Raw genomic sequence first — 111,638 nt, forward strand, 5'->3', positions numbered from 1 at the left:
GTCAACGGCGACACCGCCGCCGGCGCAATCGCGGGCGCGCTGAAGGCCGACCGCCTGCTGCTGCTGACCGATGTTGCGGGCATCAAGAACAAGGATGGTCAGGTGCTGACCCAGCTTGACCCCGAACAGATCAACGAGTTGATCGAGGACGGCACGATCTCGGGCGGGATGATCCCGAAGACCGAGACCGTTCTGGCCGCGATTGAGGCGGGCGTGCGCGCCGTCGTCATTCTGGATGGCCGTCTGCCCAACGCGACGTTGCTGGAGCTGTTCACTGAACACGGTGCTGGCTCGATCATTCGCAACCCGAACCCGCCGCCGCGTGCGGCGCGCCGTTAAGCGGGCGTGAGCCTGTCCGTTTTTTTCACCGGCCTTTCCATGGGGCTAGGGCTGATTGCCGCGATTGGGGCGCAAAATGCATTCGTCTTGCGGCAGGGACTGCGGGGCGAGCATGTCTTTGCCGTCTGCCTGACGGCGGCGCTGTCGGATATGGCGCTTATCGCACTCGGGGTTGGCGGTTTCGGCACGCTGGTCACCCGCCTGCCTTGGCTAGAGCCTGTGATGCGCTGGGGCGGCGCGGCATTTCTAATCTGGTATGGCGCGCGCAGCTTGTGGGCCGCCCTGCGCAGCGACGGGGCCTTGACGGTCGACACCGGCACTGCTGCACCGCTGGGGCGCGTGCTGCTGGCCTGTCTGGCGATCACGTGGCTGAACCCGCATGTCTATCTGGATACGGTCGTGCTGCTGGGCTCGGTCTCGACACGCTTTGAAGGGCACGCGGTGGCTTTTGCTGCGGGCGCCATGACCGCATCGGCGCTGTTTTTCTTTGGCTTAGGGTACGGGGCGCGTTTGCTGCGCCCCGTTTTTGCCGCCCCCATCGCATGGCGTATGCTAGAGGGGGTCGTAGCCCTGATCATGTGGGCTATCGCCCTGCGGCTGATGCTTCACTAGACCTTAGTGGTTCAGGATCTGGCTGAGGAACAGCTTGGTCCGTTCCGACTGCGGGTTGTTGAAGAACTCGACCGGTTCGTTCTGTTCCACAATCTGGCCCTGATCCATGAAGATCACGCGGTTCGCCACGGCTTGGGCGAAGCCCATTTCGTGCGTGACGCACAGCATGGTCATCCCCTCGTCCGCCAGCTCGATCATGGTGTCCAGCACCTCTTTGATCATCTCGGGGTCGAGGGCGCTGGTGGGTTCATCGAACAGCATGATGCGCGGCTTCATGCACAGGCTGCGCGCGATGGCCACGCGCTGCTGCTGGCCGCCCGACAGCTGGCCGGGGTATTTGTGCGCCTGATCGGGGATGCGCACCTTGGTCAGGTAGTGCATTGCCAGTTCCTCGGCCTGCTTCTTTGGCATTTTACGCACCCAGATCGGCGCAAGGGTGCAGTTTTCCAAAATGGTCAGGTGCGGGAAAAGGTTGAAGTGCTGGAACACCATGCCGACCTCGGACCGGACACGGTCGATGTTTTTTAGGTCGGACGTCAGTTCTGTGCCATCAACGATGATCTGGCCGGACTGGTGTTCTTCAAGCCGGTTGATGCAGCGGATCAGCGACGACTTACCCGAGCCGGACGGGCCGCAGATCACGATCCGCTCGCCCGCGTAGACGGTCAGGTTGATGTCGCGCAGCACGTGGAAGCTGCCGTACCATTTGTTCATGCCGTTGATTTGAACGGCGACTTCGCCGGTGGCGGCTGGTGTGGTCGTTGGGTTGGAAACGGACATATGTGCCCCCTATCGGTGTTCGCGCCGCAGGCGCTTTTCCAGGTAGATCGAATATCGCGACATCAGGAAGCAGACGATGAAGAACATCAGCCCCACGAACAAGAACAGCTCCCAGTAGATGCCGTTCCAGGCGGTATTGGCGCGAATGGACCCCAGCAGGTTCACCGGGTCCATCATGCCGATGAAGACCACCAGCGTCGTATCCTTGAACAGGCCGATGAAGGTGTTGACGATGCCGGGGATCGAGATTTTCAGCGCCTGCGGCAAGATGATCAGCCGCATGGCTTTCCAGTAGTCCAGCCCCAGCGCGTCGGCGGCTTCGTATTGGCCCTTGGGAATGGCGGCGAGGCCACCGCGCACCACCTCGGCGATGTAGGCAGCCGAGAAGAGCGTGACCATGATAATGACGCGTAGCATCAGGTCAAAGTTGGTGCCGGGCGGCATGAAGTAGTTCAGCAGCAGCGAGGCGGTGAACAGCCAAACAATCAGGGGCACCCCGCGGATCACCTCGATAAAGGCGACCGAGAGGGTGTTGATGATCAGCATGTTCGACTTGCGCCCCAGCGCCAGCAGAATCCCCAGCGGCAGCGACAGCGCGATCCCCGCGATGCCGATGATGAACGACAAGGTGAAGCCGCCGATGTCTTTCGAGAGGACACGCGGCAGCGCCAAGCCAGGCGCAACGGCGTCGCCAATGCGCGTAATCAGGCTATCAATCGGGAACAGGAAGCCCAGCGGGTTACCCGCGCCGCCCACCCCGTTCCACACGATGGCAAAAGGGTTAAGGAACCACAAAATGCCAACGCCTATTGCGACAAGAACGCCCAATAACATCCCCCGCTTGCGCGTGACCAGCACCCCCGCTCCAACCATGGCCGCCAGCCCAAGGCCGACCGCGATCGGCCCCCAGATCGTGCCGCCCCAGATGAGGAAGAACATCAAGAGCGGCGAGACGAGCGAGAACCACAGCATTTTGCGCGGCAGGGCCGCAAACAGCACCGGTGCAATGGCGACCACCAGCAGTACGAAGGCAAGGATCACCCGCCAGTAACCGCTGCGCGGGTAGAACCCGAACACCAGTTGGTTCCACCGCTCGGTAATGACGGCGAAACACGCGACATTCGCGCCTGCGCCATACATTTCGTCACGGATCTGACGACATTGGGCCAGCGAATCGGCCTGCCAGATGCCGCGCAGCAGCCAGGGCGCGACGTGCGAGACGACATAATACACCAGCCACAGCGACAGGACCGTCAGGATGACATTCAGCCAGCTGGACAGCAGATTTTCGCGGATCCAGCTGACGGCGCCGGTATCGTTTCCGGGCGGCGCCTGTGGCGGCAGCATGGTTTCGCGCACATAGGCGATTTTGGGATCAGCCATCTTAACGCTCCTTCAACTTGACGCGGGCGTTGAACCAATTGCCGGCGGCGGCGATGATCAGGCTAAGGGCGAGGTAGAAGACCCCCATCAGCAGCATCCCCTCCAGCTCTCGGCCGGTTTGGTTGATGGTGATGCCGCCCAGCGTGGCACGTACATCCATGTAGCCCACCGCAATCGCCAACGAGGAGTTCTTGGTCAGGTTCAAATATTGCGAGATCATCGGCGGTACGATCACGCGCATGGCCTGCGGCAAGATCACCAGCGACATTGACCGCGAGGCGGGCATCCCCAGCGCGGCGGCAGCCTCGGACTGGCCCTTGGGCACGGCTACGATACCGCTACGGACAACCTCGGCAATGAATGCGCCGGTATAGAGCGAGAGCGCCAGCCACAGCGCCACCAGCGAGTTGCGCACGTTGAAGCCGCCGGTAAAGTTGAAGCCGCCCAGTGCGGGCACGTCCAAGGTGATCGACGGGGTAAAGGCGGGTGTGCCAAAAACGCCCGTCAGCATGTGCCACAGCGCGGGGCTGATATAGATAGCCCAGAGCAACGCCGTCAGCGCCCCCAGCGCGGTGGCGGTGGCCGATGCGCGTTGCGAGGGGACATATTGCAACGCTGGCCGCACAAAGCGGCGCACATAGATGAAAATGGCGGCAATAATCGCCAACTGCACGACGAACAGCAGGGTAAAGACGATACCACCCTGCAGCAGGTAGACAAGGCCGGTCAGGCCAAGAACGACGCCCGCGGCCTGCCACAGCGGCAGGGGCGGCTTGCCTGTAGCCGCCTGTTCGCGCAGCGACTTGCGCCGCAGCCACGCCGCAACGCCCACAGCCACCACAAATGCGGCAGCAATCAGCCATGCGCCATGGGTGAAAACGGGGCTGGGCACATAGATGCCACGGTTGGTGATGGCCATCGTGCCCCACAGTATCATGTTGGCATCGCCATTGGCGAAGGCACGCGGTGCGGGGGCGGATTCGGACACAAGGGCGAAGATCAGCAAGATCCACAGCAGCAGCGGGACATTGCGGAAGCCCTCGATGTACACAGTCATCAGGCGCGCGATGAGCCAGTTTTTCGACAAGCGCAGAACGCCTGCGATAACGCCGATCACCGTCGCCAGCACGCAGCCCATGGCCGCCACCAGCAAGGTGTTCAGAATGCCGACAAGCGCGGCACGCCCATGCGTCGAGGTACTGTCATAGGGGATCAGCCGTTGGTTGATATCATAGTTCGACCGCTGTCCCAGAAAGTCGAAGCTAAAGGTCTTTCCCAGATTTTTAAGGTTTTCGGCGGTATTCCCGATCAGCCACCACAGCCCCAGCGCAAAAAGCACCAGCGCGACGACCTGAATCGTGATCGAGCGGTAGCGGGTATCCGAAAGTAACTGCCCCAGCCGGAATGGCTCTTTCGGCGGTTGCGTCGAAAGCGACATGCAAAACTCCCTGTCGTGCGCGGCGTGTTCTGCTGTCTCGCATGCCTGCGCAGGCCCTGATCCGGTTCGGCCGGATCAGTCAAAGAACGAAAAGGCGCGCCCCGTGCAAGGGGCGCGCCTGATCACTTTAGCGGAAGGGCGGTGCGTATTGCAGGCCGCCTTCGGTCCACTGCGCATTCAGACCGCGTTCCAGCCCGATGGGGGTGTCGACGCCCAGATATTTTGCGAAGATCTCGCCATAGTTGCCTTCGGCGGCGATAGCACGCTTGGCCCATTCGGCATCCAGACCCAGCTGTGCGCCCAGATTGCCTTCAACGCCCAGAATGCGGTTCACTTCGGGGTTGTCGGTGCCAGCCGAGAGTTCTTCAATATTGGCCGAAGTGATGCCGAATTCTTCGGCGGCGACCAAGGCGAAGAACGACCAACGCACGATGTCTGCCCAGTCGCTATCGCCATGGCGCACCAAGGGGCCCAGCGGCTCTTTCGAGATGATCTCGGGCAGGATGATGTGGTCCTGCGGGTTTTCAAACGTCGCACGCGTCGCGGCCAGGCCCGACGAGTCGGTGGTGTAGGCGTCGCATGTGCCTGCCAGATATTGCTGCTGGCCTTCGGCGTTGGTTTCGATCGGCACAGGTTCGTAGCTGATGCCGTTCGAGCGGAAGAAGTCGGCGAGGTTCAGTTCGGTCGTGGTGCCGGTCTGGATGCAGACCGTCGCACCGTCGAGTTCCTTGGCCGAGGTCACGCCGAGCGCGGTCGGCACGATAAAGCCCTGGCCGTCATAATAGTTCACGCCGACAAAATCGAACTTCAGCTCGACATCGCGCTGGAAGGTCCATGTGGTGACGCGCGACAGCATGTCGATTTCGCCCGAGGCCAGTGCGGTAAAGCGCGTGGCACCGGTGGTCGGCACGAAGTTGACCTTCATCGGGTCGCCCAGAACGGCAGCGGCAACAGCGCGGCAGACGGCGACGTCGAACCCTTCCCAAACGCCATCGGCATTGGGTGCTGCAAAGCCAGCAAGGCCGGTATTGGTGCCGCAGTTGAGGACGTCACGTGCCTTCACATCGTCCAGTGTCGCGGCTTGCGCCATGCCGGCTCCCAGTGCCAGCGCACCCATCGCACAAAATACGAGTGGTTTCTTCATCGTCAATCTCTCCCTGTTCCGCCGGCCTTATTTTGGCCGATGTTTGGCCTGCTGCCATGCGCAGCAGACGGTGGCGATGCCGCCGCAGGGGCCCAAGTCGGGGGGATCCCACGGCTTGCCAGTCAGCTTGGCCGCAAAGCCGTTCGACCGTCAAGCATCACGAGACAGGAAAAAGTGGAATGGATCAGGCCTTATTTGACCGATATGTCGAAAATTTTTGCACTTGCAGGCCACTGCCTACAGGCTAACCGCATAAAGTTGGGCGGCGCTTAAAAATGAGGCATGTTTTGTCCGCGTCATTTCGGCGGCCTCTTCATCCTCGCCCCACTGGGCGATTTGCCAGGCCTCGTCCAAACGCGACAGGTCCCATGCGGACTGTGCGGGTAGGTGCCCCTCGGCCACGGCAAGGCCAAGAACCAACGAACCCGAGAGGCCAACAAGGTCGTGCAACGCCGCCAGTTGGATATCGCTGCGCGTGGCGACAGCGGCGTGCAGCTTGGCCAATGCTGCGGGGTTTTGCGCAATCGGCATGATGCCGTTCTGCACAAACAAACGCGCATCGAACGTGCGCGCCGCCCAATCGAGCAGCGGGTCCCACGCGGCGGCTTGGTGGGCGATCAGATCCTCGGGGGCGTCGGCACGGTAGCTGAGCAGATCGGTGCCGGCGTATTGCGCGATTTCGGCGATCACCTCGGGGCGCTTGTGGGCGATGTGGTCGATCGCGACGTTCACCGCGCGGGTATGGGGCATGGTGTGCGGGCGCAGATGCTCGCCCTGCGCGCGCCATTCGGCGGCGACGGATTCGGCCATAGCCTCGGTCGGGGTCAGCAGATGCACCTTGGCCGGGGTGCGCACGCTGCGCCCATCCAGCAGAACGGCCCATTGGCCGCTATCGTGGCGCTGGGTGGTGACATCTGTCCAAAAGCGTTTGGGGGCCCAATCTGCCATGGGTTACTCCATCATCCTGTCGATTGTAGGGGCGAGGGCATCAAACCCGGCGATGTGGTGGTCAGCAACCAGCGTTTCGGGCGCGTGATAGCCCCAGCCGACGGCAATACGGCGGACGTTGGCGGCGGCGGCCATATCCATGTCGTAGCTGGTATCGCCCACCATGACAGCGCGGGGCGCGGCGATACCTGTCTCGGCCAGCGCCGCCAGCACCATCGAGGGGTGCGGCTTGGAGGGGTGATCGTCGGCAACCTGTGTGCTTCGGAACAGGCCGCGCAGATCGTGCTGATCCAGCATCCCCTCAAGCCCGCGGCGTGATTTGCCTGTGGCGATGGCCAGCACCGTATCGGGGGTATTGGCCAAGGCCAACACCGCGTCGCGCGCCCCGGGGAAAAGCGGGGAATCCTGCCCCCTGAGGCGCAGGTCGCGAAAGCCATCCTTATACGCCTCGACCAAGGCCGCGCGTATTTCAGGCGTGGCATCGGGCGCGAGGCGCAGCATGGTTTCAGGCAACGACAGGCCGACCATGCGCAGCACATCGGCGCGCGCGGGGGCGGGTAGCCCCATCCCCGTGAACGCACCGATAGCGCTGGCGACGATATTATTCTGGCTGTCGACCAGCGTGCCGTCGACGTCGAAAATTACCAGACGCATGCGTTACTCGGGCATGTTGAACGGATCGAGCGGGGCGTGGTTCACATTCCAGCCCACATAATCCCACGTCGTTTGCATATGCGCCGGCAAGGGGGCCTGCAGCGTCAGCACGGCCTTGGTGATCGGGTGTTCGATGATCAGGGTGCGTGCGTGCAGGTGCAGTTTATTCTGCACGCCGCCACCGATACCTGCGCCCCAGCCGTCGCCTGCGTTTTCAGCGGCCGAGCCACCGTATTTGCCATCGCCGATGATCGGGTGGCCGATTTCGGCCATATGCGCGCGCAGCTGGTGCGTCCGGCCGGTGATCGGCACCAGCGCCATCCACGCCATGCGCTGACCGGCCTGATCTTGCACAGCATAGTCGGTATGGGCGCGCTTGGCCCCTTCGGTCGTGGCGACGGCGGCGGGGTGGACGCAGTGCATCTTTTCGTCCCCGCGGCGGCCCATCTTGACCAGACCGTATTTCACCGAACCCGCCCAAGGGCTGGGCACACCTGCGACGGCGGCCCAATAGATCTTGCGCACGTTGCGGTGGCGCAGCGCCTCGGACAGGGCGCGGGCGACGCGGTCGGTGCGGGCCAGCAGCAGCAGGCCGGACGTGTCTTTGTCCAGACGGTGGACCAGCTTGGGGCGGTCTTTATAGCCGAACATCAGCGCCTCGGTCAGGCCGTCGACGTGACGATCGCCAAGGCCCGAGCCGCCTTGCGAGGGCAGCCCCGGCGGCTTGTTCAGGACGATAATGTGTTCGTCTTTCCACAGCACCGCCGCTTGGATCATCTCGGCGTCCGAGCGGGACACTTTCGTGCGCACGGCCATGGGCGCGGGCTGCTCGACCTCGGCCCCCAAAGGAGGGATACGGATTTTCTGGCCGTCTTCCAGACGAGCATTCGATTTCACGCGGCCACCGTCCACGCGCAGTTCACCCTTGCGGCACATCTTTTCGATCTGGCCTTGGGTCAGGTTGGGAAAGCGCTTGCGCAGCCAGCGGTCCAGACGCTGTTCGCCCTCGCCCGCCTCGACCGTAATAGTTTGCACGCCACTCATATCATCGTCCTCGCAATCATCGCGCCGGCACATACGGCCAGCAGGGACAGACCCACCGATCCGCCCATATATACCAAGGCCCCCAGAGGACGGCCCGCCTCGATCAGGCGCAAGCTATCCAGCGAGAAGGCCGAAAAAGTGGTGAACCCGCCCAGCACGCCCGTCATCAGGAAGGGGCCGATCACCCCGCTGCGGGGCAACACAACCCACAGCACCCCCATCAGTGCCGAGCCCAGCACGTTCACGATTAGTGTTCCGATTGGGGCTGCGACAAATGTAATGGCCAAAGCCCGCAGAACCGAGCCTATCGCCCCGCCTGCCGCAATCAGAAACATAGAATTCAGCATCCGCACGCCCTGCCTGTCAGCCGCCGCAATGTCAATCGTCACCGGTGCGTGCCTGTCGTTTGGCGCGTAATCCGGCAAAGAAATCGACCCGTTTTTTCAAATCCCGCTCAAACCCGCGATCGACGGGCAGGTAATAGACGCCCCGCTTCATCCCGTCGGGGAAGTAGTTCTGGCCGGAAAAGGCATCCTCGGCGTCGTGGTCATAGGCGTAGCCCTCGCCATAGCCCTGTTCGCGCATCAGGCGCGTTGGGGCGTTCAGGATATGCTTGGGCGGCGCAGCCGAGCCACTTTGACGGGCGGCATCCTTGGCCGCTTTGTAGGCCACATAACCCGCGTTCGATTTGGGCGCGAGGGCGAGATAAACCAGCGCCTGCGACAGCGCGAGCTCGCCCTCGGGGCTGCCGAGGCGTTCGTAGGTTTCCCAGGCATGCAGGCAGATGGTTTGGGCCTGTGGGTCGGCCAGCCCGATATCCTCGACCGCCATGCGCAGGATGCGGCGCGCCAGATAGCGTGGGTCTTCGCCCCCCAGCAGCATGCGGTTATACCAATACAGCGCCGCATCGGGGTCGCTGCCACGCACCGATTTATGCAGGGCCGAGATTAGGTTGTAGTGTTCATCCCCCGATTTATCGTAACGTACGGCACGCTTCATCAGGCGGCGGGTCAGATCGTCAGTCGTCAGAGCCTGCGTGACACGCCACGCCATGACCTGTTCGATCAGGTTCAGCAGCGCGCGGCCATCGCCGTCGGCCATATCCAGCAGCGCATCGCGGGCCGGGCCATCGAGCGGCATTCTGCGGCCCAGCTCTTGCTCGGCCCGTTGGGCAAGGCGTTCCAGATCGGCCAGCGTCAGGCGGTTCAACACCAGCACCTGCGCGCGCGACAGTAGCGCGGCATTTAATTCGAACGAGGGGTTTTCGGTGGTCGCCCCGACAAGGATGATGGTGCCGTCTTCCATATGCGGCAGGAAGCTATCCTGCTGCGCTTTGTTGAAGCGGTGGATTTCGTCGACGAACAGCAGCGTGCCCTGCCCGTTGGCGCGGCGCAGGCGTGCCCCCTCGAACACCTTTTTCAAGTCGGGAACGCCGGTGAAAATGGCGCTGATCTGCACGAAGGCCAGCGATGTCTGGTCGGCCAGCAGCCGCGCGATCGTAGTTTTGCCCACACCGGGCGGGCCCCACAGCACCAGCGACGACAGCGATCCCGACGCCAGCATAATCCCCAGCGGGGCATCCGGCCCCAACACCTGTTCCTGCCCGATCACATCGCCCAACGCGCGCGGGCGCAACCGGTCGGCCAGCGGACGCGGGCCAGCGGGCTTGTCGGGGGTCGCATGCGGGGTGTCGAACAGATCTGCCATAGCGCATATGTAAGCATTCAGCCGCCCGTTTGCCAGCGTGGCAGAACGGGCGGCTACGGCCGCTATAATCACGGCCGTGATGTGCGATTAGTGCAGGTTCGGGGCGAAATTGATCCACACCGCTTGATAGTCAATACCGCCCATATCCATGTTGCGGCCCGCAGCCTCCATCTCCAATCCGCAGCGCGCGGCCCAGCGGCCCCAGTTTGACGGCAGCAACGCAAGCATCTGGTGGATGTTTTCCTCGCGCGCGGTTTGCATCATCTGGCGCACCAAATGCACCCGCGTGCTACGCCGCAGATTTGCGGGAATATCGTTGGAGACGAACCCCCGGCTTACCTCCCACACGCCCGACGTGACGGGCGCGGGGGTATGCAGCAGGTCGGCGGGGATCGTCTCGAGAAGGCCGCGCTGTGCATCGCGGATCATATAGCTGTAGATCCCGCATTGCGCCGTTGTCGGCGTAAGACGCACGCCCGCCAAAACGCGGCCAGCGTCGTCGTGAACGGCCACCCAGCGCGAGGCGGGGGTGTCGTATTGGTCGAACTCCATACCCATCGCCTCGGGCAGGTCCCATTGGCGGCGAATAATGAACGATTCGCGCCTTGCGCGCAAAACGTTCACGAAAAGCTCGCCATGGTTGTGCAGGTTGGCGAAAGAAAGGGTCGTACTTTGCATAGTTTTTCTCGCTGTGAGGATGTGTGGGAAGCCCCACCCACACCGTCACAGGAGAAGGTTCAAAGCAGTCTGTAGTCCCTTGCTCGTTGAATGGCCTCGGCCGTAGTGCGGGCCAGTAATGCGGTCCGCGCGGCAGTCAGCCTCGCTTTTAATGCGCTTTCAGAAATATTCAGACGGGCCGCGGCGGCTGCGTGACGATCCCCCTCGGCGATGCAGCGTAGGGCCTCGATCTGCGCTTCGGTCAAAGACCGCGGGGGTTCAGTAAATTCGTGTAACCGGCTGATAAGGTCGGAAAACTGAGAGATCTCGTCATCGGTAAACTCACGATCACCGCGCGTTGCCGAGGCAATCGTGCGCGATTTCATCGGCCCGCAGGAAACGCAAAGCCCGTAAAGCATACCAAAGTCCCGTGCCTGCCCCAGAATATTGAACGGGTCGGGAAGGTCGATTTCACTCCAACGCGCGAGACCGATGGTACTGAAACCCCATGCGATGATCGGGTCGCGCAATGCGTAGGCCTCCTCTGTGTAACGTTCTGTCCAGCCCCTTGGAAAGGATTGATAATGCAGCATCGGCATCCCGAACCGGATGTGGAGCGCATAGAATATCCCACCCGGAGAAAGCGCCTCGAGTTTGGCGATGTACTGATCAATACCTATTCTGAGGGACATATCTTTTTAGACAGGTTACAGGGCCTGCCGTCAACACGGGCTGCGAGACGACCAATGAAACAACTGTCCAGCGCGGATCAACCAAGGTCAATCGGAATCCGGTTGCTGCTTAAATTAAAGGGCCAAACAGGGTCATTTCTAGCCGCGAACGGGAAAAGAAAAGCCCCGCCGCGCTAAAAGCGGGCGGGGCCAAAAATACGGCGATGCGTGGAAATTACGCTTCGACGATATCTTCTGCTTCCAGACGGGCACGGTCTGCAGCGCCCTTGGCCGAAACGTCGCGGTCGACGAATTCGATGATCGCCATCGGGGCCATGTCACCGTAACGGAAACCAGCCTTCAGCACGCGGACGTAACCGCCGCTGCGATCCTTGTAGCGCGGGCCCAAGATTTCGAACAGCTTGGCAACGTGCATGTCTTGCTTCAGGCGCGACTGTGCTTGACGGCGGGCGTGCAGGTCGCCGCGCTTGCCCAGCGTCACCAGCTTGTCGATGATGCGCTTCAATTCCTTGGCTTTGGGCAGAGTGGTCTTGATCTGCTCATGCTCGATCAACGAGCCAGCCATGTTTGCAAACAGAGCCTTGCGGTGCTCGTGCGTGCGGTTCAGCTTACGATAGCCACTACCGTGGTTCATGATGTTAACTCCTAAATTTTACTTTGTCCGGTGCCGGTCATGGCCGACACACTCCTTGGGGCTTCGGGCCCTAGTAAACGCGGGGCAGTTGCCCGCCCCGCGAATGGCTTAGAACTGGTCTTCGTACTTCTTGGCCAGGTCTTCGATGTTTTCCGGCGGCCATTCCTCGACATCCATGCCGAGGTGCAGGCCCATGCCCGAAAGCACTTCCTTGATCTCGTTCAGCGACTTGCGGCCGAAGTTCGGGGTGCGGAGCATCTCGGCTTCGGTTTTCTGGATCAGGTCGCCGATGTAGACGATGTTATCGTTCTTCAGGCAGTTTGCCGAACGGACCGACAGTTCCAGCTCGTCCACTTTCTTCAGCAGAAGCGGGTTGAACTCGAGCCCGTCGTCAGCCGCGCCGCCCGAAGCCGATTCCGGCTCGTCGAAGTTCACGAAGATCGACAGTTGGTCTTGCAGGATACGCGCGGCGTAAGCCACAGCGTCTTCCGGCGTCAGACCACCGTTGGTTTCGATTTTCATGGTCAGTTTGTCGTAGTCTAGCACCTGACCTTCGCGGGTCGGCTGCACTTCGTACGACACCTTCTTGACCGGCGAATAAAGGGCGTCGATGGCGATCAGGCCGATCGGCGCGTCTTCAGGCTTGTTACGGTCAGCTGCAACATAGCCTTTGCCGGTGTTGACGGTCAGTTCCATGTAAAGCGATGCGCCATCATCCAAGTGGCAGATCACATGATCCTTGTTCAGGACTTCGATACCGTTCGATTCGCTGATGTCGCCAGCGGTGACGATGGTCGGGCCTTTGGCCTGAATCGACACACGACGCGGGCCTTCGACATCCATGCGGATGGCGACGCCTTTCAGGTTCAGAATGATGTCGGTCACATCCTCGCGCACGCCGGCGATCGAGGAGAATTCATGCAGGACGTTGTCGATCTGCACGGCCGTAATCGCGGCCCCTTGCAGCGACGACAGCAGGATGCGGCGCAGCGCATTGCCCAGTGTCAGACCGAAGCCACGCTCCAGCGGCTCGGCAACGATGGTCGCCTGACGGGCCGCATCGGCACCGGGGCGTACATCGAGTTGGGTCGGCTTGATAAGCTCGGACCAATTCCTGTGGATCATGTGTCCCTCCATTCCTGTCCGTCCCCATGTCCAGTTGGACGGACGCCCGAGGTTGCAATGACGAAGGCAGGGCCGCCCCGAAAACGGAGTGACCCTGCCAGCAGGCGAGTAGAATTAGACGCGACGGCGCTTCGGCGGGCGGCAGCCGTTGTGCGCGATCGGCGTCACATCACGGATCGACGTAATGTTGAAGCCAACAGCAGCCAAAGCACGCAGAGCCGATTCGCGGCCCGAACCGGGGCCTTGGACTTCGACTTCCAGCGTCTTCACACCATGTTCCTGAGCCTTACGGCCAGCATCTTCAGCAGCCATTTGCGCGGCATAAGGCGTCGACTTACGCGAGCCTTTGAAGCCCATAGTGCCAGCCGACGACCACGAGATCGCATTGCCTTGCACGTCCGAGATCAGGATCTTGGTGTTGTTGAACGACGAGTTCACATGCGCCACGCCAGCGGCGATGTTCTTGGAGACCTTCTTCTTGCCCCCACGGCGGGTATCACGAGCCATGTCGGAGTCTCCTTACTTCTTCTTGCCGGCGATGGCCTTTGCGGGGCCTTTGCGGGTACGTGCGTTGGTGTGCGTGCGCTGGCCGCGAACCGGCAGGTTACGGCGGTGACGCAGGCCACGGTAGGCGCCCAGGTCCATCAAACGCTTGATGTTCATGGTCACTTCACGGCGCAGGTCGCCTTCGACGGTCAGGTTGGCGTCGATGTATTCGCGGATCGCCAGAACTTCGGCGTCCGACAGTTCGTTCACGCGGCGGGTCAGGTCGATGCCGACAGCGGCACAGATCTGCTCGGCCGTCGCAGGGCCGATACCGGTGATGTAAGTCAGAGCGATGGGAACCCGCTTTGCAGTCGGGATGTTAACGCCGGCAATACGTGCCACGTTGCTTCCTTTCGTTGCGATTCCGTCGTACCGGAACCTTTTTTCACAACAGCACCCCCACAAGGGTGCCACTTCTTAGGTAGTCAGCCGCATGCACCGGAGTGCATGGGCGATTCTTGTCCGCAGTGCGGGATGGGGTTCCTTACGGGGGAACGCCGCTGGCGTCAACCCCACCCCGTCACTTAGCGTCAGGCCCTGGGCTTTCCATCAAGAAAGCCGGCGATCTGCGCGGCAACTTCGTCGATTTCGGCCAAACCGTTCACCATGCGCAGCTTGTGTGCATAGTAATAGTAGCCCACCAAAGGCGACGTCTGCTTGTAATACGCCATCAGGCGCGTCTTCAGCGATTCGGCGTTGTCATCGGCGCGACGGGTGAACGTCGTGCCGCCACAAACGGTGCACTTGCCATCAGCCGGGATCGGCTTCGTGACATCGTGGTAAACCTCGCCGCACGTGGCGCAGGTCGAACGGCCCGAAACGCGGGCGACGAGGATTTCGTCGTCGACCTGCATTTCGACCACGTGGTCGATATCCTGCCCCAGATCCGCCATCAGCTTACCCAAGGCATCGGCCTGCCGCAGCGTGCGCGGGAAGCCGTCGAAAATATAGCCGCCGGTGGCGCCGCCTGTTTCCAGACGCTCGCGGATCAGGCCGATCACGATCTCGTCCGTGACCAAGTGGCCCTTATCCATCACCTCGGCGACACGCTTGCCCATCTCGGTGCCCGAGCTGCGAGCTTCGCGCAGCATGTCACCGGTCGACAATTGAACCATACCGCGCGTTTCAACCAGAATCCGTGCCTGAGTGCCCTTACCAGCACCCGGTGGCCCAAGAAGGATAATGTTCATCGACGCGAAGGTCCTTTTGCCTTTGACTTAGTCGTTGCGGACTTGCGGCCGCGCAGTTGCGACTTTTGAATCAGCCCTTCGTATTGATGGGCCAACAGATGCGATTGGACTTGCTGGATCGTGTCCATCCCGACTGAAACGATAATCAGGATCGACGTGCCGCCGATATAGGCGTTGATTCCCAGCTCGAACCGGAGCAGATCGGGCAGCAGCACGACCAGCGCCAGATAGCCAGCACCCAATACCAGCACGCGGTTCACGACATAGTCGAGGTAATCGACCGTGCGCTTGCCCGGGCGGATACCCGGGATGAAGCCGTTCTGGTTCTTCAGGTTTTCAGCGACATCTTCGGTCTTGAACGCCACTTCCTTGGTGTAGAAGTAGGTAAAGAAGACGATCAGCAGGACCGACAGCAGAAGATACAGCGGCTGGCCTTGGCCAAAGTAGGCCAGAATCCAGCTCATGACCGGGCCGGTTGCCGCACTGGTCGAGAAGGTCGCCAGCGTGGTCGGCAGCAGCAGCAGCGTCGAGGCGAAGATCGCAGGAATAACGCCCGCGGGGTTCACCTTGATCGGAAGGTGCGACGAGCCGCCGTCGTAGATCTTCATCCCCACCTGACGGCGCGGATACTGGATATGGATCTTGCGCAGGCTACGTTCCATGAACACGACGAAGGTCAGTGTCGCCAGAACCACCAGAATGATCAGTAAAATCGCACCCGTGCTGATGGCACCCGTGCGGCCCTGCAACAGGAACTGCGCCATAGCGGCGGGAATTTCGGCGATGATCCCGATAAAGATGATCAGCGAGATACCGTTGCCGATGCCGCGTGCGGTGATCTGCTCGCCCAGCCACATCAGGAACATGGTGCCACCGACCAGCGTCACGATCGCATTGAAGCGGAACGCAAGGCCCGGATCGCTGACCATGTTGCCGGCCTCGAGGCTGGCAGCGATGCCGAAGCCCTGCACAAGCGCCAACGCCAGCGTGCCGTAACGGGTATATTGGTTGATTTTGCGGCGGCCTTGCTCGCCTTCTTTCTTCAGCTGCTTCAGCGGCTCCCACAGGGATGCCAGAAGCTGCACGATAATCGAAGCCGAGATATAGGGCATGATGCCCAAGGCGAAGATACCCATGCGCGCAAGGGCACCGCCGGTGAACATGGACAGCATCCCGCCGATACCGGCAGCCGCCCCTTCCATGAAGTTTTGCAGTGCCAGATCGTCGATACCGGGCACGGGGATATAGGTCCCCAAGCGGTAGACGATCAGCAGCATGATGGTAAAGAAAATGCGCTGGCGCAGCTCGGTTGCCCGGCCAAGGGCCGACCAGCTGAGGTTTGCCGCCATTTGCTCTGCTGCAGATGCCATGCGAGGCGCTCTCTCTGTCATGAAAGCGCCGCCACCCGGGCTGTCCAGGCAGCGGCGCAAAAAAGGATGATCAGACGTTAGGCGCGACTTGCACGCCTGACAACCGATTATTCGGCGGCAGCTTGCGCAACCTTCAGCGAACCGCCAACCTTTTCAACCGCTTCTACAGCACCTTGCGAGGCGCCGGTCACGGTGAAGTTAGCTTTGGCAGTCAGTTCGCCCTTGGCCAGAATACGGATGCCGTCCAGCTTGCGACGGACCAGACCCGAAGCAACCAGAGCGTCTTCGGTGATCTCGGCCGAGATATCCAGCTTGCCGAGGTCGATGAACTTCTGGATCAGGCCCAAGTTGATAACCGCGTAGTGCTTGGCGTTCGGCTTGGTGAAGCCACGCTTGGGCAGACGGCGGTAGATCGGCATTTGGCCGCCTTCGAAGCCGTTGATTGCAACGCCCGAACGCGAGCTTTGGCCCTTGATACCACGGCCACCGGTTTTACCCTTGCCCGAACCCGGACCACGGCCAACGCGCTTACGGCGCTTGGTTGCACCTTCGTTATCGTGCAGTTCATGCAGTTTCATGTCGCTACTCCTTAAAACCGGAATCGCCCCCCCAGCGACGGAGCGGGCGAACACGGCAAAAAATGATGGGCAGGAATTACCCTGCCCTACGGAAAAGGCCAACCCCGAAAAAACGGGATTGGCCTATTTGATTAGCCGCGCTCTTCGATGATTTCGACGAGGTGCGGGATCGAGTTCACCATGCCGCGCACCGAGGGGGTATCCTCGAGCTCGCGGGTGCGGTGCATCTTGTTCAGGCCGAGGCCCTTCAGCGTCGCTTCTTGCTTAGCCGGACGGCGAGCAGGCGAGCGAACTTGCTTTACAACGATGGTCTTCGCCATTGTGTCAGGTCCTTACGCTTCGACCGTTTCGGCGGCTTCGCCGGTACGGTGCAGGATGTCTGCCACTTTCTTGCCACGACGCTGGGCAACCGCACGGGGCGACTGCTCGGCCTTCAGGGCGTTCATGGTGGCGCGGATCATGTTGTAAGGGTTCTGCGAGCCCAGGGACTTCGAAACGACGTCCTGAACACCCAGCATCTCGAACACAGCGCGCATCGGACCACCCGCGATGATCCCGGTACCGGGAACAGCGGTGCGCATCACGATACGACCGGCGCCGTGGCGCCCTTCGATGTCGTGGTGCAGCGTGCGGCCTTCGCGCAGCTGAACGCGGATCATGCTGCGTTTAGCTTGCTCGGTTGCCTTACGGATCGCTTCGGGCACTTCTTTCGCTTTACCCTTGCCAAACCCTACGCGGCCCTTTTGGTCGCCAACGACCACCAGGGCTGCAAAGCCCATGCGGCGGCCGCCCTTGACGGTCTTGGACACGCGGTTGATCGCCACGAGACGATCGGCGAATTCCGGGGCAGCTTCCTCGCGGTCGCGACGGTCCCGGCGGTTTTCACGTTCTGCCATATCTCGTCTCCTCAGATCTTCAGGCCGGCTTCACGCGCGGCATCTGCCAAGGCCTTGATCTTCCCGTGGTAGACGAAACCACCGCGGTCGAAATAGGCTTCGGTCACACCTGCAGCTTTGGCACGCTCGGCGATAGTAGCGCCGATCTTGCTTGCAGCTTCGATGTTGTTCTTGCCGACGTAGCCCAGGTCCTTCTCGAGCGTCGAAGCCGAGGCGATTGTCACGCCGGCTACGTCGTCGATCAGCTGGACGCTGATGTTCTTGAGCGAACGGTGTACCGACAGGCGAAGACGCCCGGCGTTGACCGCCCGCAGTTTGTTCCGAACGCGCATACGGCGCTTCAGGAACAGTTCCCGCTTGCTGTTTGCCATTATCGCGTTCCTTACTTCTTCTTCCCTTCCTTACGGAAGATGAATTCGCCCTTGTACTTGATACCCTTGCCTTTGTACGGCTCGGGCGCTTTCCATTCGCGAATGTTTGCCGCCACTTGACCGACGCGTTGTGCGTCAATGCCCTCGATGACGATTTCAGTCTGCTTGGGCGAGGTCACGGTGACGTCATTCGGAATTTCGAAGTTGACGTCGTGCGAGTAACCCAGCGACAGCTTGAGGACGTTGCCTTGGAGGTTGGCGCGGTAACCCACACCGGTGATCTCCAGTTCCTTGCGGAAACCCTTGGTCACGCCAGTGATCAGGTTTTCCACCATGGAACGCGACATGCCCCATTGCTGACGCGCGCGCTTGGACAGGCCGCGGGGTGTGACGGTGACAGCACCGTCTTCCACAGCCAGCGTTACGTCGTCAGTCGCCTTGAAGTTCAAAGTGCCCTTCGGGCCTTTGATTTCAATCGACTGGCCCGAAACGGTCGCGGTGACGCCGGCGGGAATTGCCACAGGCTTCTTACCAATACGAGACATTCCAGGACCCCCTTAGAATACGGTGCACAGCACTTCGCCGCCAACGTTGGCAGCACGTGCATGTGCATCGGACATGACGCCCTTGGGAGTGGAGACGATCGACACGCCCAGGCCCTGACGGACGGACGGCAGATCTTTCACACCCATGTACACGCGACGACCCGGCTTGGACACGCGCTTGATTTCGCGGATCACGGGGGTGCCTTCGTAGTACTTCAGGCCGATTTCAAAGGTGGGTTGATTGTTCGCGTCAACACCCGATTCGTAGCCACGGATGTAGCCTTCGTCGAGCAGGACATCGAGAACCCAAGCGCGCAGCTTCGAAGCGGGCGTGACAACCGTCGAGCGGCCACGGGCTTGCGAGTTGCGGATGCGGGTCAGCATATCGCCGATAGGATCGTTCATTGATCGCCCTCCTTACCAGCTGGACTTGACCATGCCGGGGATCTCGCCGTTCGAGCCAAGCTCGCGCAGCATGATCCGGCTGATCTTCAGCTTACGGTAGTAGGCGTGGGGACGCCCGGTGAGTTGGCAACGGTTGTGCAGACGGGTTGCCGACGAGTTACGCGGCAGCTCGGCCAGCTTCAACGAAGCCTTGAAACGCTCTTCAACGGAAGCGTTCTTGTCGTTCGCAGCGGCCTTCAGCGCAGCGCGCTTTTCGGCATACTGAGCGACGAGCTTTTCGCGCTTCAGTTCGCGTTCGACCATGGATTTCTTAGCCATAAATCTCTCTCCTGCCGCGATCAGCTGTTGAAGGGCATGTTGAAGTGCTTCAACAGCGCCTTTGCTTCCGCGTCATTCGCCGCGGTCGTGCAGATCACGATGTCCATACCCCAGTTCTCATCGATTTTGTCGAAGTTGATCTCGGGGAACACGATGTGCTCTTTCAGACCGGTGGCGTAGTTGCCACGACCATCGAAGCTTTTACCCGAAACGCCGCGGAAGTCGCGGATACGGGGCATTGCAACGGTGATCAGACGATCAAGGAACTCATACATGCGGTCACCACGCAGGGTAACCTTGGCGCCCAGGGGCATCTCTTCACGGACGCGGAAGCCGGCGATCGACTTCTTGGCCTTGGTGATGACGGCCTTTTGACCAGCGATGGTCGAAAGGTCTTCCTGAGCCGATTTGGCTTTTTTGCTATCACGAACAGCTTCTGCACCGCAGCCGATGTTCAGAACGATTTTATCCAGACGCGGGATCTGCATGTCGTTCTTGTAGCCGAATTCTTCCTTCAGCGCAGCGCGGATGCGTGCGATGTAGTCAGCCTTCAGACGCGGGGTATAGGTAGCGTTATCCAACATTAGATAGCCTCCCCGGTGGTTTTGGCGAAGCGAACCTTCTTGCCGTCTTCGATACGGAAGCCGACGCGGGTTGCTTTGCCGTTGGCATCAACGATCGCCAGGTTCGACAGGTCCAGCGGCATAGCCTTGGGCTGACGACCACCTTGGTTGGTCTGGCTTTGTTTGACGTGGCGGATGGCGACGTTCACGCCTTCGACGACGGCGCGGCCGGCTTGGGGATCGACGCTGGCGATTTCGCCGGTCTTGCCCTTATCCTTGCCCGTCAGAACGACGACCTTGTCACCTTTACGCAGTTTGGCAGCCATTACAGCACCTCCGGCGCAAGCGAGATGATTTTCATGAAGTTCTTTGCGCGCAGCTCGCGCACGACCGGCCCGAAAATACGGGTGCCGACGGGCTCCATGTTGTTGTTGAGGATGACAGCCGCGTTGCGGTCAAAGCGGATGGCAGTGCCATCCTCGCGGCGGACTTCCTTGGCGGTGCGAACGACGACGGCCTTGCGGACATCACCTTTCTTAACGCGGCCACGCGGAATAGCTTCCTTGACGGAAACGACAATAATGTCGCCCACGGAAGCATACCGGCGGTGCGAACCGCCCAGAACCTTGATGCACTGAACTCGGCGAGCGCCGGAGTTATCAGCAACATCCAGGTTGGTCTGCATCTGGATCATGTGGTTTCTCCCGACCTTACGGGGGCCTTGCAGTCAGGCCTTATCCCGGGGTTTCGATTAATAGGTCGCAAACGCCAGCATTAGCCGACGACAACTTCCCAGCGCTTAGTCTTCGACTTCGGCGCACATTCCTGAATACGAACGCTGTCACCAACCTTGAAGGTGTTGGCTTCATCGTGCGCACGGTACTTTTTCGACTTACGAACGGTCTTCTGAAGCAGCGGGTGCTTGAAGCGACGTTCGACCAGAACGGTCACAGTTTGCTCGTTCTTGTCCGAGGTGACGACACCCTGAAGAATACGCTTAGGCATTTATCAAGCCTCCGACGCGGCAGCAGCCGCTTTTTGGTTCAGAACAGTGTTCACACGCGCAACGTCACGACGGACTGCACGCATGCGGGCGCTATTCTCGAGTTGGCCGGTCGCCTGTTGGAAGCGCAGGTTAAACGCTTCCTTCTTCAGAGCGGTAAGATCTTCCCGAAGTTGCTCGGGCGTCTTGTCGCGCAGTTCTTGGGGTTTCATTCCCATGTCCTCTACTTGCACCAGAGGGCCCTTTTGAAGGTGACCCTGAGTCTGGTGGGTTATGTATGTCTAGAATTCGACCCGCTGCGCTTAGCACCCCCACCCCTGCGGCGCAAGGGCGAAAGACTCGCGCTGCGTCATATAGCGGACGGCGGGCGATAAATGCGAAATCGCCGCCCATTTCTGGACGGCGATCCCCTGTTCACACGCTTAAACCGGATTACCAGTCTTCGCGGATCACGGTGCGGGTCTTGACCGGAAGCTTCATCGCGCCAAGGCGCAGTGCTTCGCGGGCGACCGATTCGGCAACGCCGTCGATCTCGAACAGGATGCGGCCAGGCTTAACCTTGGCTGCCCAGTATTCGATCGAACCCTTACCTTTACCCATCCGGACTTCGGTGGGCTTACCGGTGACGGGCGTATCGGGGAAGATACGGATCCATACACGGCCTTGACGCTTCATGTGACGGGTGATCGCGCGGCGGGCCGCTTCGATCTGACGGGCTGTCACACGCTCCGGCTCGGTCGACTTCAGGGCGAAGGTACCGAAAGCCAGCGTCGAGCCGCCTTTCGCTTCGCCGTGGATCCGGCCTTTGTGGAGCTTACGGAATTTAGTACGCTTCGGTTGCAGCATCTGCTCTACTCCTTAGCGATCGCCGCGGCGATTGCCGGCGCCACGCGGAGCAGCAGATTCCTGCGCTTCGGTGATGCGACGGTCGTGCGCTTGCGGATCATGTTCCAGGATCTCGCCCTTGAAGATCCAAACCTTGATGCCGATGATACCATAGGCGGTCTGAGCTTCCGAGAGCGCGTAATCGATGTCGGCCCGCAGCGTGTGCAGCGGAACGCGGCCTTCGCGGTACCATTCGGTACGTGCGATTTCAGCGCCGCCCAAACGACCAGCAACGTTCACACGAATGCCGAGGGCACCCATGCGCATTGCGTTTTGCACGGCGCGCTTCATGGCACGACGGAACGAAACGCGACGCTCGAGTTGCTGGGCGATGGATTCGCCAACCAGGGCAGCGTCCAGCTCGGGCTTGCGCACTTCAACGATGTTGAGGTGCAGTTCCGAGTCGGTCAGAGCCGAGAGCTTCTTGCGAAGGGTCTCGATGTCTGCGCCCTTTTTACCGATGATGACACCCGGACGAGCGGCATGGATCGTGACGCGGCACTTTTTGTGCGGACGCTCGATCACAACATGGCTGATACCAGCCTGTTTGCACTCGGTGCGGACGAAATCTTTGATCTTCAGGTCTTCCAGCAGGAGGTTGCCGAAGTCCTTGGTATCGGCGTACCAACGGCTGTCCCAGGTGCGGTTGACCTGGAGACGCATGCCGACGGGATTAACCTTGTTACCCATTAGGCTTTCTCCTCGACCTGACGGACCGTGATAGTGATTTCCGAGAACGGCTTCATGATCTTACCGAAGCGGCCACGGGCACGCGGACGACCGCGCTTCATCACCAGGTTCTTACCAACAAAGGCTTCGGCAACGATCAGGTTGTCGACGTCCAGGTTGTGGTTGTTCTCGGCGTTGGCAATCGCGGATTGCAGGCACTTCTTGACGTCCTGCGCGATACGCTTCTTCGAGAAGGTCAAGTCGGTCAGAGCCTTCTCAACCTTCTTGCCGCGGATCAGACCGGCGACGAGATTCAGTTTTTGCGGGCTGGTGCGAAGCATGCGGGCTTTCGCCATCGCTTCGTTGTCAGCCACGCGGCGGGGATTAGCTGCCTTACCCATGACTTATTTCCGCTTCGCTTTTTTGTCCGCAGCGTGCCCGTAATAGGTACGGGTCGGCGAATATTCACCAAATTTTTGGCCGATCATTTCTTCGGTCACGGCAACGGGGATATGCTTATGCCCGTTGTAGACGCCAAACGTCAGACCGACAAATTGCGGCAGGATCGTCGAACGGCGCGACCAGATCTTGATCACTTCGTTACGGCCGGATTGACGCACGGCTTCGGCTTTCTTCAGCACGTAAGCGTCAACAAAAGGGCCTTTCCAAACAGAACGAGCCATGGATTAGCGTCCCTTCTTGGCGTGACGCGAACGAAGGATAAGCTTCGACGACGCCTTGTTCTTGTTACGGGTGCGGGTACCCTTAGTGCCCTTACCCCACGGGGTAACCGGGTGACGGCCACCCGAGGTGCGACCTTCACCACCACCGTGCGGGTGGTCGATCGGGTTCATCGAGACACCGCGAACGGTCGGACGGACGCCCATGTGGCGCTTACGACCGGCTTTACCCAGGTTCTGGTTCGAGTTGTCGGGGTTCGACACGGCACCAACGGTAGCCATGCATTCCTGACGGACCAGACGCAGCTCGCCCGAGGACAGGCGGATCTGAGCGTAGCCGCCATCGCGACCAACGAACTGAGCGTAGGTGCCTGCAGCGCGGGCCAATTGGCCGCCCTTGCCGGCTTTCAGTTCGACGTTGTGGACGATCGTACCGATAGGCATGCCCGAGAAAGGCATTGCGTTACCGGGTTTGACGTCGGTTTTAGCGCCAGCAACAACTTGGTCGCCCACAGCCAAACGCTGGGGTGCCAGGATGTAGGCTTGTTCGCCATCTTCGTATTTGATCAGCGCGATGAACGCAGTCCGGTTCGGGTCGTATTCGATCCGCTCAACGGTTGCTGCAACATCAAACTTACGACGCTTGAAATCCACAATGCGGTACAGGCGCTTTGCGCCACCGCCTTTGTGCCACATCGTGACGCGTCCGGTATTGTTCCGGCCACCCGACTTGGTCAGACCCTCGGTAAGGGTTTTGACAGGGCGACCTTTCCAAAGCTCCGAACGGTCGATCAGAACCAGCCCACGCTGGCCAGGCGTCGTCGGTTTGTACGACTTAAGTGCCATGCTTCTGTCTTCCGTTTGCTTTGCGGGCGGTCAAGCCCGACACGTGAAGGGCCCCGAAGGTCCCGTTAGGCGTAAAAGCTGCGGCCGGGACGAATCCCGGCCGCAGAATGGGCAGTCCCTATTAGAGACCGGTCGAAACGTCAATGGTGTTACCCTCAACCAGGGTAACATAAGCCTTTTTGACGTCCTTGCGGGTGCCGACGACACCGCGGAAACGCTTGACCTTGCCTTTGGTGATGGTCGTGTTCACGGCCTTCACCTTGACACCGAAGAGGGCTTCGACAGCGCCCTTGATCTGCGGCTTGGTCGCGTCGATCGCAACTTCGAAGACAACAGCGTTCGATTCCGACGCCAGAGTTGCCTTTTCGGTGACGATCGGCTTGCGGATCACATCGTACTGTTCGGGTTTGGCGGTCATTTCAGACGAGCCTCCAGAGCTTCGACAGCTGCTTTGGTGAGCACCAGGGTGTCACTGCGCAGGATGTCGTAGACGTTCGCGCCCATGGTGGGCAGAACATCCAGGTTAGCGATGTTGCGCGCGGCGCGGGCAAAGCCCTCATCAACGGCAGCACCGTCGATCACCAGCGCACGCTTCCAGCCCAGATTCGCAACTTGCTTTGCCAGCAGTGCGGTCTTGGCTTCGGCCATCGTCGCAGCTTCGATGATGACCAGCTCGCCTGCTTTGACTTTAGCCGACAGGGCGTGCTTCAGACCCAAAGCGCGGAACTTCTTGGTCAGGTCATGCTCGTGCGAACGCGGGGTCGGGCCTTTGTAGACGCCACCGTGACGGAAGATCGGGGCCTTCTTGGAACCGTGACGAGCGCCACCGGTACCTTTTTGGCGGTAGATCTTCTTGGTCGAGTAGCTGACTTCCGACTTGCCCAGAACCTTGTGGGTCCCTTGTTGGGCGCGTGCACGCTGCCAACGAACCAGACGGTGCAGAATGTCTGCACGCGGCTCTAGTGCGAAGATCGCGTCGTTGAGTTCGACGGAACCGGCGGCGCCGCCGTCGAGATTGATTGCATCAATCTTCATTGTTCGCCTCCTTCAACGGCAACAGCCGTTTCGCGCAGAGCGGCCGGGAACTGAACGTTCTCAGCCATCTTCTTCTTGACGGCATCCTTGATGGTGACCCAGCCACCCTTGCTACCCGGGACGGCGCCCTTCACCATGATCAGGCCACGGGCCGAATCGGTGCGGACGACTTGCAGGTTTTGGGTAGTGACGCGGGCCGAACCCATGTGACCAGCCATCTTCTTACCTTTGAAGATGCGGCCCGGATCCTGACATTGGCCAACCGAACCGTGCGAACGGTGCGAAACCGACACACCGTGCGAAGCGCGCAAACCACCGAAGTTGTGACGCTTCATAACACCGGCAAAGCCTTTACCGATCGACGTGCCCGAGATGTCAACGAATTGACCCGAGACGTAGTGATCAGCAATGATTTCGGCGCCAACGGGAATCAGATTCTCGGCGGCGACGCGGAATTCGGCAACCTTGCGCTTGGGCTCGACCTTGGCCGCAGCGAAGTGGCCGCGCATCGGAGCCGAAACGTTCTTGGCTTTCGCAGTACCCGCGCCCAGCTGAACGGCGGTGTAGCCATCCTTTTCGACGGTGCGTTGTGCGACGACCTGAAGGTTATCGAGTTGCAGAACAGTAACCGGAACCTGACGGCCGTCCTCGAGGAACAGGCGGGTCATGCCGATTTTTTTAGCGATAGTGCCTGAACGCAGAGCAGTCATTTTCTACCCTCCTCAGACCTTGATCTCGACGTCAACGCCAGCAGCGAGGTCGAGCTTCATCAGCGCGTCCACGGTTTGCGGGGTCGGATCGACGATGTCCAGAAGACGCTTGTGCGTACGGATCTCGAACTGGTCGCGCGACTTCTTGTCGATGTGCGGGCCACGAAGAACCGTGAACTTCTCGATTTTGTTGGGAAGGGGGATCGGTCCACGGACCGAGGCACCCGTACGCTTCGCGGTCGAAACGATCTCGGCGGTGCTGGCATCCAGCACGCGGAAATCGAACGCCTTGAGGCGGATGCGAATGGTTTGGCTTTGTGCGGCCATTTTATTGCCTTTCGCGGCTTAAGGTTGAGAGGTGAGTGGGCGGGATTGCACAGCCACATCGAACCTAAATTCGTAAGCGCACAGGGCGGGTTTTTCCCGCCCTGTCAAGGCCCCTTTTACGGAGCGAACCCAGAAACCGTCAGAAACTGACGATTACTTGATGATTTTAGCGACGACGCCAGCGCCGACGGTGCGGCCGCCTTCGCGGATAGCGAAGCGGAGCTTCTCTTCCATGGCGATCGGGGCGATCAGCGTGACGTTGAACTTCAGGTTGTCGCCCGGCATCACCATTTCGGTGCCAGCAGGCAGTTCAACCGTGCCGGTCACGTCGGTGGTGCGGAAGTAGAATTGCGGACGGTAGTTCGCAAAGAACGGCGTGTGACGGCCGCCTTCTTCCTTGGTCAGGATATAGGCTTCAGCTTCAAATTCGGTGTGCGGGGTAACCGAACCGGGCTTGACCAGAACTTGGCCACGCTCAACGCCGTCACGGTCAACGCCGCGCAGCAGCGCGCCGATGTTGTCGCCAGCCTCTCCGCGGTCCAGCAGCTTGCGGAACATTTCAACGCCCGTGCAAACCGACTTCTTCGTGTCGCGGATGCCGACGATTTCGACTTCGTCGCCAACGTTGATCACGCCACGCTCAACACGGCCGGTCACAACAGTACCACGACCCGAGATCGAGAAAACGTCTTCGATCGGCATCAGGAACGGCTGGTCAACAGCACGTGCAGGCGTCGGGATGTACGAATCGACAGCGGCCATCAGCGCGCGGATCGAATCTTCACCGATGTCTTTACGCTCGCCGATCAGCGCTTGGTAAGCCGAACCTTGGATGACAGGAATGTCATCGCCAGGGTATTCGTACGACGAGAACAGTTCGCGGATTTCCATCTCGACCAGCTCGATCAGCTCGGCGTCGTCGACAAGGTCAACCTTGTTCATGTAGCACACCATGTAGGGAATACCCACTTGGCGGCCCAGCAGGATGTGCTCGCGCGTTTGCGGCATCGGGCCGTCCGACGCAGCACAAACCAGAATAGCGCCGTCCATCTGCGCTGCACCCGTGATCATGTTCTTCACGTAGTCGGCGTGGCCGGGGCAGTCGACGTGCGCATAGTGACGCGCTTCGGTCTCGTACTCAACGTGAGCCGTCGAGATCGTGATCCCGCGTGCACGCTCTTCCGGCGCACCGTCAATTTGGTCGTAAGCGCGGAACTCACCAAAGTACTTGGTGATCGCTGCCGTCAGAGTCGTCTTGCCGTGGTCAACGTGGCCAATCGTGCCAATGTTAACGTGCGGCTTGTTACGTTCAAACTTTGCCTTTGCCATGATGGCTCCTTCAGAGATTTGGTCAGGCGGCTAAGCGCCGATTTCCAATGGGGTCAGCAGGCGGGCCGTCACCGGCCCGCCCCGCCTGATCAGGCGTATTTCTTCTGGATCTCTTGCGAGATGTTTTCCGGCACTGCGTCGTAGTGATCGAACAGCATCGTGAACTGCGCGCGACCCGAGGACATCGAACGCAGGTTGTTGATGTAGCCGAACATGTTCGCCAGCGGGACCATTGCGTTGATCACGTTCGCATTGCCGCGGGTATCTTGGCCTTGGACCATACCACGACGCGAGGTCAGATCGCCGATGATCGAACCGGTGTATTCGTCCGGCGTGACCACTTCGACCTTCATGATCGGCTCGAGCAGCTTGGCGCCAGCCTTTTTCAGGCCGTCACGCATAGCTGCGCGGGTTGCGATTTCGAACGCCAGAACCGACGAGTCGACGTCGTGGAAAGCACCGTCAACCAGAGCAACCTTGAAGTCGATAACCGGGAAGCCTGCCAGCGGACCCGAGTCCATGACCGACTTGATACCCTTTTCGACGCCGGGGATGTATTCTTTGGGAACAGCACCACCAACGATTTTCGATTCGAACGAGTAACCCTCGCCCGGCTCGGTCGGACGGATCTCGAGCTTGACGCGCGCGAACTGGCCGGTACCACCGGTCTGTTTCTTGTGCGTGTAGTCGATATCGGCCGGGCCCGAGATGGTCTCGCGATAAGCCACTTGCGGCGCACCGATGTTTGCCTCGACCTTGAACTCGCGACGCATACGGTCGACGAGGATGTCGAGGTGCAGCTCGCCCATGCCCTTCATGATGGTCTGGCCCGACTCGAGGTCGGTTTCGACGCGGAAGGACGGGTCTTCGGCAGCCAAGCGTTGCAGGGCCAGGCCCATCTTTTCTTGGTCGGCCTTCGACTTGGGCTCGACAGCGATCTCGATCACCGGCTCGGGGAAGGTCATGGTTTCCAGAACCACCGGGTTTGCCGGGTCACACAGGGTGTCACCGGTGGTGGTTTCTTTCAGACCAGCCAGCGCGATGATGTCGCCAGCATACGCTTCGTCGATTTCTTCGCGGTTGATCGCGTGCATCATCATCATACGGCCGACACGCTCGCGCTTGCCTTTGGTCGAGTTGATGAGCTGATCGCCCTTCTTCAGAACGCCCGAGTAGATGCGGGTGAACGTCAGCGAGCCCACAAAGGGGTCGTTCATGATCTTGAACGCCAGCGACGAGAACGGTTGGCTATCGTCGGCCGAACGGGCGATGTTACGCTCTTCGGTTTCGTCGCCGGGTGCGAAGCCCATGTAGGCGGGCACGTCGAGCGGCGAAGGCAGGTAGTCGATCACGGCGTTGAGCAGGGGCTGAACGCCCTTGTTCTTGAATGCCGAACCGGCCAGAACCGGAACGAAAGCCATCTTCAGCGTACCCTTGCGGATCAGCTTGCGCAGCTCTTCGTTCGAAGGCTCGGTACCTTCCAGGTAAGCTTCCATCGCAGCGTCGTCCATCTCAACAGCCAGTTCGACCAGCGTGGCGCGACGGGTTTCAGCTTCTTCTTTCAGCTCAGTGCGGATGGGCTGGTGAATCCAGCTCGCACCAAGGTCTTCGCCTTGGTACACCCACTCTTCCATGGTGATCAGGTCGACGATGCCTTCCAGCTTGTCTTCTGCACCGATCGGGAAAGCAACGGGGGCCGGGGTGGCGCCAGTGCGGTCCTTGATCATGTCCAGACACTTCTGGAAGTCGGCGCCGATCTTGTCCATCTTGTTGACGAACACGATGCGCGGCACCTTGTAGCGGTCAGCCTGACGCCAGACCGTTTCGGTCTGGGGTTCGACACCGGCGTTGGCGTCGAGCAGGGCAACAGCACCATCAAGAACAGCCAACGAACGTTCGACTTCAATGGTGAAGTCAACGTGTCCGGGGGTGTCGATGATGTTGAAGCGGTGCTTCGGCGAAATCGGGTCGGTACCGTTGTAGGTCTGTTCCCAGAACGTCGTCGTCGCAGCCGAGGTAATGGTGATACCCCGCTCTTGCTCCTGCTCCATCCAGTCCATGGTCGCGGCGCCGTCGTGGACTTCGCCGATCTTATGGGACTTGCCGGTGTAGTACAGGATGCGCTCGGTCGTCGTGGTTTTACCCGCGTCGATGTGCGCCATAATCCCGAAGTTGCGGTAGAGGTTCAGCGGATAATCGCGTGCCATGGATAGACTTCCTTACCAGCGGTAGTGGCTGAATGCCTTGTTGGCATCGGCCATCTTATGGGTGTCTTCACGCTTCTTAACAGCAGCGCCGCGGTTGTTCATGGCATCCATCAGCTCGCCGGCCAGACGCTCTTCCATGGTGTTTTCGTTGCGCTTTTTCGACGCATCGATCAACCAACGGATCGCCAGGGCTTCGCGACGCTCGGGGCGCACTTCAACCGGAACTTGGTACGTAGCACCACCGACGCGGCGCGAACGCACTTCGACGGAGGGTTTGATGTTGTCGAGGGCTTCGTGGAACACTTCCACGGGGGCCTTCTTGGCACGGCCTTCAACGCGTTCGAATGCGTTGTAGACGATGCGTTCGGCGACCGACTTCTTGCCGTCGACCATCAGGTTGTTCATGAACTTCGAAACAACCCGATCGCCGTATTTGGCATCAGGCAGAACTTCGCGCTTTTCAGCTGCGTGACGACGCGACATGGCTCAACCTCACTTCGGACGCTTGGCGCCGTACTTCGAACGGCGTTGCTTACGGTTCTTGACGCCTTGGGTATCCAAAACGCCGCGCAGGATGTGGTAACGCACACCGGGCAAGTCCTTGACGCGGCCGCCACGGATCAGCACGACCGAGTGCTCTTGCAGGTTGTGGCTTTCACCAGGAATGTAGCTGATGACCTCGAAGCTGTTGGTCAGGCGCACTTTGGCGACCTTACGCATAGCCGAGTTCGGCTTCTTCGGAGTCGTCGTGTAAACGCGGGTGCAAACACCACGCTTTTGCGGGCACCCTTCCAGGTGCTGCGACTTCGACTTTGTCACTTTCGGCTGCCGCGGTTTGCGGATCAGCTGTTGGATCGTTGGCATTGGGCTGTGTTCCCCGCTTCCTAACAATTGTATGCGGCCCCGAAGGTCCGCGGTTTCGATGGATGCCTTGCGACATCCGCAAAGCACAAAAAACCCGCAATGTTCACGCAACCTGCAGAACAATGCGGTGGGTCTCGCAGAGGATGGGGGCTTTGCCAGCCCGCATCATGACCTTAGACTATCCCTATGTGTCCCCACAGGGCACACTGCGCCCTTAGGTTCAGGCGGTTCTATAGGCAGAGTCGCCGCAGGTGTCAACCGCTGGCGCGGCCCCCTGCCCGCCTTTGCCCGCCTGCCGCTAAAGTGCTGAAGCTGCGCGCAAAGCGGCCACAAGGGCCGGAACGTCGATGGCGAAACGATCGCGCAGCAATTCCGCCAAATCGAGGTCTTCGACATCCCAAGGCTGGCCGCGCTGCTGGCTGGCGTTCGAATCGTTTTGCCCGTGCACGCCGCGCACGAACATCGCCTCGTCCTGCAGGCTGACGACGGTCATCCGCCCATGCAGCTTGTAATGGGCGAACTGGAACAGATCGGCGCGCCGCGCCGGGCCGACGACCACGGCAAGCGCAGCCGTCGCCAGCGGCAGAATGCGCGGATCGAGCTGAATGGTATCATCGGCGCCCTGATCCAGCAAAACGCCGCGTGGGTAATCAAGCGCCAGCAGCCGCTCACGCGCCCAAAGCTGACGTAGCCCGCTGCCAAAATCCCACCGCAGCCGCGCGACCATATCGAGGGCGACGGCATCGTCGTCATCGAGCCGCATCAGCGCGTAGTGGGTAGCATCGGCCACCGGCGGCAGCATCGCCATTGCCTGCTGGCAGGCGTCGCGGTGGCGCATCGGCGGCATAGCGATGATCCGCGCCTGCGGAATGTCGTCCAGCAGTGCCTGCAGCCGGGCCATGGCCCAGTCGGGCAGGCTGTCACCGGTCACCACCAAAAATGTGAAATCGGGGTCGGTCTGGTTGCGGATCGCGGGCAGGGTCACGTGTTCGAACCATGCAAAGCGATGCATCAGTCGTTTGCGATCGTACAAAAACGCAGCACGATCGGCTTGGGTTTCATGCGCAACCTGAAAGCCCCCCTCGCCCAGATACGAGAAGCGGCACACGCAGGTGACGGCAAGCATAAGCGGGGATTGTTGGCGCATGACGGAAAAAGCCCCCCGGTTTCCCGGGGGGCCTTTGACTTAGTCTTCGCTGTTCAGCGTCGGGGCGACCAGCGCAACGGCGGCCTCGGCCTCGTCGCGGCGTTCCGAGATCACGGCATTGTCGCGGTCTGCGGCGATACGGCGGATACGCGATGTCGCACCACCCGTACCAGCCGGGATCAGACGGCCGACGATGACGTTTTCCTTCAGCCCGACCAGCTTGTCGCGCTTGCCTTGAACGGCGGCCTCGGTCAGCACGCGCGTCGTTTCTTGGAACGATGCAGCCGAGATGAACGAACGCGTTTGCAGGCTGGCCTTGGTGATGCCGAGGAGGATCGGCTCGCCTTGCGCCGGACGGCCGCCTCGGGCCATCGCCTTGTCATTAGCTTCGTCGAACTCGATCTTGTCGACCGTTTCACCCTTCAGCAGCGTGGTGTCACCCGAATCCGAGATCTCCCACTTCTGCAGCATCTGACGGACGATGACCTCGATGTGCTTGTCGTTGATCTTCACGCCTTGCAGACGATAGACCTCTTGCACCTCGTTGATCATGTAGTCAGCCAACGCCTCGACACCCAGGATGGCCAGGATGTCATGCGGCGCGGGGTTGCCGTCCATGATGTAGTCGCCACGACGGATGAAGTCGCCTTCTTGCACGGGGATGTGCTTGCCCTTCGGCAGCATGTATTCCACGCGCTCGGCAGCTTCGTCCACCGGCTCGATCGCGACGCGACGCTTGTTCTTGTAGTCCTTGCCAAAGCGCACGTAACCATCGATTTCCGCGATGATGGCGTGATCTTTCGGGCGACGGGCTTCGAACAGTTCGGCCACGCGCGGCAGACCACCGGTAATGTCCTTGGTCTTGGCGCCTTCGCGCGGGATACGCGCGACAACGTCACCAGCCGAGATGACCTGACCGTCTTCCACCGACAAAATCGCGTCGACCGACATCTGGTACGAGACCGGGTGACCCGCATCGTTGCGCATCGGGTTGCCTTCGCCGTCCATCACAAAGATTTCGGGCTTCAGGTCGCTGCCGCGCGGCACCGAACGCCAGTCCGAAACGATACGCTGGGTCATACCAGTTGCTTCGTCGGTCTCTTCGCGCAGCGAGAGGCCGGCAACCAGGTCTGTCAGACGGATCGTACCCGACTTTTCGGCGATGATCGGCAGAGTATAGGGGTCCCATTCGAACAGCTTGTCGCCACGGGCGATCTCTTGCCCGTCCTTCACGAACACCTTTGAGCCGTAACCGACCTTATGCTGCGCGCGCTCTTCGCCGGTTTCGTCCATGATCGCGAGGATCATGTTACGGCCCATAACGATTTGCTCGCCCTGCGTGTTCTCGATCAGTTGGGCATCGCGGAATTCGATGCGACCAGCCTGACCGGCTTCCAGGAACGACTTTTGGCCACCCATAGCCACGCCGCCGATGTGGAACGTCCGCATCGTCAGCTGGGTACCGGGTTCACCAATCGACTGCGCGGCGATAATGCCAACAGCTTCACCGATGTTCACCAGCGTACCACGGGCCAGATCGCGGCCGTAGCACTTGGCACAGATGCCATCGTCGGCGTCACAGGTCAGCGGGCTGCGAATACGCATCTTGTTGACATGTGCCGTCTCGATCATGTCGGCCTTACGCTCGTCGATCAGCTCGCCAGCGCGGACGATCACCTCATCGGTGCCCGGACGCAGCACGTCATCGGCCGAAACACGGCCAAGAACGCGCTCGCCCAGCGATGCGATGACTTCACCGTCGTTGACGGCTGCAGTGGCGGTGATTGCACGGTCGGTGCCGCAATCATCGATACGGATGATGCAGTCCTGTGCGACGTCCACCAGACGACGGGTCAGGTAACCCGAGTTTGCCGTCTTCAGTGCGGTATCCGACAGACCCTTACGGGCACCGTGGGTCGAGTTGAAGTACTCAAGCACGGTCAGGCCTTCTTTAAAGTTCGAGATAATCGGCGTTTCGATAATCTCGCCCGAAGGCTTGGCCATCAGGCCGCGCATGCCGCCCAGCTGCTTCATCTGCGTGACCGAACCACGCGCACCCGAGTGAGCCATCATGTAGACCGAGTTCGGCTCTTCCTCGGCACCGGTGGCGTCGAAGTGGGGGGCCGAAATGGTATCCATCATGGCGTTCGTGACGCGGTCGTTACACTTCGACCAGGCATCGACAACCTTGTTGTACTTCTCGCCCTGCGTAATCAGGCCGTCCATGTACTGTTGTTCGAAGTCCTTCACCTGATCGCGGGTCTCCTCGACCAGCGTCCATTTGGTGTCGGGAATGACCATGTCATCCTTGCCGAACGAGATCCCTGCGCGGAAGGCTTCTTTGAAGCCTGCACCCATGATCTGGTCACAGAAGATCACCGATTCTTTCTGGCCGCAATAGCGGTAGACGGTATCGATGACGTTCTGCACGTCTTTCTTCCGCAGCAGGCGGTTGACCAGCTCGAACGGTGCCTTGTTGTTCTTCGGCAGCAGCGAGCCCAGACGCAGACGGCCGGGGGTAGTCTCGAAACGGGTGATAACCTCGTTCCCTTCGGCGTCGATCTGCGGGATGCGGGCCGTGATCTTGGCGTGCAGGTGCACTTGACCGGCAGCCAGCGCCAGCTCGACTTCGTCGACCGAAGTGAACGACATCCCCTCGCCCAACATGCCTTCGCGCATGATGGTCGTGTAGTAGAGGCCCAGCACCATATCTTGCGACGGGACGATGATCGGCGCGCCGTTGGCGGGCGACAGGACGTTGTTCGTCGACATCATCAGCACGCGGGCTTCCAGCTGGGCTTCCAGCGAAAGCGGCACGTGAACAGCCATCTGGTCACCGTCGAAGTCGGCGTTGAATGCCGAACAAACCAGCGGGTGCAGCTGGATGGCTTTACCCTCGATCAGCATCGGTTCGAACGCCTGAATTCCCAAACGGTGCAGCGTCGGCGCACGGTTCAGGAACACGGGGTGTTCGCGGATGACTTCGTCCAGAATATCCCAAACTTCGGGACGCTCTTTCTCGACCAGCTTCTTGGCTTGCTTGACCGTGCTCGACAGGCCCTTGGCTTCAAGGCGCGAGTAGATGAACGGCTTGAACAGCTCAAGCGCCATCTTTTTCGGCAGACCGCACTGGTGCAGCTTCAGCTCGGGGCCGGTCACGATAACCGAACGGCCCGAGAAGTCGACGCGTTTACCCAGCAGGTTCTGACGGAAGCGACCTTGCTTACCCTTCAGCATGTCCGACAGCGACTTCAGCGGGCGACGGTTCGCACCGGTGATGACGCGGCCACGACGACCGTTGTCGAACAGGGCATCGACCGACTCTTGCAGCATCCGCTTTTCGTTGCGGACGATGATGTCGGGCGCGCGCAGTTCGATCAGACGCTTCAGACGGTTGTTACGGTTGATCACGCGGCGGTACAGATCGTTCAGATCCGAGGTCGCAAAGCGGCCGCCATCCAGCGGAACCAGCGGACGCAGTTCCGGCGGAATGACCGGAATCACGGTCATGATCATCCATTCGGGACGGTTACCCGACTCGACGAACGATTCGACGATCTTCAAACGCTTGATGATCTTCTTGGGCTTCAGCTCGCCGGTAGCTTCCTTCAGCTCGGCGCGCAGTTCTTCAGCCAGCGCCTCAAGGTCGATAGCGGCCAGCAGTTCGCGGATCGCTTCGGCACCGATGTTGGCCGTGAACGAGTCGAGACCGTATTGGTCTTGCGCGTCCATGAACTGTTCTTCGGTCAGCAGCTGGCCGTAGGACAGGTCGGTCAGACCGGGTTCGATCACGACGTAGTTTTCAAAGTACAGCACGCGTTCCAGATCGCGCAGCGTCATATCCAGCACCAGGCCGATGCGGCTGGGCAGCGACTTCAGGAACCAGATGTGCGCGACGGGTGCGGCCAGCTCGATGTGCCCCATACGCTCGCGGCGAACTTTTTGCAGGGTAACTTCAACGCCGCACTTTTCACAGACGACGCCTTTGTACTTCATGCGCTTGTACTTGCCGCACAGGCATTCGTAGTCCTTGATCGGGCCAAAAATGCGCGCGCAGAACAAGCCGTCACGTTCGGGTTTGAACGTGCGGTAGTTGATGGTCTCGGGCTTTTTGATCTCGCCATACGACCACGACAAGATCCGCTCGGGCGAGGCAAGCGAGACCTTAATCTCGTCGAACGCCTTCGCCGGGGTCAGCGGGTTGAACGGGTTGTTGGTCAGTTCCTGGTTCATTTCACATTCCTTGAATGAGGGCGCGGGGGAAGGGTGAAAGGGGGCAAGCCCCCTTAGCCCTCATCCTCCGCATCCAGGAGTTCCATATTCAGGCCGAGGCCGCGTACTTCCTTGACAAGGACGTTGAACGATTCGGGCACGCCCGCTTCGAAATTGTCCTCGCCCTTGACGATCGATTCATAGACCTTGGTCCGGCCTGCCACGTCATCCGACTTCACCGTCAGCATTTCCTGCAAGGTGTAGGCGGCGCCGTAAGCTTCCAGTGCCCAAACTTCCATTTCCCCGAAGCGCTGGCCACCGAACTGCGCCTTACCACCCAGCGGCTGCTGGGTCACAAGCGAGTACGGACCGGTCGAACGGGCGTGAATCTTGTCGTCAACAAGGTGGTGCAGCTTCAGCATGTACTTGACGCCGACGGTAACCTTACGGGCGAATTGTTCACCCGTGCGGCCATCGAACAGAACCGATTGGCCCGACGTGTCGAAACCTGCACGTGCCAGCGCGTCGTTGATGTCCGCTTCCTTCGCACCGTCGAAGACGGGCGTTGCAATCGGCACACCGCGGGTCGCGTTTTGGGCGCGTTCCAGGAAGATCGCCTCGTCAGCGGTCTCGAACCCTTCGGCGTAGACTTCGTCGCCGTAAGCAAAGCGGACAGCTTCCTTCACAGGCGTCAGATCGCCCGAACGACGGTAGCCCTTCAGGGCTTCGTCGATCTGGATCCCCAGCGCGCGCGAGGCCCAACCCATGTGGGTTTCAAGGATCTGACCGACGTTCATGCGCGAAGGCACGCCCAGCGGGTTCAGACAGAAGTCGACCGGTGTCCCGTCAGCCAGGAACGGCATGTCTTCGGCAGGCACAACGCGCGAAATCACGCCCTTGTTGCCGTGACGACCGGCCATCTTGTCGCCCGGCTGCAGCTTGCGCTTCACCGCGACGAACACTTTGACCATCTTCATCACACCCGGAGGCAGATCGTCACCGCGACGGACTTTCTCGACCTTGTCTTCGAACCGTGCGTCCAGCTGCTTCTTCTGGCTTTCGTACTGCTCGTTCAGGGCTTCGACGATCTTTGCATCGTCTTCGTCCTCAACGGCCAGTTGCCACCATTGGCCACGGCTGAATTCGCCCAGAACCTCTTCGGTCACCTGGGTGTTTGCCTTGAAGCCCTTCGGGCCCTTGACCGCAATCTTGCCCAGCAAGACTTGCTTCAGACGCGCGTAGATGTTGCGGTCCAGAATCGCCAGCTCGTCATCGCGGTCGCGCGACAGGCTTTCGATCTCTTCCCGCTCGATCTGCAGGGCACGTTCGTCCTTATCGACGCCGTGACGGTTGAACACGCGCACTTCGACGATGGTGCCGTAGTTGCCCGGGGGCAGACGCAGGCTGGTGTCACGCACGTCCGAGGCCTTTTCACCGAAGATGGCGCGCAGAAGTTTTTCTTCCGGCGTCATCGGGCTTTCGCCCTTCGGGGTGATCTTGCCGACCAGAATGTCGCCCGGGCCAACGTGTGCGCCGATGTAAACGATGCCAGCCTCGTCGAGGTTACGCAGCGCTTCTTCACCGACGTTCGGGATGTCGCGGGTGATTTCTTCCGGCCCCAGCTTCGTATCACGTGCGGCGACTTCAAATTCCTCGATGTGGATCGAGGTATAGACGTCTTCCGAAACGATACGTTCCGAGATCAGGATCGAGTCTTCGTAGTTGTAGCCGTTCCACGGCATGAACGCGACGACGATGTTTTTGCCCAGTGCCAGCTCGCCCATTTCGGTCGAGGGGCCATCGGCAATCACTTCGCCCTTGCCAACCAGATCACCCACCTTCACCAGCGGACGCTGGTTGATGCAGGTGTCTTGGTTCGAGCGTTGGAACTTGCGCAGACGGTAGATGTCCACGCCGGCATCGCCCAGCGACAGGTCTTCCGTCGCACGGATCACCACACGCTGCGCGTCGACTTGGTCAACCACACCCGTGCGGCGCGCCATGATCGCAGCGCCCGAATCGCGGGCAACAACGCCCTCGATACCGGTGCCGATCAGCGGTGCTTCTGCACGCAGCAGCGGCACGGCCTGACGTTGCATGTTCGACCCCATCAGTGCGCGGTTCGCGTCGTCGTTCTCGAGGAACGGGATCAGCGAGGCGGCGACCGAGACCAATTGCTTGGGCGAGACGTCGATCAGATCAACGGTTTCGCGGGTGGCCAGCGTGTAGTCACCGGCTTGGCGGGTATCGACCAGCTCTTCGACGAAGCGGCCTTCGGCGTCCAGATGGGCGTTAGCCTGCGCGATCGTGTGGCGCATTTCTTCGGTCGCCGACATGTATTGCACGTCGTCGGTGACTTTGCCGTCCACAACCTTGCGGTAGGGGGTTTCGATAAAGCCGTACTTGTTCACGCGGGCGTAGGTGGCCAGCGAGTTGATCAGACCGATGTTCGGCCCTTCGGGCGTTTCAATCGGGCACATCCGGCCATAGTGAGTCGGGTGCACGTCGCGGACTTCGAAGCCCGCGCGTTCGCGCGTCAGACCGCCCGGCCCCAGTGCCGACAGACGACGCTTGTGCGTCACTTCCGAAAGCGGGTTGGTTTGGTCCATGAACTGCGACAGCTGCGACGAGCCGAAGAATTCACGCACCGCAGCCGCTGCGGGCTTGGCGTTGATCAGGTCTTGCGGCATGGCCGTGTCGATCGCGGGGCTGCCCGAAGACATGCGTTCTTTGATCGCGCGCTCCATACGCAGCAGACCGACGCGGTATTGGTTTTCCATCAGCTCGCCGACCGAACGGACGCGGCGGTTGCCAAGGTGGTCAATATCGTCGATCTCGCCCTTGCCGTCACGCAGTTCGACCAAGGCCTTGATGCACGAGATGATGTCTTCCTTGCGGAGGGTGCGGACGGTATCGGCCACATCCAGATCAAGGCGCATGTTCATCTTCACGCGGCCAACGGCCGACAGGTCGTAACGCTCGCTATCAAAGAACAGCGTGTCGAACAGATCCGACGCCGATTCGACGGTCGGCGGCTCGCCGGGGCGCATGACGCGATAGATATCCATCAGCGCGCCTTCGCGGCCCATGTTCTTGTCGGCAGCCATGGTATTGCGGATGTAGGCACCCACGTTCACGTTGTCGATGTCCAGCACCGGCAGCGTGGTGAAGCCTGCGTCCAGCAGATCTTGCAGCGAACCACCGGTGATGTCGCCATCACGGTTCCGCTCCAGCAACAACTCGTCACCGGCTTCGACATAGATCGCGCCGTTGTCTTCGTTGATGATATCCTTGGCGACGAACTTGCCCAGAATGTGGTCGAACGGTACCAGCAGCTCGGTAACCTTACCCTCGTCGATCCACTTCTTGACCATGCGCGGGGTGGCTTTTTCACCAGCTTCCAGAATCACTTCGCCCGAAGCGGCGTCGACCAGATCGTAGGTCGGGCGGGTACCGCGCACGCGATCGGGGAAGAACTTGGTGATCCAGCCCTTAGCCTTGCTGTCCAAACGGTATTCGACGGTGTCGTAATAGGCATCCATGATGCCTTCCTGATCCATGCCGAGGGCATAGAGCAGCGTCGTCACCGGCAGCTTGCGGCGGCGGTCGATACGCGCGAACACTAGGTCTTTGGCGTCGAATTCAAAGTCCAGCCACGAGCCGCGGTACGGGATGATGCGGCAGGCGAACAGCAACTTGCCCGAGCTGTGCGTCTTACCCTTGTCGTGGTCAAAGAACACGCCCGGGCTACGGTGCATCTGGCTGACGATAACGCGTTCGGTACCGTTCACCACGAAGGTGCCGTTTTGCGTCATCAGGGGCATGTCGCCCATGTAGACATCTTGTTCTTTGATGTCTTTGACCGAGCGCATGCCCGTGTCTTCGCTGATATCGAACACGATCAACCTCAGCGTGACCTTCAGCTGGGCCGAATAGGTCATGTCACGGGCTTGGCATTCTTCAACGTCGTATTTGGGCTTTTCCAGCTCGTATTTGACGAACTCGAGGATAGCCGTATCATTGAAATCCTTGATCGGGAAAACCGACTGGAAAACGCCTTGAATCCCCTCGCCGTCCAGCGGCTTGTCGGCATCACCCGACTTCAGGAACAGGTCGTACGAAGATTTCTGAACCTCGATGAGGTTCGGCATTTCCAGAACTTCACGGATTTTACCGTAGGATTTGCGCAGGCGTTTCTGGCCAAGGAAGGACTGAGCCATGTGCGTCGTCACCTTTCGATCTCTGGGGAGGCGTGCCGTCGGGCATCGGCGCGCGCCCATGGAGAAATGGGGGTTCAGGTCTATTCACGGCAACCGTCCCAAGGGTTGCCTCCCGACCTATGGAACCTGCCCAGGGTGGTGGTTCATGCCGCAATGGTAGAACCACCCTCCAAGACAGGTCAAGCTGGGCCCGCAACAGTGGCGGGCCCAGCCTGATTTTCAAGAAGCCAGTAGGGCTTCTGACACCGAATTAGGCCAGTTCGACCTTGGCGCCAGCTTCTTCCAGCTTCTTCTTGATTTCTTCAGCTTCAGCCTTAGCAACGCCTTCTTTGACTTTACCGCCAGCTTCGACCAGGTCTTTAGCTTCTTTCAGGCCCAGACCGGTGATGCCGCGAACTTCTTTGATCACGTTGATCTTGTTCGCGCCGGCGTCCTTCAGGACGACGTCGAATTCGGTCTTTTCTTCAGCGGCTTCGGCCGAAGCAGCCGGGCCAGCCATGACAACAGCGCCACCAGCGGCGGGCTCGATGCCGTATTCGTCCTTCAGGATTTGCTTCAGCTCTTGAGCTTGCAGAAGCGTCAGGGCGACGATTTCTTCGGCGAGTTTTTTCAGATCAGCCATTTTATGCTTTCCGTTCGTATAAGATGTGTTCCAACGTCGGGCCGTTCAAGACCCGCAGGACATCGGGTTTGCTTATGCAGCTTTCTCTTCGATGGTCGAGAGAATGCTTGCGATGTTCGAAGCAGGCGCGCCGATCGCACCAGCGATGTTCGAGGCGGGCGCACCAATGCACGACACGACCTGAGCGATAAGCTCTTCGCGCGAGGGCAGTTGGGCGACGGCCTTGACGCCGGCAGGATCCAGAGCGCTATCACCCATCGCACCGCCAAGGATGACCAGCTTTTCGTTGGTCTTGGCATATGCGTCGACGACCTTGGCAGCTGCCACGGGGTCTTCGGAATAGGAGATAACGGTCATGCCCGTCAGGTAGTCAGCAATGCTTTCGCAGGGCTTACCTTGCAGGGCGATCTTGGCGAGCTTGTTCTTGGCAACGCGAACGGACCCGCCTACTTCACGCATTTTCGCGCGCAGGTCCTGCATTTGTGCAACCGTCATGCCTTCGTAGCGGGCAACCACTACGACGCCAGAGCGTTCAAAGATTTGGCCGAGTTCTTCGACCAGAGACTCTTTTTGTGCTCTATCCACAGTTTCACTCCAAGTTTGGGGTTTCCCCCGGCTCAATTTGACCCCACCGAAGCAGGGCCGTTCGGGTCCAATTTCAGGGTCCCGAGGCCATGACCGCCCGCTGGTGCCGCGTGGCACGAACGGAAATCGATGTTCTCGTTTCCCATCTCGGGAAGGTCTTATCGGGGTTTCCCCCGGCCCTCCGTCTCGGACAGGACAAGGCGGCTTTCGCCGCCCCGCCATCCCGCCCCACCGAAGTGAGTCGGGAGATTCGCTAAGTCGCCTTAGTTACCCGTTGCGGTCGAAACGTCAACCGAAACACCGGGGCCCATCGTCGAAGAAAGCGAGACTTTCTTCAGATAGGTGCCTTTGGCGCCCGTCGGCTTGGCTTTCACAACAGCGTCAACGAAAGCGGCAATGTTTTCGGCCAGCTGCTCGGCGCCGAACGAAGCCTTGCCAACGCCTGCGTGAATCACACCAGCTTTTTCGACTTTGAAGGTCACTTGACCGCCCTTGGCTGCAGCAACAGCTTCAGCGACATCAACCGTCACGGTGCCGATCTTGGGGTTCGGCATCAGGTTACGCGGGCCCAGGATTTTACCCAGACGGCCGACGATCGGCATCATGTCCGGGGTAGCAATGCAGCGATCGAAGTCGATCTTGCCCGATTGCACGATTTCCATCAGGTCTTCTGCGCCGACGATGTCAGCACCAGCAGCCTTGGCTTGGTCAGCCTTGTCGCCACGGGCGAACACGGCGACGCGGACGGTTTTACCCGTGCCGTTCGGCAGGTTGACCGAACCGCGAACCATTTGGTCGGCGTAACGCGGGTCAACGCCCAGGTTCAGCGCAACTTCGATGGTCTCGTCGAACTTGGCGGTGGCGTTGGTTTTCACCAGCGACACGGCGTCGTTCAGGGCCAGGTTTTCTTTGCCAGCAAAAGCTTCGCGAGCGGCGGCAGTACGTTTACCGAGTTTAGCCATGATTTAGCCTTTCACCTCGATACCGATCGACTTCGCCGAGCCGATGATGGTTTGCATCGCGCCTTCGATGTCGACGGCGTTCAGGTCTTTGAATTTCGCTTCTGCGATTTCGCGGACTTGAGCCAGCGTCACCGAACCAGCAACTTCCTTACCCGGCTTCATCGAGCCTTTGGGACGGTTGCGCTTGCCGACGGGCTTCAGACCAGCAGCCTTCTTCAAGAAGAACGACGCGGGCGAGGACTTGGTCTCGATCGTGAACGACTTGTCTTGGTAGTAGGTAATCACGGTCGGAACGGGCGAGCCGGGCTCCATGTCTGCAGTCTTGGCGTTGAACGCCTTGCAGAATTCCATGATATTGATGCCGCGCTGACCCAGTGCGGGGCCGACGGGCGGGGACGGGTTCGCTTGGCCTGCTTTAACTTGCAGCTTCAGCGAACCGATGACTTTCTTGGCCATAGGGGCCTCCTTCGGTTTCACGGACAGGTTGCCCTGCCCTACTCCAACTCCGGCGATGGGACGCGTCCCGGCCGGCTCTCAGTTGCGTGGTCGGATTGGATGCCGCGGCACCGCCCTCTCCCACGAACCGCCCACGTGGGGCGGCCGCACCCTTAGCCCTGTTTTTGGACTTGGGTGAATTCCAATTCGACCGGCGTTGCACGGCCAAAGATCGAAACGGTGACCTTCAGGCGCTGTGCGTCGTTGTCGACTTCCTCGACCGAGCCGTCGAAACCTTCGAACGGGCCGTCGTTGACCTTGACCTTCTCGCCCACCTCGAAATGGATGATCGTGCGCGGGGCCTCGGCCACGTCTTGCACACGGTTCAAGATCGCATTCACTTCCGCATCGCGCATCGGCATCGGGCGGCCTTGCGGGCCCAAGAACCCCGTCACGCGGTTGATCGAGGAAATCAGGTGGTAGCCCTTGTCGGACATTTCCATGTGAACCAGCACGTAACCGGGCATGAAGCGACGCTCGCTCGTCACTTTTTTACCACGGCGCACTTCGATCACTTCCTCGGTCGGAACCAGAACCTCGTCGATCTGGTCTTCCAGACCCTGTTCGATAACCTTGGTGCGGATCGTTTCGGCGATTTTCTTTTCGAAGTTCGAAAGAACCGAAACCGAATACCAACGCTTCGCCATCTGTCCAGAACCTCGTCAGTCTTTGGGGCTATACCCCGTTACATTAGGCCCCGCCTGAAAAGAATAATCGGCGCGCAACTGATTCGCAGCACGCCAGACAGGGTTTTGGCGCTCTTACCTTGGGGGACGGGCAGGATCAAGCCCTGCCGCGCCATAGGCTTACCAGGGGCTTAGCCGCGGAAGTAGTTCAGAATGATATCCAGCACAAAGCGGATCGCCACATCGACCACCGAGAAGAACAAGGCGGCGATCGCTGCGATGGCAACGACCATCAGCGTCGTCACGGTCACTTCGCGGCGGGTCGGCCACGTGATCTTGCCGACTTCGGCGCGAACCTGCTGGACGAACTGGATCGGGTTGGTGCGGGCCATGGCATTACCTTCAATTGCTGAACCGAGGTTCGCAGGATTGGCGGGTTCAATAGCCGCGATAGTCCGATTGTTCAAGCACCCTGTCGCGCTATAGTAGGAATGTAAATCTGACCCACCCGCGCGAGACGACATGAAGATAGCCTGCTACCTGATCAATCTGGACGACAACACAGCACGGCTGGATACCGTCGGCGCACGATTCCACGCACAGGGCATTGCGTTCGAGCGCGTCTCGGCGACCGATGGGCGCAAGCGCGGGGCCGACACCTTCCCCCAGTACGACGCCCACGGCGCGCTGTCGTTCTATGCCCGCCCCTTGCTGGGGGCCGAGGTCGCCTGCAGCCTGTCGCACATCGAGGCGCTGACGCGCTTTAGCCAAAGCGACGCGGATATTGCGGTGATCTTTGAAGACGACGTATTGCTGAAGCCCGACTTCATCCAAAGCATGCAGGACATTTTGCACCTGCTCTCGCAGGGGTTTCCCGAATGGCAGTTGCTGCACCTGAACCCCAAATCGCTAAAGCACTGCACCAAGATCGGGCGGGCGGGGCAGCACGATGTCTACGCCGCGCACGACTTCTCGGTCGGCACGGCGGCGATCGCCTACACCAAATCCGGCGCTGCCGCGACACTTGCAGGTGCCACGCCCATCTTTGCGCCGTGGGATGTCTACCTGAAAGACCTGATTTCGCGCACCGGCACAGGTGCCGCCGTGATGCCACGCCTGGTCGAGGCGACGGGTGCCGACAGCGAGATTGCGCACAAAGGGCAGCGCAAATCCTTGCAGGTCAAAGGGTTTACTGGATGGTGGCGCAAGCAAATGCGGATAGTGACGCACAAATTGCGCGCACGGCGGCAAGAGGCACGCTTCAGACGCCGCTAACCCGCACCAGCGAACACTGGCTGTGCACTGGTGCGTCTTTCCCTGCTGCGCCGCTGGCCCTAGGTAACGTCCAACGCTCGCCGCAGGTTCGTTGCGGCCCAGACAACAGGATACGGGAATGACAAAGAACATTGAATTCGGCCTCGATACGTTCGGCGATGTCACACGGCTGCAAAACGGCAAACTGGCCTCGCACGGACAAGTGCTGCGCGAGTTGGTGGAAGAGGGCGTTTTAGCCGAACAGGTCGGCGTCGACGTCTTTGGCGTGGGCGAACACCACCGCGCCGACTTCGCTGTCTCGGCAATCGAGCCTGTGCTTGCGGCCATCGCCGTCAAAACCGACAAGATCAAGCTGGCGTCCGCGGTGACTGTCCTGTCGTCCGATGACCCCATCCGCGTTTACGAGCGTTTCGCGACCGTGCAGGCGCTGTCGAACGGGCGCGCCGAAATGATCGTCGGGCGCGGGTCGTTCACCGAATCCTTCCCGCTTTTTGGGTTCGACATGGCCGATTACGACAAGCTGTTCAGTGAAAAGCTGGACCTGCTGGCCCAACTGCTGAAAGAGGAAAAGGTCAGCTGGAAGGGCACCATCCGCCCCGAGCTAAAGAAGGTCACCGTCTACCCGCGCCCCGAAGCGCCCATCAAGACGTGGATCGGCGTTGGCGGCAGCCCCGAATCAGTCGTTCGGACTGCATCGTACAATATGCCGATGCTGCTGGCCGTCATCGGCGGCGCAGCCAGCCGGTTCAAACCTTATGTCGACCTGTACAAGCGCGCGCATGAACAGTTCGGCACCAAGCCCCAGCCCGTAGGCATGCATTCGCCAGGCCACGTCGGCCCGACCGATGCCGAGGCGCAGGAGGAATACTTCGAGGGCTACCAAAAGATGCACGTGCTGATCGGGCGCGAGCGTGGCTGGCCGCCCCTGAAGAAAGAAGACTTCCTGCGTGAAATCAGCCACGGCTCGCTGTATGTCGGCGGCCCCGAAACGGTCGCACGCAAGATCGCCGGCAACCTGAAGACGCTGGATCTGGATCGCTTCACGCTGAAATACAGCGCCGGCCCGCAGCTGTTCAGCACCCAGACCCGTGGGATCGAGCTGTTCGGCACCAAGGTTATCCCGATGGTCCGCGACATGCTGGCCTAAGGTAAACGCCGCCCTACTCAACCGGGGCGGCACATAAAACACTTCAGCCGCCCTTCGGGGCGGCTTTTTTGCGGCAATGTTTTTGAAAATGGCAGGGGCAGCAGGGCTTGAACCCGCGACCTACGGTTTTGGAGACCGTCGCTCTACCAACTGAGCTATACCCCTAGACCCGCCCCGATTAATCGGAAATTCGCGATTGCGCAAGGGGCGTTGCTGCGTTTCGGCAGGGTTGCCGTAAAGGAAAAGGGCCGCCCAAGCGGACGGCCCTTCCAAGCATTTCGGTTGCCCGAACTTACTTGATGATTTTAGCGACGACGCCAGCGCCGACGGTGCGGCCGCCTTCGCGGATAGCGAAGCGGAGCTTCTCTTCCATGGCGATCGGGGCGATCAGCGTGACGTTGAACTTCAGGTTGTCGCCCGGCATCACCATTTCGGTGCCAGCAGGCAGTTCAACCGTGCCGGTCACGTCGGTGGTGCGGAAGTAGAATTGCGGACGGTAGTTCGCAAAGAACGGCGTGTGACGGCCGCCTTCTTCCTTGGTCAGGATATAGGCTTCAGCTTCAAATTCGGTGTGCGGGGTAACCGAACCGGGCTTGACCAGAACTTGGCCACGCTCAACGCCGTCACGGTCAACGCCGCGCAGCAGCGCGCCGATGTTGTCGCCAGCCTCTCCGCGGTCCAGCAGCTTGCGGAACATTTCAACGCCCGTGCAAACCGACTTCTTCGTGTCGCGGATGCCGACGATTTCGACTTCGTCGCCAACGTTGATCACGCCACGCTCAACACGGCCGGTCACAACAGTACCACGACCCGAGATCGAGAAAACGTCTTCGATCGGCATCAGGAACGGCTGGTCAACAGCACGTGCAGGCGTCGGGATGTACGAATCGACAGCGGCCATCAGCGCGCGGATCGAATCTTCACCGATGTCTTTACGCTCGCCGATCAGCGCTTGGTAAGCCGAACCTTGGATGACAGGAATGTCATCGCCAGGGTATTCGTACGACGAGAACAGTTCGCGGATTTCCATCTCGACCAGCTCGATCAGCTCGGCGTCGTCGACAAGGTCAACCTTGTTCATGTAGCACACCATGTAGGGAATACCCACTTGGCGGCCCAGCAGGATGTGCTCGCGCGTTTGCGGCATCGGGCCGTCCGACGCAGCACAAACCAGAATAGCGCCGTCCATCTGCGCTGCACCCGTGATCATGTTCTTCACGTAGTCGGCGTGGCCGGGGCAGTCGACGTGCGCATAGTGACGCGCTTCGGTCTCGTACTCAACGTGAGCCGTCGAGATCGTGATCCCGCGTGCACGCTCTTCCGGCGCACCGTCAATTTGGTCGTAAGCGCGGAACTCACCAAAGTACTTGGTGATCGCTGCCGTCAGAGTCGTCTTGCCGTGGTCAACGTGGCCAATCGTGCCAATGTTAACGTGCGGCTTGTTACGTTCAAACTTTGCCTTTGCCATGATGGCCTCTCCTGGTGCTAGCATCGGGGCGGAAGCCCCCCAGACGGGTGCGCCAAGGCCAGCCGGCCCTGATTCACTTCGGGCGCGACATATGTTTTTCGGGCAGCTAAATCAAGACGCCCAAAGGGCAAGCAGGCCCGAAGGTGCCCGCTTGCCGCATTTGCGCAACGTCATGCCAGTGACATCAATTGAAACGGTTATCACGCGGGAAACCGCGCGGGGCCATGCGCCCCGTCGTCGCCCGTTTGGCCAGCCATTCCGTCAGGTCGGGTTCCGACCGTGTGCGCCCGCCGGTTTCCTTCCACGACAGGCCGTCGGCCAGCACCAGCGTGATCAAATCGGACAGTCCGCCGTCTTTGAACTTCTGCAGCTTCACGCCCTTGCCACGCGCCATTTCGGGCAGCTCGTCCAGCGGGAAAACCAGCATCTTGCGGTTATCGCCGACGACCGCCACATGATCGCCGGTGACAGGTTTGCAGATCAGCGCGGTCGCCCCTTCGGGCAGGTTCAGAACCTGCTTGCCCGCACGTGTCTGGGCCATCACGTCATCTTCGTTCACGATGAACCCGTCGCCCGCGCTGGATGCGACGATCAGTTTCTGACCGGGACGATGGATAAGGATATCAACGATTTGCGCATCGTTTGGCAAATCGACCATCAGGCGCAGCGGCTCGCCCATACCCCGCCCGCCGGGCAGGTTCGCGGCGACGACGGTATAGAAACGACCGGTCGACGCGAATACCAACAGGCGGTCTGTCGTCTCGGCGTGGAAGACGAAACGCCCTTTGTCGCCGTCCTTGAACTTCAGCTCCTGATCGGCAGGAATGTGGCCCTTCATGGCGCGAATCCAGCCCATCTCCGAACAGATCACGGTAATCGGTTCGCGCTCGATCATAGCCTCCAGCGGCACATCGGCGACCTCGGTGCCCTCGCCAAAGGCAGTGCGGCGCGCGCCCCCTTTGCTGGTCTTGCCGAACTGCCTGCGCACGTCCTTCAACTCGTCGGCGATGCGCGTCCACTGCAGTTTTTCGTCGCCCATCAGCGCATGCAAACCGGCGCGCTCGGCTTGCAAGGCGTCGCGCTCGTTCACCAGCTCGATCTCTTCAAGGCGACGCAAGCTGCGCAGGCGCATGTTCAAGATCGCCTCGACCTGCACTTCGCTGAGGCCATCTGTCGCAGCGGGCAGCGTCAGCGGCGAGACATAGGTTTTCTCGTCCAACGCGCGCGCGGTTTTGCGGCTCCAGTCCTCGACACGCAGGGCTGCTTTGGGGTCGTCATCATAGCGGATAATGTCGATGACGCGGTCGAGGTTCAGATAGGCCGTGATGAAGCCCTGCAGCACCTCCAGCCGGTGGTCGATCTTTTCCAAACGGTGCGTGGTGCGGCGCTGCAGCACCTCACGGCGGTGGTCCAAAAACGCGCGCAACACGTCTTTCAGCGAACAAACCTTGGGCGTGACCCCATCGATCAGCACGTTCATGTTCATATTGAACCGGACTTCCAGTTCCGAGTTCTTGAACAGCATGCCCATCAGCATCTCGGGCTCGATCGTGCGGGCGCGCGGCTCCAGCACGATGCGGACATCCTCGGCGCTCTCATCACGCACATCGGCCAGCGCAGGCACTTTCTTCACGGCGATCAGCTCGGCCAGACGCTCGATCAGCTTGGATTTCTGCACCTGATAGGGAATTTCCGTGACGATGATCTGCCAGCCACCACGGCCCAGATCCTCAACCTCCCACTTGGCGCGCAGGCGGAAAGCGCCGCGGCCGGTGCGGTAGGCTTGGCGGATGTTTTCGGGGTCTTCGACAATCACGCCGCCGGTCGGAAAGTCGGGGCCGGGAATGAACGCCAGCAGCGAATCGTCATCGGCGCTAGGGGCGCGGATAAGGTGCAGGCAGGCGGCGATCACCTCGTCCAGATTATGGGGCGGAATGTTGGTCGCCATCCCCACCGCGATACCGGATGCGCCGTTGGCCAGCAGGTTCGGGAACGCGGCGGGCAACACGACAGGTTCTTCCTGCGTGCCGTCATAGTTCGCGCGGTAATCGACCGCATCCTCGTCCAGCCCCAACAGCAGCGCCTCGGCGGCGGCGGTCATGCGCGCTTCGGTGTAGCGGCTGGCGGCGGGGCTGTCGCCGTCGATGTTGCCGAAGTTGCCCTGCCCGTCGACCAGCGGGTAGCGGACGTTGAAGTCCTGCGCCAAACGCGCCATCGCATCATAGATCGCCGCATCGCCGTGGGGGTGGAAGTTCCCCATCACGTCGCCCGCAATCTTGGCCGATTTGCGGAACCCCCCGCCCGAGGCGAGGCGCAATTCCCGCATCGCATACAGGATGCGCCGATGCACCGGCTTCAGCCCGTCGCGCGCGTCGGGCAGCGCGCGGTGCATAATGGTCGAGAGAGCATACGTCAGATACCGATCGCCAATGGCACGGCGCAGGGTCTCGGTCAGCTCTTGCGGGTTCGGGGGCAAATCATCGGGGGTATCGGTCATGGCACAGGTCTAGCCGCCTCGCCGCGCCTTGTGAAGCCGCCAGATCACGCCGAATTCACCGGCACGCGCGCAGGTTCATGCCAGCCGCGGGCAAAGCACGCTATGGCACAGGGCCGCACAAAGCGCTAAACAGACCAAGACCTGCTGGCGGAAGGAACACCAATGCTTTCGAATTTCCTGTTTGTCCTGTGTGCCTTGCGATGCTGGCCACGTTAGGTGTGCTTATTCTGGGGATGGGGTCGTTCGCAAAAAGCGGCGAGTTTTATCGCCGCAACGCAAACCGCCTGATGCGCTGGCGCGTCGGGCTGCAGGCGCTGTCGGTCGTGCTGTTCTTCGCCTATTTGTTCAGCATCGGCATCAAGTGGTAGTTCTGAACCGCATCTACACGCGCACGGGCGATGACGGCACAACAGCGCTGTCCGATGGCACGCGCTGCGCAAAGCACGACCTGCGCGTTCAGGCCTATGGCACCGTAGACGAAGCGAACGCCACCTTGGGCCTTGCCGCCTTGCATGCGGCGGGCGATATGGCGCGGGCTATCGCCATGATCCAGAACGAAATGTTCGATCTGGGGGCAGATTTGTCGCGCCCGCAGATGACCCGCGATGCCGACGCCCCCTACCCCGTCTTGCGCATGATCGCGCCCCAAGTCGCGCGACTGGAAGCGGAAATCGACGCGATGACCGCCCGCCTTGCCCCCTTGCGCAGCTTCATTCTGCCCGGGGGCAGCCCCTTGGCCGCCCATCTGCATCTGGCCCGCACGGTGGTGCGCCGCGCCGAACGTTTGGCAAGCCAGCTGTGGCTGGACACTCAAGACGTGAACCCCGAAGCCGTCAAATACCTGAACCGCCTGTCCGACTGGGTGTTCAACGCCGCGCGCATCGCGAACGATGATGGCGCAGCCGACATCCTGTGGGTGCCGGGCGCGACGCGAACCGCCCCCTAAGCCGCAAAGGAAAGCCCGATGACCAGCCCCAAACCTGTTGTTTTGTGCATCCTCGATGGCTGGGGAATCGGCAATGGCCCCACCGGAAACGCCCCCACGCAGGCAAACGTGCCGCATTTCAACCGCGTCATGGCGACCTGCCCTACCGCCACGCTGGTTACATTCGGCCCCGACGTGGGCCTGCCCACCGGCCAAATGGGCAATTCCGAAGTCGGCCATACCAATATCGGTGCAGGCCGCGTAGTGGCGATGGATCTGGGGCAGATCGACTTGGCGATTGAAACGGGCGCGCTGGCCGACAACGCCGCCCTGCGCGATTTTATCACCGCCCTGCAGACCAGCGGCGGAACGGCGCACCTGCTGGGCGTTATATCGGACGGGGGTGTGCACGGGCATATTAACCACGTTCTGGCGGCCGCCAAGATCATCGCCGCTGCCGGTGTTCCGGTCGTGCTGCACGCGATCAGCGACGGGCGCGACGTCGCGCCCGATTCGGCCCCCGCCTATTTCGCCACCCTGACCGCCGCGCTGCCCGCGAGCGCGCGGGTAGGCACCGTGATCGGCCGCTATTACGCGCTAGACCGCGACAATCGGTGGGAACGGGTCGAGACCGCCTATCAGGCCATCGCCCACGCCAAAGCCGCCCACACCGCGCCAGATGCAGTCACCGCCATCACCCAAAGCCACGCGGCTGGCGTGATGGATGAATTTGTCCCCGCCACCATCATCGGCGATTACGCCGGCATGCAGGCAGGCGACGGGCTGTTCTGCCTGAACTTCCGTGCCGACCGCGCGCGCGAGATTTTGGCCTGCTTCGGCGACCCCGCCTTTGCGGCATTCGACCGTGGCCCCCTGCCGCCGCTGGCCGCGCTGCTGGGGATGGTCGAGTATTCCGAGCGCCACAGCACGTGGTTCAACACCGTTTTTCCCAAGCGCAATTTGGTCAATACGCTGGGCGAATGGGTGGCCGCCCAAGGTCTGACCCAGTTCCGGCTGGCCGAGACCGAGAAATACCCTCATGTCACCTTCTTCCTGAACGGCGGGGTGGAAACGCCCTACGCGGGCGAAGACCGCCACATGCCGCCCTCGCCCAAGGTGGCCACGTATGATTTGCAGCCCGAGATGTCCGCCGATGCCGTGACCGACGCTTTCGTGGCCGCGATTGAAAAGGGATACGACCTAATCGTCACCAACTACGCCAACCCCGACATGGTCGGCCACACCGGCAGCCTACCCGCCACGATCAAAGCGCTCGAGGCGGTGGATCGTGGTCTGGGGCGCGTGCTGGCCGCGCTGGAAAAGGCAGGCGGTGCGATGCTGCTGACCGCCGATCATGGCAATGCGGAACAGATGATCGACCCCGTCACAGGCGGGCCGCACACGGCCCATACAGTCAATCTGGTGCCGGTCGCCCTGATCGGCGGGCCTGCGGGTGCCACCCTGCGCACAGGCCGCTTGGCCGACGTCGCCCCAACCCTGCTGGATCTGATGGGCCTGCCGCAACCGCCCGAAATGACGGGGCACAGCCTGATCCAACGATGAAGCACTTTGCGAAAATCGTCGCCCTTGCGGTGACACTCGCCCTGCCAGTCGCGGCGCAGGACGCCCCGCAAAGCACGGCTGACGGGGCGCGTGCCGCGGCAAGCGCCCTCGAGGCTGCATCCGCGCGCCTTGCCAATGCCAGCAGCGCCGAAGACCGCATCGCCGCCCTGACCGAGACGCTGCACGCCTATGAAAACGGCCTGAACGCCCTGCGCGACGGGCTGCGGCGGGTCGCGATCCGCAAATCCACGTTGATGACCACGTTCAACGCCCGCGCGGGTGAAATCGGCAGTCTGCTGGCCACGATGCAGATGATGGAACGCACCCCGCCCCAGCTGCACATGCTGCACCCCAGCGGCCCCGTCGGCACCCTGCGCGCCGGCATACTGATGGCCGACATCGCCCCCGCGCTGGATGCCGAGGCCGCAACCCTGCGCGCCCAACTGCAAGAGCTGCAGGATCTGGAGGTGTTGCAAAACAGCGCCGCCACTACGCTGGAACAAGGCCTACAAGGCGCCCAAAGCGCCCGCGAGGAGCTGTCGCAGGCGTTGTCCAACCGCACCGACCTGCCGCTGCGCTTTACCGAAGACCCCGTTGCGATGTCGCTGCTGCTGTCGTCGTCGGAAACTTTGGGGGCCTTTGCCTCGGGGCTGGCGCAGACCATCGACAGCGAGATCGCCGAGATGGACACCGACGCCTGGAACCGCATGGGCCGCCTTGCCCTGCCGGTAACCGGCGAAATCCTGCGCCGCTTCAACGAAGAAGACGCCGCAGGCACCCGCCGCCCCGGCCTTGTGATCGCCACCCGCCCGCAAGCCATGGTCACCAGCCCCATCGCCGCCACGATCCGCTTTGTCGGCCCCTTGCTGGACATGGGGGTCGTCGTGATTTTGGAACCCGCGCCGAACGTGCTGTTCATCATGGCGGGTCTGGATCAGGGCTTCGGCACAGTCGGGCAGATCATCCCCGAGGACACACCCGTCGGGCTAATGGGCGGATCTACGCCCGATGGTGACGCGCTTTTGATGCAGGCAAACCAAGGCAATGCACAAAACCTGTCGGAAACCCTTTATCTTGAGGTCCGCGAAGGGCAATCTGCCGTAGATCCGGCGGCTTGGTTCGCGTTGGGCCAACAATGAATGACGATCTGGGCGCAGGCATCCCCGCAGCAAGGATATAGACGATGAAGAAGTACCTGGTTTCTGCACTGGGCGGCACGGCCCTCGGGCTTTTGGTCACGACCCAGTTCGCCGCGCCCCTGATGGCGCAGCAGGAAGACAGCCAGACGCTGTACGAACAGCTGGACCTGTTCGGCACGATCCTTGAGCGGATCCGCGCGAATTACGTCGAAGAGGTTGATGAAAAACAGCTGATCGAAGCGGCGATCAATGGGATGCTGACCTCGCTCGACCCGCATTCCAGCTATCTGTCGGCCGATGCGGCCGCCGATATGCGCGTTCAAACGCGCGGCGCGTTCGGTGGCCTCGGGTTGGAGGTCACGCAAGAAGACGGCTGGGTCAAGGTCGTCTCGCCCATGGATGGCACCCCCGCCGAGGCGGCGGGCCTGCAAGCAGGCGATTTCATCACCGCCGTCGATGGCCAAAGCACCATGGGTCTTGTGCTGGATGATGCGGTCGAACTGATGCGCGGCCCCGTCGGGTCGGAAGTGACGCTGACCATCGCCCGCGAAGGCAGCAGCGACACGTTTGATGTCGCGCTGGTGCGCGATACCATCCGCCTGACCGCCGCCCGCGCCCGCACCGAGGGGAATTCCGTGGTACTGCGCCTGACCACCTTCAGCGATCAGACCTATGACAATATGGCCAGCGGCCTTGCCGAACAGATCGAGGCCGCAGGCGGCATCGACAATGTCGACGGCGTGGTGATCGACCTGCGCAACAACCCCGGCGGCCTACTGAACCAAGCGATCTACGTCGCCGACGCATTCCTTGATTCGGGCGAGATAGTCTCGACCCGTGGGCGCGATCCGGCCCAGTCCGAGCGCTACAACGCCACCCCCGGCGATCTGATCGAGGGCAAGCCCCTTGTGGTGCTGATCAACGGCGGCTCGGCCTCGGCGTCGGAAATCGTGGCGGGCGCGCTGCAAGACCACGGCCGCGCCATCGTGGTCGGCACCCAAAGCTTCGGCAAAGGCTCGGTCCAAACCTTGATGCCGCTGGAGGGTGAGGCCGCCATGCGCCTGACCACCGCCCGCTATTACACGCCCTCGGGGCGGTCGATTCAGGCCGTGGGCGTGTCGCCCGACATTATCGTGGAACAGCCGCAGCCCCGCACCGACGAGGCTGAAACGCCAAACGGCGCCCTGCGCACCGAGGCCAGCCTGCGCGGATCGCTGAACAACGACAGCCTGACAGACGACGAACGCCAGCATCTGGAAGAACAGCGCGCCCGCGCCGAGGCAACCGCCGCGCTGCGCCAGCAAGACTACCAGATGGCCTATGCGATCGACATTCTCACCGGCCTGTCGGCCATGAACGTGAAGGCTGCAGAATGAGCGATCTGCCCTATCGCCCCTGTGTGGGTGTCATGCTGGTGAATGACGCGGGGCGCGCCTTTGTCGGGCGCCGCATCGACACCCCTGGCCCCGCCTGGCAGATGCCCCAAGGTGGCATCGACCCCGGCGAGGATGCCAAAACCGCTGGCCTGCGCGAGCTGTGGGAAGAAACCGGCGTCACCGCCGATAAAGTCACGCTAGAACGCATCAGCACCGGGACCTATACCTACGAGCTGCCGCCCGAGCTGTTGGGCGTCGCGTGGGGTGGCAAGTATCGCGGGCAAATCCAGACTTGGGTTCTGCTGCGCTTTCACGGCACCGATGCCGACATCAATATCGCCACCGACCACCCCGAGTTTTCGGAATGGAAATGGGCCGCGATCACGGACCTTGTGCCCGAAATCGTGCCTTTCAAGCGACATGTCTATGAAGGTGTCATCCGCGAATTCGCAGATAGCCTGTGACGTCGCGCGCCAGCCGTGCTAACGGCTGGCTATGAACCAGATCCCATCGCGCGAAGCGATCCTACAATGGATCGCAGACAACCCCACACTTACGGCCAAACGCGACATTGCCAAGGCCTTCGGCATCAAGGGCGCCGCCCGTATCGACCTCAAGCGCATTCTGCGCGAACTTGAGGACGAAGGGCATTTGCAAAAGCGTGCCCGCAGTTACCGCGAATCCGACAAGCTACCGCCGATTTCCGTCGTGCAGGTGCTAGAGGCCGATGGCGACGGCGACATCTTCCTGCGCCCGCTGGAGTGGAACGGGGCCGAGGCGCCGCCGCGTATTTTGCTGATCGTGCAGCCGGGCGACCCCGCCGTCGCCACGGGCGAGCGTCTGCTGGCCAAGCTGACCGCCGTGCAGGATGAAGATTACGCCTACACCGCCCGCAGCATTCGCCGCATCGGCACCAATCCGCTGCGCATCTTGGGCATCTACCGCCAAGACAGCGAAGGTGGCCGCATTCTGCCTGTCGACAAGGCCGTTCACAACCAATGGGTCGTGAACCCCGGCCTGTCCGGCGGCGCGCTGGATGGTGAATTGGTCGAGGCCGAACAAGCCGGCCCTAAAGGTCGCCTTGGTCTGCCCAAGGCCCGCATCGTGGCGCGTCTGGGCGACCCTTCTGCGCCCCGTGCCGTTAGCCTGATCGCGATTCGCCAGCATGGCATCCCCGACCACTTCCCCGATGCCGCGATGGCCGAGGCTGACGCCGCCCAGCCCGTCACTGCACTGGATGGCCGCACCGACCTGACCGACCTGCCGCTGGTCACCATCGACCCGCCCGATGCGCGCGACCGCGATGACGCGGTGCTGGCCCAAGCCGACCCCGATGTCGAGGGCGGCTTCATCCTGTGGGTCGCCATCGCTGATGTGGCCCACTACGTCACCCCCGGATCGGCGCTGGACCGCGAGGCGCGCAAGCGCGGCAACTCGACCTATTTCCCCGACCGCGTCGTGCCCATGCTGCCCGACCGCCTATCGGGCGATCTGTGCAGCCTGCACGCGCATGTGCCGCGCGCCTGTCTGGCCGTGCGCATGACCATTGACGCAAATGGCCACAAAACCGGCCATCAATTCTTCCGCGGGATCATGCAATCGGCCGCATCGCTGTCGTATGCCGAGGTGCAGGACGCCATCGACGGCCAACCGAACGATGCCACCGCCCCGCTGCTGGAACCGGTTCTAAAACCGCTTTACGCCGCCTATGATGCCCTGCTGCGCGCCCGCGAGGCCCGCCAGCCATTGGAGCTGGACCTGCCCGAACGCCAGATCATCCTGTCGGACGAGGGCAAGGTGACTTCGGTTTCGTTCAAGGAACGCCTTGATGCGCACAAGCTGATCGAAGAATTCATGGTGTTGGCCAACGTCGCCGCCGCCGAGGAACTGACCAAGAAAAAAACCCCGCTGCTGTTTCGCGTGCACGAAGAGCCCGCCCCAGAAAAGCTGGAGGCCTTGCGCGAGATGGCTCAGGCTTCGGGGCTGCAACTGGCCAAAGGCCAAGTGCTGCACACCCGTCACCTGAACCGTTTGCTGTCGCAAGCAGCAGGGTCCGATCAGGCCGAGGTGATAAATATGGCCACGCTGCGCAGCATGACGCAGGCCTATTACAGCGCGCAGAACTTTGGCCACTTCGGGCTGGCGCTGCGCAATTACGCACATTTCACCTCGCCCATCCGCCGCTATAGCGACCTGATCGTGCACCGCGCGCTGATTTCGGCCAACCATTTCGCGGGTGTCAAACGCGACGGCCTGTCGCAAACCGATGTCGAGGATCTGGACCAGACCGGCGAGATGATCTCGGCCAGCGAGCGCCGTTCAATGATGGCGGAACGCGACACGACCGACCGCTATCTGGCGGCCTTCTTGTCATCGCACGTGGGTGCCGAGATGACGGGCCGCATTGCAGGCATCGTCAAGTTCGGGCTGTTCGTCCGATTGGACGAAACCGGCGCCGACGGGCTGGTGCCCGTGCGCAGTTTGGGCAACGAATACTTCCACTACGACCGCGACAGCCAGACCCTGATGGGCGGCAACAGCGGGATCGTGTTCGAACTAGGCCAGCGCGTCACCGTGCGTTTGGCCGAGGCCGCAGCTGTCACCGGCGGCATCACGCTGGAACTGATCGAGCGCGAGGGCCAGACCATGCCACGCGGCCCGCGCGGCGGTGGCAAAGGCGTGCGCCGCATGCCCGGCAAGATCAAAGGCAAGCTGGCCAAGGCCGCCAAGAAAGAGAAACGCAAAGTCATCCGCAAACGCAGTTAGGGGGAAAAGATGGATCTGGGTATTCGCGGCAAACGTGCGCTGATCGGCGCAAGCTCGAAGGGGTTGGGCCGTGGCTGCGCCGAGGCGCTGGCCGCTGCAGGCGTTGATCTGGTGCTGAACGCGCGCGGGATCGAGGCGCTGGAGGACACCGCCGAGGTCATCCGCGCCGCCTATGGTGTGAACGTCACCACCGTGGCCGCCGACATCACCACCGAAGAAGGCCGCGCCAAGGTACTGGAGGCGGCAGGTCATGTCGACATTCTGGTCACCAACGCGGGCGGCCCGCCCCCCGGCACGTGGTCGAACTGGACGCGCGACGATTTCATCAAGGCGCTGGACGGTAATATGCTGACGCCCATCGCCCTGATGCAGGCCATGCTGCCACATATGATCGCCAAGGGCTGGGGCCGCGTGGTAAATATCACATCCTCGGCCGTGCGCGCCCCTATTGCGGAACTGGGCCTATCGAACACTGCGCGCACCGGCTTGACGGGGTTTGTGGCGGGCACATCGCGGCAGGTTGCGCGTTTTGGCGTGACGATCAACAATATGCTGCCCGGCATCCACGCCACCGACCGTGCAGCAAGCCTTGATAAAGGCGTCGCCTCGACCCAAGGCATCACCATCGAGGAGGCCGCCACCCGCCGCCAAGCCAGCATCCCGGCTGGTCGCTACGGCACATCAGCGGAATTCGGCGCGACCTGTGCCTTCCTGTGTTCGCAGCACGCCGGCTTCATCGTCGGGCAGAACATCATGCTGGACGGCGGGGCGGCGAATATCTCGATCTAGGCGGCCCGGCCTTCGCCGAGGGCTATGAAAAAAGCCATAACTGCGTTAGGGTGCCTGTAATAAGGGCAAAAAAAGCCCGTGTTTCAGGCAACAACGTCACTACCGACGTAAAGCGAGCAGTTATGGCTATTTTCTTTCGCGGCGCCGTGTTTTGCGCCTGTGCATTTGCACTGACGGGATGCGGCTGGGGCACCACGAATGCCTCGCGCTATGCTGGCGCGGCCTATGCCCAAAGCACACCGAACCAACAATCGGGAACCTCGTCGATGAACGGGCAATCAAACGCGGGCTATCTGCAGTGGCAAAATGGGTTCCGCGCGCGCGCACTGGCCGCCGGAATTTCGGGCCGCACCTTTGACGCGGCCTTCCGCACCGCAGAATACCTGCCGCGCGTGGTTGAAAACGACCGCAGCCAAGCTGAATTCACCCGATCCCTGGGCGACTACCTGTCCACCGCCGCATCGGACGCGCGCGTCGAGACGGGCCGCGCGATGCTGGCGCAGCACGCCAACCTGCTGTCGCAGATCGAGGCGCGCTACGGCGTCGACCGTCACGTCGTGGTCGCGGTCTGGGGCATGGAATCGAACTACGGCGCACGGCGCGGCGACATCCGCATCATCTCGGCCCTGTCGACGCTGGCCTATGATGGGCGGCGAGCCAGCTTCTTCGAAAACCAGTTGATCGCGGCGCTGAAGATCCTCGACGCACATGACACCGATGCCGAACACATGTTGGGCAGCTGGGCAGGCGCGATGGGCCACACGCAGTTCATGCCGACGTCCTTCTTGGAATATGCCGTCGACTTCCGCGGCGATGGTCGCCGCGATATCTGGTCGGACGACCCGACCGACGCGCTGGCATCGACCGCGGCCTATCTGTCGCGGCACGGCTGGGTCACCGGCCAACCGTGGGGCGTGGAAGTGCGCCTGCCCAGCGGGTTCAACTACAGCCTGACCGGCAAGAACCAGAACCGACCCGTGTCGGAATGGCAGTCGCTGGGCGTGCGCGCGGTGAACGGCAACCTGCCGGGGGGCGAGGCCTCGATTCTGGTTCCCGCGGGCGCGAACGGCCCTGCTTTCATGATCTTCCGCAACTTCACGGTGATCTCGCGCTATAACGCGTCGGATTCCTACGTGATCGGCGTCGGTCACTTGGCCGACCGCCTGCGCGGCGGGCCGCGCATCGCAGCCAGCTTCCCCAGCGAAGCCCCCCTGAACCGCGCCGAGCGTGTGCAGCTGCAAGAACGCCTGACCCGCGCGGGCTATAATACCGGCGGCACCGACGGCATTTTGGGCAGCAACAGCCAAAATGCCATCCGCGCCTATCAGAGCGCGAACGGCATCACAGCCGACGGCTACCCCTCGCGCAGCCTGCTAGAGCGGCTGCGCTAGGGTTTCACGCGAAATAATCGGCCAGAATGCGGGCGTAAATTGCCTGCAACTGGCCGATTTGGGCAACCTCGACCCGTTCATCGACCCCGTGCATACGCTTGCCCACAAGGCCGAATTCCACGACAGGGCAATGCGATTTCACGAAACGCGCATCCGAGGTGCCCCCACTGGTGGACAGCACGGGCGTCAGGCCGGTTTCGGCCTGAACCGCGCGGGACACCATATCCGACAGCGCGCCGGGGGGCGTTAGAAAGGCCTCGCCCGAAATACGGCTGCGCAGGCTGACCTGCACGCCGAATTCCGCCGCCACCTTATCAGCTTCGGCCTGCATCCAATCCACCAGCCCCGCGCCGGTGTGCGTGTCGTTGAAGCGCACATTCACCGTTGCCGTCGTTTGGCCGGGGATCACATTCGTCGCGCTGTTGCCAGTGTCGATCGTCACCACCTGCAAGGACGAGGCATCGAAATGCGCCGTCCCCGTGTCCAGCACATGGGACGACAGCCGATCCATCAGGCGGGCAATGGCGGGCATCGGGTTCAGCGCCCGCAGCGGATAGGCCGCGTGCCCCTGCTGCCCCACGACCGTAAACCAGACCGTGACCGAGCCGCGCCGCCCGATCTTCATCATATCGCCCAGCACTTCTGGGCTGGTCGGCTCGCCCACCAAACAGACATCCATCGTCTCGCCCGTGTCGGCCATCCAGTCCAGCAGCGCGCGGGTGCCATCTTCGGCCACGTCTTCCTCGTCGCCGGTCAGCGCCAGAACTACCGCCCCATCGGGCGGGGTGGTCTGCACGAAATCAATCGCGGCCGCGACAAAGGCCGCGACACCGGACTTCATGTCAACCGCGCCGCGCCCATACATATAACCGTCTACAACCTCGGCGCCGAAGGGATCATGCGTCCACGCCGTGCGATCCCCCACAGGCACGACGTCAATATGCCCATTGAAACCGAATGACCGGTTCGCGCCCTTGCGGCCCCAGCGGGCAAATAGATTGCTGATCCCGCCGCGGTCAACCCGGGCGCAGGTGAAGCCTGCCGCAGTCAGGTGCCCCTCCAGCAGAACCAGCGCCCCGCCCTCGTTCGGGGTGACAGAGGGGCAGCGGATCAGATCGGCGGTCAGTTGGACGGCATCGACCTTCATTTATCGTCGCCAGCGAAGGGGGTGACCTGCGCCACGACGACGCTATTTTCCGCCAAGGCCCGCTCCATCAGCGCGCGTTCGTCGTCGGACACTTCGGGGCCGTCGGCAAGGCGGTCTTCCAGCGTGCCGTAGCCAGTGACATCCAGCGGCGCCATGTCAGCCTGCTTCAGGATCGCCACCGTTTCACGTACGGCTTCAGCCTCGTCTACGCCGCTGGCGTAGCACAGCAAGGCCGCGCCCGTGGCGTCATCCGGCAACCCGTCGCCTTCGTGGCGGCCAACCTCGACCAGCAGGGTGTAGACTTGCTGGGGACGTTTGGTCTTTTCGATCTTTTCGTCAGACATCGGGTTGCCTTTCGTTTGGGGGCCGGTTGCGAGCCGTAGCTGTCGCCTGCCCCGCGCAATGTCAAGCGGACACGGCAAGCGGGGCACACATAGAAACGGGGCGGCACCTTGCGGTACCGCCCCGATGTTTCCCGTGCAACGCCTGCTAGCGTTTAACCGCGCGCCCGATGGCGATCAGGATGCAGGCACCCACCAGACCAACGATCAATTGCGGGATCCACGCGTCAGCGGCGTAAATGCCCATAGCGGCCAGAACGACGTTCAGCAGCACCGCACCAACGATGCCAAGAATGACGTTCAGAATGATACCTGTATCGGCCTTCATGATCATGCTGGCGAACCAGCCTGCCAGACCACCGATAATGATATTCCCAAGAATACCCAGTCCCATACGCAAGCTCCTTATTTAGCGGGCATAGCCCGGTTTTGGCGTGCGGTGCGGGCCCAAGAACCCTTAGTCGCGCAGAAGCTCGTTGATGCCGGTTGACGAACGCGTCTTGGCATCGACCTGCTTGACGATCACCGCACAATACAGGTTCACACCATTCTTCGAGGGCAGCGAGCCAGATACCACCACCGAATAAGGCGGAACTTCCCCAAAGGTAACCTCTCCTGTCTCGCGATTAAAGATCTTTGTTGATTTACCGATGAAAACGCCCATCGAGATCACCGATCCCTCGCGCACGACCACACCTTCGACGATTTCCGAACGCGCACCGATGAAGCAGTTGTCCTCGATGATGGTCGGGCCGGCCTGCATCGGCTCCAGCACGCCGCCGATGCCTACGCCGCCCGACAGGTGGACGTTCTTGCCGATCTGCGCGCACGAGCCGACGGTCACCCATGTGTCGACCATGGTGCCTTCATCGACATACGCGCCAAGGTTGACGAAGCTGGGCATCAGCACCGCGCCGGGCGCGATATAAGCCGAACGGCGCACGACGCAGTTCGGCACGGCGCGGAAGCCTGCCTGCTGCCAGTCCTCGGTGCCCCAGCCCTTGAACTTGCTGTCGACCTTGTCCCACCACGTGCTGCCTTGCGGCCCGCCCGCGTGGATTTCCATGTCCTTGATGCGGAAGCCCAGTAAAACCGCCTTTTTCGCCCATTGGTTCACGTGCCATTCGCCGCTGGCCTGACGTTCGGCCACGCGCAGCTTGCCCTTGTCCAGCGCCTCCAGTGTGGCCTCGATGGCATCGACGGCTTCGCCACGGCTGGCGGGGGTCAGGGCGGCGCGGTCTTCCCAAGCGGCCTCGATGGCGGCTTCAAGGGCGGCATTCGACATGGTTCTCTCCTTTGGGGTGTCTTGGGCCGAAGTGTTAGTCCGGCCCAACAGGCAAGGCAATCAGGCGCGACGTACGGACGCGGCAGGCTGTTGGGGCCGCTGTGCGCCGGTGCGCGGGAACAACATGGCCCATTCAACCGAAAGACGCTGCGATTCGCTTTGGCGGGGGTCATCGGCGGGAAGTTCGGCAGGCGTCCGGCCATCCAGCGCGGCGGCCAGCTCGCGCACGCGCTGTTCCAGCGCGATGCGGCGGGCACTTTCGCCCGGCTGCGTGCTGGGCGGAATGATGAAACCGGGTTGATTCTGCAAAAGGCCAGGCTTGGTGGCCATCACCTCGGGCAGGCCCTCGCCTTCCTCGGTCACGGTCGCCACAAAGCCGACCTGCGCGGGAACGATCACGAAGGCCGACAGGTTGCGGGCCGCATTCACCAGTTGCAGCACGGCAAAGTCGGTGCCCATCAGCAAGCGCCAGTCGGCAACAGGGTTCAGCGCCGCGAAATCGTTGATGGGCAGGGCGCGTTGGCTGGCCCCGAACAGGCGGTGGACGGCGTCCTGCAACTCGCGCATATCGCGCGCGCCAACGGCCTCTATGAAACGCTCGGACATCTTTTTCGACGGGCCCTCGGCGATTTCGGGGGCGTCGGCGCTGCCGGCCTTGGGCACAAAGAAGCTGAGGCCGTTCGGCAGCATCACTCCGCCTTGCGGGCTGGTCGGGCCGATGGTTTTGCCCCCCTCGGCGCGGGTGTGCACATACACCTCGCGCAGGATACCGGGCCGAATCGAGGGCTGCTGCAGCAGTGCGGCACGCAGCTGGCGCGGCACGGGCAGAACGTCAAACTCGACGGCGTTCAGCTTGATCTTCATCGCAATGTCCTTTTGGGAAAGGGTCTGACACCCTGATGTCAGGCGTTATTTGCAACCTCGGCGGCGATGGCAGCGCGGGATTTGCGCGCGCGTTCGGTCGCCGATTTCAGCTGACCACAGGCGGCCATAATATCCTCGCCGCGCGGGCGACGGACGGGGCTGGCATAGCCTGCAGCATTGACGATGTCGGCGAAAGCCTCGATCCGCGCCTTGGTCGAACGCTGATAGGGCGAGCCGGGCCATTCGTTGAAAGGGATCAGGTTGATCTTGGCAGGGATGCCGCGGATCAACTCGACCAGACGGCGCGCGTCTTCATCGCTGTCGTTCACGCCGCGCAGCATCACGTATTCAAACGTGATGCGTTCGGAATTCGACAGCGCGGGGTATTCACGCAGCGCACTCAGCAGAGTTTCGATGTTCCACTTGCGGTTCACCGGCACCAGCACATTGCGCACCTCATCGGTGGTGGCGTGGAAGCTGACGGCCAGCTGGCAGCCGATTTCCTCGGCCGTGCGGGCGATTTCGGGCACGATCCCCGAGGTCGACAGCGTAATGCGGCGGCGCGACAGCTGGATCCCCTCGGGGTCCATCACGATTTTCATCGCATCGCGCACGTTTTCAAAGTTATAGAGCGGCTCGCCCATGCCCATCAGCACGATATTCGACAGGCGACGCGGGCCGAGTTCGCTGACATCCTGCCCCGGCGCGGGCCATTCGCCCAAATCGTCGCGGGCCACCAGCACCTGCCCGACGATTTCGGCGGCGGTCAGGTTACGCACCAGCTTTTGCGTGCCGGTGTGGCAGAACGAACAGGTCAGTGTGCAGCCAACTTGGCTGGACACACACAACGTGCCACGGTCGGTTTCGGGAATGTAGACGACCTCGACCTCGTGACCGCCGGCGATGCGCACCAAATACTTGCGGGTGCCGTCCTCGGACACCTGACGCGTGACGACCTCGGGAACCTCCAGCACATAGGCCTCGGCCAGCGTGGCGCGCAGATCCTTGGCAAGGTTCGTCATGGCGGCGAAATCGCGCACGCCCCAGACGTAGATCCACTGCCACAGCTGCCCCATGCGCATCTTGGCCTGCTTTTCGGGCACGCCCACATCGATCAGCGCCTGCCGCAGCTGCACGCGCGTCAACCCGATCAGGTTGCGCGGGCCATCGGGCAATTTGCGCGCGATGGTCAGAACGTCTTGCGTGACGGGGGCCTGTTTCAGGTGGCTTTGGTCAATCGCAGGAACAGCAAAAGGCAGAGAGCTGGTCGCCGGGGAGGTCATGGCATCACTCGCAATATACAACAGACGCGCCTTCTAGCGCAAAACCCCGCAGGGTTCCACGCCGAAAATCTTCTGTTTTGCCATGCGGCGCACCCCAGCGTGGGGCGCCCGCTTAGCCGCAGCGGCGCTGCGCGTCGTCGATCGCCGCAGTCACACCCGAAAGCGAGAACGTGTCATGCGTGCGGTTGCCCCGCCCCGACACACCCTCGACCACCGCGCGCGAGCCACGCTTCAGCGCGGCGACAACGCGGGCGTCATCCTCGGCCGAGGCCAGCCAGGCCCATTCGCCTTGCGTGAACATCTGGTAAGCCGTACCGTCGATGGTCAGCGTCACGTTCGACCCGTCGCGGAACGCATAGCCGCCCGTATAGGCGATTTGACCGCGCACGCCCGCCTCGGGGCGGAAGAACACGAACAAGAAGAACGATCCGCGCGACACTGTCGTGCGGGCGCCGCTGGCGTTCGTCGCATACCAGTCAGTGGTTTGCGATACGGCCATGCACTCATGGGGCGACTGTTCTTCGTAGACGTCCCAGTTCGTAAAAGTCCCAACGCGGTTCTGCGTGGTCTGTTGCGCGATTGCGGGCGTGATCCCCGCAACAACGGCCAGACCGGCAACCAAAGCCCGCACAGCACCCATCCGTCGTGAAATCATTGCAGCCTCCAAGCCGTCTTTTTCTAAGCCCTGCCATGGCCAGACGGGCGATCACCCGAAAACCTGTTTGCGAGGCGGGCTATTTCAACCCGATACCCAAAGCCATAACAACAAAGCTGCCTAGGCGAAAAGCCCCGCTTCGCAGCTGATTGCGCGAAAACTTGCTGAACACACCGTGATCGGCCGCGTGTTTGCCCCGGATGCGATCACATTCAGCCGATCAGACCGCGGATTTCGCGCTTCGGGCGGGCACAATTTCGCACATTCGCGCCATGACAGGCCGCGAATCACCCCGGAAACCGCCCCTGCCGGCGTGTTGCCACCAGTTTGGCGCGGCGATCACAATTATTCTACCCCGTCGCGGGCGCGTGACGTGCTGTTACCTGCCAATCACACAAATGCGATGAAAAATTTCTTCCTGCGACAAATCGCGATCTTTGATCATCAGCATGGGCAACACTGCGCGGCGCACTGCGCACGGATCGCAGGGTTAGAACCATTTAGCTACTAAGTTAACTGCGCATACAGCAAATTGTCGCACGTTTAGGGCCGAATCCGCACCCCGCCGCGCACTTGACTTCACACCCACAAAAATGTGCTGTGCCGCCAATCCCGGCGCCATCGACGACGACTGGGGGGCTGAAACACCCGAGGCTGAGTTGCCCGGCAAAGACTGACATTCCTGTTTCATACGTCTATATAGGGCGTGCATGCAGGTGTCGGGACCTTGCCCGGATCTGCACCGCAGCAAGGTAAAGGAAGCTAAAATGAACAACAAAACGATTCTGGGCGGTGTTCTTGCTCTGTCGGCCGTTCTGGCTGGCACGACGGGCGCATTTGCTTTCAGCAACATCGAGCGGACTCCCGCCGCTGACACCGCAGCTACCGAAGAAGCCGCCGCAACCGAAGGTGGTACGCGTACCATCTACGACGGCGTCTTCACCGCCGAGCAAGCCGAGCGTGGCCAAACTGACTGGACAGCTAGCTGCGCCAGCTGCCATGGCCCGACCGGTCGTGGTTCGTCGGGTGGCCCGCGCGTGATTGGCCCCGTTATCAACAACAAGTACGCAGACAAGCCGCTGCAAGAGTACTTCGACTACGTTGTTGCTAACATGCCGATGGGTGCGCCCCACTCGCTGAGCAACGAAGCCTATGTCGACATCACCGCCTTCATCCTCAGCTCGCACGGCGCAGAGCCGGGCGATGCCGAGCTGACTGAAGCCGATCTCGGCAACATCATGATGGGTCGCAAGCCTAACTAAGGCCAGCCACCCCGGGAATGGCCGGCCGCTATGCCGGCCATTCCAACCCCTTTACCCCAAAAACCCAAATCAAGGTCAAACCGATGAAGACGAAGTCTTTTCTGTTTGCAGGCGTTGCTGCGCTTGCAAGCTACGGCACAATTGCGCTTGCTGATGTGACCCCCGTCACCGACGAGCTGCTGGCAAACCCGCCCGCCGGCGAATGGATCAGCTACGGCCGCAACCAAGAAAACTATCGCCACTCGCCCCTGAACCAGATCACGCCCGAGAACGTCGGTCAGCTGCAACTGGTCTGGGCGCGCGGCATGAACGCCGGCAAAGTCCAAGTCACTCCGCTGATCCATGATGGCGTGATGTACCTGGCGAACCCCGGCGACATCATCCAAGCGATCGACGCTAAAACCGGCGACCTGATCTGGGAACACCGCCGCCAGCTGCCCAACGTGGCAACGCTGAACAGCTTCGGTGAGCCGATCCGCGGTATCGCGCTGTACGGCACCAACGTTTACTTCGTCTCGTGGGACAACCACCTGGTTGCGCTGGACGCAGCCACCGGCCAAGTCACGTTCGACGTCGACCGCGGCCAAGGCGAAGACATGGTTTCTAACTCGTCGGGCCCGATCGTGGCTAACGGCGTGATCGTGGCCGGTTCGACCTGCCAATACTCGCCCTTCGGCTGCTTCGTTTCGGGCCATGACGCGACTACCGGTGAAGAACTGTGGCGCAACTACTTCATCCCCAAAGCGGGTGAAGAAGGCGATGAAACCTGGGGCAACGACTACGAAGCCCGCTGGATGACCGGCGTCTGGGGCCAAATCACGTACGACCCCGTCACCAACCTGGTATTCTACGGATCGTCGGCCGTCGGCCCGGCTTCGGAAACCCAACGCGGCACCACCGGCGGCACCATGTACGGCACGAACACCCGTTTCGCCGTGCGCCCCGACACCGGCGAAATCGTCTGGCGTCACCAAACTCTGCCCCGCGACAACTGGGACCAAGAGTGCACGTTCGAAATGATGGTCGCCAATGTCGACGTCCAGCCTTCGGCTGACATGGACGGCCTGAAGTCGATCAACCCCAACGCCGCCACTGGCGAGCGTCGCGTGCTGACCGGCGTTCCGTGCAAAACCGGTACCATGTGGCAGTTCGACGCTGAAACGGGCGAATTCCTGTGGGCGCGCGACACCAACTACCAAAACATGATCAGTTCGATCGACGAAACCGGTCTGGTCACGGTGAATGAAGATATCATCCTAAAAGATCTGGACACCGACTACCGCATTTGCCCGACATTCTTGGGTGGACGCGACTGGCCGTCGGCATCCTTGAACCCCGATAGCGGCATCTACTTCATTCCCCTGAACAACGCCTGTGCGGATTTGGCGGCAGTCGATCAAGAGTTCACGGCAATGGACGTCTACAACACCAGCGCGACTTACCTGCTTGCGCCGGAAAAAGAAAACATGGGCCGCATCGACGCGATCGACATCAGCACGGGCAAAACCCTGTGGTCGGTCGAACGTCTGGCGTCGAACTACTCGCCGGTCCTCTCGACGGCTGGCGGCGTGCTGTTCAACGGCGGCAGCGATCGCTACTTCCGTGCCCTCAGCGAGGAAACTGGCGAGACCCTGTGGCAGACCCGTCTGGCGACTGTCGCTTCGGGCCAAGCCGTGTCGTACGAACTGGACGGCGTGCAGTACATCGCCATCGCTGGTGGCGGCACCACCTACGGCGCGGTCCAGAACCGTCCGCTGGCCGAGCCTGTTGACTCGACCTCGATCGGTAACGCCGTCTACGTTTTCGCTCTGCCCCAGCAATAAGTCTGGCAGCGCACATCATAGCAAAGGGCCCTGCGGGGCCCTTTGTCATATAGGCCAGCCCCCTTTTAGGGCGGAAGACAGCCTTTAGGCGATTCAAATTGCGTCAAATTGACGCTGGTGTTTACCCAGCAATCTGAATAAATCTTTACATAACAACAGAAGTCCCGAGGATATGCAGATGAGACGCCCGAATATGTGCGGATATGTCGCATCACTTGCCCTGATGCTGATCGGCACCGGCGCGCTGGCCCAAAGCGAGGTCGTGGCGCGCAACATGTACACCGAACGGACCAGCCAAGATAACAAGCTGACCTTCTGCTACAACGGCTTCAACGCGCTATCGGAATTCGAACAGGATCTGGCGCAGGCCCTCGGCGATGCCCTGCTGACCGAAGTGACCCTGTTCACTTATAAAGAGGGTGACCTGCAGTCGACCCCGACCTCGTATGACTACCGCCTACCAGTGAGTGACGAACAAATTTTCGTCCTGCTCGCCCAGAACTGCGACGCCTTCATGGGGTATGTGGCCAATACCAACGCCCCCGAATGGATGAAGGTGACCCAGCCCTACATCAACGTCGAATCGATCCTGTTTTCGGCGAACCCCGACATTCACCGCGTCGCGGATTTGACCCCGCCGGTGCGCGTTGGCATCCGCATGACGACGCCGGGCGACAGCCAGCTGATCTCCTACGTTAACTCGACCCCAGGCTGGTCGCGCACCCCCTATCACGACAACGGCCGCGTTGTGGAACGTGTGCTGGATGGGTCGACCACGCTGGGCATGATCTGGCGCCAAGGGTTCTATCTGGCCCGCCACGACATGGGCGACGACCCCAAGATCTTCGCGCTGGACGACTTGCCGTTCGTGGCGCGCACATCGGCCATCGGCATCGCGACCCGCGGGCAGGACGGCTACCTCAACACCATGCTGAACGATGCGATCGCCGCCCTCATGGCCGACGGCACGATCGAGGCGTTGCAAATCAAACACCACATGTTGCCCGAGGGCTGATATGATCCCCGCACTAGACCTGACGGTGTGGCAGATTTTTCTGCGGGCGACGGGCGGTCTTGTCGCCATAGGGGTGTTTGGCGCCGCGCTGGCGTGGATGTTCAAACTTCTGGGCGACGAAGGCCCCGTGCTGGACGGCCGCGGCCATCCCAGCCCCGTTTTGCACACCGGATGGTTGGCATGGGTGGGCACGGTTATCGTGCGCTTTGGCTGGGCGAAGCCGCTGGACGTTGATCCGCGCCTGCTGCGCGGCGGGCCATTGGGCACTGCCGCCGCTGTCGTGGCGGCGATGGCGGTTCTGGTGGCTTTGGGGAACCTGGCGCTGTTTCTTAGCCCCTATCCGGTACGTTTCTTCCCGCCGCCCTTCGGGATCGGGGTGCAGAATTGGCTGACAACCCTTGCGCCGATCTGTGCCTTGACGGTGCTGATGAACCTGATCCCGCTGCCCCCGTTTGCCGCGGGCTACGTGCTAAAGGCCTACGCGCCGCGGGTTTACAATCGCCTTCCGCCCGACTGGCTGATCGGCTTTGCGGTCATCGCTGCGATTTACATGATGCGGCCTATTGGGGCGCAGGGGCTGCTGCTGCAACTGGCTAGCCTTCTGCTGTCCGGACGTCTTTGATATGACACACACCACCGCGTCCGATCCGCATAACCGCTTGATGCGGCCTGCAAAACTGGTTTTGCGGCGCTGGAAGCAGCGAAACGCGCTGACCGTTTTTGCCCTCGCCGCGCTGGTTGTCACGTTGGTCGTGCTGGGGCTGCGGTTGGCAGGCAGCACATTTCCCGCGCTGCCGTTTGTCTTTGCCGGCGGCACGTTCGGGCTGCTGATTACGATGATGGTAAACCGCGGCGCAGGTGCGCGCCTGCTGTGGCAAATCGACCGCAGCGCGCAGCGCGACCAAGCCTATGCAACGGCCACCCGCCTGTCGCTGGATGCGGACGACCCCGGCCCTGTCGGCCGTGTGCTGCTGCGTGACGAGGCCGCGAAAGCCGCCACAATCGACCCGCGCGCCGTCGTCAGCGTCCCCGGCCCCATCGCGATCACTGCTGCGGTTGCAACGGTGGTGTTGGTGGGTGTCAACTTCTGGCTGGCCGACCAGCGCGCCGCCCAAAGCCTGACGCACGACGCGCCCGCAGCCCCGGCAGCGGATGACGACACCGCACCCCTTGCCGATACGCTAGACGCCATCGCCACCCGCATGGCCGAGGACGCCGCCGCTACCGAAAATGACTATCTGGCCGCCGTCGCCCGCGCCTTGTCCGAAAAAAGCGACGCCTTGGCCGATGCGCCCGACGACGCCGCCCTGCAACAAGACGTGGCCGACCTGTTGGAACATGCCCGCCGCGCCTATGGCGAAACACCGCCAAACTGGCTGGGAGAATCCGGTGCTTTCTCCACCCAGCAAGTCGCCGAGAATTTCGAGGATATGCTAGCTCAGCAAGCCCGCGCCAGCGAACGCGCCGCCGAGCGCAGCCAAGAGGGCTATGTCGATATTTACGAACGCGACGACGAGCGCCTGCAACAGCTGTATAGCGGGCGCGACGCGGACGAGCTGATCTCGAACGTCGAGGGCGATGTGCGCATGGCCGATAACGACCTCGCCCCCGGAACCGCCCCGGATGAAGGCACCCCGCGCCGGATGGACGATGCCGAGCTGCAAATGCTGGGCGGTGCGCCCGTGGGCGCCGCGATGGAATCGGGGCGCGGCGACAGCCGTCTGGCCGGTGGCGGCAGCCAAGAGCTGCAAGACGACACAACCTCCCTCGGCCCCGACAGCACGACATCGACCGACATGACCCTTGCCGGGAACCCCGACGCGACCGGCAACCGCATCCGCATCGACGCCGCCCCGCCCATGGCCGCCGGTGACCCCGCCGCAACCAGTGATGGTGCCGTCGCGGGCCGGTTCGATTCCACCCAGATCGCGCGCGCGGCCATGGGCGCTGCACGCACCGAAATTCCCGCCTCCGCTCGCGGTCTTGTCGCCCGCTACCTGGATCGCGCGACAGCCAACAGCGCCGCAGGCGGCCAAACACAATCGTCGAACGGATCGGCAGAATGAACATCAGCTTGCTGTTTCCGGGTTTCGTGCTGCTGGCCGCATTGGCAGGTCTGGTCCTATGGCTGCACGCCCAGCGCAAGCGCGAGGTGATCGTGCCCAGCCTGCGCCTGTGGCAAGCGCTTGCCATCACTGCAGGCGCGACCAAACGCAATCGGCAGTGGCCGCCCCTTAGCTTGCCGCTGGTGCTGCAGGTGCTGGCAGTCATTTTGGCTGCGATTGCGCTGACCCAGCCGTTTATCGGGCCGCGCCCTGCCGAGCATCGCATCATCATTCTGGACCACATTGCCACGGATGATCCCGCAGCGGGCATCAACCACCTGCGCGATACGCTGCAATCGGCCCGCTATGTGGCTGTAGTTGTCGGCGGCGGCACCCCGCGCATCTTACACGCGAACCAACGCGGCAGCGACCTTACCGCAAGCGAGATCTGGGCCACCGCCGCCGCTACGCTGGCAACGGGCGGCGCCCAGAGCGACTGGGCTGCAATCGACCGGCGCCTCGAGATGATCGACCCCGCGCAGCAGGCCGAGGTCACCGTTTTGGGCAACAGCGCCCCACCCGATGGTTTTGGCCAGGACCGGCCGCTGGCGCAGGTCACGCTGGCGAACAGCGCCCCCGCGCAGATGGCTTTCACCGTCACACCCACGGCAACACCGTTCAGCTTCAACATCACCGGCACCATCGCAATGGCCGAGGGGCTGGAATCGGTCCATTTGGTCATCGGTTATGCCGATGGCCCCGGCGTCGCGCCGCTGCCTTGGGTCGAAAAGACGCTGGGGCGGTCGATTTCGGGCCAGATTCGCATGAACGAAACCGTCACCCTGCCCGGCGCGGGGGAACTGACGGTCACGCTGGATGGGCGGCTGCAAGGCAACCTCCGCACCGACGCCCCGCAGCAAGACCAGAACTACCTGTATTTCGGCGCGGGGCAGCAGCCTTTGCTGAACGCCGTGCGCGCCCTGCCCGATGCCGCCTTGTTCCAATCCGGCGCGGTGCCTGCCGACCTGTCAGGCTATCGCATGGCGATTGTCGACAACACGACCGTCGACCGCGCACCCGCTTTGCCCACGCTGTGGATCGGCTCGGCCCACGTCGCGGGGCAACCCGCACCTACGCTGCTACCGCAATCCGACCCTGATGCATGGCAAACCGACAGCCCCTTGCTGGCCGCTGTCGACCTGTTGCCCCTGCTACCCGGCCCCGCTTATACGCTGCCCGCTATCGCTGGGGCCGACATTCTGGCCTCGGCCGCGGGGCAACCCCTGATCCAACTGGCCGAGGTAGATGGCCAACGGCAGGCATGGCTGGCGTTCGACCCCCGCACATCGAACTGGGCCGAGGACCCCGCCCTGGCCTTGCTGACACAAAGCTTGGTCAACTGGCTGGTGCCCGCCGCCCCAACCGCCGCCTGTACCGCAGATGACCCGTGCTACCCCGACGGGCGGGTGATCGGCGCGATTACGGCCCCGTCAGATAGCACCCCCGCAACCGTCGGCCTGCCCTTGATGCCGTGGCTGCTGCTGGCCGCTGCGCTTTGCATTCTTGCCGATGCAGTACTGACGGCGCGCCGCCGTGGCGGGCGCATCGGGCTGCCCGCACCGCTTGCCGTCATCGCGGGCGCGCTGATGCTGGCCGCCGCATTCGATCTGCCCGCCCCGCAGCCCACTGCGCGCAGCGCGGTTGTCGGCATCGACGTGGCGGGTGCCGCGCCTCACCAAGGGCTGCGCTTGAACACGCAAACCATATCGACCCAAGGCCCCCTGCCCGTTGTCAGCCAGACGGCGACGGGCGCACCCGCTGGCAACATCGCAAATGCCGCGCTGGCGCTGGAGCTGGCCGATGCCATGATCCCGCCAGCCCAAAGCGGCGCGATCCTGCTGGGTGCCCCCGTGGTGCCACACCCCCTTGATGCGACTGGCATGGCCGCAACCCACGCAGTCAACAGCGTGCCGCTATTGAATGCCGGCGGGCAGCCGGTGCTGCGCAGCATGGCGATGAATGGTCGCCCGCTGCAGGGCGAGCCGCTGCCGCTGACTTTCCTTATCCATGCGCCTAACGCCACCCAGACTACCCTGCGCCTGCAACTGGATGGGGCAGATCTGTCGCAGACCGATATCGCGCTGGCTGCGGGCGATAACCGTGTTGAAACGCTGCTGCCCGCGCTGGCAGATGACGAAGGGCTACTGCAGGCCCAAATCGGCGACGGGCAAAGCACGCAAACCGCCGGCCTGATTATCCGCCCCGCTGCCACGCGCCCCGTGGCGATCATCGCCGCCAACCCCGATGAAGGCGCGGCCTTTGCCCGCCTGTTGGCCGACCAAGGGATGACCGACACCCGCGTCCTGCGGCCTGACGAGACACCGGATTACTTGCGCGACTGGGCCGACTACGGCGGCATCGTGCTGCTGAACACACCCGCGCTGGACCTGATGCCCCACCGCCAACGGATGATCCGGCAGATGGTGACGGAATACGGCCTCGGACTGCTGATCCTCGGGGGCGAACGCGCCTTCGGGCCGGGGGGGTATTTCGAAACCCCGCTTGAGGAAATCTCGCCGCTTTCCTCGCGCGTGCCGCGCGAAGCGCCCGAGGTGACGATGGTCTTCGTCCTCGACCGCTCCGGCTCGATGCAGCAGGCGGTGGATGACAGCAACCGGCTGGGGGTTTCAAAGCGCGCGACGCTATCGGCGTTGGACCTGCTGAACCCGCAAAGCCAGATCGGCATCGTGGTATTCGACACCGAAGCGACAACCATCGTGCCCCTCTCGACCGTGGACATCGACGCAGCGCGTACGGCACTGGAGCGCGTGGATACCGGCGGCGGCACGGCGATCTATCCGGGGCTAGTTGCAGCCTATCAGGCCCTGCGCGCTAGCCAGTCGCCCGCCAAGCATATCGTTGTGATGACGGACGGGCTCAGCCAACCCGGCGACTGGGCGGGCATTCTGGGGCAAATCACGGCTGACGGCACAACCGTATCCGCCGTCGCCGTCGGCCAAGGCGCCGATACCGAGGCTGCCAATACCATCGCCCGCCTTGGCAATGGCGTTGCGCACGTCAGCCGCGACTTCGCCGCGCTTCCCTCGATCCTTGCGCAGGAGGCGATGATGTTCGCCGACCCGCTGAACACCGGCGAAAGCCAACCCCAGTGGACAGGCGCCACCGCGCCCTTCCTGCGCGCGATGCCTGCGACCCTGCCCCCTGTAGGTGGATTTGTGCTGACGACGGCGAAGCCCGACGCAACGGTGGCGATGACGGCCCCCGACACGCAGGGCGAGGATATGCCCCTGCTGGCGTGGTGGCGCGCTGGCAACGGGCAGGTCATGGCTTTCGCATCGGACGCGGTGGGCAGTTGGACACAGCAATGGCACGACATGCCGGGGTATGGTGCCCTCTGGGCCGACAGCCTGCGCGCCTTCCAGCCTGCGCTGCCGATCAGCGGGCTGATCTTACGACTGCGCCCCCAGAACGAAGATCTGGTCGTCGCGCTGACTGCCCTGTCCCCCGCAGGCGAGGGCATCACCGGCATCGCCCCTATTGCACACCTGAAAACGCCCGATGGGACTGTGGATGTGCCGCTACAAATGGTTGGCCCCGGGAATTATCGCGGGACGCTGCCGCGCGGGGCCACGGGGCGGTACGACGCCACGCTGGACGCCACCAGCGTCGGCGCACCGGAGCAAGCCATGCCCAGCGCCAGCTGGTTCAACGCGTGGAACCCCGCGCTAGATACCACCCGCAGCCCCGCCCCCACGCTGGCATTGGTGCAGGGCACCGGCGGGCAATTCACCGATCTGAAAACCCTAAGCGACAGCCTTGCCGGCACCGCCTGGCGGCTGGCCAGCGCAGCACCGCCATGGGCACTGCTGGCCATTGCACTTTTCATGCTGGACCTTGTCCGGCGCTATGCTGAAATCAGAATATTCATGCGCCGCGCAGGCAACCGCCGCCCGACGCAAGCAGGAGCACGCTGATGACGACCGTTTCCACCACACAGACCGATCTTGATGCCGCGACGCTGGACCGCCTGCGCGGCGCGCTGTCGGCAACGCTGAAGGGGATGCAAGCCTCGGTCATCGGGCAAGAGGGGCCGGTGCGGCTGCTGTTGCTGGGGCTGATCGCGGGCGGTCACGTCTTGCTGGAAGGCCCCCCCGGCGTCGGCAAGACACTGATGGTGCGCAGCCTTGCGGTGGCGACCGGCCTGTCGTTTGCCCGCGTGCAATTCACCCCCGACCTGATGCCCGCCGACATCACCGGTGCCAACGTGCTGGTTCCCGATAGCGAGGGGCGCAATCGGCTGGAATTCCACCCCGGCCCGATCTTCACGCAGCTGCTGCTGGCCGACGAAATCAACCGCGCCACCCCGCGCACCCAGTCGGCCTTGCTCGAGGCGATGCAGGAAGGCACCGTCACCGCTGGGGGGGCAACGCACAAACTGCCCAGCCCCTTCTTTGTGCTGGCCACGCAAAACCCGATCGAGATGGAAGGCACCTATACCCTGCCCGAGGCGCAGACCGACCGCTTTTTGTTCCGCGTCGATGTGGCCTACCCCGACCAAGCCACGCTGGCGGGTATCCTGACCAGCACCACCGGCACCCAGCAGGCCGCGCAGACGCAGACCATTACGCCCGACGACATTCTGGCCCTGCAGCAACTGGTGCGCGCGGTGCCGATCGCCCCAGAAATGGTTGACGCCATTGCCAAGCTGGTGCTGACCACGCAGCCCAGCAGCCCGCTGGCCACCGATGAGGTGCGCCGCAATATCCGCTTCGGCCTTAGCCCCCGCGGGGCGCAGGCGCTGGTCATGGCCGCCAAAGCCCACGCCATGCTAGAAGGGCGCAACCACGTCGCCAGCGCCGATGTGCGCGCCGTTCTGCCCGCCATCACCGGCCACCGCGTGCAACTGAACTTCGAAGGTCGCGCCAACGGCATCGACATTGCCCAGCTTGTGCAGGGCCTGTTCGACAAGACGGTAGGCAAGCTCTGATGCGGCCAAGCCCCGCCCTTCTGGAACAGCTGATGACAGCCAAGCTGGTGCCATCCTTGGCCCAGCCCAGCGTCGGCACGGGCGAGCGTCGCTCGCGCATGAAGGGTGCCGGGATCGAATTCATCGACCACCGCCCCTATCAACCGGGCGATGACACGCGCCATTTGGATGCGCATGTCATGGCGCGCACGGGCGATGCGGTCATTCGCGAATACGCCCTGATGCGGCAGGTGCCGATTACCATCGTCCTCGACAGCTCAGCCTCGATGGCGACCAAGCGGGATACGGCGGGGCTGGTCGCGCAGATTTTCGGGTTCGTGGGGCTGGCGGCTGGTGATCGCGTGCAGGTCGCAGTGAACCGCGGCGGCGCGCTGCGAATCGGCCCCCGCCTGCAAGGCACCGCCCGCGCCGAGATCCTGTTCGACGAAATCGCCACCGCCGAAGACGGCCCCGCCCCCGACCTGATGCCCCTGCTGCGTGCGGCGCAAGGCCAGCGCGGGCTGATCATCATCATTTCCGACTGGTGGGACGAAGCTTTGGCCGAACAGCTGCCGCTGGCCGCCGCCGCAGGGCACGAGGTGCTGGGCATCCAGATTCTCAGCCCAGCCGAACGTGACCCCACTGGTCTCGGCCAAGGCGTCGTCAGCCTGCGAGACGCCGAAACCGGCGACGAGGTTGACGTGCGCCTAGATCTGGCGACACTGTCGGCCTATGCCACCGCTTTACAAAGCTGGCAGCAGGATTTGGGCCAGACTTTCCGCAGCCGTAGCTGGCATTTCCTCGCCCTCGGGGCCGAGGATTCGCTGGATGATTTCTTTTTGCGCCGCTGCCGCAGCCTTGGGATTCTGACATGAACGCAACACCTGCAACCGACCCCCAAAATGCCATTGAGGTGCGCGGCGTGACCAAACGCTTTGGTCGGGTCGAGGCGCTGAAAGGTGTCGATCTGGATGTCCCGAAAAACAGCATCTTTGCACTGCTGGGGCCGAACGGCGCGGGAAAATCGACGCTGATCGACATTTTGTGCACCATCCGCCCGCAGGATAAGGGCACGGCCATGGTCGCGGGATTTAGCACCCGCAAAAATCCCTTGTCGGTGCGCCGCAATATCGGCGTCGTCTTTCAAAACCCCACTGTCGACAGCCGCCTGTCCGTGCGCGAGAACCTAGATTTTCATGGCATGGTCTACCAGATGCCCTACAAGGCCCGCAAAAAGCGCCTGATCGAGGTGCTGGAACTGGTCGACCTGTCGGATTGGATCGACGCGACCGTCGGCGCGTTGTCGGGCGGGATGAAACGCCGGCTGGAAATCGCCCGCGCGCTGATGCACGAGCCGCGTATTTTGTTCATGGACGAGCCGACCGTCGGCCTTGATGCGCAATCGCGCGCCGCAATTTGGGATCACCTTGATCGCTTGCGCACGGGTTCGGATCTGACTGTCGTCGTTACAACCCACTATATCGACGAAGTCGACAATGCGGACCGCGTTTGCATCATTGACAAGGGTCTGATCCTCGCCAATGACACCCCCCAAGCCCTGAAAGAGGCCCACGGCACGACGACCCTGCGTCTGCGCCCCGCCTCGGCCGAGGCTGCCGCCCAGCTGAACGCGCGCTTTACCACTGCGACCAAGGGCGCGGGCGATACGCTGGTCTTGCCACTGACCGGCACCGAAGATCTGGCCGCCCTAATGGGCGAAATCGGGCCGCTGGCCAGCGGGTTGGAGCTGCATCAACCCTCGCTGGAAAGCGTTTTCTTGGGCCTGACCGGCCGCGATCTGCGCGAAGCGGGCGGTACAAAGCCAGCCCGCAGGGGGGGACGCAATGGCTAAGCCCCACCGCAAACCCGCCGACAATCCGGTGCTGATCGCCCTATTGCGACTGGTCTTTCTGGGCCTGCTGCTGCTGCTGTGGTGGCTCGCTTCGGAAAACGTCTCGCGCAACCTGATCCCGTCGCCGCTGCAAACCTATGACGCGTTTTGGCGGTTGATCGCGAACGGGCGGCTGGTCGCAGCGCTTGGCGATAGTTTGCAGGTCTTCCTCAGCGGCTATGGGCTGGCCATTCTGGTCGCCGTCCCGCTGGGGCTGATCATGGGCGGATTCAACCTGCTGGGCAAAACGGTCGAGGTGTTCCTTTATGCCCTTGCCGCGACCCCGCGCGTCGCGTTCATTCCGCTGATCATCGTTTTCTTGGGCCTTGGCGTGCAGGCCAAGCTGACGGTGGTGTTCATGGGCGCGGTCATGCCGATCGTGATGAACACCTATGCCGGCGTGCAGCAGGTTGACCGCGAGTTGGTGGAAATGGCCCGATCCGTCGGAGCATCGCGGCTGCGCATCTACGCCCGCATCATCCTGCCCGGGTCGCTGCCCTATCTGATTGCGGGGCTGCGCATCGGGGCCACCATCGGCCTGATCAATACCGTCGTGGCCGAGCTTTACACATCGGTAAAGGGCCTTGGCGGCTTGCTGGCCACCTATGGCAACAGCTTCCGCATGGCCGAGTATTTCGTCGTTGTCCTGACGCTGTCGCTGATTGGCGTCGTGGTTACCGAAATCCTGCGCCACATCGAAATTCGCCTCGCCAGATGGAAGCAAGGTGGATGAATCGCAACATTGCTGACTGGAGGATGCAATGAAACTGACGAAGAATATCGCGCTGGCCTCGACCATCGCACTGCTTGCTGCGGGTGCGGCCCAGGCTGAACCCTTCCGCATGATCGTGACCGACCTCGAGCCGCCCTTGGTTCCCAACTCGATCATCGATTTCGCCGTCGCAGGCGGTTATTTCACAGCCGAAGGCGTCGATCTGGAACTGGTTCGTGTGGAACAGACGCCTTCCGCACTGGCTGCCATTCAGGCGGGCGAGGGCGAGATGGCGAACATCTCGGTCGACTCGCTACTGCAGCTGGTGGCGAACGGCGCCGACGATCTGCGCGCCGTGCTGACGCCGAACAAAGCGCTGCCCTACCAGATCATCGGCAAAGACAGCATCGCCACGCTGGCCGATATGGAAGGGCACAGCTTTGGTGTCGGTCGCGTCGGCAGCCTTGATTATTCGCTGTCGCTGAACGTGCTGTCCACCGGCGGGGTTGATACCGACAAGGTTGAAATCGTCGCCTTGGGCCAACCTGCCGTGCGCGCGCAGGCGCTGTCGGCCGGTCAGGTCGATGCAACTACGGTCTCGCTGGGTATCTGGCTGTCGCTGCCAGAAAAAGACGGGCTGCACATCATCACTAACGTCGATGATTTTTACGCTGCCGCCCCCGTGGTGAACAAAGTGAACATCGTCACCCTCGCCACGCTGCAAAACCGTCAGGCCGAGGTTGACGGCATCACCCGCGCCGTCATCCGCGCCAGCCGCGATGTCGCCGAAAACAGCCAGCTGTGGGTCGATTTCATGACGACCGCCCGCCCCGATGTCTCGGCTGAAACGCTGGACGCGCTGGCCGCCGCCTTCACCCAAAGCTGGAGCGTGAACGGGGGCCTGTCCGCAGACGAGCTGAACTTCACCGCCGAATGGGCCTATAAGGGCGAGGAATTCGTCGGCGTCCGTCCCGTCACGCTGAATGAATGGGTCGACTTCGGCCCGATCGACCGCGCGCTGGAAAGCCTTGGCACGTCGGATATTTCCGACGCCGTCACCCGCTAAGACAGGTAGAACCCATGAACCGCCCCGTCACGACGCAATCCTCCAGCACCGGTCTGGTGATGGAGAATGTCTCGAAAACCTTCCTGCGCCCCGACGGGGCGGAAACATTCGCGCTGCGCGATGTGAACCTGCAACTGGCCGACCAGCAATTCGTCGCGCTTGTGGGGCCGTCGGGCTGCGGCAAGACAACAATGCTGCGCATGGCGAACGGCCTGCTTCAACCCGACGGCGGCCGTGTGCTGTTGAACAACGCCCCGCCCGTGCCCGGCCCGGATGCAGGTTTCGTTTTCCAGTCCTTCCGGCTGATTCCGTGGGAAACGGTGCTTTCGAACATCACCTTTGCGCTGATGGATATGGGCCTGACCAAGGCCGAACGGAACGACCGCGCCATGCACTATCTGGAACTGGTCGGGCTGGCGCGCGTGGCGGGCAACTACCCCGCGCAGCTGTCGGGCGGCATGCGCCAGCGCGTCGCATTGGCCCGCGCCTTGGCGGTTGAACCCAAGATCCTGTTGATGGATGAACCCTTTGCCAGCCTTGACGCGCAAACACGCGAGCTGATGCAGATTGAACTGCTGTCGCTGTGGGAACGCCGCCGCGCGCTGGTGATGTTCGTCACCCATTCGGTCGACGAGGCTGTCACACTGGCCGACCGTGTTGTCGTCATGGGCGCAGGCCGCGTGCTGGAAACGGTCGATATCGACCTGCCCCGCCCCCGCGCCGGCGAGGCGCTGCGCGCCGACCCCCGTTATATTGAACTGCGCACCTATCTGTGGGCGCGTATCCGCGAGTTGGTCCTGTCGGACCCCGCATCCGAATTCCATGGCCGCGCTGCCGGCCAAGTTGCGTGAAAGGACAGTCCATGGGCTATCTAGTCGGGGTCTATGCGATCTGGCTGCGCGAGGTGAAACGCGCCTTGCGTGACAAAGGGCAGCTGATCGGCGGCGTCAGTCGTCCGCTGCTGTGGGTGCTGATTTTGGGCATCGGCCTGAACCCCTATTTCCGCGGCGAGGTTTATGGCGAGACACGTTTCGTCGTACCCTATACCTACCTGCAATTCATCTTTCCCGCCGTGGTCGTGCTGAACATCCTCTACACCTCGGTCCAGTCGGCGGTGTCGCTGATTTGGGACCGCGAGTTCGGCTTCCTGCGCGAGGTGATGGTCTCGCCCATGCCGCGCAATCTGGTGCTGCTGGGCAAGGTGCTGGGCGGGGCGACGACGGCGGTGATCCACGGCTGTATGGTGCTGGCCGTCGCCCGCTTTGTTGGCGTTACACTGATGTGGCCCCAATTCTTCGAGGCGCTGGCCCTGATGTTTGTGCTGTCCTTTGGCCTGACATCATTCGGGATCATCGTGGCGAATTACATTCGCGGGTTCGAGGGCTTCGGCGTCTTTTCAAACGCCATCATCTTGCCGCTCTACTTCACGTCCAGCTCGGTCTTTCCGCTGGATCCGGCGCTGACGCGGGCGCAGACGCTGGTCGTTTACCCCGAATGGCTGGTGATCGTGGTGGAATGGAACCCGCTAACCTATGCGGTGGATGCGATGCGCGGCATCTTGATCAACTTCAACCAATTCGCCCCCGCCCTTGGCTTCCAAGTGGTGGGCATCATGGCCGTGGTTCTGTTCCTTGCGGCCATGTGGGAATTCAGGAAGGTCTAGGCCCGTGGCACCTGCAAGGAAACGCGCCTGGACAGGCTATATCCCGCTGGCGCTGTGCTTCGCCGTTCTGTTCGGCGTCAGTTTTCTGCCGCCCGATACCTCGCTCAGCCAGATCAACGCGGCGGGGCGCATATCGGTGTGCGTGCCACAATCGGCGCCGCCGATGGTCACTGGCCAAGCCGCCAACCCCGGCTTTGACATCGAACTGCTGAACGAGATCGCCCGCCGCGCTGGGTGGTCGATCGCCTATAGCCGCAACGCCGCCATGACGCGCGACATCAACCCGCGCAGCTGGCACATCAACCGCGCGCAATGCCAGATCGTCGCCGGCGGGGTGGTGCTGTCGGACACGACGCGATCGTATATGGATACATCCGCGGGTTACCTGCAGGCCGGCTGGGCGATGATCAGTAAAGCCGGCACCCCTGCCCCCGAACGCGGGGCGCAGGCGGGCTTTTTGGCGGGCCTTTCGGGGCTGAACCGCATCACGCTGGGCCAGCATCTGCGCGCGATCGGCATATCACCCGTGGTGGTAAACAACGCGACTGATCTGAAACGTGGGCTGGATGACGGGCGCTATGCCTATGCCATCACCGACGCCTTCACCGCGCAGGCCAATTTCAGCGAAGATGACGGCTATGATATGGGCTGGGTTCCCGAAGACGACGAACATTTCGCCCTTGGCTTCGGATTCTGGAAGGGCGACACGACCCTGCGCCAGCACGTCGAGGGGCTGCTGGGCGATATAAAAGCCGACGGCACATTCGCCGCCTTGGCCGAAAAATACGACCTCGACCCCGCGTTCTTCTGCGGGGCCGAGCACAACTGCTAGATCAAAACGCCCATTCACCCTGACGGAACACCGGCGTGCGTGTGCCATCGGCCGCGACGCCGTCGATGTCGACCTGCCCCGATCCGATCATCCAGTCGATGTGGATCATGCTGGAGTTGCCACCGCGCGCCTTGATCTGCTCGGCCGACATATTCGGGTCGGTGAAGCAGTCCGAATAGCATTGCCCCAGCGCAATGTGGCAGGCGGCGTTTTCGTCGAACAGCGTGTTGTAGAACAGCACCCCCGACGCCGAGATCGGCGAGGAATGCGGCACCAGCGCGACCTCGCCTAAGCGTCGGGCGCCCTCGTCACTGTCGATCACGCGCTGCAGCACTTCCTCGCCCTTGGTCGCGTGGGCTTCGACGATGCGGCCCTCCTCGAACCGGACGCGGATGTTTTCGATCAGCGTGCCGTTGTGCGACAAGGGTTTGGTCGCGCTGACATGCCCCTCGACGCGCAGGGCGTGCGGGGTGGTGAAGACTTCCTCGGTCGGGATGTTGGGGTTGCAGGTGATGCCGTTCTTGACAGGCGATGCCCCGCCCTTCCACGCGTGTTCATCGGCCAGACCGACGATCAGGTCGGTGCCCGGGCCGGTGAAATGTAAGCTGGCAAAGCGCTGCCCGTTCAGCCACCCCGACCGCTGCGCCAGATTGGCGTTGTGCGCCGCCCAAGCCGCAACCGGATCGGGCTGATCCACGCGCGAGGCGGCAAAGATCGCACGCGCCAGCGCAGCAATCGCGTCGGGTTCGGGCAGATCGGGGAAGACCAGCTTGGCCCATGCCGCGTTCGGATAGGATACGATCGTCCAGTTCACATCGAAACCGGTGATCTTTTCCATCGCGGGCTTCGATGCGATCGAGTTGGCGCGGTTCACCCGCGCGACTTTGGCCGGGTCCTGCGCCGACAGCATCATCGGGTTATCGCCCGAAATCGCCAGCCGCGCGGCGTTGTTGCCATAGGCCTCGGCCATGCCGCGGTGCAGCCAACCGGGTGCCACGTCGAACGACGCATCGTTCGCATTCTCGAAACGCGCCAGCGTCACGTCTTCGTCCGAAAGGATCGGCACCACGACACCCGCGCCCGCCTTATAGGCGTGGGCCGCGATACGGCGCACCAACGGCAGCGCGCTAGCCGGGGCGGTCAGCACCAGATCTTGCCCTTCGTGCAGATCCAGCCCGACTTTGACCGCCACTTCCGCCAAGCGGTCGATCATATCGGGGTCGATTGTGGGGGAAGATGTCATTTCACGGCCTTTCTTGCTGTTCGCGCCACCCTATCGCCGCAGTTCGATGCCCGATAGGGGGTTCACACCACCGTACAAAGGGATATGAGAGGGGTGAACCCCCCTTAGCCGCATGACCAAATGTCCGAAGCTGCTGTTCCATCGCCATTTTCAAACCCGACCTATCGCAATCTGTGGATAGGGAACCTCGGCTCGGGGTTTGGCACGATGATTCAAGCGGTCGGCGCGGCATGGCTGATGATGGCGCTGACATCGTCGGTCGACATGGTGGCGCTGGTGCAAGCGGCGAACGCGCTGCCGGTGGTGATGCTGTCGCTGATCGGCGGGGCCATCGCCGACGGCTACAACCGCCGCAAGGTGATGTTGATCACCCAGACGTTCATGATGGTCGTTTCGGCCTTGCTGGCGCTGTTTGCGCTGCTGGGATGGATGTCGCCATGGGTTTTGCTGGGTTTCACATTTCTGATCGGCTGCGGGAACGCGCTGAACAACCCATCGTGGCAGTCGTCGGTGGCCGATATCGTCACGCGCGACCAGCTGGCCACCGCCGTCAGCTACAACTCGATCAGTTTCAATCTGGCGCGGAGCTTGGGGCCTGCCCTGGGTGGTTTGATCGTTGGCGCGGTCGGCCCTGTCGGGGCATTCGCCGCCAATGCGCTGACCTATGGCGGCCCGCTGACCGCACTAAGCCTGTGGAAATCCCAGAAATCCGATCGCACGCTGCCGCCCGAATCGATCGGCCCCGCTATCATGGCGGGCTTGCGCTATGTCGGCATGTCGCGCGAATTGCTCCGGATTATCTTTCGCGCGGGTCTTTACGGGTTCGGCACCATCGTCATGCAGGCGCTGATGCCCGTGGTCGCCGCGCAGCAACTGGGCGGCAACCCGCTGGTGTTTGGCGTGCTGCTGGGTTGCTTTGGCGTAGGTGCGATTGGCGGGGCCGTCGTCGGCCCGAACATCCAGCGCCGCTACCCGTCCGAGCGTATCGTGATGAGCGTCTGCCTGGTGTTCGCCAGCACGTTGGTGCTGATGGGATTTGCGACACAGCTGTGGATGGCGATGATCGCATCACTGGTCGCGGGTGCAGGCTGGATCATGTGCATGGCGCTGTTCAACGTATCGGTGCAGATGTCGGCCCCGCGCTGGGTCGTCGGGCGGGCATTGGCGCTGTACCAGACGGCAATGTTCGGCGGATTTGCCGTCGGCAGCTGGTTCTGGGGCCGCTTTGCGGAAGATTTCGGCCTGCAGCCGACATTCATCACGGCGGCAGTCGCTATGGCGGTCGTAGCGCTGGTCGGGTTGATCATCCCGATGCCGCCGCGCATCAGCCGCAACCTTGATCCGCTGAACCGCTTTCAGGAACCGACCATCGATCTGGAGCTGTCGCCCCGCAGCGGCCCCATCGTCGTGCAGATCGTTTACACCATCGCCCCCGAAAACACCGCGACTTTCCTGAACCTGATGCAGGAACGCAAGCGCGTGCGGATGCGCGACGGCGCCCGCAACTGGACTTTGGCGCGCGATCTTGCCGCCCCGAACCGCTGGGTCGAGCGCTACAAAGCGCCGACCTGGACCGATTACATTCGCCAGAACCAGCGCGTCACGCAGGCCGATGCCGGCCTCAGCGACGAATTGCGGGCCACGTTTGCCGACGATGCCCGCCCCGTCGTGACCCGCTACCTCGAGCTGCACCACGAAACACATCAGGCGATGCGCGACATCGCCCATGATCACCATCACTAAAGGCCGCAGCCATGCAAGACGACGCGATCACCCCCCGCCCCGCCGAAATCGACCCCGAGGCCGGAACGCCGTTTGATGCGGTGGCCTGCGCGCAGGACCTGCTGTTCAACACGCCCGCCGCTGCCCTATCGACGCTGGATCCGGGCGGCTACCCCTATGGCACTGTCACCAATCTGGCGGTGATGCCCGACGGCACGCCGATCTTTTTTGCCGCGGGGCTGGCCCTGCATGCGCGCAACATTGCGGTCGACAACCGGATCTCGTTGGTGATGGCCCCCTTTGGCGTGCCCGACCTGCTGACCAAGCCGCGCCTGACGCTGGTCGGCCGCGCAATCGCCATCTCGAAGGGCGAGGACGAGGCCGAGCGCGCCGTTTATCTGGCGCGCTTTACCAAGGCCAAGCTGTACCTGCAGCTGCCCGATGCGATCATGTACAGGATGGATGTGGAAAGCCTGCAGTTGAACGGGGGCCCCACGCGCAACGCCAGCGCCTTGACCCCCGCAATTTTGCGCCAGCCGCGCCCCTGAAACGGGGCGCTACAGCGTCGCCGCGGTTTTGCGGTTCAGGTAGGTTTTCCGCAGGAACGCCGCCAAGAACAGCGTAATCAACACCAGCACAACCGTCGGCGCGGGCGCGCTATCGAGGAAAAAGCTGAGGTAGACGCCGCCCAGCATCGCGAACAGGCACACGGCCACAGCCACGGCCATCATCCGGCCAAAGCTGCGCGTGACCAGAAACGCGATGGCACCCGGCGCGATCAGCAATGCCACGGCCAAGATCAGGCCAGTCGCGCTCAGCGTCGCGACGATGGTCAGCGACAGGATCGTCAGCAGCCCATAGTGCAACAGCTTGACCGGCAGCCCCGAGGTGCGCGCCTGCACGGGGTCGAACGCATGCAGCAGCAGGTCTTTCCATTTCAACAGCAGCGCGCCCACCACGAACAGGGCGATCAGCCCCGCCGTCCACAGGTCATCCGGCCCGACGCCCAGCGGATCGCCGAACAGGATGTGGTCCAAGTGAACATCCGAGGTGATCGAGGTGTAAAGCACGATCCCCAGTCCGAACATTCCCGAAAAGACCACCCCCATGACAGTGTCTTGTTTGACGCGGCTATTGTCGGCCAGATAGCCCGTCGCGACAGCCGTAAACATACCGGCAGCAAAGGCCCCGATAATCAGCGGCAGGCCCAGCATATAGGCCAGCACGATTCCCGGCAGTACGGCGTGGCTGACCGCATCGCCCATCAGCGCCCAGCCCTTCAGCACCAAAAAGCAAGACAGCAGCGCCGTCGGCACCGCGACGATGGCCGAAATCAGAAAGGCGTTTTGCATAAAGCCGAATTGAAACGGCATCAGCAGGGTATCAAGCATCACAACGCCTCCTCTTGGCGCAGGGCCGCGCGGGCTTTGGCGCGGGCGGCCAGCAGGCCGTGTTTGGGCGCAAAGACGAAGGCCGCCAAGAAGACTAGCGTTTGCAGGCAGACAATGATGCCGCCGGTCGCCCCATCCAGAAAATAGCTGAAATAAGCGCCCAGAAAGCTGGTCACGGTGCCGATCAGAACCGACAGCAGGATCAGACGCGGGAAGCGGTCGCTAAGCAGATACGCCGTCGCGCCCGGTGTCACCACCATGGCGATCACTAAGAACGCGCCGACCGTCTGCATCGCAGCCACCACGCAGGCCGCCAGCAACACAAAGAAAACCGCCTTCAGCAGCCGCGGGCGCAGCCCGATGGATCGCGCGTGGCTTTCGTCAAAGAACACCACCATCAGATCTTTCCACTTCGCCAGCAAAATCGCCAGCGAGACAAAGCCGATGATCGCCAGTTGCAGCGTATCTTGCGGCGAGATGGCAAGGATATTGCCCATCGTGATCGTCTGCACCGAAATCGCCATCGGGTTCAGAGACACCATGAACAGTCCAAGGCCAAAGAACGATGTGAAGATCAGCCCGATGACCACGTCGATTTTCAGCCCCGACCGATCCGACAGGAATAGCATCGCCCCCGCCGCCATGCCGCCCGCCAGAAACGCCCCCAGCGCAAACGGCAGGCCCAGCATATAAGCCCCCGCCACGCCCGGCACGACCGCGTGCGACAGCGCATCGCCGATCAGCGACCAGCCCTTTAGCATCAGATATGTCGACAAAAACGCGCAAACGGCCCCGACCAAAGCCGAGACCCACATGGCATTCATCATGTAGGAATAGGTGAAAGGCTCTAGCAGGACACTCATTGCTCGCCCCCTTGGGGTGTGCGTGTATGGGTGCGGTCGCCGTATTGCACCAGCGGGCGTTCGTCGTCGGTAAAGATGCTGACATGGCGCCCATCGTCATCGTCGTGCAGCGCATCGCCGCCCAAGGTGAAATGGCGCAGAACGCCGCCAAAGGCCGCTTCCAGATTTTCGCGGGTAAAGGTCGTCTCGGTCGGACCATAGCCCAACACGGTGCCTTTGACCAAAACCACGCGGTCGCAGAATTCGGGCACCGATCCCAGATTATGGGTCGACACCAGCATCACGCGCCCCTCGTCTCGCAGCTCGCGCAGCAGGGCGATGATCTGTTCCTCGGTCTTCACATCGACGCCGGTAAAGGGTTCATCCAGCAAAATCACGCGGCCGTCTTGCGCTAGGGCGCGCGCCAGAAAGACGCGCTTTTTCTGCCCGCCCGACAGCTCGCCAATCTGGCGCTTGCGGAAGTCCTGCATGTTGACGCGGCTCAGCGCAGCTTCGACCGCATCGTGATCGGCTTTGGACGGGTGGCGGAAAAAGCCCATGTGCCCATAGCGCCCCATCATTACCACGTCTTCGACCAGAACGGGGAAGGACCAATCGACATCCTCGGACTGGGGGACATAGGCGACAAGGTTCTGCTTCAGCGCCTCTTTCACGCTCAGGCCCAGCAGGTGGATGTCGCCCTTGGCCAAAGGCACGAAACCCATGATTGCCTTGAACAGCGTCGACTTACCCGCCCCGTTCACCCCCACCAGCGCCGTCACCGTGCCGCGCGGGATCTGGAAACTGGCGTTGCGTAAGGCGGTATGCCCGTTGCGATACGTGACCGTCACACCGCTGGCCGTAATGCCGCCCCCCGGGTCCGACTGCTGCGCATCGAGGGGGGTCGGGTAGATCTGGCTCATCGCTAACTCTCTGCCGGAGGGGTCGGTCGCCCTGATTGTGTTGACAGCCAACTGCCGCGTTATTGCGCCGCGCCCGTCAGCCCGTTGACGACAGTTTCCGAGGTGACGCGCAGCAAATCAAGGTAGCTGGGCACGGGGCCATCGGGTTCGGACAGGCTATCGACATAAAGGACACCGCCGTAATGCGCGCCCGTTTCGCGCGCGACCTGCTGGGCGGGGGTGGTGTTAACGGTGCTTTCGCAGAACACGACCGGAATGTGGTGTTCGCGCACACCATCAATTACCGCACGTACCTGTTGGGGGGTGCCCATCTGGTCAGCGTTGATCGGCCACAGGTACAATTCGTGCATGCCGAAATCGCGCGCAAGATAGCTGAAGGCCCCCTCGCAGGTGACCAGCCAGCGCTCGTCCTCGGGAATTGCGGCGACCTCGTCTCGCAGGGGTTGTAGCGTGTCGCGCAACTGCTGCGCATAGGCTGCAGCATTTGCGGCATAGGTCGCCGCGTTATCGGGATCTTGCGCGACAAAGGCCTTTTCGATGTTATCAATATAGATCAGCGCGTTGTCCAAGCTCATCCACGCATGGGGGTTGGGTTTACCCTGATATTCCCCGCCAGAGATCGACATCGGCTCGATCCCATCCGTCAGCACGGCGGACGGAACATCGCCCATGTTTTGCAGGAATTGCGCGAACCATACCTCGAGGTTGAAGCCGTTCCACAAGATCAAATCGGCGCCCTGTGCGGCCACCAGATCGCGGGGGGTCGGGGAATAGCTGTGGATGTCGACACCGGGCTTGATCAGTGACACGACATCCGCCGCATCCCCCGCAACATTCGACGCCATGTCGGCCAAGATGGTGAATGTCGTGACAACCTTCATACGGCCGTCCGCGCCTTGGGCAGCCGCCTGCTGCGCCCAAACTGCCAGAAGTGCAGCAGCAGCCACCGCCGTACCGCGCCCGAATAGAACTAACATCACTAACCTCTTTCATTACCTTGCGTCCGCCACCATAGTTGCGAGTCGTTCTCAACTCAAGCAAAAATGCGAACAATTCGCAACTACGCGGAACCGCCCTAGTCACCAACTGAATGACTCGCATTTTCGTGATTTTGCACTTGAACTCGTGCGCGAAATGTCACAGCGTCAGATTGTCGCATCTTTGCGACTGCGCGGACGGAAACTCTCGGGAGGAGCAGGCCGTCCGCGCAGAACCATCTGGAGGACAGAGATGAAATCGAATTCGTTGCTTCTGGCAAGCGTTGCTGCCGTTGCATTCTTTGCTGTGCCCGCATTTGCCGATGTGACGCCCGTCACCGACGAGCTGCTAGCAAACCCGCCCGCCGGCGAATGGATCAGCTATGGCCGCAACCAAGAAAACTACCGCCACTCGCCGCTGAACCAAATCACCCCCGACAACGTCGGCCAGCTGCAGCTGGTCTGGGCGCGCGGGATGAACCCCGGCGTCGTGCAGGTGACCCCGCTGATCCACGACGGCGTGATGTACCTGGCGAACCCAGGCGACATCATTCAAGCGATTGACGCCAAAACCGGTGACCTGATCTGGGAACACCGCCGCCAACTGCCCGAGACCTCGACGCTCAGCTCGCTGGGGGATCGCAAGCGCGGCATCGCGCTTTATGGCACCAATGTCTACTTCGTCTCGTGGGACAACCACATGGTCGCGCTGGATGCTGCCAGCGGGCAAGTCGTCTTCGACGTCGACCGCGGCCAAGGCGACGAGCGGGTCTCGAACTCGTCCGGCCCCATTGTGGCCAACGGCGTGATCGTGGCCGGTTCGACCTGCCAATACTCGCCCTTCGGCTGTTTTGTGTCGGGCCATGATGCAAGCACGGGCGAAGAACTGTGGCGCAACTACTTCATCCCGCAAGCAGGTGAAGAGGGTGACGAAACCTGGGGCAATGATTACGAAGCCCGCTGGATGACCGGCGTCTGGGGCCAGATCACCTATGACCCCACTACTAATTTGGTATTCTACGGATCGTCGGCCGTAGGCCCGGCATCCGAGGTTCAGCGCGGCACCCCGGGCGGCACGCTTTACGGCACCAACACCCGCTTTGCCGTTCGTCCCGACACGGGCGAAGTCGTCTGGCGTCACCAAACCCTGCCCCGCGACAACTGGGACCAAGAGTGCACGTTCGAAATGATGGTCGCCAATGTTGACGTGCAGCCCGCTGCCGACATGGACGGCGTGCAAGCCATCAACCCCAATGCCGCCACTGGCGAGCGTCGCGTTCTGACCGGCGTTCCGTGCAAAACCGGTACCATGTGGCAGTTCGACGCTGAAACGGGCGAATTCCTGTGGGCGCGCGACACCAACTACCAAAACATGATCAGTTCGATCGACGAAACCGGTCTGGTCACGGTGAATGAAGATATCATCCTAAAAGATCTGGACACCGACTACCGCATTTGCCCGACATTCTTGGGTGGACGCGACTGGCCGTCGGCATCCTTGAACCCCGATAGCGGCATCTACTTCATTCCCCTGAACAACGCCTGTGCGGATTTGGCGGCAGTCGATCAAGAGTTCACGGCAATGGACGTCTACAACACCAGCGCGACTTACCTGCTTGCGCCGGAAAAAGAAAACATGGGCCGCATCGACGCGATCGACATCAGCACGGGCAAAACCCTGTGGTCGGTCGAACGTCTGGCGTCGAACTACTCGCCGGTCCTCTCGACGGCTGGCGGCGTGCTGTTCAACGGCGGCAGCGATCGCTACTTCCGTGCCCTCAGCGAGGAAACTGGCGAGACCCTGTGGCAGACCCGTCTGGCGACTGTCGCCAGCGGTCAAGCCATCAGCTACGAACTGGACGGCGTGCAGTATGTTGCCATCGCAGGCGGCGGTAATACCTACGGCACTAACCTGAACAGCAATATCGGCGCGACCATCGATTCGACTTCGATCGGCAACGCCGTCTACGTCTTCGCCCTTCCGCAATAAGGGCGACCCCGCGGGAAACCGCAACCTTGCTGTGTAAACTGGCCTGCAAAGGAAACTTTGCAGGCCATTCTTTTGTAACGGGTCAGTCGATCCGCTTGCCGGTGCCCTCGTGGAAGGCGGTTATCGAAGACCACGGCAGATACAGGTTCAGCATCTGCCCGACCTGCGCTTGCGCTGGGCCGCTGTGGCGGATGATCAGTTCACGATCCAGCCCCGCAACATGCAGGTATGTAAAGCTTTCTGCGCCCACCAGTTCAATCGCATCCACCTGCCCTTGCAGCGTCATCGCGTCGGCGACGGGCGCAAGGCTGACATCTTCGGGGCGAATCCCGACGGTGCCGGCGTGCGGCGACAGGCTGTCCGGCAGTGTCACAATGCGGCGCAGCGCATCGGTCGGGATCAGGTTCATCCCAGGCGCCCCGATAAAGGATGCGACATGCAGCGACGCGGGCTTTGCATATACCTCTAGCGGGGTGCCGACCTGTTCGATCCCCCCGTTCGACATAACAACCAGTCGGTCGGCCATCGTCATCGCCTCTAGCTGGTCATGCGTGACATAGACCGAGGTCGTCCCAAGGCGCCGCTGAAGGCGGCGGATTTCAACGCGCATATGGCCGCGCAGCTTGGCATCGAGGTTCGAGAGCGGCTCGTCGAACAGAAAGACCTTGGGTTGGCGCACGATGGCGCGGCCCATGGCCACACGCTGACGCTGCCCGCCCGACAAAGCCCGCGGCTTGCGGTCGAGGAACTTCTCGATCTCGAGCATCTTGGCCGCCTCGTTCACACGTGCGTCGATTTCGGCGCGCGGGGTGCGGCGGTTTTTCAGCCCGTATTCCAGGTTACCGCGCACCGTCATGTGGGGGTAAAGGGCGTAGTTCTGAAACACCAGCGCGATGTCGCGCTCGGCCGGCTCCAGTTCGTTCACGACCCGCCCGTCGATGCTGATTTCGCCCGAGGACACGGTTTCCAACCCTGCAATCATTCGCAGCAAGGTGGACTTTCCGCACCCCGACGGACCAACCAGAACCACCATTTCACCCGGGGTGATCGACAGGTCGATGCCTTTCATCGCCTCGACGCCACCGGCATAGGTTTTGCGCAAGGCATTGATTTCAATACCAGCCATCTTACTTCTCCGTCTCGACAAGGCCTTTGACGAACAGCCTTTGCATGAAGATTACCACCAATACGGGCGGCAGCATGGCCAGCATCACGCCCGCCATTACGATATTCCATTGGGGTTCGCCGTCGGCGATATCCAGCAACCGCTTGATCCCCATTACAATGGTGTAGAATTTCTCGTTCGTGGTGATCAGCAGCGGCCACAGGTATTGCACCCAGCCAAAGATGAACATGATCACGCACAGCGCGGCGATATTCGTGCGCGACAGCGGCAGCAGAATATCTTTCATGAAGCGCATCGGCCCCGCCCCGTCGACACGCGCGGCTTCGGCCAGCTCGTCCGGCACGGTCAGGAAGAACTGGCGGAACAAGAACGTGGCCGTGGCCGAGGCGATCAGCGGTAGCGTCAGCCCCGCATAGCTGTTCAGCAAACCAAGGCTGGCGACGACTTCGAAGGTGGGGATGATCCGCACCTCGACCGGCAGCATCAGCGTGATGAAAATCGTCCAGAACGCCAACGCACGAAACCGGAAGCGGAAGTAGACAATCGCGAACGCCGACAGGAACGAGATCAGCACCTTGCCCACGGTAATCAGCAACGCGACGATAACCGTAGTTTGCAGCATCTTTGCCAGCGGCGGCATACCTTGCACAGCGGTGCCGCCCGACAAGACCTGACCATAGTTGTTCAGCAGCTGATCCCCCGGCAGCAGGGGTGTAACCCCGCTGAGGAACGTTGACTGCGGGTGAGACGAGGCGACGAAAGCCAGATAGACCGGAAAGGCGACGGCCAGCACGCCCAAGATCAACACAAGGTGCGACAGGACGGTCAGCAGTGGGCGTTTTTCAACCATTTCCAGCCCCTCAATACTGTACGCGCCGCTCGACAAAGCGGAACTGGATGAAGGTCAGCAAAATGACAAATCCCATCAGAATAACGGATTGCGCGGCAGACGCGCCTAGGTTCAGGCCCTTCACCCCATCGACATACAGCTTGTAGACCAGCGTCGTGGTTTCGGCGTTGGGGCCCCCGCCCGTCGCGCCGTCGATGGTGCCGAACGTATCGAACAGCACGTAGTTCATGTTGATGATCAGCAGGAAGAACGTGGTCGGCGACAGCAGCGGGAAAACGATCGTCCAAAACCGGCGAACGGGCCCTGCGCCGTCAATGGCGGCGGCCTCGGTCAGCGATTGAGGAATGCTTTGCAGCCCGGCCAGGAAGAAAAGGAAGTTGTAAGACACCTGCTTCCACGTCGCGGCCAGAATGACCATGATCATGGCCTGCGTGCCGTCGATGCGGTGGTTCCAAGTGATGCCTACCGTTTTCAGCGCGGCCGGCAGAATGCCCAGCGTCGGGTTGAACATGAACCACCACAGCGCCCCCGCAACCACGGGCGCGACCGCATAGGGCCAAACCAGCAGCGTCGAATACAGCCGGTTCGCACGGATCACGCGGTTCACCGCCACCGCCAAGCCCAGCGAGATGAAAATAGCCAACACCGTCACGCCACCCGCGAAAACCGCTGTGCGGCTGATCGCCTTCAGGTACGACGGGTCGTGCAGAATGCGGGTGTAGTTGTCGAACCAGACGAAGGTCGACGACAGGCCGAACGGGTCTTGGCGCAAAAACGAAAACCAGACGGCTTGCGCCGCCGGCCAGATGAAGAAAACCAGTGTGATGGCCAGTTGCGGAAACAGCAGCAGCCACGGCAGCAGCTTTCCGGGGAATATGGCGCGTTTCGATTGCATGAAGACAGTCCGGAATGGGAAAGGCGGGGCAAATCACTCTGCCCCGCCGATGCGATCAAGAGATCAGCGGTTGGCCGCTTCGAAATCGCGCAGGATCTGGTTGCCTTGGGCGACCGCATCGTTCAGCGATTGCTCGGCCGTTTTGGCGCCCGACAGGTTGGCCTCCAACTCTTGGTCGAAGATCGCGCGGATCTGGGTGAAGTTCCCAAAGCGCAAACCGCGCGAGTTGGACGTCGGCTCGTTCAGGGTCAGCTGGCGGATCGAGGTATCGGCACCGGGGTTCGCCTCGTAGTAGCCTTGCTCTTGGCTCAGCTCGTACGCGGCTTGGGTGATCGGCAGGTAGCCGGTCGATTGGTGCCAGTCGGCCTGCACTTCGGGCGACGACAGGTAGGTCAGGAATTCGGCCGCGCCTTTGTATTCGGCTTCATCATGCCCGCGCAGCACCCACAGGGTCGCGCCACCGATGATCGAGTTTTGCGGCGCGCCTTCGACATCACCGTAGTAGGGCTGGAAGCCGTAACCGACCTCGAAGTCCTTGGCGTTTGCCATGATCCCCGCACGCGAGGCCGACGAGCCGATGAACATCGCACAGGTCTGTGCGTAGAACGACGGCGCAGCTTCGGGGGCACCGGCAGGGCCGCCGTAGTTGAAGACGCCTTCGTCTTGCCACTTCTTCAGGTCTTCCCAGAAGCGCACTTGCAGCGGGCCGTTCAACTGCAGTTCGGTCCCCAGACCGCCAAAGCCGTTTTCCAGCGTCGCGATGGGCTGATTGTGCCAAGCCGAGAAGTTCTCGGTTCCGACCCAAGTGGCCGCATAGGACAGCGCGATGCCGCAGCTGGCCGCATCCGACGAGATGATTTGGCGCGAGAACGCCTCCATCTCTTCCCAAGTGCGGGGGGGCTGGTTGGGGTCAAGGCCGGCTTTTTCGAACACGGTCTTGTTGTAATACAGGATCGGCGTCGAGGAGTTGAACGGCATCGACAGCATGTTGCCGTCGGTGTCGCTGTAATAGCCAACCACAGCCGAAAGATAGCTGCTGGGGTCAAACGCCTGATCGGTATCGGCCATCAGCTGGTAGACAGGGTAGACGGCGCCTTTGGCAGCCATCATCGTGCCGGTGCCGACCTCGTAAACCTGCACCAGAACGGGTTGTTCATTGGCGCGGAACGCAGCAATCGTGCCAACCAGCGATTCCTCGTAAGTGCCGCGGTAGACGGGCACGACGGTGTATTCGTCTTGGCTGGCGTTGAAATCGGCGACGATGCTTTCCAGCTTGGCGCCAAGTTCGCCTGCCATAGAATGCCACCAAGTGACTTCGGTCTGGGCTGCGGCGCCGGTCGCCAGAAGGGCAAAGGCCGCGCCTGTGGCCAGAAGGGTCTTTTTCATCCTGAACTCCCGTATGGATGATCCGCGCCGGTTATCCGGCATGGCGGCTGCGTAGAAAGCGGATGTGGCGATCAGATGGCGCGCGCGTGAAGGTTTCGTGACAAGCTTGTCATTGCGCCCCCGGCAGCCCCAGCGCGATATCGGGGCGGTCGGTGTGGACATAGGCCACGCCCCTGTCGATCCACGCGGCCAGATCGGTGGGGGTGTTGGGCGTCCAGACGGTGATGCGGTCGGGCGCGCGCCGCGCGGCGACGGCATCGAAACGCGGGGCCAGATAATCGGCATGAAACGCGGCGTAATCGACCCATGTGTCTATTTTGGTCAGCAGCGCATCAAGCCCGCCATAGGTTTCGGCATTGCCTTTGTAGATGCACAACATACGCGGGTATTCGGGGGCGATTTCGTGCAGTTCGCTAAGTACAGTCAGATCGAACGTCAGCAGGCAAACCCGCTGCGCAGGCACGGCGCGGGCCCGCAAGATCGCAACCACCTTCGCCGCAAGGCCCGGATAGGGGTGATGCGCGGCGTCCGATTTGATCTCGATGAAAAAGATCGCGCTGGGATGCGCCAGAACGACATCCAGCGCCTCGTCCAGCAGGGGCAGATGGTTCTGCGTCACCGTGCCATCGGGCCCGCGCAGTGCGATGGCGGCGCGCGCTTCGGGTGTCACGGCGGTCACGGGGCCGGTGCCGGTTGTCGTGCGCTCCAGCGTCGCGTCGTGGATCACCACCACTTCGCCAGCATCGGTCAGGTGGACGTCACATTCCACACCCGACACGCCCCGCCCATCGACGGAAATCTGCAGAACCTCGCGAAAGCCTTCCAGCGCGTTTTCCGCCCACAGGTCGCGCGCACCGCGATGGCCCATGATCTTTGTCATAACATCAACATCCGCAAAAGCGGCGCGTTCGTGCGCCGCCGCAGCCCGATGCGCCTCTTTTGTAATAGGACTATTACAGAAACGTATCAGTTTGATGTTGTCGCCCGCGCAGCAAAAAGGGGGCCGTAGCCCCCTTCGCGTAATGCCAGCGCGGTGGTCGTTTTAGGCGACCTGCTTGCGGATCCGCAATTTGTCGATAGCGTGGCCCTGCATAGCCACCACGTCAAAGACCAACCCGTCGACGACAACTTCCTCGCCCTCGACAGGCATGCGGCGCAGGTGGCGCAGCAGATATCCCGCCAAGGTGGAGTAGCGCTCGGCGTCATCCTCCAGATCCACCTCGAGCAGTTGCGACGCGCGGCGGATGTCAACCCAACCATCCAGCAGCCAGCTGCCATCCTCGCCCTGCACTTCGGTCGCGGGGGCCTCGTTCTCGCTGGGGAAGTCACCTGCGATCGCCTCCAGCACGTCCGTCGGGGTCGCAATCCCCTCGAGCGAGCCGAACTCGTCCACGATAACCGCCAGTTGCACCGGCGCTTGGCGCAGCTGTTCCATCAGGCGCAGCACGCTGACGCTTTCGTGCACGACCAGCACTTCGCGGACGGAACGGTCCATATTAATCACACCATCGGTCAGCAAGTCGCGCATCAGATCGCGCGTCAGCGCGATGCCGATGAAGTCATCCAGCGCGCCGCGGGCCACCAGAAAACGCGAATGGCCCTGCTGCAAGATTTGGGCGCGGATCTCGGCTTCGGATGCGTTCAGGTCGATCCAGTCGACTTCGCTGCGCGGTGTCATGACGGACGTGGCAGGCCGGTACGACAGGCTGAGAACGCCTTGGATCATCTCTTTTTCTTCGCGCGCGAACAGCGACTGCGCGGCGGCCTGATCGGCGATGACATCAGCCGTGCCCCCCAGCGCATCGCCCTTGCCGCCGCCCAGCAGGCGCAGCACGGCCGCGGCCGTTTTGTCACGCAAGTCGCCCGAGGTGATGAACCGTTCGCGGTTGCGGCGGGCGATCTGGTTCAGCGCCTCGATCCCGACCGAGAAACCGATCGCGGCATAGAGGTAGCCCTTGGGCACATGAAAGCCGAACCCTTCGGTGATCAGCGAAAAACCGATCATCATCAGGAAGCCAAGGCAAAGGATCACCACCGTCGGGTGCTTGTTCACGAACGCCATCAACGGCTTGGACATGATCAGCATGACACCCATCGCGACAACGACGGCGATGTACATGATCGACAGATGCTGCACCATGCCGACCGCCGTGATCACACTATCCAGCGAGAAGACGGCGTCCAGCACGACGATTTGCAACAGAACCTGCCAGAACGCGGCGTGGACGGGGTTTTGCGCCTTGGGCGCATGGTGACCTTCCAACCGCTCGTGCAGTTCGGTCGTGCCTTTGAACAGCAGGAATAGGCCGCCGAAGATCAAAATCAGATCGCGACCGCTGAACCCGTGCCCGAAAATGGAAAAGAGTTGCGCCTGCAGCGTCACGATCCACGCGATCGAGGCCAGCAGAATGAAACGCATGATCAGCGCCAGCGACAGGCCGATGATTCGCGCCTTGTCGCGCTGATGGGGGGGCAGCTTTTCGGCCAGCACGGCGATGAACACGAGGTTGTCAACCCCGAGGACAATCTCGAGCACGATCAGCGTGGCCAGCCCGGCCCATGCGGCGGGGTCGGACATCCATTCAAAGAACACCGGTCAGGTCTCCGTCATAATAGGGAAATGGCAAAGCGACGGTGCAAATACCAACGGCCCTGCCACCCCGTAAGGTGCAAGGCTGAGCGTATGTGCGAGCGTATCTTTGCGTGGAAAACTGGCGGCCCTGCGGCCGCCTACATCGGTCTGGTGGGGCGGGTTCGCCCTCGGCATCGTTCAAAACAGCTACAGCCGGTGCGCAAGTTGCGCCCGGTTTTTGGCCGGTACCGGTCAAATGGCTTTTGTACAACGAACTCCCCAGGGCCCGAATGGGCCTCGATATGTATATGATGGGGTATCAATGCACCCCATACAAGGCTTGATTTTGCCGCTTACGCCAAATCAGCGGCAAAATTCGGGTGAAAGCGCACCATGTGGGTGGTGTGCTGATAGCGACCACCAAAGAAAAGGTCGAAGCGCGACTCGCCCTCTACCTCAAAGCCGAACCGCCGATAAAGCGCGATGGCGCGTGCATTGTTTGACGCTACATCCAGTTGCATGCGGGTAATATTGTACCAGTTGTCTGCCAGATTTAGCATTTCGCCCATCAAGGCGGCACCGGCCCCCTGACCCTGATGGTCTGGGTGGACCGCGATACCGAAACTCGCCACATGCTTGCGACGAGGCGCGCTGTTGGTCAGCAAGCCCAGATGGCCAACCACCCCCGCACCGCTCACCGCAACCAACTCGGCCCCGTTCGGGTCGCGCGTGCGATAAAAACCGGGCCAAAAGACGTCGGGGCGATGCGGCAACTGGCTTGTCAGCGCTACAACGGACTCAAATGCGTATATGGCCGCAATCTGGGCTGCATCCGATTCGCGTGCAGCACGTATAGTAATTTCCGCCATACCAATCCCGACCAATAGCGTAACGCGCGCAATTGGCGACAGATGTTACATGTACGGGCTGAGGTGTCTAACCCAATCCTTCCGCGTCTGGAAAGAAGTGGTGCCGCTGAAGGGACTCGAACCCCCGACCCCATCATTACGAATGACGTGCTCTACCAGCTGAGCTACAGCGGCGACGCGCGGCAGATAGCATTCTGAATCGTCAGTGGAAAGCCCTAATTTGCACGCGAGGGAGGTGTATCGTCGGCCAACACGACGTCAGGCGGCGGCGGAATATAGACCTCCTCGGGCTTTGCGGCGGCGGGGGCGGTAGTTTTCGACGGATCGATAGGCGCGGGCTGCACATCTTCGACCACAGCTTCCGTTGCGGCAGCAGCCTCGGGCGCGCCGACGATCAGCGGCAGCATGGCCGCACCGCCTGGCATTGCGAAGTCGCTGGCGGGGGGCGTAACCCACGCCAAGGTGTCGAAGCCATGGCACGAATCGCAGACCGGCAACCAATGCGCATGCACCTTACCGCATTGGCCGCAGACCCACTGCGGGCCGCGCGGGGCGGTCAGCGCCTTGGTCAGCCATCCACGCACAACCGATTCGTCCGCGCCCATGCCCCGCTCGACAGCGGCCATCAACGCCAGCGAACGAGACGTCGCATCCGCCCCCTCGACCAGATTGCCCAGCGCGCGGCGCGCGGCGGGGAAGTCGCCGGTGGCAATCAGCAGCTCGGCCCGCAGCATTTTGGTTTCCGGGTGATCGGTGCGCAGGTTGGTCAGCGTCTCGAAACGCGCAAGGCGGGCGTCAGGCCGCTCGTCAGGAGCGATTTCGGCGAAGGCTTCGGCGATATCGGGGTGCGGCTGCGCCTCCCATGCTTTGCGCAGAACACGGGTCGCATAGCGGGTGTTGCCTTCGTTGATATAGCTGCGCGCGGCCATGACAGCCGCGGGCACCAGATCGGGCGACAGGCGGTTCGCCTCGATCGCACGCTCACGCGCGTCGATGGGAACCTGATCGTCGAAGACGGCCTGCGCCTCGGACAGGGCCAGCACCGCATCACGGCGGCGGTAAACATCGCGTGGCAGAACCCCGCGGCGGGCCTTTTCACCCAAGGTCGCGCGCGCGCCGGCCCAGTCACTGCTTTCAGCCTGCAGGCGCAACAAAATGTCCTGCACCTCGACGTTTTCGGGGCGTGCCTTGAAGGCGGCTTCGGCCAATTTCAGGGCGGTCACGGAATCGCCCGCCGCCAGCTTCTGCTTCATCAACCCCTGCAGGGCGACAAAACGGGTGCGGTCGCTCTCAAGCAGTTCTTTATAGGTTTGCTCGGCCAGATCGGTCTCGCCCGCGCGCTCGGCCGTGTGAGCCATCAGAACGTGGGTGATGTCGGGCGCGCCAAGGTATTTGTCAGCCACTTTCGCGCGCGAGAGCGCCTCTTTCGGCTCGCCTGCGGCGAGGGCCAGAACGCTGTCCGACAGCGCCTTCATCCCCTTGCGTTCACGACCACGGCTGAAGAAACGCGAGACCGCCGTGTCATCGCCATTGATGAACCGCAACACAGCCAGCAACAACCCCAGCAGGCGAAAGACGGCCCAAGCAGCCATCATCAAAATGGCGATGGCGATCACACCTTCCAGCGGGCGCAGGGTGAATTCGACCCCGCCCAGCGTCACCAGCGCCCCACCGGGCATTTCGGCCAGCCATACGGCGCCGAACGTGACAGCTGTGACGACAGCGACAAAAAGCAGGATTTTCAACAAAGACCAGATCATCACATTCCCCGCCGTTACTGCGCTGTGCCCAGCGCGACGATTGCAGCCTCGGCCGAAAGGCGCGCCTCGGCCCGCGCCAGCCACGGCGCCATTTCGGCCTGTGCGGCGCCGGTCAGGGCGCCAACCTCGCGCACGGCGGTGGCCAGATCGCCCGCCATAACGGCAGCCCCCGCGCGCGACAGGACCGCGTCTGCATCATCCCCCTCGCGCGGCGCGACCGAGCGTGGATTGAAGCGGTTTTGTAAGAAGCCCATCAACCCGTTATCCGTGGCGCGATCCGCCACCAGCGCAGCGCGGGCTGCGGGGGTGAAGTCGTCTTGCAGCTGCGCCAACGCCGCAACCCCTCCGGCCGGTATATCGGCCAGTGCGGCAGGTAAGTCGCCGCCTTGCGCCCTCAGGTCCTCAAGCGCGTCTGTAAAGTCGGCTCCGCCGTCCAACGCGGTTTGCAGCCGTGCCTGTAATGCCGTCATCATCTGGGCGCGCGCCTCGGCCGCTGCGGCGTCGGCAGCAGCGACTGCGGTTTCGCTAGCAGCAGCCGCCTCGGCGGTGCGCGACTGCGCAAATTCTTGCAACTGCGCGCCCTGCGCGGCAAGGGCATCACGCAGCGTCGCTAACTCTTGCTCGAGCACGCTTGTATCGGGCCCGCCTACATCGGGGGCCGACTGTGCGGCCGCCTCGCTGGCAAGGGTATCCAATCGCGCGGCCAACGCGGCAAGTTCGTCTTGCAACGGCGCGGTCGCGGCGGCGACCTGCGCATCCAGCATCGACTGGGCCTGACTGGCCTGCGCGGCCACATCTTGCCGCAACGCCTCAAGCCCGGCGGTCGCATCGGGCCGTGCGGCTAGTTCGCCCTCCAGCGCGGCAAGGCGCTGCGTAAGGGGGCTGTGATCCATGCCGTAGCCCATGAAGGCCGCGCCATAGCCCAAACCTGCCGCGACAATTCCGCCCAAGACCACGGGCACGAAGCCCACTTTTTTTACCGGCGCGTCTTCAAGGTCGCGCGGCGTTGCTGGGGCCGATGGCGTCACTTTAGCATCAATATCTTGGCTACCCTCTTGCCCCGTATTTTGGGTCACGTCTTTGCCCGTGACTTTGGGGGCCGCATCGTTTGGCTTGATCTCGGGATCTGGCATGCTTTCCCCCTATGTAGGGCCCGTCATGTATACGGCGCGGGCGACTTCCACAGCATCCTACCTGCACCTGCGCAGGCTTCAACCCGCTTCGCGACAGGCACTTGCGACAAGGCGATGCATCGCCGACCCGTCGGGCACGTCGGCGATCTGCAATCGGACTGCTGGCGGGGCTTTGGCCGCTGCTGCATCGCTGATCGCGATCACCCACAACGGCGCAGCAAACGGCCCCTGCCCCGCAAAAGCTGCGGCTGATCGTGGCGAAAACAGCGGGACGATCACGGGCGATGCACCGCTCAAACAGGCCCTTGCCTGCGTGGTCAGGGGCTGGACGACCTGGTCGTAAACCACCGCTTCGTCGCACACCCGACCCGCCGCCCGCAGTGCACCGGCCACATCAGCGGCCACATGGGCCCCGCGCAGGTGAAGGAAAGGGCCGTCGCCGCCTTCGGCCAAAAGGCGCGGCAACAATCGGGCCGCATCGGGACCCGCCAAAATGGGCCGTGCGCCATGCGCCGCCGCAACATCAGCGGTGCGCTGCCCCACGCACCACGCGGGCAGGCCCGCAGGCAGCGACAAGCGCGCTAGTGCCGCCGCCCCGTTTTCCGATGTCAACACCAGCGCCGCCGGCACCCTTTTGGGAAGTTCAGGCGTTATGGGGGTAATTTGCAGGACGGGGCTGATGATTGCAGCGGTGGCGACCGCTTCGGCAATCAGCCCCGCATGGAACCGACGCGCGGCAGCCTCGGGGCGAGTCAGCAGCAATGTCGCGGCCATCTTATCCTCGCACCGTTGTTTCGCTTGGCGTCAGATGTTACCTGCTGGGCACCGCGGCGCAAGCCGCCCCAAAGGACTTTCTGACATGGACGGCACGCTGACCATTCTTGGCATTGAATCCAGCTGTGATGACACCGCTGCCGCCATCGTGCGCATCGGGCCGGACGGCACGCAGATATTATCGTCGGTCGTCGCGGGGCAAACCGACCTGCATGCCGATTTTGGCGGCGTGGTCCCCGAAATCGCCGCCCGCGCCCATGCCGAGCGGGTGGATATCTGTGTCGAGGACGCGCTGGCGCAAGCCGACATCGCGCTGGCGGGCGTCGACGCAATCGCTGTGACCGCCGGGCCCGGGTTGATCGGCGGCGTGCTGGCTGGCGTGATGTGCGCCAAGGGGCTGGCGCTGGCCACGGGCAAGCCGCTGATCGGCGTCAACCACCTTGCGGGCCACGCCCTGACACCGCGCTTGACCGATGATCTGGCCTTTCCCTACCTTTTGCTGCTGGTGTCGGGCGGGCATTGCCAGTTCTTGCTGGCCGAAGGGCCTGACCGCTTCCGGCGCCTCGGCGGCACGATCGATGACGCCCCCGGCGAGGCATTCGACAAAACGGCCAAGCTGTTGGGCCTGCCGCAACCCGGAGGCCCCGCGGTCGAACGTGCCGCGCGCGACGGTGACCCCCGCCGCTTCCCCCTGCCCCGCCCCCTGCTGGATCGAGCGGGCTGCGATATGTCGTTTTCGGGGCTAAAAACCGCGCTGCTGCGGGCGCGCGACGCTGTGGTTGCCGAAAAGGGTGGCATAACCGTGCAAGACCGCGCCGATCTGTGCGCAGGGTTTCAGGCAGCGGTTGTCGATATTCTGACCGAAAAGTCGCGCCGCGCGTTGGCCGAATACCTGACACTCGCCCCCGCCCAACCGGCCTTTGCGGTCGCAGGCGGTGTTGCGGCGAATGGGCCGATCCGCGCGGCGCTGCAGGGCCTTGCCAAAAGCGCAGGCGCGACATTCCACGCGCCCCCCTTGGCGCTGTGCACCGATAATGCGGCCATGATCGCCTTTGCCGGGGCCGAGGCCCTGCAAGCCGGTCACACCAGCGGGCTGGATCTGGCCGCCCGCCCGCGCTGGCCGCTGGATTCAACCGCAGCCCCCCTATTGGGCGCTGGCAAGAAAGGAGCCAAAGCATGACCATCTGCATCGTCGGGGCCGGAGCCTTTGGCACGGCCTTGGCCGTCACGTTGGCGCGCGCGACGCCAGACCGCATCATCCACCTGTGGGTGCGCGACATCACGGCCGAGACAACCATCAACTGGACCGGCGAAAGCCCGCGCCTGCCCGGCGTGCCGCTGCCCAAAAACGTGCATGTCACATCGCTGACAACCGCCCTGTCCGACGCCGATACGATCCTGCTGGCTACACCCGCACAAGCCCTGCGGCCGTTCTTGGACAAACACGCCAGCCTGCTGGCCGGCCGCCCCCTTGTCGCCTGCGCCAAAGGCATCGACCTGACCACCCTAGAGGGGCCGAGCGCCACCATCGCCGCCATGGTGCCCGATGCGACCCCCGCCATTCTGACCGGCCCCAGCTTTGCCGCCGATATCGCCCGCGGGTTGCCGACGGCGCTGACGCTGGCCTGCGCTGATGATGCGGTGGGCGCGGCGCTGCAAGAACAGCTGTCGACACCGACCCTGCGCCTTTATCGCACGACCGACCTGCGCGGGGCCGAACTGGGCGGCGCGCTGAAAAACGTGATGGCGATTGCATGCGGCGCCACCATCGGGGCAGGTTTCGGCGATTCCGCCCGCGCCGCCCTAATGACGCGCGGCTATGCCGAAATGCAGCGCATGGCCTTGGCACTGGGGGCAGGCCCCGAGACGCTGGCGGGCCTGTCGGGCTTCGGCGATCTGGTGCTGACCTGCACGTCCGATCTGTCGCGCAACTACCGCTTTGGCCTTGCACTTGGCCAAGGGCGCGCGCCAGATAGCGGTGTCACCGTCGAAGGTGTGGCAACTGCCGACGCAGCCCACCGCCTTGCCCAAAAGCTGGGTATCGACATGCCGATCACCGCAGCCGTCGCCCAACTGGCCCGCGGCGAAATCACCCCCGCCGATGCCATGCAAGACCTGTTGGCACGGCCCCTGAAGGAAGAATAAATGCGCTTCGCCATTATCTGCCGCGACAAGGCCGACTCGCTTGAAATCCGCATGAGCAACCGCGAAGCGCATCTGGCGTTTCTGGCCACCGGCCCGGTCGAACAGGCTGGCCCCTTTCTGGACACCGACGGCAAAATGGTCGGCTCGATGCTGATCGTCGATTTCGACACGCTGGCCGATGCGCAAAGCTGGGCCGCCAAAGACCCCTATGCCAATGCGGGTTTGTTCGAAACCGTCTACATCGACCAGTGGAAAAAAGTCATCGGCTGATGGCCTATTGGCTGCTGAAATCCGAACCCGATACGTTCGGCTGGGACCACCAGCTTGCCTTGGGCGCGGGCGGCGGCGCGTGGACGGGTGTGCGCAACTATCAGGCGCGCAACGCGATGCGCGCGATGCAGGTCGGCGATTTGGCGCTGTTCTATCATTCGAACATCGGCAAAGCGGTGGTCGGCATCGTGCGCGTCACCGCGCTATCGGCCCCCGACCCCACCACCGACGACCCCCGCTGGGATTGCGTGACAGTTGCAGCCCTGATGCCACTGCCCCAGCCGGTATCTTTGGCCACTATTAAAGCGACACCCGCCTTGGCAGAAATGGCCCTGGTAAAGGCGCCGCGGCTTTCAGTCCAACCGGTCGATCCGGCGCATTTCGCGCTGATTTGTCGGATGGGCGGGCTGATGCACCCGCCCGTTTCGCAGGGCGGCTGACGCCTGCACGCCCGCAACCAAAACGACGCGCTGGCCCAACTGCACACTGAACCGCATCGTGCGCCGCCGTTGCTGCTGCGCATAGTGTGAAATCGTTGCCCCGTGCCGCACCTGATGCCCCTGCCGCTATCGTTGTTACCGGCGCAGAATCGCGTGACAGGGTTAATATTTCGCAAATGCCTGTGCGGTTGACCGATCACCGACCGATGGCTATCTGCTGTAGCATACCGACACCGCACCCTCGCCGACCCGTCGCGCCAAAATCGGAGCTGAAATGGCCAACTTCCTCTACCAGAACGACCTGCCCGACGGGCTTGACCTTGGCCCCGTCGTCGCCATCGACTGCGAGACGATGGGCCTTAATCCGCACCGCGACCGGCTGTGTCTGGTGCAGATGTCGGGCGGCGACGGCAATGCCCATCTGGTGCAGGTCGCCCCCGGCCAGACCAGCGCCCCCAACCTTGCCCGCATGCTGGAAGACCCGAACGTCTTGAAACTGTTCCACTTTGGCCGGTTCGACATTGCGGCGATGTACAACAGCTTTGGCGCACTGGCCCAGCCGGTTTACTGCACCAAGATCGCATCGAAGATGGTGCGGACGTTTACCGATCGGCACGGGCTGAAATACCTACTGCAAGATCTGGTCGGCGTCGACATTTCGAAACAGCAGCAACAGTCGGACTGGGGCGCCAGCACGCTGACAACCGCGCAAATGGATTATGCGGCATCCGACGTGCTGTACCTGCACCGCCTGCGCGCGCGTCTGGATGAAATGCTGGAACGCGAGGGTCGCACCGCGCTGGCGCAGTCCTGCTTCGACTTCCTGCCCACCCGTGCCCGCCTTGATCTGGAAGGCTGGCCCGATATCGACATTTTTGCGCACTGATCCCATGACCCAATCGAACAGCGATCTTGCCGTCGGCGCCCGCGTTATTCTGGACGAAGCAGCCGGCCTGACCCGACTGGCCGAGGTTTTGGACAGCCGCTTTACCGACGCTGTCGCGATGATGGCCGCGGCCAAGGGGCGGGTGATTTGTTCGGGCATGGGCAAATCAGGCCATATCGCCCGTAAAATCGTGGCGACGCTGGCCTCTACCGGTACACCCGCGCAGTTCATCCACCCCGCCGAGGCCAGCCACGGCGATTTGGGCATGATTACCGCCGATGACGTGCTGCTGATCCTGTCGAATTCGGGCGAGACGCCGGAACTGGCAGACATTATCGCCTATGCGCGGCGCTTTCGTATTCCGCTGATCGGCGTTGCATCGCGCGCCGACAGCACGCTGCTGACGCAGTCGGATGTGGCCATCGTGCTGCCCGCCATGCCCGAAGCGTGCGGCATCGGCGTGGTTCCCACGACATCGACCACCATGACGCTAGCCCTTGGCGATGCGCTGGCCATTGCCTTGATGGAGCGCCGGCATTTCACCGCCGAAAACTTCCGCGCCTTCCACCCCGGCGGCAAGCTGGGCGCACGCCTGTCGAAGGTGCGCGACCTGATGCACGGCGGCGACGCGCTGCCGCTGGTCGCCGCCGATACGCCGATGCCTGACGTGCTGCTGACGATGACCCATAAAGGCTTCGGCGTTGTCGGCGTCACCGATGCCGGAGGTCGCCTGTCCGGCATTATCACCGATGGTGACCTACGCCGCCACATGCGCGGTTTGCTGGATTTGACCGCCACGCAAGTGATGACAGCCAAGCCCAGCACGATTTCGCCCGATGCTTTGGCCGCCGAGGCGCTGGCGCAGATGCAAGACCGCAAAATCACCAGCCTGTTCGTGACGGCGGCAGATAGCGCGCTGCCGGTCGGCCTTATTCATATTCATGACTGCCTGCGCGCGGGGGTAGTCTGACACGATGGCACGGGGCGGCGACGCATATTCCCGCTTCATCGCCCTGCTGACGGTGATCTTGCCGCTGGCGGCACTGGGACTGATGGCGGGGCTGTTCCTGTCCTCGCGCACGCGCGCGCCCGACGCGAACACCTTTGAAAACGCAGCACAAATCGCGGCAGATCCACATGTGGGCGAGCCGAAGGTCACAGGCGTCGCCGCCGACGGGTCGACCGTATCAATCGTGGGCGAGGAAGTGCGCCAGATCGCCAACACCCCCGACGAGGTTCAAATCACCCGCCCTTTCGGCGACATCACGTTGCCCAGCGGCGTGGTGCTGCATGTCTCGGCCGGAAATGGCCTGTTCAACACCACGCAACAAGTCGCTGACCTGAGCGGGTTGGTCTGGGTGGAAAGCGGGGCACAGTGGCGGGTCGAGACATCGGCCCTGACGGTCGATCTGGCCAATGCCATCATGGAAACCAAGGGCGCGCTCGAGGCGCGATCGCCTTTCGGGCGGCTAACCGCCGGCCATATGCGCGCGACATCGACACCCGTGCAACCAAATGGCGAAGGCGGCCTGCAAGTGCTTTTCTCGGACGGGGTTAGGCTGTTATATCAACCCGTACCCATCGAAGGAACCGACGAATGACCCGCCCGCCCTCGGCCCGCCTAGTCGCCCTGCTGATCGGATTTTCGGCCATTGCCTGCGCAGGGCCAATGTTTGCGCAGACCACGATTGCCATGTCGGGCCTGCAAACCGACCCCGCCGCCCCGATCGAGGTGACATCGGATACGCTCAGCGTCAGCCAAAGCGACCAGCGTGCCGTGTTTTCCAGCAATGTTATCATTACGCAGGGCGATCTGCGCATCAGCGCCGAAACAGCCGAGGTCAGCTATGACGGCGCGAGCGGGCAAATCACCGAACTGCAGCTGGAAGGTGGCGTCACCCTGACAACCCCGACCGAGGCCGCCGAATCCGAAACCGCGCAGTATATCATCGGCACATCGCATCTGACGATGATGGGGAACGTGCTGCTAACGCAGGGCGCCATGGTTGTTGCGGGCGACACTATGTTGACCGACCTGCGCGCAGGCACCGCGCAAATGAACGGCAATGTTCGCAGCAGCTTCGCGACTGGGCAGTAACATGGAACACACCGCCGGCCTGAATGTGCGCAACCTGCGCAAAAGCTATCGCCGCCGCCCGGTGATCCGCGATGTCAGCCTGCGGCTGGAACGCGGCGAGGTTGTGGCCTTGCTCGGGCCGAACGGGTCGGGCAAAACCACCTGCTTTTACGCGATTGCGGGGCTGGTTCAGGCCGACGCGGGCCAAGTGATGATCGACGGGCGTGATGTCAGCACGCTGCCGATGTACCGCCGCGCGCGGCTGGGCATCGGCTATCTGCCGCAGGAAATGTCGATTTTTCGCGGCATGTCTGTCGAAGACAACATCATGGCGATTCTGGAAATTGCCGAAAGCGACCATTCCCGCCGCCGCGAGCGGTTGGAGGAGCTGCTGGCCGAGTTTTCGATCACCCACATCCGTCGCGCCCCCGCCCTTGCCCTTTCGGGCGGCGAGCGTCGCCGTGCCGAAATCGCCCGCTGCTTAGCGGCAGGCCCCAGCTATGTCCTGCTGGACGAACCTTACGCCGGGGTCGACCCTATTGCAGTGGCCGAAATCCGCGCGCTGGTGGCGCAATTGAAAACCCGCGGCATTGGCGTGCTGATCACCGACCACAATGTGCGCGAGACGCTGGAAATCGTTGATCGCGCCTACATTTTGCACGACGGCAAAGTTCTGATGTCGGGAACGACCGCCGAAATCGTGGCGAATCCCGATGTGCGGCGCGTTTATTTGGGCGCAGATTTCAGCATGGGGTAAAGGCCGCTGGCCACCCCCTGCCGCCCGTCTTTGCCGATTGTAACAGTTTTTTCCAATATCGTTGACTTTGCATTCTGGCTGGGGCCGAATGGACCTGACGGAACCCCATGCCGAAAGGAGGATCCCAAGAGACGCCCCTTTCCTGTGGGGACCGTCTAGGACCTGCAGCCCGCCCATCAGGGCGGCGACAGCGCAACCAGGAGGAATCCATGCGTTACCAGATCAGTGGAAAACAACTCGATATCGGCGATGCCCTGCAGCAGCATGTGCGCACCGAGCTGGACGAGATCATCGCAAAATATGCCGGTCGCCCGACCAGCGCGGTGGTCAGCTTCTCGCGCATCGCACACGAATTTTCCTGCGAGGTTACCGTCCACCTGTCCACAGGCCTGATCGCACAATCACGCGGGCGCGACGCCGAAATCTACGCCGCCTTTGCCAAAGCCGCCGAACGAATGGGCAAACAATTGCGCCGCGCCAAGCGCCGCTTGAAGGACCATTATGCCGCCCGTCCGCAGCCGGTTGAACTTCTGGCCGGTTCCGCCTATATCCTCGCGCCGATAGAGGACAGCGACGAAACCGAGAACGAGGCCGAGAACACCAACCCGACGATCGTAGCGGATATGCAGGCGCAGATTCCGGCGTTGTCGGTAGGCGAGGCGGTAATGCAAATGGAACTGGCAGATATCCCCGTCCTGATGTTCCAAAATGAAAAACATGGCGGGCTGAATGTGGTCTACCGTCGCGATGATGGTAACATCGGCTGGATCGACCCGCGCAACTCCGGTTTATAGCAACCGGGCAAGACAGGATCCCTCATGAAGCTTGGCGACATCCTTCAGCCGAACGCCGTAAAGGTGCTTGTTGGCTCGAACACCAAAAAGCGCCTTTTTCAGGACTTGGGTGAGCTGGCAGAAGCCTGCTACGGCCTTGATACCGAACAGGTCGTGACAGCCCTGCTGGAACGCGAAAGCCTGGGACCCACTGGTGTGGGCCACGGCGTTGCGTTGCCGCACGCCCGGATGGAGGGGATAGACAGCGTTCAAGGCATGTTCATCCGCCTTGAAAAGCCGATGGACTTCGAAGCGATCGACCGTCAGCCGGTGGATCTGGTCTTTGCATTGCTGGCCCCCGCCCACGCGGGGGTCGACCACCTGAAGGCACTGGCGCTGGTGTCGCGCACCATGCGCGACCAGAATGTGCTGTCGAAGCTGCGGTCCAATTCCGATCCGGCAACGCTGCACACCATTTTGACAGACGCGCCAGCTACACAGTTGGCTTAAGCGCAGCCTTCACCGCTGCATGGCGGCGGTGAAGCCACGGCTCGTTGATGAACGTGCCAAAGGGGAACAGACTGAACACAAAGGTGCGCAGAACCCCGCCAACGCCCCACCCCAAGCCGGGCAGAACAATCACCATCCCCAGCAGATACAGCAGGAACGCATAGCCGTGGATCTGCCCCGTCAGCGGAACCAGCGCGTCGTTGCCACCCCAGTATTTCAACGGCATCGCCACCAGAAACAGGGCCAAAGTCGTAACGCCCTCGATCACGGCGATAATACGGAACAGGCCCAGTGCTGGGTCTTTCCAAGATGGAATAGTATTCAAGCGATCCTCCATTGGCGGCTTCGGCATGGTTTGATCACAGGGGTGCGCCGCCGCCAAGCCCACACTGGAAGTCAGGCCGGCAAACCTATATCAAGGCCGCGTGATCCCGCGAAAGGAACCGCTATGACCTTCGACCGCCGCCTCAAGATCGCCCCCTCCATTCTATCCGCCGACTTCGCTGCGCTTGGCGCCGAATGTCGCGCCGTCGAGGAACAAGGTGCCGATTGGGTGCATGTCGATGTGATGGACGGGGCCTTCGTGCCGAACCTGACGTTCGGCGCTGTCGCAGCCAAAGCGATGCGGCCGCATATTCGCGGGGTGATGGATGTGCACCTGATGGTCGCCCGTCCCGATGACTGGATCGCCGATTTCGTGGCGGCAGGGGCGGATTTCATCACCATTCACCCCGAATCCGGCCCCCATACGCATCGC

118 protein-coding genes and 2 tRNA genes (2 of these 120 cut by a window edge) are annotated in these 111,638 nt (G+C 62.0%); 42 read left to right on the top strand and 78 right to left on the bottom strand.

Features of this window, described 5'->3' with window-relative positions:
* A protein-coding gene (gene argB / locus BVG79_RS10790) for an acetylglutamate kinase (RefSeq protein ID WP_085787370.1) crosses the window boundary here: on the top strand, positions 1-339 show its 3' portion. 540 nt of this gene lie to the left of the window's left edge; only the last 339 of its 879 coding nucleotides appear in the window; its start codon lies beyond the left edge, outside the window; its stop codon occupies positions 337-339.
* Positions 340-351: 12 nt separating this feature from the next.
* Complete coding sequence (locus tag BVG79_RS10795; RefSeq protein ID WP_236951467.1) at positions 352-951, top strand: LysE/ArgO family amino acid transporter; 600 nt, start codon at positions 352-354, stop codon at positions 949-951.
* Positions 952-954: 3 nt separating this feature from the next.
* Here BVG79_RS10795 and BVG79_RS10800 read toward each other — a convergent pair whose 3' ends face one another.
* From BVG79_RS10800 to secE, 51 genes are all read right to left on the bottom strand, one after another.
* Positions 955-1,731, bottom strand: a complete 777-nt coding sequence (locus BVG79_RS10800; protein ID WP_085786901.1) for an amino acid ABC transporter ATP-binding protein — start codon at positions 1,729-1,731, stop codon at positions 955-957.
* Positions 1,732-1,740: 9 nt separating this feature from the next.
* Positions 1,741-3,114, bottom strand: coding sequence for an amino acid ABC transporter permease (locus BVG79_RS10805; protein ID WP_085786902.1), 1,374 nt, complete (start codon positions 3,112-3,114; stop codon positions 1,741-1,743).
* A 1-nt stretch (position 3,115) separates the two neighbouring features.
* Entirely contained in the window at positions 3,116-4,552 is a 1,437-nt protein-coding gene (locus tag BVG79_RS10810) for an amino acid ABC transporter permease (RefSeq protein WP_085786903.1), read from the bottom strand.
* 127 nt (positions 4,553-4,679) lie between these two features.
* Positions 4,680-5,696, bottom strand: coding sequence for an amino acid ABC transporter substrate-binding protein (locus BVG79_RS10815; protein WP_085786904.1), 1,017 nt, complete (start codon positions 5,694-5,696; stop codon positions 4,680-4,682).
* 237 nt (positions 5,697-5,933) lie between these two features.
* Positions 5,934-6,644, bottom strand: coding sequence for an ATP12 family chaperone protein (locus BVG79_RS10820; RefSeq protein WP_085786905.1), 711 nt, complete (start codon positions 6,642-6,644; stop codon positions 5,934-5,936).
* 3 nt (positions 6,645-6,647) lie between these two features.
* Complete coding sequence (locus BVG79_RS10825; protein ID WP_085786906.1) at positions 6,648-7,298, bottom strand: HAD-IA family hydrolase; 651 nt, start codon at positions 7,296-7,298, stop codon at positions 6,648-6,650.
* 3 nt (positions 7,299-7,301) lie between these two features.
* Positions 7,302-8,342 carry an RluA family pseudouridine synthase gene (locus tag BVG79_RS10830; protein WP_085786907.1) on the bottom strand — a complete coding sequence of 347 codons (1,041 nt, stop codon included), beginning with the start codon at positions 8,340-8,342 and terminating at the stop codon, positions 7,302-7,304.
* Positions 8,339-8,689 (bottom strand): fluoride efflux transporter FluC, encoded by a 351-nt coding sequence (locus BVG79_RS10835; RefSeq protein ID WP_085787371.1) that lies wholly within the window; start codon positions 8,687-8,689, stop codon positions 8,339-8,341. The genes BVG79_RS10830 and BVG79_RS10835 overlap by 4 nt, the downstream gene beginning before the upstream one ends.
* Positions 8,690-8,720: 31 nt before the next feature.
* Positions 8,721-10,049: a replication-associated recombination protein A gene (locus tag BVG79_RS10840; protein WP_085786908.1), complete on the bottom strand. Its 1,329-nt coding sequence runs from the start codon at positions 10,047-10,049 to the stop codon at positions 8,721-8,723.
* A gap of 87 nt (positions 10,050-10,136) precedes the next feature.
* Positions 10,137-10,727, bottom strand: a complete 591-nt coding sequence (locus BVG79_RS10845; protein WP_085786909.1) for an acyl-homoserine-lactone synthase — start codon at positions 10,725-10,727, stop codon at positions 10,137-10,139.
* A gap of 59 nt (positions 10,728-10,786) precedes the next feature.
* Entirely contained in the window at positions 10,787-11,398 is a 612-nt protein-coding gene (locus BVG79_RS10850) for an autoinducer binding domain-containing protein (RefSeq protein ID WP_085786910.1), read from the bottom strand.
* A gap of 214 nt (positions 11,399-11,612) precedes the next feature.
* Positions 11,613-12,032 carry a 50S ribosomal protein L17 gene (gene rplQ / locus BVG79_RS10855; RefSeq protein ID WP_085786911.1) on the bottom strand — a complete coding sequence of 140 codons (420 nt, stop codon included), beginning with the start codon at positions 12,030-12,032 and terminating at the stop codon, positions 11,613-11,615.
* A gap of 108 nt (positions 12,033-12,140) precedes the next feature.
* Positions 12,141-13,157 carry a DNA-directed RNA polymerase subunit alpha gene (locus BVG79_RS10860; protein ID WP_085786912.1) on the bottom strand — a complete coding sequence of 339 codons (1,017 nt, stop codon included), beginning with the start codon at positions 13,155-13,157 and terminating at the stop codon, positions 12,141-12,143.
* A 114-nt stretch (positions 13,158-13,271) separates the two neighbouring features.
* On the bottom strand, positions 13,272-13,664 hold the full coding sequence (gene rpsK / locus BVG79_RS10865; RefSeq protein WP_085786913.1) for a 30S ribosomal protein S11: 393 nt from the start codon (positions 13,662-13,664) through the stop codon (positions 13,272-13,274).
* Between the two features lie 12 nt (positions 13,665-13,676).
* Positions 13,677-14,045, bottom strand: coding sequence for a 30S ribosomal protein S13 (rpsM, locus tag BVG79_RS10870; RefSeq protein WP_085786914.1), 369 nt, complete (start codon positions 14,043-14,045; stop codon positions 13,677-13,679).
* 188 nt (positions 14,046-14,233) lie between these two features.
* Positions 14,234-14,893, bottom strand: a complete 660-nt coding sequence (locus tag BVG79_RS10875; protein WP_085786915.1) for an adenylate kinase — start codon at positions 14,891-14,893, stop codon at positions 14,234-14,236.
* On the bottom strand, positions 14,890-16,242 hold the full coding sequence (gene secY, locus BVG79_RS10880; protein ID WP_085787372.1) for a preprotein translocase subunit SecY: 1,353 nt from the start codon (positions 16,240-16,242) through the stop codon (positions 14,890-14,892). Before secY ends, BVG79_RS10875 begins: the two co-directional genes overlap by 4 nt.
* 128 nt (positions 16,243-16,370) lie before the next feature.
* Positions 16,371-16,841, bottom strand: coding sequence for a 50S ribosomal protein L15 (rplO, locus tag BVG79_RS10885; RefSeq protein ID WP_085786916.1), 471 nt, complete (start codon positions 16,839-16,841; stop codon positions 16,371-16,373).
* 131 nt (positions 16,842-16,972) lie between these two features.
* On the bottom strand, positions 16,973-17,161 hold the full coding sequence (rpmD, locus tag BVG79_RS10890; RefSeq protein ID WP_085786917.1) for a 50S ribosomal protein L30: 189 nt from the start codon (positions 17,159-17,161) through the stop codon (positions 16,973-16,975).
* A gap of 12 nt (positions 17,162-17,173) precedes the next feature.
* The gene (gene rpsE, locus BVG79_RS10895; RefSeq protein WP_085786918.1) at positions 17,174-17,737 is read right to left on the bottom strand and encodes a 30S ribosomal protein S5; all 564 of its coding nucleotides are present in this window, start codon (positions 17,735-17,737) and stop codon (positions 17,174-17,176) included.
* 11 nt (positions 17,738-17,748) lie between these two features.
* On the bottom strand, positions 17,749-18,108 hold the full coding sequence (gene rplR, locus BVG79_RS10900; protein WP_085786919.1) for a 50S ribosomal protein L18: 360 nt from the start codon (positions 18,106-18,108) through the stop codon (positions 17,749-17,751).
* Between the two features lie 11 nt (positions 18,109-18,119).
* Positions 18,120-18,653: a 50S ribosomal protein L6 gene (gene rplF, locus BVG79_RS10905; protein ID WP_085786920.1), complete on the bottom strand. Its 534-nt coding sequence runs from the start codon at positions 18,651-18,653 to the stop codon at positions 18,120-18,122.
* Between the two features lie 12 nt (positions 18,654-18,665).
* Positions 18,666-19,058 carry a 30S ribosomal protein S8 gene (gene rpsH, locus BVG79_RS10910; RefSeq protein ID WP_085786921.1) on the bottom strand — a complete coding sequence of 131 codons (393 nt, stop codon included), beginning with the start codon at positions 19,056-19,058 and terminating at the stop codon, positions 18,666-18,668.
* 12 nt (positions 19,059-19,070) lie between these two features.
* The gene (rpsN, locus tag BVG79_RS10915; protein ID WP_085786922.1) at positions 19,071-19,376 is read right to left on the bottom strand and encodes a 30S ribosomal protein S14; all 306 of its coding nucleotides are present in this window, start codon (positions 19,374-19,376) and stop codon (positions 19,071-19,073) included.
* A 20-nt stretch (positions 19,377-19,396) separates the two neighbouring features.
* On the bottom strand, positions 19,397-19,960 hold the full coding sequence (gene rplE, locus BVG79_RS10920) for a 50S ribosomal protein L5 (RefSeq protein ID WP_085786923.1): 564 nt from the start codon (positions 19,958-19,960) through the stop codon (positions 19,397-19,399).
* On the bottom strand, positions 19,960-20,265 hold the full coding sequence (rplX, locus tag BVG79_RS10925; protein WP_085786924.1) for a 50S ribosomal protein L24: 306 nt from the start codon (positions 20,263-20,265) through the stop codon (positions 19,960-19,962). Before rplX ends, rplE begins: the two co-directional genes overlap by 1 nt.
* On the bottom strand, positions 20,265-20,633 hold the full coding sequence (gene rplN / locus BVG79_RS10930; protein WP_014538009.1) for a 50S ribosomal protein L14: 369 nt from the start codon (positions 20,631-20,633) through the stop codon (positions 20,265-20,267). The genes rplX and rplN overlap by 1 nt, the downstream gene beginning before the upstream one ends.
* 80 nt (positions 20,634-20,713) lie before the next feature.
* Positions 20,714-20,944 (bottom strand): 30S ribosomal protein S17, encoded by a 231-nt coding sequence (gene rpsQ / locus BVG79_RS10935; RefSeq protein WP_085786925.1) that lies wholly within the window; start codon positions 20,942-20,944, stop codon positions 20,714-20,716.
* A 3-nt stretch (positions 20,945-20,947) separates the two neighbouring features.
* Positions 20,948-21,154, bottom strand: coding sequence for a 50S ribosomal protein L29 (gene rpmC / locus BVG79_RS10940; protein ID WP_085786926.1), 207 nt, complete (start codon positions 21,152-21,154; stop codon positions 20,948-20,950).
* A 220-nt stretch (positions 21,155-21,374) separates the two neighbouring features.
* Positions 21,375-21,788 carry a 50S ribosomal protein L16 gene (gene rplP / locus BVG79_RS10945; protein WP_085786927.1) on the bottom strand — a complete coding sequence of 138 codons (414 nt, stop codon included), beginning with the start codon at positions 21,786-21,788 and terminating at the stop codon, positions 21,375-21,377.
* A gap of 12 nt (positions 21,789-21,800) precedes the next feature.
* Positions 21,801-22,517, bottom strand: coding sequence for a 30S ribosomal protein S3 (gene rpsC / locus BVG79_RS10950; protein WP_085786928.1), 717 nt, complete (start codon positions 22,515-22,517; stop codon positions 21,801-21,803).
* Positions 22,517-22,897: a 50S ribosomal protein L22 gene (gene rplV / locus BVG79_RS10955; protein WP_085786929.1), complete on the bottom strand. Its 381-nt coding sequence runs from the start codon at positions 22,895-22,897 to the stop codon at positions 22,517-22,519. Before rplV ends, rpsC begins: the two co-directional genes overlap by 1 nt.
* A 3-nt stretch (positions 22,898-22,900) precedes the next feature.
* Positions 22,901-23,179: a 30S ribosomal protein S19 gene (gene rpsS, locus BVG79_RS10960; RefSeq protein WP_085786930.1), complete on the bottom strand. Its 279-nt coding sequence runs from the start codon at positions 23,177-23,179 to the stop codon at positions 22,901-22,903.
* A gap of 3 nt (positions 23,180-23,182) precedes the next feature.
* Positions 23,183-24,022 carry a 50S ribosomal protein L2 gene (gene rplB, locus BVG79_RS10965; RefSeq protein WP_014538013.1) on the bottom strand — a complete coding sequence of 280 codons (840 nt, stop codon included), beginning with the start codon at positions 24,020-24,022 and terminating at the stop codon, positions 23,183-23,185.
* A gap of 121 nt (positions 24,023-24,143) precedes the next feature.
* Complete coding sequence (locus BVG79_RS10970; protein ID WP_085786931.1) at positions 24,144-24,440, bottom strand: 50S ribosomal protein L23; 297 nt, start codon at positions 24,438-24,440, stop codon at positions 24,144-24,146.
* Complete coding sequence (gene rplD / locus BVG79_RS10975) at positions 24,437-25,057, bottom strand: 50S ribosomal protein L4 (RefSeq protein ID WP_085786932.1); 621 nt, start codon at positions 25,055-25,057, stop codon at positions 24,437-24,439. The genes BVG79_RS10970 and rplD overlap by 4 nt, the downstream gene beginning before the upstream one ends.
* Positions 25,054-25,758: a 50S ribosomal protein L3 gene (rplC, locus tag BVG79_RS10980; protein WP_198167931.1), complete on the bottom strand. Its 705-nt coding sequence runs from the start codon at positions 25,756-25,758 to the stop codon at positions 25,054-25,056. Before rplC ends, rplD begins: the two co-directional genes overlap by 4 nt.
* Positions 25,759-25,779: 21 nt before the next feature.
* Positions 25,780-26,094, bottom strand: a complete 315-nt coding sequence (gene rpsJ, locus BVG79_RS10985; protein WP_085786934.1) for a 30S ribosomal protein S10 — start codon at positions 26,092-26,094, stop codon at positions 25,780-25,782.
* Between the two features lie 153 nt (positions 26,095-26,247).
* The gene (tuf, locus tag BVG79_RS10990; RefSeq protein WP_085786935.1) at positions 26,248-27,423 is read right to left on the bottom strand and encodes an elongation factor Tu; all 1,176 of its coding nucleotides are present in this window, start codon (positions 27,421-27,423) and stop codon (positions 26,248-26,250) included.
* A gap of 89 nt (positions 27,424-27,512) precedes the next feature.
* Positions 27,513-29,630 (bottom strand): elongation factor G, encoded by a 2,118-nt coding sequence (fusA, locus tag BVG79_RS10995; protein ID WP_085786936.1) that lies wholly within the window; start codon positions 29,628-29,630, stop codon positions 27,513-27,515.
* A gap of 12 nt (positions 29,631-29,642) precedes the next feature.
* Positions 29,643-30,113 (bottom strand): 30S ribosomal protein S7, encoded by a 471-nt coding sequence (rpsG, locus tag BVG79_RS11000; RefSeq protein WP_085786937.1) that lies wholly within the window; start codon positions 30,111-30,113, stop codon positions 29,643-29,645.
* 9 nt (positions 30,114-30,122) lie between these two features.
* Positions 30,123-30,494: a 30S ribosomal protein S12 gene (gene rpsL, locus BVG79_RS11005; RefSeq protein ID WP_044008087.1), complete on the bottom strand. Its 372-nt coding sequence runs from the start codon at positions 30,492-30,494 to the stop codon at positions 30,123-30,125.
* Positions 30,495-30,792: 298 nt separating this feature from the next.
* Positions 30,793-31,641, bottom strand: coding sequence for a glycosyltransferase (locus BVG79_RS11010; RefSeq protein ID WP_085786938.1), 849 nt, complete (start codon positions 31,639-31,641; stop codon positions 30,793-30,795).
* Positions 31,642-31,680: 39 nt separating this feature from the next.
* Positions 31,681-35,874, bottom strand: coding sequence for a DNA-directed RNA polymerase subunit beta' (gene rpoC / locus BVG79_RS11015; protein WP_085786939.1), 4,194 nt, complete (start codon positions 35,872-35,874; stop codon positions 31,681-31,683).
* 53 nt (positions 35,875-35,927) lie between these two features.
* Complete coding sequence (gene rpoB / locus BVG79_RS11020) at positions 35,928-40,073, bottom strand: DNA-directed RNA polymerase subunit beta (protein WP_085786940.1); 4,146 nt, start codon at positions 40,071-40,073, stop codon at positions 35,928-35,930.
* Positions 40,074-40,323: 250 nt separating this feature from the next.
* Entirely contained in the window at positions 40,324-40,695 is a 372-nt protein-coding gene (rplL, locus tag BVG79_RS11025) for a 50S ribosomal protein L7/L12 (RefSeq protein ID WP_085786941.1), read from the bottom strand.
* A 72-nt stretch (positions 40,696-40,767) separates the two neighbouring features.
* Complete coding sequence (gene rplJ, locus BVG79_RS11030; protein WP_085786942.1) at positions 40,768-41,280, bottom strand: 50S ribosomal protein L10; 513 nt, start codon at positions 41,278-41,280, stop codon at positions 40,768-40,770.
* A gap of 263 nt (positions 41,281-41,543) precedes the next feature.
* The gene (rplA, locus tag BVG79_RS11035) at positions 41,544-42,242 is read right to left on the bottom strand and encodes a 50S ribosomal protein L1 (RefSeq protein ID WP_085786943.1); all 699 of its coding nucleotides are present in this window, start codon (positions 42,240-42,242) and stop codon (positions 41,544-41,546) included.
* Positions 42,243-42,245: 3 nt separating this feature from the next.
* A complete protein-coding gene (gene rplK / locus BVG79_RS11040) occupies positions 42,246-42,698 on the bottom strand; it encodes a 50S ribosomal protein L11 (RefSeq protein WP_085786944.1) in 453 nt (150 codons plus the stop codon).
* Between the two features lie 152 nt (positions 42,699-42,850).
* On the bottom strand, positions 42,851-43,384 hold the full coding sequence (gene nusG, locus BVG79_RS11045) for a transcription termination/antitermination protein NusG (protein WP_085786945.1): 534 nt from the start codon (positions 43,382-43,384) through the stop codon (positions 42,851-42,853).
* A gap of 170 nt (positions 43,385-43,554) precedes the next feature.
* Positions 43,555-43,755 (bottom strand): preprotein translocase subunit SecE, encoded by a 201-nt coding sequence (gene secE, locus BVG79_RS11050; RefSeq protein WP_085786946.1) that lies wholly within the window; start codon positions 43,753-43,755, stop codon positions 43,555-43,557.
* 130 nt (positions 43,756-43,885) lie between these two features.
* On the opposite strand from secE, the gene BVG79_RS11055 reads away from it, so the two are divergent.
* Positions 43,886-44,638, top strand: a complete 753-nt coding sequence (locus BVG79_RS11055) for a glycosyltransferase family 25 protein (RefSeq protein WP_085786947.1) — start codon at positions 43,886-43,888, stop codon at positions 44,636-44,638.
* 118 nt (positions 44,639-44,756) lie between these two features.
* Positions 44,757-45,785 carry an LLM class flavin-dependent oxidoreductase gene (locus tag BVG79_RS11060; RefSeq protein ID WP_085786948.1) on the top strand — a complete coding sequence of 343 codons (1,029 nt, stop codon included), beginning with the start codon at positions 44,757-44,759 and terminating at the stop codon, positions 45,783-45,785.
* Between the two features lie 89 nt (positions 45,786-45,874).
* On the opposite strand, the gene BVG79_RS11065 is transcribed toward BVG79_RS11060, so the two are convergent.
* From BVG79_RS11065 to BVG79_RS11075, 3 genes are all read right to left on the bottom strand, one after another.
* Positions 45,875-45,950: transfer RNA gene (locus BVG79_RS11065), tRNA-Trp, on the bottom strand.
* 127 nt (positions 45,951-46,077) lie between these two features.
* Complete coding sequence (tuf, locus tag BVG79_RS11070) at positions 46,078-47,253, bottom strand: elongation factor Tu (RefSeq protein WP_085786935.1); 1,176 nt, start codon at positions 47,251-47,253, stop codon at positions 46,078-46,080.
* 184 nt (positions 47,254-47,437) lie between these two features.
* Positions 47,438-49,750, bottom strand: coding sequence for a DNA topoisomerase IV subunit A (locus BVG79_RS11075; RefSeq protein ID WP_085786949.1), 2,313 nt, complete (start codon positions 49,748-49,750; stop codon positions 47,438-47,440).
* A 200-nt stretch (positions 49,751-49,950) separates the two neighbouring features.
* Between BVG79_RS11075 and BVG79_RS13745 the strand changes: the two genes are divergently transcribed.
* The 9 genes from BVG79_RS13745 (at position 49,951) to BVG79_RS11120 (ending at position 59,699) form a co-directional block, all read left to right on the top strand.
* A complete protein-coding gene (locus BVG79_RS13745) occupies positions 49,951-50,118 on the top strand; it encodes a twin transmembrane helix small protein (protein ID WP_236951358.1) in 168 nt (55 codons plus the stop codon).
* A complete protein-coding gene (locus BVG79_RS11085) occupies positions 50,112-50,696 on the top strand; it encodes a cob(I)yrinic acid a,c-diamide adenosyltransferase (protein ID WP_085786950.1) in 585 nt (194 codons plus the stop codon). Before BVG79_RS13745 ends, BVG79_RS11085 begins: the two co-directional genes overlap by 7 nt.
* A gap of 18 nt (positions 50,697-50,714) precedes the next feature.
* The gene (gene gpmI / locus BVG79_RS11090) at positions 50,715-52,238 is read left to right on the top strand and encodes a 2,3-bisphosphoglycerate-independent phosphoglycerate mutase (RefSeq protein ID WP_085786951.1); all 1,524 of its coding nucleotides are present in this window, start codon (positions 50,715-50,717) and stop codon (positions 52,236-52,238) included.
* A complete protein-coding gene (locus tag BVG79_RS11095; RefSeq protein ID WP_085786952.1) occupies positions 52,235-53,377 on the top strand; it encodes a murein hydrolase activator EnvC family protein in 1,143 nt (380 codons plus the stop codon). The genes gpmI and BVG79_RS11095 overlap by 4 nt, the downstream gene beginning before the upstream one ends.
* A 44-nt stretch (positions 53,378-53,421) precedes the next feature.
* The gene (locus BVG79_RS11100) at positions 53,422-54,753 is read left to right on the top strand and encodes a S41 family peptidase (protein WP_085786953.1); all 1,332 of its coding nucleotides are present in this window, start codon (positions 53,422-53,424) and stop codon (positions 54,751-54,753) included.
* Positions 54,750-55,217, top strand: a complete 468-nt coding sequence (locus BVG79_RS11105; protein ID WP_085786954.1) for an RNA pyrophosphohydrolase — start codon at positions 54,750-54,752, stop codon at positions 55,215-55,217. The genes BVG79_RS11100 and BVG79_RS11105 overlap by 4 nt, the downstream gene beginning before the upstream one ends.
* A 31-nt stretch (positions 55,218-55,248) precedes the next feature.
* A complete protein-coding gene (gene rnr, locus BVG79_RS11110; protein WP_085786955.1) occupies positions 55,249-57,519 on the top strand; it encodes a ribonuclease R in 2,271 nt (756 codons plus the stop codon).
* Between the two features lie 9 nt (positions 57,520-57,528).
* Positions 57,529-58,308, top strand: coding sequence for an SDR family oxidoreductase (locus BVG79_RS11115; protein ID WP_085786956.1), 780 nt, complete (start codon positions 57,529-57,531; stop codon positions 58,306-58,308).
* A gap of 122 nt (positions 58,309-58,430) precedes the next feature.
* The gene (locus tag BVG79_RS11120) at positions 58,431-59,699 is read left to right on the top strand and encodes a lytic murein transglycosylase (protein WP_085786957.1); all 1,269 of its coding nucleotides are present in this window, start codon (positions 58,431-58,433) and stop codon (positions 59,697-59,699) included.
* A gap of 4 nt (positions 59,700-59,703) precedes the next feature.
* Here BVG79_RS11120 and dapE read toward each other — a convergent pair whose 3' ends face one another.
* From dapE to BVG79_RS11155, 7 genes are all read right to left on the bottom strand, one after another.
* Entirely contained in the window at positions 59,704-60,846 is a 1,143-nt protein-coding gene (gene dapE, locus BVG79_RS11125) for a succinyl-diaminopimelate desuccinylase (protein WP_085786958.1), read from the bottom strand.
* The gene (locus BVG79_RS11130) at positions 60,843-61,190 is read right to left on the bottom strand and encodes a hypothetical protein (protein ID WP_085786959.1); all 348 of its coding nucleotides are present in this window, start codon (positions 61,188-61,190) and stop codon (positions 60,843-60,845) included. Before BVG79_RS11130 ends, dapE begins: the two co-directional genes overlap by 4 nt.
* A 145-nt stretch (positions 61,191-61,335) precedes the next feature.
* The gene (locus BVG79_RS11135) at positions 61,336-61,581 is read right to left on the bottom strand and encodes a GlsB/YeaQ/YmgE family stress response membrane protein (RefSeq protein ID WP_085786960.1); all 246 of its coding nucleotides are present in this window, start codon (positions 61,579-61,581) and stop codon (positions 61,336-61,338) included.
* A gap of 63 nt (positions 61,582-61,644) precedes the next feature.
* Positions 61,645-62,472, bottom strand: coding sequence for a 2,3,4,5-tetrahydropyridine-2,6-dicarboxylate N-succinyltransferase (gene dapD / locus BVG79_RS11140; RefSeq protein ID WP_085786961.1), 828 nt, complete (start codon positions 62,470-62,472; stop codon positions 61,645-61,647).
* A gap of 60 nt (positions 62,473-62,532) precedes the next feature.
* Positions 62,533-63,336, bottom strand: coding sequence for a hypothetical protein (locus tag BVG79_RS11145; protein ID WP_085786962.1), 804 nt, complete (start codon positions 63,334-63,336; stop codon positions 62,533-62,535).
* Between the two features lie 38 nt (positions 63,337-63,374).
* A complete protein-coding gene (rlmN, locus tag BVG79_RS11150; RefSeq protein ID WP_085786963.1) occupies positions 63,375-64,619 on the bottom strand; it encodes a dual-specificity RNA methyltransferase RlmN in 1,245 nt (414 codons plus the stop codon).
* A 112-nt stretch (positions 64,620-64,731) separates the two neighbouring features.
* Positions 64,732-65,274 (bottom strand): invasion associated locus B family protein, encoded by a 543-nt coding sequence (locus BVG79_RS11155; RefSeq protein ID WP_085786964.1) that lies wholly within the window; start codon positions 65,272-65,274, stop codon positions 64,732-64,734.
* Between the two features lie 767 nt (positions 65,275-66,041).
* Here BVG79_RS11155 and BVG79_RS11160 point away from each other — a divergent pair.
* The 14 genes from BVG79_RS11160 to BVG79_RS11225 all read left to right on the top strand — a co-directional run bounded on the left by BVG79_RS11160 (position 66,042) and on the right by BVG79_RS11225 (position 82,570).
* Positions 66,042-66,536, top strand: coding sequence for a c-type cytochrome (locus tag BVG79_RS11160; RefSeq protein WP_085787373.1), 495 nt, complete (start codon positions 66,042-66,044; stop codon positions 66,534-66,536).
* An 83-nt stretch (positions 66,537-66,619) separates the two neighbouring features.
* Positions 66,620-68,359 (top strand): pyrroloquinoline quinone-dependent dehydrogenase, encoded by a 1,740-nt coding sequence (locus BVG79_RS11165; protein WP_085787374.1) that lies wholly within the window; start codon positions 66,620-66,622, stop codon positions 68,357-68,359.
* Positions 68,360-68,537: 178 nt separating this feature from the next.
* Positions 68,538-69,374 (top strand): substrate-binding periplasmic protein, encoded by an 837-nt coding sequence (locus tag BVG79_RS11170; RefSeq protein ID WP_236951359.1) that lies wholly within the window; start codon positions 68,538-68,540, stop codon positions 69,372-69,374.
* A gap of 1 nt (position 69,375) precedes the next feature.
* Complete coding sequence (locus BVG79_RS11175; protein ID WP_085786966.1) at positions 69,376-69,996, top strand: peptidase M50; 621 nt, start codon at positions 69,376-69,378, stop codon at positions 69,994-69,996.
* 1 nt (position 69,997) lies between these two features.
* Entirely contained in the window at positions 69,998-71,440 is a 1,443-nt protein-coding gene (locus tag BVG79_RS11180; RefSeq protein WP_085786967.1) for a hypothetical protein, read from the top strand.
* Positions 71,437-75,414, top strand: coding sequence for a VWA domain-containing protein (locus BVG79_RS11185; RefSeq protein WP_085786968.1), 3,978 nt, complete (start codon positions 71,437-71,439; stop codon positions 75,412-75,414). The genes BVG79_RS11180 and BVG79_RS11185 overlap by 4 nt, the downstream gene beginning before the upstream one ends.
* Positions 75,414-76,427 (top strand): AAA family ATPase, encoded by a 1,014-nt coding sequence (locus BVG79_RS11190; protein WP_085786969.1) that lies wholly within the window; start codon positions 75,414-75,416, stop codon positions 76,425-76,427. Before BVG79_RS11185 ends, BVG79_RS11190 begins: the two co-directional genes overlap by 1 nt.
* A gap of 32 nt (positions 76,428-76,459) precedes the next feature.
* A complete protein-coding gene (locus BVG79_RS11195) occupies positions 76,460-77,281 on the top strand; it encodes a DUF58 domain-containing protein (RefSeq protein ID WP_236951360.1) in 822 nt (273 codons plus the stop codon).
* Entirely contained in the window at positions 77,278-78,258 is a 981-nt protein-coding gene (locus tag BVG79_RS11200; RefSeq protein ID WP_085786971.1) for an ABC transporter ATP-binding protein, read from the top strand. The genes BVG79_RS11195 and BVG79_RS11200 overlap by 4 nt, the downstream gene beginning before the upstream one ends.
* Positions 78,251-79,030, top strand: coding sequence for an ABC transporter permease (locus BVG79_RS11205; protein WP_085786972.1), 780 nt, complete (start codon positions 78,251-78,253; stop codon positions 79,028-79,030). Before BVG79_RS11200 ends, BVG79_RS11205 begins: the two co-directional genes overlap by 8 nt.
* A gap of 28 nt (positions 79,031-79,058) precedes the next feature.
* Positions 79,059-80,075, top strand: a complete 1,017-nt coding sequence (locus tag BVG79_RS11210; RefSeq protein WP_085786973.1) for an ABC transporter substrate-binding protein — start codon at positions 79,059-79,061, stop codon at positions 80,073-80,075.
* 14 nt (positions 80,076-80,089) lie between these two features.
* Positions 80,090-80,926, top strand: a complete 837-nt coding sequence (locus BVG79_RS11215; RefSeq protein WP_157115687.1) for an ABC transporter ATP-binding protein — start codon at positions 80,090-80,092, stop codon at positions 80,924-80,926.
* A gap of 11 nt (positions 80,927-80,937) precedes the next feature.
* Entirely contained in the window at positions 80,938-81,738 is an 801-nt protein-coding gene (locus BVG79_RS11220; protein WP_085786974.1) for an ABC transporter permease, read from the top strand.
* A gap of 4 nt (positions 81,739-81,742) precedes the next feature.
* Entirely contained in the window at positions 81,743-82,570 is an 828-nt protein-coding gene (locus tag BVG79_RS11225; RefSeq protein WP_085786975.1) for a substrate-binding periplasmic protein, read from the top strand.
* A gap of 1 nt (position 82,571) precedes the next feature.
* On the opposite strand, the gene BVG79_RS11230 is transcribed toward BVG79_RS11225, so the two are convergent.
* A complete protein-coding gene (locus BVG79_RS11230) occupies positions 82,572-83,813 on the bottom strand; it encodes an aminopeptidase (RefSeq protein WP_085786976.1) in 1,242 nt (413 codons plus the stop codon).
* Positions 83,814-83,933: 120 nt separating this feature from the next.
* On the opposite strand from BVG79_RS11230, the gene BVG79_RS11235 reads away from it, so the two are divergent.
* Both BVG79_RS11235 and BVG79_RS11240 read left to right on the top strand, forming a co-directional pair.
* The gene (locus BVG79_RS11235; protein ID WP_085786977.1) at positions 83,934-85,556 is read left to right on the top strand and encodes an MFS transporter; all 1,623 of its coding nucleotides are present in this window, start codon (positions 83,934-83,936) and stop codon (positions 85,554-85,556) included.
* Between the two features lie 11 nt (positions 85,557-85,567).
* The gene (locus tag BVG79_RS11240) at positions 85,568-86,083 is read left to right on the top strand and encodes a pyridoxamine 5'-phosphate oxidase family protein (RefSeq protein ID WP_085786978.1); all 516 of its coding nucleotides are present in this window, start codon (positions 85,568-85,570) and stop codon (positions 86,081-86,083) included.
* A 9-nt stretch (positions 86,084-86,092) separates the two neighbouring features.
* Here BVG79_RS11240 and BVG79_RS11245 read toward each other — a convergent pair whose 3' ends face one another.
* The 4 genes from BVG79_RS11245 to BVG79_RS11260 are packed head-to-tail and all read right to left on the bottom strand — an operon-like array spanning position 86,093 to position 89,668.
* Positions 86,093-86,926: a metal ABC transporter permease gene (locus BVG79_RS11245; RefSeq protein WP_085786979.1), complete on the bottom strand. Its 834-nt coding sequence runs from the start codon at positions 86,924-86,926 to the stop codon at positions 86,093-86,095.
* Positions 86,926-87,789 (bottom strand): metal ABC transporter permease, encoded by an 864-nt coding sequence (locus BVG79_RS11250; protein ID WP_085786980.1) that lies wholly within the window; start codon positions 87,787-87,789, stop codon positions 86,926-86,928. Before BVG79_RS11250 ends, BVG79_RS11245 begins: the two co-directional genes overlap by 1 nt.
* On the bottom strand, positions 87,786-88,691 hold the full coding sequence (locus BVG79_RS11255) for a manganese/iron ABC transporter ATP-binding protein (RefSeq protein WP_085786981.1): 906 nt from the start codon (positions 88,689-88,691) through the stop codon (positions 87,786-87,788). Before BVG79_RS11255 ends, BVG79_RS11250 begins: the two co-directional genes overlap by 4 nt.
* A 59-nt stretch (positions 88,692-88,750) precedes the next feature.
* A complete protein-coding gene (locus BVG79_RS11260) occupies positions 88,751-89,668 on the bottom strand; it encodes a metal ABC transporter substrate-binding protein (protein WP_085786982.1) in 918 nt (305 codons plus the stop codon).
* Between the two features lie 253 nt (positions 89,669-89,921).
* On the opposite strand from BVG79_RS11260, the gene BVG79_RS11265 reads away from it, so the two are divergent.
* Complete coding sequence (locus BVG79_RS11265; protein ID WP_085786983.1) at positions 89,922-91,658, top strand: pyrroloquinoline quinone-dependent dehydrogenase; 1,737 nt, start codon at positions 89,922-89,924, stop codon at positions 91,656-91,658.
* A gap of 82 nt (positions 91,659-91,740) precedes the next feature.
* Here BVG79_RS11265 and ugpC read toward each other — a convergent pair whose 3' ends face one another.
* The 11 genes from ugpC to BVG79_RS11320 form a co-directional block, all read right to left on the bottom strand.
* A complete protein-coding gene (ugpC, locus tag BVG79_RS11270; protein ID WP_085786984.1) occupies positions 91,741-92,784 on the bottom strand; it encodes a sn-glycerol-3-phosphate ABC transporter ATP-binding protein UgpC in 1,044 nt (347 codons plus the stop codon).
* Between the two features lies 1 nt (position 92,785).
* Positions 92,786-93,634: a sn-glycerol-3-phosphate ABC transporter permease UgpE gene (ugpE, locus tag BVG79_RS11275; RefSeq protein ID WP_085786985.1), complete on the bottom strand. Its 849-nt coding sequence runs from the start codon at positions 93,632-93,634 to the stop codon at positions 92,786-92,788.
* 10 nt (positions 93,635-93,644) lie between these two features.
* A complete protein-coding gene (gene ugpA / locus BVG79_RS11280; RefSeq protein WP_085786986.1) occupies positions 93,645-94,529 on the bottom strand; it encodes a sn-glycerol-3-phosphate ABC transporter permease UgpA in 885 nt (294 codons plus the stop codon).
* Positions 94,530-94,592: 63 nt separating this feature from the next.
* On the bottom strand, positions 94,593-95,915 hold the full coding sequence (gene ugpB, locus BVG79_RS11285) for a sn-glycerol-3-phosphate ABC transporter substrate-binding protein UgpB (protein WP_085786987.1): 1,323 nt from the start codon (positions 95,913-95,915) through the stop codon (positions 94,593-94,595).
* A gap of 109 nt (positions 95,916-96,024) precedes the next feature.
* Entirely contained in the window at positions 96,025-96,795 is a 771-nt protein-coding gene (locus BVG79_RS11290) for a glycerophosphodiester phosphodiesterase family protein (RefSeq protein WP_085786988.1), read from the bottom strand.
* Between the two features lie 162 nt (positions 96,796-96,957).
* Positions 96,958-98,508: a TerC family protein gene (locus BVG79_RS11295; protein ID WP_085786989.1), complete on the bottom strand. Its 1,551-nt coding sequence runs from the start codon at positions 98,506-98,508 to the stop codon at positions 96,958-96,960.
* A gap of 332 nt (positions 98,509-98,840) precedes the next feature.
* Complete coding sequence (locus tag BVG79_RS11300; RefSeq protein WP_085786990.1) at positions 98,841-99,356, bottom strand: GNAT family N-acetyltransferase; 516 nt, start codon at positions 99,354-99,356, stop codon at positions 98,841-98,843.
* 98 nt (positions 99,357-99,454) lie between these two features.
* Positions 99,455-99,530, bottom strand: a tRNA-Thr gene (locus BVG79_RS11305).
* 41 nt (positions 99,531-99,571) lie between these two features.
* Complete coding sequence (locus tag BVG79_RS11310; RefSeq protein ID WP_085786991.1) at positions 99,572-101,116, bottom strand: heme biosynthesis protein HemY; 1,545 nt, start codon at positions 101,114-101,116, stop codon at positions 99,572-99,574.
* A gap of 14 nt (positions 101,117-101,130) precedes the next feature.
* Positions 101,131-102,249 carry a COG4223 family protein gene (locus tag BVG79_RS11315; protein ID WP_085786992.1) on the bottom strand — a complete coding sequence of 373 codons (1,119 nt, stop codon included), beginning with the start codon at positions 102,247-102,249 and terminating at the stop codon, positions 101,131-101,133.
* 78 nt (positions 102,250-102,327) lie between these two features.
* A complete protein-coding gene (locus tag BVG79_RS11320) occupies positions 102,328-103,023 on the bottom strand; it encodes a uroporphyrinogen-III synthase (RefSeq protein WP_085786993.1) in 696 nt (231 codons plus the stop codon).
* Positions 103,024-103,108: 85 nt separating this feature from the next.
* Here BVG79_RS11320 and tsaD point away from each other — a divergent pair, with 85 nt between their 5' ends.
* The 11 genes from tsaD (at position 103,109) to BVG79_RS11375 (ending at position 110,881) form a co-directional block, all read left to right on the top strand.
* Positions 103,109-104,203: a tRNA (adenosine(37)-N6)-threonylcarbamoyltransferase complex transferase subunit TsaD gene (gene tsaD, locus BVG79_RS11325; protein ID WP_085786994.1), complete on the top strand. Its 1,095-nt coding sequence runs from the start codon at positions 103,109-103,111 to the stop codon at positions 104,201-104,203.
* On the top strand, positions 104,200-105,168 hold the full coding sequence (locus tag BVG79_RS11330; protein ID WP_085786995.1) for an NAD(P)H-dependent glycerol-3-phosphate dehydrogenase: 969 nt from the start codon (positions 104,200-104,202) through the stop codon (positions 105,166-105,168). The genes tsaD and BVG79_RS11330 overlap by 4 nt, the downstream gene beginning before the upstream one ends.
* On the top strand, positions 105,169-105,438 hold the full coding sequence (locus tag BVG79_RS11335; protein ID WP_085786996.1) for a YciI family protein: 270 nt from the start codon (positions 105,169-105,171) through the stop codon (positions 105,436-105,438).
* Positions 105,438-105,878: an EVE domain-containing protein gene (locus BVG79_RS11340; protein ID WP_085786997.1), complete on the top strand. Its 441-nt coding sequence runs from the start codon at positions 105,438-105,440 to the stop codon at positions 105,876-105,878. The genes BVG79_RS11335 and BVG79_RS11340 overlap by 1 nt, the downstream gene beginning before the upstream one ends.
* A gap of 274 nt (positions 105,879-106,152) precedes the next feature.
* On the top strand, positions 106,153-106,764 hold the full coding sequence (locus BVG79_RS11345) for a ribonuclease D (RefSeq protein ID WP_085786998.1): 612 nt from the start codon (positions 106,153-106,155) through the stop codon (positions 106,762-106,764).
* A gap of 4 nt (positions 106,765-106,768) precedes the next feature.
* On the top strand, positions 106,769-107,734 hold the full coding sequence (locus BVG79_RS11350) for a KpsF/GutQ family sugar-phosphate isomerase (protein WP_085786999.1): 966 nt from the start codon (positions 106,769-106,771) through the stop codon (positions 107,732-107,734).
* Positions 107,735-107,738: 4 nt separating this feature from the next.
* Positions 107,739-108,365: an LPS export ABC transporter periplasmic protein LptC gene (lptC, locus tag BVG79_RS11355; RefSeq protein ID WP_085787000.1), complete on the top strand. Its 627-nt coding sequence runs from the start codon at positions 107,739-107,741 to the stop codon at positions 108,363-108,365.
* Positions 108,362-108,862 (top strand): LptA/OstA family protein, encoded by a 501-nt coding sequence (locus BVG79_RS11360; RefSeq protein ID WP_085787001.1) that lies wholly within the window; start codon positions 108,362-108,364, stop codon positions 108,860-108,862. Before lptC ends, BVG79_RS11360 begins: the two co-directional genes overlap by 4 nt.
* A gap of 1 nt (position 108,863) precedes the next feature.
* Positions 108,864-109,598 (top strand): LPS export ABC transporter ATP-binding protein, encoded by a 735-nt coding sequence (gene lptB / locus BVG79_RS11365; protein WP_157115690.1) that lies wholly within the window; start codon positions 108,864-108,866, stop codon positions 109,596-109,598.
* Between the two features lie 209 nt (positions 109,599-109,807).
* Positions 109,808-110,392, top strand: coding sequence for a ribosome hibernation-promoting factor, HPF/YfiA family (gene hpf, locus BVG79_RS11370; protein WP_085787003.1), 585 nt, complete (start codon positions 109,808-109,810; stop codon positions 110,390-110,392).
* A gap of 24 nt (positions 110,393-110,416) precedes the next feature.
* Positions 110,417-110,881, top strand: a complete 465-nt coding sequence (locus BVG79_RS11375; protein WP_085787004.1) for a PTS sugar transporter subunit IIA — start codon at positions 110,417-110,419, stop codon at positions 110,879-110,881.
* On the opposite strand, the gene BVG79_RS11380 is transcribed toward BVG79_RS11375, so the two are convergent.
* Positions 110,865-111,206, bottom strand: coding sequence for a DUF3817 domain-containing protein (locus BVG79_RS11380; RefSeq protein ID WP_085787376.1), 342 nt, complete (start codon positions 111,204-111,206; stop codon positions 110,865-110,867). The two genes, BVG79_RS11375 and BVG79_RS11380, sit on opposite strands and share 17 nt — an antisense overlap.
* A gap of 123 nt (positions 111,207-111,329) precedes the next feature.
* On the opposite strand from BVG79_RS11380, the gene rpe reads away from it, so the two are divergent.
* Positions 111,330-111,638, top strand: partial view of a ribulose-phosphate 3-epimerase gene (rpe, locus tag BVG79_RS11385; protein WP_085787005.1) — the start only. The gene runs 378 nt beyond the window's last position; only the first 309 of its 687 coding nucleotides appear in the window; the start codon lies at positions 111,330-111,332; its stop codon lies beyond the right edge, outside the window.

It is taken from the genome of Ketogulonicigenium robustum (assembly GCF_002117445.1).
GTDB lineage: Bacteria > Pseudomonadota > Alphaproteobacteria > Rhodobacterales > Rhodobacteraceae > Ketogulonicigenium > Ketogulonicigenium robustum.

Excerpts from the sequence above, each read along its gene's own strand:
- BVG79_RS11165 (WP_085787374.1), top strand. The coding sequence starts at position 66,620 with ATGAAGACGAAGTCTTTTCTGTTTGCAGGCGTTGCTGCGCTTGCAAGC.
- rpmC (WP_085786926.1), bottom strand. The coding sequence starts at position 21,154 with ATGAAACCCCAAGAACTGCGCGACAAGACGCCCGAGCAACTTCGGGAA.
- rpsE (WP_085786918.1), bottom strand. The coding sequence starts at position 17,737 with ATGGCAGAACGTGAAAACCGCCGGGACCGTCGCGACCGCGAGGAAGCT.
- BVG79_RS11245 (WP_085786979.1), bottom strand. The coding sequence starts at position 86,926 with ATGCTTGATACCCTGCTGATGCCGTTTCAATTCGGCTTTATGCAAAAC.
- ugpA (WP_085786986.1), bottom strand. The coding sequence starts at position 94,529 with ATGCAATCGAAACGCGCCATATTCCCCGGAAAGCTGCTGCCGTGGCTG.
- nusG (WP_085786945.1), bottom strand. The coding sequence starts at position 43,384 with ATGGCGAAGCGTTGGTATTCGGTTTCGGTTCTTTCGAACTTCGAAAAG.
- BVG79_RS10970 (WP_085786931.1), bottom strand. The coding sequence starts at position 24,440 with ATGACCGCCAAACCCGAACAGTACGATGTGATCCGCAAGCCGATCGTC.
- rpsC (WP_085786928.1), bottom strand. The coding sequence starts at position 22,517 with ATGGGTAACAAGGTTAATCCCGTCGGCATGCGTCTCCAGGTCAACCGC.
- rpoB (WP_085786940.1), bottom strand. The coding sequence starts at position 40,073 with ATGGCTCAGTCCTTCCTTGGCCAGAAACGCCTGCGCAAATCCTACGGT.
- gpmI (WP_085786951.1), top strand. The coding sequence starts at position 50,715 with ATGACCAGCCCCAAACCTGTTGTTTTGTGCATCCTCGATGGCTGGGGA.
- BVG79_RS11010 (WP_085786938.1), bottom strand. The coding sequence starts at position 31,641 with ATGCGCCAACAATCCCCGCTTATGCTTGCCGTCACCTGCGTGTGCCGC.
- BVG79_RS10875 (WP_085786915.1), bottom strand. The coding sequence starts at position 14,893 with ATGAACATTATCCTTCTTGGGCCACCGGGTGCTGGTAAGGGCACTCAG.
- BVG79_RS11145 (WP_085786962.1), bottom strand. The coding sequence starts at position 63,336 with ATGAAGATCAAGCTGAACGCCGTCGAGTTTGACGTTCTGCCCGTGCCG.
- ugpE (WP_085786985.1), bottom strand. The coding sequence starts at position 93,634 with ATGGTTGAAAAACGCCCACTGCTGACCGTCCTGTCGCACCTTGTGTTG.
- rplE (WP_085786923.1), bottom strand. The coding sequence starts at position 19,960 with ATGTTGGATAACGCTACCTATACCCCGCGTCTGAAGGCTGACTACATC.
- BVG79_RS11310 (WP_085786991.1), bottom strand. The coding sequence starts at position 101,116 with ATGATCTGGTCTTTGTTGAAAATCCTGCTTTTTGTCGCTGTCGTCACA.
- BVG79_RS11340 (WP_085786997.1), top strand. The coding sequence starts at position 105,438 with ATGGCCTATTGGCTGCTGAAATCCGAACCCGATACGTTCGGCTGGGAC.
- BVG79_RS11330 (WP_085786995.1), top strand. The coding sequence starts at position 104,200 with ATGACCATCTGCATCGTCGGGGCCGGAGCCTTTGGCACGGCCTTGGCC.
- rplB (WP_014538013.1), bottom strand. The coding sequence starts at position 24,022 with ATGGCACTTAAGTCGTACAAACCGACGACGCCTGGCCAGCGTGGGCTG.
- rpsL (WP_044008087.1), bottom strand. The coding sequence starts at position 30,494 with ATGCCAACGATCCAACAGCTGATCCGCAAACCGCGGCAGCCGAAAGTG.
- BVG79_RS10860 (WP_085786912.1), bottom strand. The coding sequence starts at position 13,157 with ATGATCCACAGGAATTGGTCCGAGCTTATCAAGCCGACCCAACTCGAT.
- BVG79_RS11215 (WP_157115687.1), top strand. The coding sequence starts at position 80,090 with ATGAACCGCCCCGTCACGACGCAATCCTCCAGCACCGGTCTGGTGATG.
- BVG79_RS11320 (WP_085786993.1), bottom strand. The coding sequence starts at position 103,023 with ATGGCCGCGACATTGCTGCTGACTCGCCCCGAGGCTGCCGCGCGTCGG.
- BVG79_RS11235 (WP_085786977.1), top strand. The coding sequence starts at position 83,934 with ATGTCCGAAGCTGCTGTTCCATCGCCATTTTCAAACCCGACCTATCGC.
- ugpC (WP_085786984.1), bottom strand. The coding sequence starts at position 92,784 with ATGGCTGGTATTGAAATCAATGCCTTGCGCAAAACCTATGCCGGTGGC.
- BVG79_RS11190 (WP_085786969.1), top strand. The coding sequence starts at position 75,414 with ATGACGACCGTTTCCACCACACAGACCGATCTTGATGCCGCGACGCTG.
- rnr (WP_085786955.1), top strand. The coding sequence starts at position 55,249 with ATGAACCAGATCCCATCGCGCGAAGCGATCCTACAATGGATCGCAGAC.
- BVG79_RS11360 (WP_085787001.1), top strand. The coding sequence starts at position 108,362 with ATGACCCGCCCGCCCTCGGCCCGCCTAGTCGCCCTGCTGATCGGATTT.
- rplD (WP_085786932.1), bottom strand. The coding sequence starts at position 25,057 with ATGAAGATTGATGCAATCAATCTCGACGGCGGCGCCGCCGGTTCCGTC.
- tuf (WP_085786935.1), bottom strand. The coding sequence starts at position 27,423 with ATGGCAAAGGCAAAGTTTGAACGTAACAAGCCGCACGTTAACATTGGC.
- BVG79_RS10820 (WP_085786905.1), bottom strand. The coding sequence starts at position 6,644 with ATGGCAGATTGGGCCCCCAAACGCTTTTGGACAGATGTCACCACCCAG.
- dapD (WP_085786961.1), bottom strand. The coding sequence starts at position 62,472 with ATGTCGAATGCCGCCCTTGAAGCCGCCATCGAGGCCGCTTGGGAAGAC.
- rplN (WP_014538009.1), bottom strand. The coding sequence starts at position 20,633 with ATGATCCAGATGCAGACCAACCTGGATGTTGCTGATAACTCCGGCGCT.
- BVG79_RS11075 (WP_085786949.1), bottom strand. The coding sequence starts at position 49,750 with ATGACCGATACCCCCGATGATTTGCCCCCGAACCCGCAAGAGCTGACC.
- BVG79_RS11170 (WP_236951359.1), top strand. The coding sequence starts at position 68,538 with ATGAGACGCCCGAATATGTGCGGATATGTCGCATCACTTGCCCTGATG.
- BVG79_RS11200 (WP_085786971.1), top strand. The coding sequence starts at position 77,278 with ATGAACGCAACACCTGCAACCGACCCCCAAAATGCCATTGAGGTGCGC.
- rplQ (WP_085786911.1), bottom strand. The coding sequence starts at position 12,032 with ATGAACCACGGTAGTGGCTATCGTAAGCTGAACCGCACGCACGAGCAC.
- BVG79_RS10815 (WP_085786904.1), bottom strand. The coding sequence starts at position 5,696 with ATGAAGAAACCACTCGTATTTTGTGCGATGGGTGCGCTGGCACTGGGA.
- rplR (WP_085786919.1), bottom strand. The coding sequence starts at position 18,108 with ATGGCAAACAGCAAGCGGGAACTGTTCCTGAAGCGCCGTATGCGCGTT.
- BVG79_RS11255 (WP_085786981.1), bottom strand. The coding sequence starts at position 88,691 with ATGAGCCAGATCTACCCGACCCCCCTCGATGCGCAGCAGTCGGACCCG.
- rplP (WP_085786927.1), bottom strand. The coding sequence starts at position 21,788 with ATGCTGCAACCGAAGCGTACTAAATTCCGTAAGCTCCACAAAGGCCGG.
- rpsN (WP_085786922.1), bottom strand. The coding sequence starts at position 19,376 with ATGGCTAAGAAATCCATGGTCGAACGCGAACTGAAGCGCGAAAAGCTC.
- rpsQ (WP_085786925.1), bottom strand. The coding sequence starts at position 20,944 with ATGCCTAAGCGTATTCTTCAGGGTGTCGTCACCTCGGACAAGAACGAG.
- BVG79_RS11265 (WP_085786983.1), top strand. The coding sequence starts at position 89,922 with ATGAAATCGAATTCGTTGCTTCTGGCAAGCGTTGCTGCCGTTGCATTC.
- BVG79_RS11290 (WP_085786988.1), bottom strand. The coding sequence starts at position 96,795 with ATGACAAAGATCATGGGCCATCGCGGTGCGCGCGACCTGTGGGCGGAA.
- tuf (WP_085786935.1), bottom strand. The coding sequence starts at position 47,253 with ATGGCAAAGGCAAAGTTTGAACGTAACAAGCCGCACGTTAACATTGGC.
- BVG79_RS11055 (WP_085786947.1), top strand. The coding sequence starts at position 43,886 with ATGAAGATAGCCTGCTACCTGATCAATCTGGACGACAACACAGCACGG.
- BVG79_RS11350 (WP_085786999.1), top strand. The coding sequence starts at position 106,769 with ATGACCCAATCGAACAGCGATCTTGCCGTCGGCGCCCGCGTTATTCTG.
- rplK (WP_085786944.1), bottom strand. The coding sequence starts at position 42,698 with ATGGCCAAGAAAGTCATCGGTTCGCTGAAGCTGCAAGTTAAAGCAGGC.
- rplO (WP_085786916.1), bottom strand. The coding sequence starts at position 16,841 with ATGAAACTGCATGAACTGCACGATAACGAAGGTGCAACCAAGCGCCGT.
- BVG79_RS11220 (WP_085786974.1), top strand. The coding sequence starts at position 80,938 with ATGGGCTATCTAGTCGGGGTCTATGCGATCTGGCTGCGCGAGGTGAAA.
- BVG79_RS10825 (WP_085786906.1), bottom strand. The coding sequence starts at position 7,298 with ATGCGTCTGGTAATTTTCGACGTCGACGGCACGCTGGTCGACAGCCAG.
- rplV (WP_085786929.1), bottom strand. The coding sequence starts at position 22,897 with ATGGGTAAGGCAGCTAATCCCCGCCGCGTGGCTGACAACGAAGCGATG.
- BVG79_RS11115 (WP_085786956.1), top strand. The coding sequence starts at position 57,529 with ATGGATCTGGGTATTCGCGGCAAACGTGCGCTGATCGGCGCAAGCTCG.
- secE (WP_085786946.1), bottom strand. The coding sequence starts at position 43,755 with ATGGCCCGCACCAACCCGATCCAGTTCGTCCAGCAGGTTCGCGCCGAA.
- BVG79_RS11335 (WP_085786996.1), top strand. The coding sequence starts at position 105,169 with ATGCGCTTCGCCATTATCTGCCGCGACAAGGCCGACTCGCTTGAAATC.
- BVG79_RS11185 (WP_085786968.1), top strand. The coding sequence starts at position 71,437 with ATGAACATCAGCTTGCTGTTTCCGGGTTTCGTGCTGCTGGCCGCATTG.
- rlmN (WP_085786963.1), bottom strand. The coding sequence starts at position 64,619 with ATGACCTCCCCGGCGACCAGCTCTCTGCCTTTTGCTGTTCCTGCGATT.
- BVG79_RS10805 (WP_085786902.1), bottom strand. The coding sequence starts at position 3,114 with ATGGCTGATCCCAAAATCGCCTATGTGCGCGAAACCATGCTGCCGCCA.
- secY (WP_085787372.1), bottom strand. The coding sequence starts at position 16,242 with ATGGCGGCAAACCTCAGCTGGTCGGCCCTTGGCCGGGCAACCGAGCTG.
- rpoC (WP_085786939.1), bottom strand. The coding sequence starts at position 35,874 with ATGAACCAGGAACTGACCAACAACCCGTTCAACCCGCTGACCCCGGCG.
- rpsK (WP_085786913.1), bottom strand. The coding sequence starts at position 13,664 with ATGGCTCGTGATACCCGCCGTGGGGGCAAGAAGAAGGTCTCCAAGAAC.
- ugpB (WP_085786987.1), bottom strand. The coding sequence starts at position 95,915 with ATGAAAAAGACCCTTCTGGCCACAGGCGCGGCCTTTGCCCTTCTGGCG.
- BVG79_RS11175 (WP_085786966.1), top strand. The coding sequence starts at position 69,376 with ATGATCCCCGCACTAGACCTGACGGTGTGGCAGATTTTTCTGCGGGCG.
- BVG79_RS10835 (WP_085787371.1), bottom strand. The coding sequence starts at position 8,689 with ATGCTGAATTCTATGTTTCTGATTGCGGCAGGCGGGGCGATAGGCTCG.
- lptB (WP_157115690.1), top strand. The coding sequence starts at position 108,864 with ATGGAACACACCGCCGGCCTGAATGTGCGCAACCTGCGCAAAAGCTAT.
- BVG79_RS11105 (WP_085786954.1), top strand. The coding sequence starts at position 54,750 with ATGAGCGATCTGCCCTATCGCCCCTGTGTGGGTGTCATGCTGGTGAAT.
- BVG79_RS10810 (WP_085786903.1), bottom strand. The coding sequence starts at position 4,552 with ATGTCGCTTTCGACGCAACCGCCGAAAGAGCCATTCCGGCTGGGGCAG.
- rpmD (WP_085786917.1), bottom strand. The coding sequence starts at position 17,161 with ATGGCGAAGACCATCGTTGTAAAGCAAGTTCGCTCGCCTGCTCGCCGT.
- BVG79_RS11260 (WP_085786982.1), bottom strand. The coding sequence starts at position 89,668 with ATGTTAGTTCTATTCGGGCGCGGTACGGCGGTGGCTGCTGCTGCACTT.
- BVG79_RS11155 (WP_085786964.1), bottom strand. The coding sequence starts at position 65,274 with ATGATTTCACGACGGATGGGTGCTGTGCGGGCTTTGGTTGCCGGTCTG.
- BVG79_RS11120 (WP_085786957.1), top strand. The coding sequence starts at position 58,431 with ATGGCTATTTTCTTTCGCGGCGCCGTGTTTTGCGCCTGTGCATTTGCA.
- BVG79_RS10845 (WP_085786909.1), bottom strand. The coding sequence starts at position 10,727 with ATGCAAAGTACGACCCTTTCTTTCGCCAACCTGCACAACCATGGCGAG.
- rplA (WP_085786943.1), bottom strand. The coding sequence starts at position 42,242 with ATGGCTAAACTCGGTAAACGTACTGCCGCCGCTCGCGAAGCTTTTGCT.
- BVG79_RS11300 (WP_085786990.1), bottom strand. The coding sequence starts at position 99,356 with ATGGCGGAAATTACTATACGTGCTGCACGCGAATCGGATGCAGCCCAG.
- rpsG (WP_085786937.1), bottom strand. The coding sequence starts at position 30,113 with ATGTCGCGTCGTCACGCAGCTGAAAAGCGCGAAGTTCTGCCTGATGCC.
- BVG79_RS11230 (WP_085786976.1), bottom strand. The coding sequence starts at position 83,813 with ATGACATCTTCCCCCACAATCGACCCCGATATGATCGACCGCTTGGCG.
- BVG79_RS11195 (WP_236951360.1), top strand. The coding sequence starts at position 76,460 with ATGACAGCCAAGCTGGTGCCATCCTTGGCCCAGCCCAGCGTCGGCACG.
- hpf (WP_085787003.1), top strand. The coding sequence starts at position 109,808 with ATGCGTTACCAGATCAGTGGAAAACAACTCGATATCGGCGATGCCCTG.
- rplF (WP_085786920.1), bottom strand. The coding sequence starts at position 18,653 with ATGTCTCGTATTGGTAAGAAGCCTGTGGCAATTCCCGCCGGCGTCACC.
- BVG79_RS13745 (WP_236951358.1), top strand. The coding sequence starts at position 49,951 with ATGCTGGCCACGTTAGGTGTGCTTATTCTGGGGATGGGGTCGTTCGCA.
- BVG79_RS10800 (WP_085786901.1), bottom strand. The coding sequence starts at position 1,731 with ATGTCCGTTTCCAACCCAACGACCACACCAGCCGCCACCGGCGAAGTC.
- rplX (WP_085786924.1), bottom strand. The coding sequence starts at position 20,265 with ATGGCTGCCAAACTGCGTAAAGGTGACAAGGTCGTCGTTCTGACGGGC.
- BVG79_RS11160 (WP_085787373.1), top strand. The coding sequence starts at position 66,042 with ATGAACAACAAAACGATTCTGGGCGGTGTTCTTGCTCTGTCGGCCGTT.
- BVG79_RS11205 (WP_085786972.1), top strand. The coding sequence starts at position 78,251 with ATGGCTAAGCCCCACCGCAAACCCGCCGACAATCCGGTGCTGATCGCC.
- BVG79_RS11060 (WP_085786948.1), top strand. The coding sequence starts at position 44,757 with ATGACAAAGAACATTGAATTCGGCCTCGATACGTTCGGCGATGTCACA.
- BVG79_RS11130 (WP_085786959.1), bottom strand. The coding sequence starts at position 61,190 with ATGTCTGACGAAAAGATCGAAAAGACCAAACGTCCCCAGCAAGTCTAC.
- BVG79_RS11375 (WP_085787004.1), top strand. The coding sequence starts at position 110,417 with ATGAAGCTTGGCGACATCCTTCAGCCGAACGCCGTAAAGGTGCTTGTT.
- rpsH (WP_085786921.1), bottom strand. The coding sequence starts at position 19,058 with ATGAACGATCCTATCGGCGATATGCTGACCCGCATCCGCAACTCGCAA.
- BVG79_RS11250 (WP_085786980.1), bottom strand. The coding sequence starts at position 87,789 with ATGAGTGTCCTGCTAGAGCCTTTCACCTATTCCTACATGATGAATGCC.
- dapE (WP_085786958.1), bottom strand. The coding sequence starts at position 60,846 with ATGAAGGTCGATGCCGTCCAACTGACCGCCGATCTGATCCGCTGCCCC.
- BVG79_RS11095 (WP_085786952.1), top strand. The coding sequence starts at position 52,235 with ATGAAGCACTTTGCGAAAATCGTCGCCCTTGCGGTGACACTCGCCCTG.
- BVG79_RS10840 (WP_085786908.1), bottom strand. The coding sequence starts at position 10,049 with ATGGCAGATCTGTTCGACACCCCGCATGCGACCCCCGACAAGCCCGCT.
- BVG79_RS11345 (WP_085786998.1), top strand. The coding sequence starts at position 106,153 with ATGGCCAACTTCCTCTACCAGAACGACCTGCCCGACGGGCTTGACCTT.
- BVG79_RS11135 (WP_085786960.1), bottom strand. The coding sequence starts at position 61,581 with ATGGGACTGGGTATTCTTGGGAATATCATTATCGGTGGTCTGGCAGGC.
- BVG79_RS11315 (WP_085786992.1), bottom strand. The coding sequence starts at position 102,249 with ATGCCAGATCCCGAGATCAAGCCAAACGATGCGGCCCCCAAAGTCACG.
- lptC (WP_085787000.1), top strand. The coding sequence starts at position 107,739 with ATGGCACGGGGCGGCGACGCATATTCCCGCTTCATCGCCCTGCTGACG.
- fusA (WP_085786936.1), bottom strand. The coding sequence starts at position 29,630 with ATGGCACGCGATTATCCGCTGAACCTCTACCGCAACTTCGGGATTATG.
- BVG79_RS11240 (WP_085786978.1), top strand. The coding sequence starts at position 85,568 with ATGCAAGACGACGCGATCACCCCCCGCCCCGCCGAAATCGACCCCGAG.
- BVG79_RS10830 (WP_085786907.1), bottom strand. The coding sequence starts at position 8,342 with ATGAGTGGCGTGCAAACTATTACGGTCGAGGCGGGCGAGGGCGAACAG.
- tsaD (WP_085786994.1), top strand. The coding sequence starts at position 103,109 with ATGGACGGCACGCTGACCATTCTTGGCATTGAATCCAGCTGTGATGAC.
- BVG79_RS11210 (WP_085786973.1), top strand. The coding sequence starts at position 79,059 with ATGAAACTGACGAAGAATATCGCGCTGGCCTCGACCATCGCACTGCTT.
- rplL (WP_085786941.1), bottom strand. The coding sequence starts at position 40,695 with ATGGCTGATCTGAAAAAACTCGCCGAAGAAATCGTCGCCCTGACGCTT.
- BVG79_RS11180 (WP_085786967.1), top strand. The coding sequence starts at position 69,998 with ATGACACACACCACCGCGTCCGATCCGCATAACCGCTTGATGCGGCCT.
- rpsJ (WP_085786934.1), bottom strand. The coding sequence starts at position 26,094 with ATGGCCGCACAAAGCCAAACCATTCGCATCCGCCTCAAGGCGTTCGAT.
- rpsS (WP_085786930.1), bottom strand. The coding sequence starts at position 23,179 with ATGGCTCGTTCTGTTTGGAAAGGCCCTTTTGTTGACGCTTACGTGCTG.
- BVG79_RS10850 (WP_085786910.1), bottom strand. The coding sequence starts at position 11,398 with ATGTCCCTCAGAATAGGTATTGATCAGTACATCGCCAAACTCGAGGCG.
- BVG79_RS11100 (WP_085786953.1), top strand. The coding sequence starts at position 53,422 with ATGAAGAAGTACCTGGTTTCTGCACTGGGCGGCACGGCCCTCGGGCTT.